The organism is Pilimelia columellifera subsp. columellifera (genome assembly GCF_039532605.1).
GTDB lineage: Bacteria > Actinomycetota > Actinomycetes > Mycobacteriales > Micromonosporaceae > Pilimelia > Pilimelia columellifera.
This window is the reverse complement of the sequence record NZ_BAAARY010000009.1, coordinates 56,027-156,640: the sequence shown is the minus strand read 5'-3', so window position 1 is coordinate 156,640 and position 100,614 is coordinate 56,027. Positions and strand designations below refer to the sequence as shown.

90 protein-coding genes, 1 tRNA gene and 1 pseudogene (1 of these 92 running past the window's edge) are annotated in these 100,614 nt (G+C 72.2%); 61 read left to right on the top strand and 31 right to left on the bottom strand.

The genetic code is table 11. The features are described from left to right. The 4 genes from ABD287_RS11810 to ABD287_RS11795 all read left to right on the top strand — a co-directional run. Window positions 1-1,523 (top strand): hypothetical protein (locus ABD287_RS11810; protein WP_344172187.1); only part of this gene is annotated, 1,523 nt, incomplete at its 5' end. A gap of 47 nt (window positions 1,524-1,570) precedes the next feature. Continuing rightward, complete coding sequence (locus ABD287_RS11805; protein ID WP_344172185.1) at window positions 1,571-2,173, top strand: MFS transporter; 603 nt, start codon at window positions 1,571-1,573, stop codon at window positions 2,171-2,173. 275 nt (window positions 2,174-2,448) lie between these two features. Then, complete coding sequence (locus ABD287_RS11800; protein WP_344172184.1) at window positions 2,449-2,883, top strand: DUF4383 domain-containing protein; 435 nt, start codon at window positions 2,449-2,451, stop codon at window positions 2,881-2,883. Between the two features lie 79 nt (window positions 2,884-2,962). Next, entirely contained in the window at window positions 2,963-3,475 is a 513-nt protein-coding gene (locus ABD287_RS11795) for a hypothetical protein (RefSeq protein ID WP_344172182.1), read from the top strand. A gap of 15 nt (window positions 3,476-3,490) precedes the next feature. Here ABD287_RS11795 and ABD287_RS11790 read toward each other — a convergent pair whose 3' ends face one another. Further along, the gene (locus ABD287_RS11790) at window positions 3,491-4,252 is read right to left on the bottom strand and encodes a TetR family transcriptional regulator (RefSeq protein WP_425565606.1); all 762 of its coding nucleotides are present in this window, start codon (window positions 4,250-4,252) and stop codon (window positions 3,491-3,493) included. Between the two features lie 83 nt (window positions 4,253-4,335). On the opposite strand from ABD287_RS11790, the gene ABD287_RS11785 reads away from it, so the two are divergent. The 7 genes from ABD287_RS11785 (at window position 4,336) to ABD287_RS11755 (ending at window position 12,332) form a co-directional block, all read left to right on the top strand. Continuing rightward, window positions 4,336-4,407: transfer RNA gene (locus ABD287_RS11785), tRNA-Gln, on the top strand. 129 nt (window positions 4,408-4,536) lie between these two features. Beyond that, on the top strand, window positions 4,537-6,006 hold the full coding sequence (gene glmU, locus ABD287_RS11780; protein WP_344172180.1) for a bifunctional UDP-N-acetylglucosamine diphosphorylase/glucosamine-1-phosphate N-acetyltransferase GlmU: 1,470 nt from the start codon (window positions 4,537-4,539) through the stop codon (window positions 6,004-6,006). A gap of 106 nt (window positions 6,007-6,112) precedes the next feature. Next, a complete protein-coding gene (locus tag ABD287_RS11775; RefSeq protein WP_344172178.1) occupies window positions 6,113-7,093 on the top strand; it encodes a ribose-phosphate diphosphokinase in 981 nt (326 codons plus the stop codon). Window positions 7,094-7,284: 191 nt separating this feature from the next. Further along, entirely contained in the window at window positions 7,285-7,890 is a 606-nt protein-coding gene (locus ABD287_RS11770; protein ID WP_344172176.1) for a 50S ribosomal protein L25/general stress protein Ctc, read from the top strand. Between the two features lie 56 nt (window positions 7,891-7,946). Further along, on the top strand, window positions 7,947-8,567 hold the full coding sequence (gene pth, locus ABD287_RS11765; RefSeq protein WP_425565605.1) for an aminoacyl-tRNA hydrolase: 621 nt from the start codon (window positions 7,947-7,949) through the stop codon (window positions 8,565-8,567). Between the two features lie 57 nt (window positions 8,568-8,624). After that, window positions 8,625-10,274, top strand: coding sequence for a sugar transferase (locus ABD287_RS11760; protein ID WP_344172172.1), 1,650 nt, complete (start codon window positions 8,625-8,627; stop codon window positions 10,272-10,274). Between the two features lie 141 nt (window positions 10,275-10,415). Further along, window positions 10,416-12,332: a CocE/NonD family hydrolase gene (locus ABD287_RS11755; RefSeq protein ID WP_344172170.1), complete on the top strand. Its 1,917-nt coding sequence runs from the start codon at window positions 10,416-10,418 to the stop codon at window positions 12,330-12,332. 9 nt (window positions 12,333-12,341) lie between these two features. On the opposite strand, the gene galE is transcribed toward ABD287_RS11755, so the two are convergent. Then, window positions 12,342-13,310 (bottom strand): UDP-glucose 4-epimerase GalE, encoded by a 969-nt coding sequence (galE, locus tag ABD287_RS11750; RefSeq protein WP_344172168.1) that lies wholly within the window; start codon window positions 13,308-13,310, stop codon window positions 12,342-12,344. An 89-nt stretch (window positions 13,311-13,399) separates the two neighbouring features. Between galE and trpS the strand changes: the two genes are divergently transcribed. The 13 genes from trpS to ABD287_RS11685 all read left to right on the top strand — a co-directional run bounded on the left by trpS (window position 13,400) and on the right by ABD287_RS11685 (window position 25,190). After that, window positions 13,400-14,461, top strand: coding sequence for a tryptophan--tRNA ligase (trpS, locus tag ABD287_RS11745; RefSeq protein ID WP_344172166.1), 1,062 nt, complete (start codon window positions 13,400-13,402; stop codon window positions 14,459-14,461). A gap of 3 nt (window positions 14,462-14,464) precedes the next feature. Beyond that, window positions 14,465-14,980: a 2'-5' RNA ligase family protein gene (locus ABD287_RS11740; RefSeq protein WP_344172164.1), complete on the top strand. Its 516-nt coding sequence runs from the start codon at window positions 14,465-14,467 to the stop codon at window positions 14,978-14,980. Then, window positions 14,977-15,864, top strand: coding sequence for a YhjD/YihY/BrkB family envelope integrity protein (locus ABD287_RS11735; protein ID WP_344172162.1), 888 nt, complete (start codon window positions 14,977-14,979; stop codon window positions 15,862-15,864). Before ABD287_RS11740 ends, ABD287_RS11735 begins: the two co-directional genes overlap by 4 nt. Before the next feature lie 91 nt (window positions 15,865-15,955). Continuing rightward, on the top strand, window positions 15,956-16,369 hold the full coding sequence (locus ABD287_RS11730) for a hypothetical protein (protein ID WP_344172215.1): 414 nt from the start codon (window positions 15,956-15,958) through the stop codon (window positions 16,367-16,369). Window positions 16,370-16,414: 45 nt separating this feature from the next. Continuing rightward, window positions 16,415-16,564: a hypothetical protein gene (locus tag ABD287_RS11725; protein ID WP_344172219.1), complete on the top strand. Its 150-nt coding sequence runs from the start codon at window positions 16,415-16,417 to the stop codon at window positions 16,562-16,564. A gap of 20 nt (window positions 16,565-16,584) precedes the next feature. After that, window positions 16,585-16,932 carry a hypothetical protein gene (locus ABD287_RS11720; RefSeq protein WP_344172213.1) on the top strand — a complete coding sequence of 116 codons (348 nt, stop codon included), beginning with the start codon at window positions 16,585-16,587 and terminating at the stop codon, window positions 16,930-16,932. 224 nt (window positions 16,933-17,156) lie between these two features. Continuing rightward, entirely contained in the window at window positions 17,157-18,239 is a 1,083-nt protein-coding gene (locus ABD287_RS11715; protein WP_344172160.1) for a BMP family lipoprotein, read from the top strand. 29 nt (window positions 18,240-18,268) lie between these two features. Beyond that, window positions 18,269-19,789: an ABC transporter ATP-binding protein gene (locus tag ABD287_RS11710; RefSeq protein ID WP_344172158.1), complete on the top strand. Its 1,521-nt coding sequence runs from the start codon at window positions 18,269-18,271 to the stop codon at window positions 19,787-19,789. After that, window positions 19,786-21,114, top strand: a complete 1,329-nt coding sequence (locus ABD287_RS11705; protein ID WP_425565604.1) for an ABC transporter permease — start codon at window positions 19,786-19,788, stop codon at window positions 21,112-21,114. The genes ABD287_RS11710 and ABD287_RS11705 overlap by 4 nt, the downstream gene beginning before the upstream one ends. Then, on the top strand, window positions 21,108-22,358 hold the full coding sequence (locus ABD287_RS11700; protein WP_344172156.1) for an ABC transporter permease: 1,251 nt from the start codon (window positions 21,108-21,110) through the stop codon (window positions 22,356-22,358). Before ABD287_RS11705 ends, ABD287_RS11700 begins: the two co-directional genes overlap by 7 nt. A 52-nt stretch (window positions 22,359-22,410) precedes the next feature. Continuing rightward, complete coding sequence (locus ABD287_RS11695; RefSeq protein WP_344172154.1) at window positions 22,411-23,139, top strand: cytidine deaminase; 729 nt, start codon at window positions 22,411-22,413, stop codon at window positions 23,137-23,139. Beyond that, window positions 23,136-24,422, top strand: a complete 1,287-nt coding sequence (locus ABD287_RS11690) for a thymidine phosphorylase (RefSeq protein ID WP_344172152.1) — start codon at window positions 23,136-23,138, stop codon at window positions 24,420-24,422. The genes ABD287_RS11695 and ABD287_RS11690 overlap by 4 nt, the downstream gene beginning before the upstream one ends. A gap of 87 nt (window positions 24,423-24,509) precedes the next feature. Further along, window positions 24,510-25,190, top strand: coding sequence for a DUF4272 domain-containing protein (locus tag ABD287_RS11685; RefSeq protein WP_344172150.1), 681 nt, complete (start codon window positions 24,510-24,512; stop codon window positions 25,188-25,190). Window positions 25,191-25,345: 155 nt separating this feature from the next. Here the strand turns inward: ABD287_RS11685 and ABD287_RS11680 are convergent, their stop codons facing one another. Continuing rightward, window positions 25,346-26,218 (bottom strand): putative RNA methyltransferase, encoded by an 873-nt coding sequence (locus tag ABD287_RS11680; protein ID WP_344172148.1) that lies wholly within the window; start codon window positions 26,216-26,218, stop codon window positions 25,346-25,348. 39 nt (window positions 26,219-26,257) lie between these two features. Here ABD287_RS11680 and ABD287_RS11675 point away from each other — a divergent pair, with 39 nt between their 5' ends. The 5 genes from ABD287_RS11675 (at window position 26,258) to ABD287_RS11655 (ending at window position 32,626) form a co-directional block, all read left to right on the top strand. Next, complete coding sequence (locus tag ABD287_RS11675) at window positions 26,258-27,340, top strand: adenosine deaminase (protein WP_344172146.1); 1,083 nt, start codon at window positions 26,258-26,260, stop codon at window positions 27,338-27,340. 526 nt (window positions 27,341-27,866) lie between these two features. Further along, window positions 27,867-31,202, top strand: coding sequence for a sensor histidine kinase (locus tag ABD287_RS11670; RefSeq protein WP_344172144.1), 3,336 nt, complete (start codon window positions 27,867-27,869; stop codon window positions 31,200-31,202). Next, on the top strand, window positions 31,199-31,603 hold the full coding sequence (locus ABD287_RS11665) for a roadblock/LC7 domain-containing protein (RefSeq protein ID WP_344172142.1): 405 nt from the start codon (window positions 31,199-31,201) through the stop codon (window positions 31,601-31,603). The genes ABD287_RS11670 and ABD287_RS11665 overlap by 4 nt, the downstream gene beginning before the upstream one ends. Window positions 31,604-31,662: 59 nt before the next feature. Beyond that, complete coding sequence (locus ABD287_RS11660; protein ID WP_344172209.1) at window positions 31,663-32,037, top strand: DUF742 domain-containing protein; 375 nt, start codon at window positions 31,663-31,665, stop codon at window positions 32,035-32,037. A gap of 1 nt (window position 32,038) precedes the next feature. Beyond that, window positions 32,039-32,626, top strand: a complete 588-nt coding sequence (locus ABD287_RS11655) for a GTP-binding protein (protein ID WP_344172140.1) — start codon at window positions 32,039-32,041, stop codon at window positions 32,624-32,626. Window positions 32,627-32,677: 51 nt separating this feature from the next. On the opposite strand, the gene ABD287_RS11650 is transcribed toward ABD287_RS11655, so the two are convergent. The 5 genes from ABD287_RS11650 to deoC form a co-directional block, all read right to left on the bottom strand. Beyond that, entirely contained in the window at window positions 32,678-34,708 is a 2,031-nt protein-coding gene (locus tag ABD287_RS11650) for a transposase (RefSeq protein WP_344172138.1), read from the bottom strand. Window positions 34,709-34,765: 57 nt separating this feature from the next. Then, on the bottom strand, window positions 34,766-35,638 hold the full coding sequence (locus ABD287_RS11645; protein ID WP_344172136.1) for a DNA primase: 873 nt from the start codon (window positions 35,636-35,638) through the stop codon (window positions 34,766-34,768). Between the two features lie 88 nt (window positions 35,639-35,726). Next, entirely contained in the window at window positions 35,727-36,563 is an 837-nt protein-coding gene (locus ABD287_RS11640; RefSeq protein ID WP_344172134.1) for an aldehyde dehydrogenase family protein, read from the bottom strand. Continuing rightward, a complete protein-coding gene (locus tag ABD287_RS11635) occupies window positions 36,556-37,983 on the bottom strand; it encodes an aldehyde dehydrogenase family protein (protein WP_344172132.1) in 1,428 nt (475 codons plus the stop codon). The genes ABD287_RS11640 and ABD287_RS11635 overlap by 8 nt, the downstream gene beginning before the upstream one ends. Beyond that, window positions 37,983-38,918: a deoxyribose-phosphate aldolase gene (deoC, locus tag ABD287_RS11630; protein WP_344172130.1), complete on the bottom strand. Its 936-nt coding sequence runs from the start codon at window positions 38,916-38,918 to the stop codon at window positions 37,983-37,985. Before deoC ends, ABD287_RS11635 begins: the two co-directional genes overlap by 1 nt. A gap of 147 nt (window positions 38,919-39,065) precedes the next feature. Here deoC and upp point away from each other — a divergent pair, with 147 nt between their 5' ends. From upp to ABD287_RS11615, 3 genes are all read left to right on the top strand, one after another. Next, the gene (gene upp, locus ABD287_RS11625; protein WP_344172128.1) at window positions 39,066-39,689 is read left to right on the top strand and encodes a uracil phosphoribosyltransferase; all 624 of its coding nucleotides are present in this window, start codon (window positions 39,066-39,068) and stop codon (window positions 39,687-39,689) included. A gap of 53 nt (window positions 39,690-39,742) precedes the next feature. Further along, a complete protein-coding gene (locus ABD287_RS11620) occupies window positions 39,743-40,426 on the top strand; it encodes a GOLPH3/VPS74 family protein (RefSeq protein ID WP_344172126.1) in 684 nt (227 codons plus the stop codon). 74 nt (window positions 40,427-40,500) lie between these two features. Next, complete coding sequence (locus ABD287_RS11615) at window positions 40,501-41,682, top strand: carboxylate-amine ligase (protein ID WP_344172124.1); 1,182 nt, start codon at window positions 40,501-40,503, stop codon at window positions 41,680-41,682. A gap of 29 nt (window positions 41,683-41,711) precedes the next feature. Here the strand turns inward: ABD287_RS11615 and ABD287_RS11610 are convergent, their stop codons facing one another. After that, complete coding sequence (locus ABD287_RS11610; protein ID WP_344172122.1) at window positions 41,712-43,346, bottom strand: phospho-sugar mutase; 1,635 nt, start codon at window positions 43,344-43,346, stop codon at window positions 41,712-41,714. A gap of 30 nt (window positions 43,347-43,376) precedes the next feature. After that, window positions 43,377-45,377: a protein kinase domain-containing protein gene (locus ABD287_RS11605; RefSeq protein ID WP_344172120.1), complete on the bottom strand. Its 2,001-nt coding sequence runs from the start codon at window positions 45,375-45,377 to the stop codon at window positions 43,377-43,379. Window positions 45,378-45,631: 254 nt separating this feature from the next. On the opposite strand from ABD287_RS11605, the gene ABD287_RS11600 reads away from it, so the two are divergent. Both ABD287_RS11600 and ABD287_RS11595 read left to right on the top strand, forming a co-directional pair. Further along, window positions 45,632-47,212 (top strand): acyl-CoA mutase large subunit family protein, encoded by a 1,581-nt coding sequence (locus tag ABD287_RS11600; RefSeq protein ID WP_344172118.1) that lies wholly within the window; start codon window positions 45,632-45,634, stop codon window positions 47,210-47,212. A gap of 401 nt (window positions 47,213-47,613) precedes the next feature. Continuing rightward, a complete protein-coding gene (locus ABD287_RS11595; RefSeq protein WP_344172207.1) occupies window positions 47,614-48,807 on the top strand; it encodes an amidohydrolase in 1,194 nt (397 codons plus the stop codon). A 33-nt stretch (window positions 48,808-48,840) separates the two neighbouring features. On the opposite strand, the gene ABD287_RS11590 is transcribed toward ABD287_RS11595, so the two are convergent. Continuing rightward, a complete protein-coding gene (locus ABD287_RS11590; protein ID WP_344172116.1) occupies window positions 48,841-49,752 on the bottom strand; it encodes a DUF4349 domain-containing protein in 912 nt (303 codons plus the stop codon). A gap of 126 nt (window positions 49,753-49,878) precedes the next feature. Between ABD287_RS11590 and ABD287_RS11585 the strand changes: the two genes are divergently transcribed. Both ABD287_RS11585 and ABD287_RS11580 read left to right on the top strand, forming a co-directional pair. Further along, window positions 49,879-50,637: an SCO6745 family protein gene (locus ABD287_RS11585; protein ID WP_344172114.1), complete on the top strand. Its 759-nt coding sequence runs from the start codon at window positions 49,879-49,881 to the stop codon at window positions 50,635-50,637. Between the two features lie 68 nt (window positions 50,638-50,705). Continuing rightward, complete coding sequence (locus tag ABD287_RS11580; RefSeq protein ID WP_344172112.1) at window positions 50,706-51,704, top strand: GNAT family N-acetyltransferase; 999 nt, start codon at window positions 50,706-50,708, stop codon at window positions 51,702-51,704. A gap of 4 nt (window positions 51,705-51,708) precedes the next feature. Here ABD287_RS11580 and ABD287_RS11575 read toward each other — a convergent pair whose 3' ends face one another. After that, window positions 51,709-52,164, bottom strand: coding sequence for a gamma-glutamylcyclotransferase (locus ABD287_RS11575; RefSeq protein ID WP_344172110.1), 456 nt, complete (start codon window positions 52,162-52,164; stop codon window positions 51,709-51,711). A gap of 128 nt (window positions 52,165-52,292) precedes the next feature. Between ABD287_RS11575 and ABD287_RS11570 the strand changes: the two genes are divergently transcribed. Next, window positions 52,293-53,693: an NAD(P)H-quinone dehydrogenase gene (locus tag ABD287_RS11570; protein WP_344172108.1), complete on the top strand. Its 1,401-nt coding sequence runs from the start codon at window positions 52,293-52,295 to the stop codon at window positions 53,691-53,693. A gap of 33 nt (window positions 53,694-53,726) precedes the next feature. Here the strand turns inward: ABD287_RS11570 and ABD287_RS11565 are convergent, their stop codons facing one another. The 4 genes from ABD287_RS11565 to ABD287_RS11550 form a co-directional block, all read right to left on the bottom strand. Next, a complete protein-coding gene (locus tag ABD287_RS11565; RefSeq protein ID WP_344172106.1) occupies window positions 53,727-55,166 on the bottom strand; it encodes a GuaB1 family IMP dehydrogenase-related protein in 1,440 nt (479 codons plus the stop codon). 91 nt (window positions 55,167-55,257) lie between these two features. Beyond that, window positions 55,258-55,683 carry a YchJ family protein gene (locus ABD287_RS11560; protein WP_344172104.1) on the bottom strand — a complete coding sequence of 142 codons (426 nt, stop codon included), beginning with the start codon at window positions 55,681-55,683 and terminating at the stop codon, window positions 55,258-55,260. Between the two features lie 4 nt (window positions 55,684-55,687). Then, window positions 55,688-57,436 (bottom strand): acetyl/propionyl/methylcrotonyl-CoA carboxylase subunit alpha, encoded by a 1,749-nt coding sequence (locus ABD287_RS11555; protein WP_344172102.1) that lies wholly within the window; start codon window positions 57,434-57,436, stop codon window positions 55,688-55,690. A gap of 37 nt (window positions 57,437-57,473) precedes the next feature. Continuing rightward, window positions 57,474-58,112 (bottom strand): Maf family protein, encoded by a 639-nt coding sequence (locus ABD287_RS11550; RefSeq protein ID WP_344172100.1) that lies wholly within the window; start codon window positions 58,110-58,112, stop codon window positions 57,474-57,476. A 482-nt stretch (window positions 58,113-58,594) separates the two neighbouring features. Between ABD287_RS11550 and ABD287_RS11545 the strand changes: the two genes are divergently transcribed. Further along, window positions 58,595-60,583: a serine/threonine-protein kinase gene (locus ABD287_RS11545; protein ID WP_344172098.1), complete on the top strand. Its 1,989-nt coding sequence runs from the start codon at window positions 58,595-58,597 to the stop codon at window positions 60,581-60,583. A gap of 4 nt (window positions 60,584-60,587) precedes the next feature. Here ABD287_RS11545 and ABD287_RS11540 read toward each other — a convergent pair whose 3' ends face one another. Both ABD287_RS11540 and ABD287_RS11535 read right to left on the bottom strand, forming a co-directional pair. Beyond that, complete coding sequence (locus ABD287_RS11540) at window positions 60,588-61,955, bottom strand: TerB N-terminal domain-containing protein (RefSeq protein ID WP_344172096.1); 1,368 nt, start codon at window positions 61,953-61,955, stop codon at window positions 60,588-60,590. A gap of 28 nt (window positions 61,956-61,983) precedes the next feature. Next, on the bottom strand, window positions 61,984-63,570 hold the full coding sequence (locus ABD287_RS11535; RefSeq protein ID WP_344172094.1) for an acyl-CoA carboxylase subunit beta: 1,587 nt from the start codon (window positions 63,568-63,570) through the stop codon (window positions 61,984-61,986). An 82-nt stretch (window positions 63,571-63,652) separates the two neighbouring features. Here ABD287_RS11535 and ABD287_RS11530 point away from each other — a divergent pair, with 82 nt between their 5' ends. Both ABD287_RS11530 and ABD287_RS11525 read left to right on the top strand, forming a co-directional pair. Beyond that, a complete protein-coding gene (locus tag ABD287_RS11530) occupies window positions 63,653-63,811 on the top strand; it encodes a hypothetical protein (RefSeq protein ID WP_344172092.1) in 159 nt (52 codons plus the stop codon). A gap of 53 nt (window positions 63,812-63,864) precedes the next feature. Beyond that, window positions 63,865-64,764 carry a biotin--[acetyl-CoA-carboxylase] ligase gene (locus ABD287_RS11525; protein ID WP_344172090.1) on the top strand — a complete coding sequence of 300 codons (900 nt, stop codon included), beginning with the start codon at window positions 63,865-63,867 and terminating at the stop codon, window positions 64,762-64,764. Between the two features lie 22 nt (window positions 64,765-64,786). Here ABD287_RS11525 and ABD287_RS11520 read toward each other — a convergent pair whose 3' ends face one another. Both ABD287_RS11520 and ABD287_RS11515 read right to left on the bottom strand, forming a co-directional pair. Further along, window positions 64,787-65,467, bottom strand: a complete 681-nt coding sequence (locus ABD287_RS11520; RefSeq protein ID WP_344172088.1) for a potassium channel family protein — start codon at window positions 65,465-65,467, stop codon at window positions 64,787-64,789. Continuing rightward, window positions 65,460-66,827, bottom strand: a complete 1,368-nt coding sequence (locus ABD287_RS11515; protein ID WP_344172086.1) for a TrkH family potassium uptake protein — start codon at window positions 66,825-66,827, stop codon at window positions 65,460-65,462. The genes ABD287_RS11520 and ABD287_RS11515 overlap by 8 nt, the downstream gene beginning before the upstream one ends. 186 nt (window positions 66,828-67,013) lie before the next feature. Between ABD287_RS11515 and ABD287_RS11510 the strand changes: the two genes are divergently transcribed. Next, complete coding sequence (locus ABD287_RS11510; RefSeq protein WP_344172084.1) at window positions 67,014-67,583, top strand: PH domain-containing protein; 570 nt, start codon at window positions 67,014-67,016, stop codon at window positions 67,581-67,583. Here ABD287_RS11510 and ABD287_RS11505 read toward each other — a convergent pair. From ABD287_RS11505 to ABD287_RS11495, 3 genes and pseudogenes are all read right to left on the bottom strand, one after another. After that, window positions 67,547-68,314 (bottom strand): annotated as a pseudogene (locus tag ABD287_RS11505) (coenzyme F420-0:L-glutamate ligase); the annotation flags it as partial. The gene ABD287_RS11510 and the pseudogene ABD287_RS11505 overlap by 37 nt on opposite strands. Before the next feature lie 11 nt (window positions 68,315-68,325). Next, window positions 68,326-69,288, bottom strand: a complete 963-nt coding sequence (cofD, locus tag ABD287_RS11500) for a 2-phospho-L-lactate transferase (RefSeq protein WP_344172082.1) — start codon at window positions 69,286-69,288, stop codon at window positions 68,326-68,328. An 82-nt stretch (window positions 69,289-69,370) separates the two neighbouring features. Beyond that, window positions 69,371-70,543 carry a kynureninase/PvdN C-terminal domain-containing protein gene (locus ABD287_RS11495; RefSeq protein WP_344172080.1) on the bottom strand — a complete coding sequence of 391 codons (1,173 nt, stop codon included), beginning with the start codon at window positions 70,541-70,543 and terminating at the stop codon, window positions 69,371-69,373. A gap of 90 nt (window positions 70,544-70,633) precedes the next feature. On the opposite strand from ABD287_RS11495, the gene ABD287_RS11490 reads away from it, so the two are divergent. The 4 genes from ABD287_RS11490 to ABD287_RS11475 all read left to right on the top strand — a co-directional run bounded on the left by ABD287_RS11490 (window position 70,634) and on the right by ABD287_RS11475 (window position 75,569). Next, the gene (locus ABD287_RS11490) at window positions 70,634-71,170 is read left to right on the top strand and encodes an NUDIX domain-containing protein (protein WP_344172078.1); all 537 of its coding nucleotides are present in this window, start codon (window positions 70,634-70,636) and stop codon (window positions 71,168-71,170) included. A 549-nt stretch (window positions 71,171-71,719) separates the two neighbouring features. Next, the gene (locus ABD287_RS11485; protein ID WP_344172076.1) at window positions 71,720-72,532 is read left to right on the top strand and encodes a hypothetical protein; all 813 of its coding nucleotides are present in this window, start codon (window positions 71,720-71,722) and stop codon (window positions 72,530-72,532) included. Beyond that, the gene (locus ABD287_RS11480; RefSeq protein ID WP_425565603.1) at window positions 72,525-75,080 is read left to right on the top strand and encodes a bifunctional FO biosynthesis protein CofGH; all 2,556 of its coding nucleotides are present in this window, start codon (window positions 72,525-72,527) and stop codon (window positions 75,078-75,080) included. The genes ABD287_RS11485 and ABD287_RS11480 overlap by 8 nt, the downstream gene beginning before the upstream one ends. Before the next feature lie 231 nt (window positions 75,081-75,311). After that, the gene (locus ABD287_RS11475; RefSeq protein WP_344172203.1) at window positions 75,312-75,569 is read left to right on the top strand and encodes a WhiB family transcriptional regulator; all 258 of its coding nucleotides are present in this window, start codon (window positions 75,312-75,314) and stop codon (window positions 75,567-75,569) included. Window positions 75,570-75,577: 8 nt separating this feature from the next. On the opposite strand, the gene ABD287_RS11470 is transcribed toward ABD287_RS11475, so the two are convergent. Further along, window positions 75,578-76,015, bottom strand: coding sequence for a metallopeptidase family protein (locus tag ABD287_RS11470; protein ID WP_344172201.1), 438 nt, complete (start codon window positions 76,013-76,015; stop codon window positions 75,578-75,580). A 257-nt stretch (window positions 76,016-76,272) separates the two neighbouring features. On the opposite strand from ABD287_RS11470, the gene ABD287_RS11465 reads away from it, so the two are divergent. After that, window positions 76,273-76,626 (top strand): DUF3499 domain-containing protein, encoded by a 354-nt coding sequence (locus ABD287_RS11465; RefSeq protein WP_344172074.1) that lies wholly within the window; start codon window positions 76,273-76,275, stop codon window positions 76,624-76,626. A gap of 10 nt (window positions 76,627-76,636) precedes the next feature. Here ABD287_RS11465 and ABD287_RS11460 read toward each other — a convergent pair whose 3' ends face one another. Beyond that, entirely contained in the window at window positions 76,637-77,860 is a 1,224-nt protein-coding gene (locus tag ABD287_RS11460) for an SUKH-3 domain-containing protein (protein ID WP_344172072.1), read from the bottom strand. A 158-nt stretch (window positions 77,861-78,018) separates the two neighbouring features. Between ABD287_RS11460 and ABD287_RS11455 the strand changes: the two genes are divergently transcribed. From ABD287_RS11455 to hpf, 13 genes are all read left to right on the top strand, one after another. Further along, window positions 78,019-78,429, top strand: a complete 411-nt coding sequence (locus ABD287_RS11455) for a YbaB/EbfC family nucleoid-associated protein (RefSeq protein WP_344172070.1) — start codon at window positions 78,019-78,021, stop codon at window positions 78,427-78,429. After that, window positions 78,430-78,696, top strand: coding sequence for a hypothetical protein (locus ABD287_RS11450; RefSeq protein WP_344172068.1), 267 nt, complete (start codon window positions 78,430-78,432; stop codon window positions 78,694-78,696). Further along, the gene (locus tag ABD287_RS11445; protein ID WP_344172066.1) at window positions 78,696-81,110 is read left to right on the top strand and encodes a toxin glutamine deamidase domain-containing protein; all 2,415 of its coding nucleotides are present in this window, start codon (window positions 78,696-78,698) and stop codon (window positions 81,108-81,110) included. The genes ABD287_RS11450 and ABD287_RS11445 overlap by 1 nt, the downstream gene beginning before the upstream one ends. Window positions 81,111-81,185: 75 nt before the next feature. Further along, on the top strand, window positions 81,186-82,604 hold the full coding sequence (locus tag ABD287_RS11440) for a phosphomannomutase/phosphoglucomutase (protein ID WP_344172064.1): 1,419 nt from the start codon (window positions 81,186-81,188) through the stop codon (window positions 82,602-82,604). Window positions 82,605-82,713: 109 nt separating this feature from the next. Then, window positions 82,714-82,896, top strand: a complete 183-nt coding sequence (locus tag ABD287_RS11435; RefSeq protein ID WP_344172062.1) for a Trm112 family protein — start codon at window positions 82,714-82,716, stop codon at window positions 82,894-82,896. A gap of 74 nt (window positions 82,897-82,970) precedes the next feature. After that, a complete protein-coding gene (locus ABD287_RS11430) occupies window positions 82,971-84,092 on the top strand; it encodes an SIS domain-containing protein (RefSeq protein WP_344172199.1) in 1,122 nt (373 codons plus the stop codon). After that, complete coding sequence (locus ABD287_RS11425; RefSeq protein ID WP_344172060.1) at window positions 84,089-85,066, top strand: cation diffusion facilitator family transporter; 978 nt, start codon at window positions 84,089-84,091, stop codon at window positions 85,064-85,066. Before ABD287_RS11430 ends, ABD287_RS11425 begins: the two co-directional genes overlap by 4 nt. 3 nt (window positions 85,067-85,069) lie before the next feature. Then, window positions 85,070-86,236: a mannose-6-phosphate isomerase, class I gene (gene manA, locus ABD287_RS11420; protein WP_344172058.1), complete on the top strand. Its 1,167-nt coding sequence runs from the start codon at window positions 85,070-85,072 to the stop codon at window positions 86,234-86,236. A gap of 233 nt (window positions 86,237-86,469) precedes the next feature. Then, window positions 86,470-87,159 carry an MtrAB system response regulator MtrA gene (gene mtrA, locus ABD287_RS11415; RefSeq protein WP_344172056.1) on the top strand — a complete coding sequence of 230 codons (690 nt, stop codon included), beginning with the start codon at window positions 86,470-86,472 and terminating at the stop codon, window positions 87,157-87,159. A 94-nt stretch (window positions 87,160-87,253) separates the two neighbouring features. After that, on the top strand, window positions 87,254-88,867 hold the full coding sequence (gene mtrB, locus ABD287_RS11410; protein ID WP_344172197.1) for an MtrAB system histidine kinase MtrB: 1,614 nt from the start codon (window positions 87,254-87,256) through the stop codon (window positions 88,865-88,867). Next, on the top strand, window positions 88,851-90,635 hold the full coding sequence (locus tag ABD287_RS11405; RefSeq protein ID WP_344172055.1) for an LpqB family beta-propeller domain-containing protein: 1,785 nt from the start codon (window positions 88,851-88,853) through the stop codon (window positions 90,633-90,635). Before mtrB ends, ABD287_RS11405 begins: the two co-directional genes overlap by 17 nt. Then, window positions 90,635-91,330, top strand: a complete 696-nt coding sequence (locus tag ABD287_RS11400; protein ID WP_344172054.1) for a ComF family protein — start codon at window positions 90,635-90,637, stop codon at window positions 91,328-91,330. Before ABD287_RS11405 ends, ABD287_RS11400 begins: the two co-directional genes overlap by 1 nt. Window positions 91,331-91,515: 185 nt before the next feature. After that, complete coding sequence (gene hpf / locus ABD287_RS11395) at window positions 91,516-92,106, top strand: ribosome hibernation-promoting factor, HPF/YfiA family (RefSeq protein ID WP_344172053.1); 591 nt, start codon at window positions 91,516-91,518, stop codon at window positions 92,104-92,106. A gap of 58 nt (window positions 92,107-92,164) precedes the next feature. Here hpf and ABD287_RS11390 read toward each other — a convergent pair whose 3' ends face one another. Genes ABD287_RS11390 through ABD287_RS11380 form a run of 3 tightly spaced genes read right to left on the bottom strand, consistent with a single transcriptional unit; the run spans window position 92,165 to window position 95,651 of the window. Beyond that, entirely contained in the window at window positions 92,165-93,295 is a 1,131-nt protein-coding gene (locus tag ABD287_RS11390) for a GNAT family N-acetyltransferase (protein WP_344172051.1), read from the bottom strand. Then, window positions 93,292-94,461: a GNAT family N-acetyltransferase gene (locus tag ABD287_RS11385; RefSeq protein ID WP_344172049.1), complete on the bottom strand. Its 1,170-nt coding sequence runs from the start codon at window positions 94,459-94,461 to the stop codon at window positions 93,292-93,294. The genes ABD287_RS11390 and ABD287_RS11385 overlap by 4 nt, the downstream gene beginning before the upstream one ends. A gap of 8 nt (window positions 94,462-94,469) precedes the next feature. Next, complete coding sequence (locus ABD287_RS11380) at window positions 94,470-95,651, bottom strand: GNAT family N-acetyltransferase (RefSeq protein WP_344172047.1); 1,182 nt, start codon at window positions 95,649-95,651, stop codon at window positions 94,470-94,472. 163 nt (window positions 95,652-95,814) lie between these two features. Here ABD287_RS11380 and secA point away from each other — a divergent pair, with 163 nt between their 5' ends. After that, complete coding sequence (secA, locus tag ABD287_RS11375) at window positions 95,815-98,592, top strand: preprotein translocase subunit SecA (protein ID WP_344172045.1); 2,778 nt, start codon at window positions 95,815-95,817, stop codon at window positions 98,590-98,592. Window positions 98,593-98,693: 101 nt separating this feature from the next. Here the strand turns inward: secA and ABD287_RS11370 are convergent, their stop codons facing one another. Both ABD287_RS11370 and ABD287_RS11365 read right to left on the bottom strand, forming a co-directional pair. Further along, on the bottom strand, window positions 98,694-99,335 hold the full coding sequence (locus ABD287_RS11370) for an Rv3235 family protein (protein ID WP_344172043.1): 642 nt from the start codon (window positions 99,333-99,335) through the stop codon (window positions 98,694-98,696). Window positions 99,336-99,507: 172 nt separating this feature from the next. Continuing rightward, window positions 99,508-99,750: a helix-turn-helix domain-containing protein gene (locus ABD287_RS11365; RefSeq protein ID WP_344172041.1), complete on the bottom strand. Its 243-nt coding sequence runs from the start codon at window positions 99,748-99,750 to the stop codon at window positions 99,508-99,510. A gap of 116 nt (window positions 99,751-99,866) precedes the next feature. Here ABD287_RS11365 and ABD287_RS11360 point away from each other — a divergent pair, with 116 nt between their 5' ends. Beyond that, window positions 99,867-100,367 carry a DUF6912 family protein gene (locus ABD287_RS11360; RefSeq protein WP_425565602.1) on the top strand — a complete coding sequence of 167 codons (501 nt, stop codon included), beginning with the start codon at window positions 99,867-99,869 and terminating at the stop codon, window positions 100,365-100,367. Here the strand turns inward: ABD287_RS11360 and ABD287_RS11355 are convergent. Further along, window positions 100,355-100,614: the 3' end of a hypothetical protein gene (locus ABD287_RS11355; RefSeq protein ID WP_344172039.1), read on the bottom strand. It continues 613 nt past the right edge of the window; the window shows 260 of its 873 coding nt (coding positions 614-873); the start codon falls outside the window, past its right edge; its stop codon occupies window positions 100,355-100,357. The genes ABD287_RS11360 and ABD287_RS11355 overlap by 13 nt on opposite strands.

Below are 100,614 nucleotides of genomic sequence, written 5' to 3'. Positions count from 1 at the left end.
CATATCGCACAGCCGATCAACACGACACACGAACCAGCCGTTATCACCCAAACCAGCGAAGTGGAATCCACCCGGACCCTGAACTCAGAAGCTCAGTAATTCCCATTGTCGTCTTGTTCGTCGTTGCCGCCCGCAGCGGCCACCTGAGTAGCGCGGGCGCGGTGACAGCGAGCTACTTGGGCCGGTATGCGGGGCTGCTGGCGACCGCGGCGGTCGTCGGTTTCATGCTCCTACGCGCGCGGGAGCATGAGGCGGATTTGCGTGCGGGCACTTTGACACCGTCTAGAGCCGACCCTCCACCCGCGCCAAGGTGGTGGCGTCGGGTCTTCAACAGCCATCCCACGCCCGTCGAGCGCGCCCGGATTCTGCGCACGCCTGAACTGTTCTCGATTCCCCGGCCGGTGGACGCGTTTGGGGTGTCGATGCTGCTGGGCTCCACCTGGATCGCGGTCCAGTTTGCCGTTCAGGATCCGATCGGCGCCGCCCTCACCGGCTCCTACGGGGGTCTGGTCGCGGCCGCGTTCTCTGGTGTGTTGCTGACCGGTACTGTAGGAATGAGCCTGCGTCGGCAGGCGAGCACCGGGGCTCGCTGGCCGGTGGGCAGGCGCGCGACCTACGCTCTGGCGTTGGTCGTCGGCGCGGTGCTCGGGCAAACAACTACCGTGGCGATCACAGCGACCGGAGGCTGGTTCGGCCCTTACGACGGGCCGCTGCCGTTGCTGGTGCCGCTGCCGGTTCTATTGGGCTCATGTGGCCTGGCCTGGTTGGTGGCTAGGGCCACCGCCAGAGCGGAGGCCACATCTGGGGCGGTGCGGTTGGCGACTACCGCCACTCACCTCGCCGTATTCAGTCTCGCACTGTTGATCGGCCAGGAGATGCAGATGTACGTCCATAACGGAGCGACCCTCTGGGGCGCGATCCTCGTCGAAGCGACGGTACAAGCAAAGCCTGCGAGCATCGCGCTAGCGATGGTGGCAATCGCCGTCGCGGCGGCGGCGGTGAGAGGCTCGGGTTCGCTTCCCACCCGCCTGCGCAAAGCTTTTCTGCCGGCGCTAGCGGCAGCGGTCGCTTCGGCTGCCGTGGTCTTCATCCGCGCGGAGGTGCCGAATGCCACCGACCAGGACTGGATCGCGCAGGTCCGCATGGACTTCTGGCTGGCCGCCGTCGCCGGCGCAGCCGCAGCGACGGCTACCTTGGCCGTGCCCGGCCGGAAGGCCAGCCGCGCGTTGGTAACCGGCCCAGCGACCGCCGTCCTCGCCTCAGTCGCGCTATTTGCCTTACGCGCGCAGCTGCAACCGAGTTTCTCGTCCCCCGGCGCGGCTCTGCTGCAGTACCTCACCGGCGCCTTGTCCATCCTGTGCCTGGCGATCCTGGCAGCCAGCGCTATCGCGCTACTGACATCCGCCAGATCGTCCCGATGGCCGAACCTGCGATACCGCGGAGTCGTAGTAGGCGCCAGCCTGATCGCCAGCGGACTCAGCGTTCTACTGCTACGCACAAACATTCCATTGATTGTGGTCTGACCTGACGCGCCCCTTGTGGGTTACAGCCGGCAGGTGACCACGACGCGGTGTCGTACCTGGCGTCGGCGGTGCTGCTGAGCCGGATCTCCGCCACTCGGCAGGGCCGGCCCGTGCCGTCGGATGGCGGGTTCCTTCGCCGGATCGGCGAGGGCCTGCGGTATGGCCGGACGCATCCTGTGCTGAGCCCCTGCATGATCGCGGCAACCATGGCCAACTTCGCCAACGGAGCGATCATCGCTTCGTTAGGGCCGTTCGTCATCCGCCAGCTCGGGCTGGCGTCGGGTGTATTCGGCGTCGTCTTCGCGATCGAGGGAGCCGGGGCGCTGCTGGGCGCGCTGGCGGCCAGTAGGTTCGCCGCCCGGTGGGGCGGAGCGCGGGCGGTTGTTCGGGGCCGGCGTCGCGGTATTGGCGGTCATCACGCGCAGCCACCGTCAGATGGTGTCGCCACCCGAGCTGCTCGGCCGCGTTATGGCATCGGTGCGGTTCATCTCCTGGACGGCCATTCCGATCGGATCAATGACCGCCGGCGCGGCGGCACAGGTCTGGCAGCCCGGCGCGGGACTCCTCACTGCCTGTATCGGCGCCGCAGCAACGCTGGCGGTGCTCCTGACCTCGCGCGTACGGCGGTTGCGCGACCTCAAGGACGATGAGACGCCGGCGGCCTCCGGCGCCTCATCCCCAAGCCGGAAACCAGCGTCGGAGTAGACCGCGTCCAGCGAGGTCGGCGCGCCGCTGGCTGAGCAACTGCCCGACGTCTGAGCGGCGAAGCCGAGTCAACCCGAATCGTCGGAATTGCCGCTCAGCTCCGCGCCACGGACGCCGAACGGGACGGATGTGCGACGCCAGCCCCGGTTGGGGCTGGCGTCGCCCCGGTCCGCCGGTACGTCAGAATTGGCCCACACCCCCGAGGCGTTGGAGTTCGAGAATGTCGTCGCATGACCCTGTCGTAAACCACCCCCTGCGTCCGCTGTACCGGGCGCTCGCGCTGGCCACCGGCGCGTTCCTGGTGCTCTTCGGCGCGCTGGGCCTTATCGAGACCGCCGGCGCCGCGCTGTTCGCGAGGGCGTCCGCGCACGCTCTCGGCCTGCAGGTCAACCTCGCCTCGGCGATTGTCTCCCTCGCGCTCGGCGCGGTGGTCCTCGCGGTCACCCTCATCGGCCGGAATCTGGACCACAAGGTCAACCAGTGGCTGGGGTACGGGCTCTTCGCGGTCACCTCGGTGATGCTCGCGCTCATCCAGACTGACGGCAACGTGTTGAACTTCGGAATCGGCAACGTCATCGTGCTCTACAGCCTGGGTCTGGTGCTTCTGGGCGCTGGTCTGTACAGCCGGGTCGCTCCCACTGCCGCCCGCGCATGAAGCGCCTCTGACCAGCGGGTTTACACCCGACTTCCGCGGGGACTCTCTGAGTGACACCCACCGCGGGAGGGAGGCGCTCATGAGTGCCAGACCGGTACATCATCTGGTGGCGGCAAAACTTATGCGGACCCTGGTCGGGCTCGGCGGGGCCTACCTGCTGGGCTACGGGATCATCGGGATCGCCGTCTGCTGGGGTGATCCGTTCGACAGCCGCGCCGACGTGCAGGCCATGGGTCTACGCGTGAATCTCGGCTTGGCGGTCGCTGCGACCGTCCTGGGCCTGGCGGTATTGGCCAGCGTCATCCGGGGGCCGGTGGATTACCGACTCCGGCTCATTCTGGGCGGCGTTCTCATCGTTGTCACCGTGGCCATGCTCGCGGTCATGCAGACACCGTTGAACGTCCTAGCCTTTGACATCACGACCGCCGTGATGACATCGCTGGTGGGTTTGGCGTTGTTGACGTCAGCCATGTACGACCGTGACGAAGCGCAGACGAACCAGCGCAGCGTCGGGCAGTTCCGGGGCCACCAGTCGCGCTTTCCCGCCGCCAAGATGCAGCCGAGGCCCGGTCAGGATCACCGCTTCGCCTGACCGGTCCGGCGCCGCTCAGCCTGACTGGCGGGTGTGCAGCGTGGTCGGTTTGGCTTCCAGGTGGCTGAGGCCGTTCCACGCCAGGTTGACCAGGTGCGCCGCGACGGCCTCCTTGCGCGGCCGCCGGACCTCCAGCCACCAGCGGCCGACCAGCGCGACCATCCCGACCAGGGCCTGCGAGTACAACTCGGCGAGTTTCGGGTCGTATCCCCGGGCTTTGAACTCGGCGCCGAGGATGTGCTCGGCCTGGTGGGCCACGTCGTTCATGACGCTGGAGAAGTTCCCGGACGAGCCCATGACCGGGGACTCGCGCACGAGCACCTGGAAGCCGTCGGTCTCCTGCTCGATGTAGTCCAGCAGCGCCAACGCCGCCTGCTCGACCAGCCGGCGAGGGTGCCCGCCGGTGAGCGCGGTGGTGATCCGGTCCAGCAGGGCCCGCACCTCACGGTCGACGACGACCGCGTACAGGCCCTCCTTCCCGCCGAAGTGCTCATAGATGACCGGCTTGGAGACCTGTGCCCGGGCGGCGACCTCCTCGATGGAGGTGGCGTCGAAGCCACGTTCGGCGAAGAGCTGACGGCCGATGGCGATGAGCTGTTCCCGCCGCTGCGCCGCGGACATCCGGACCCGTGATTCGCCCTTCTTCGTGGGCTTCCTGACGGCACGCGGGGCGCGTGCGGCAGACCGGCCGGCTGGCGTCGCCGCCCGTTTGGCCGCCGGGACCGGCGGCGGGGAGGCCCGGTGGTCCGGCTCGTCGGTCGGGGCGGAATCGGTCACGGCCCACATCCTGCCAGGCGCCCCGCCAGCCGGGCCACGGTCGTCGTCGGCGAGGCGGAGGCGTTAGGCTGAGCAAGCCCCGATCGGCCGTGGTGTAATTGGCAACACCCGGGTCTTTGGTACCCGTATTTCAGGTTCGAACCCTGGCGGCCGAGCTTTCCCCCGAGTCGAGCTCCTGCGGACCGCGTGTCCGGTGTGAGTTGAGCGTCGCTCGTCCAGCCCGACCGCCCCCGAGCAGAGGCGCGCGCTGTTGTCGCGACGAGCGCGGCCGCCGAGGTGATCGCATGTCCCAGCACGTCCCCCGCACGGTGATCGTCCTGGCCGCTGGGCAGGGCAAGCGGATGAAGTCAGACCTTCCGAAGGTGCTGCACCCGCTGCTCGGGCGCACGCTGGTCGGGCATGTGCTGGCAGCCGCTGCCGCGCTCGACGCCGACCGCACCGCGGTGGTCGTCGGTCACGGCGCCGAGCAGGTGACCGGCCACCTCCGGGACATCGCCCCGGCGGCGATCCCGGTGCGGCAGGTCGAGCAGAACGGCACCGGGCACGCGGTGCGGATCGCGTTGGAGTCGCTGCCGCCGTTGGCCGGCACCGTCGTCGTCCTCAACGGGGACGTTCCGCTGCTGCGCCCGGAGACCGTCGCCGGGCTGGTCCGTGAGCACGAGGCGGCCGGCGCCGCCGCGACGGTCCTCACCGCCGAGGTCGCCGACCCGACCGGCCTCGGCCGGGTCATCCGTGGCGCGGGCGGGGCGTTCGAGCGCATCGTCGAGGATCGCGATGCCACCGACGCACAGCGCGGCGTCCGGGAGATCAACGCCGGCATCTACGCGTTCGACGCCCTCCGGCTCACCGCCACCCTGGCCAAGCTCTCCAGCGACAACGACCAGGGCGAGGAGTACCTCACCGATGTGTTGGGCCTGCTCGTGGGCGCAGACGAGCCGGTCGCCGCGCATGTCGCGCACGATCCGCAGGAGACCCTCGGCTGCAACGACCGGGCCGAGCTGGCGAGCCTCCGCCGGCTGCTGCGCGACCGGGTGAACACCGCCTGGATGCGCTCCGGGGTCACCCTTCTGGACCCGGCGACCACCTGGATCGACGTCAGCGTCACCCTGGGCCGCGACTCCGTCGTCGAGGCCAACTCCCAGCTCTACGGCGACACGCACCTGGCGCCCGGGGCCACGGTCGGGCCGGATGTCACCCTGGTCGACACGACAGTCGGCGCCGGGGCGACGGTGGTGCGGGCGCACGCGGTCGGCGCCCGGATCGGCGAGCAGGTGTCGGTGGGCCCGTACGCGTACCTGCGTCCGGGTTCGACCTTGGGCCGCAAGGCCAAAATCGGCACGTTCGTGGAGACGAAGAACTCCGAGCTGGGCGAGGGCGCCAAGGTGCCGCACCTGTCGTACGTCGGCGACGCCACCATCGGCGAGCAGACGAACATTGGCGCCGCGACGGTCTTCGTCAACTACGACGGCGTCGTCAAGAACCGCACCGTCATCGGCCGGCACGCCCGTACCGGCGCGGACAACATGTTCGTCGCGCCCGTTGAGGTCGGTGACGGCGCGTACACGGCGGCAGGTTCGGTGATCACCCAGGACGTGCCGCCGGGGGCGCTCGGCGTCGCTCGCGGTCACCAGCGCAACATCGACGGTTGGGTGCAGCGTCGACGTGCGGGGACGCCTGCCGCCGAGGCCGCCGCGCGAGCCGGCGCGACGCCGTCCGTCGCGCCGGAGGACGGGGGCCGGGCAGCCGCGCAGTGACGGTTGCCACACTGGTGAACCGCACGGTCGGTGAGTGCCGTGCGGGAGGCAGACTGCGGTGCGCGCCGGGCGTAGCCGGTTCGCTCGAAGGGGGTTGGACAGGCCGATGGGCAGTATCGTCGCGGAGAACCGGAAGAGCCTCATGCTCTTCTCAGGTCGGGCGTACCCGGAGCTGGCGCGGGAGATCGGCGAGGTGCTCGGCGTCGCGCCGACACCCACCGACGCGTACGAGTTCGCTAACGGGGAAATCTTCGTGCGCTACCAGGAGTCGGTGCGTGGCTCGGACGCGTTCGTGGTCCAGTCGATCACCCATGGGGTGAACACCTGGCTCATGGAAACCATGATCATGGTCGACGCGCTCAAGCGCGGCTCGGCGAAGCGGATCACGGTTGTCCTGCCGTTCTACCCGTACGCGCGTCAGGACAAGAAGCACCGCGGCCGGGAGCCGATTTCGGCGCGTCTTGTCGCCGACCTGCTCAAGACCGCCGGCGCGAACCGCATCCTGACGGTCGACTTGCACACCGCGCAGATCCAGGGTTTCTTCGACGGCCCGGTCGACCACCTTTTCGCCATGGAAACCCTCGCCTCGTACGTCGAAGGCAAGTACGCCGGCCGGCAGTTGACGGTCGTCGCCCCGGACTCCGGCCGAGTCCGGGTGGCCGAGCGCTGGACGGACCGCCTCGGCGGCTGCCCGATGGCGTTCATCCACAAGACCAGGGACCCGCTCAAGCCGAACCAGGTCGTGGCGAACCGGGTCGTCGGCGATGTCGAGGGCCGGGTCTGTCTCATCGTCGATGACATGATCGACACCGGCGGGACCATCACGAAAGCCGCTGACATCCTGTTCGAGTCCGGCGTCGAGGACGTCATCATCGCCGCCACCCACGCCATCCACTCGGACCCGGCCACCGAGCGGCTGAAGAACAGCCGTGTCAGCGAGATTATCGTCACGAACACCCTGCCGCTGCCGTCGGAGAAGCGGTTGGACAAGCTCACCGTGTTGTCGATCTCGCCGTTGCTCGCGCGAGCCATCCGCGAGGTCTTCGACGACGGATCGGTGACGACCCTCTTCGGCGGCCTCAGCTAGCCGGGGTTGCTCACCTGCCCCGACAGGCCGTCGGGTAGGCTGGGCAGGTTGCCACGGCGAGGGCGCCCGGCGCTCACCGGCGCCGATGGGCGCCGTGATCGACGCGGTGCTCGGGCTGGAGTCCCGTTGCGCCCCTCGTGCCGGCACCGCCGCTGACTCACGCAGCCCGTTCAAGCATCAGGAGTACTCCCGTGTCCGAGGTAAAGATCAGCGCCGAGCTTCGTACAGAGTTCGGCAAGGGTGGCGCCCGTCGTACCCGCCGGGCCGGCAAGGTTCCGGCCGTGCTGTACGGCCACGGTGAGAAGCCCAAGCACATCTCGCTGCCGGCGCGCGAGTTCGCCGCCGCGATCCGTAACGGTGGCCTGACCCAGGTCCTCGACGTCGCGATCGCGGGGGACACCAACGTCCTGGCCCTGCCCAAGGCGATCCAGCGCGACCCGATCCGTGACTCGTTCGACCACGTCGACCTCATCATCGTCAAGCGTGGCGAGCAGGTCACCATCGACGTCCCGATCCAGTTGGTCGGCACTGCCGCCAGCGGCACCCTGGTCGTCAGCGAGCAGCAGACGGTCTCGGTCACGGCCGAGGCGCTGCACGTCCCCGACCACCTTGAGGTCTCCATCGAGGGCCGCGAGGCCGGCGTCCAGATCCTCGCCGGTGAGCTGACCCTGCCGACCGGCGTCGAGCTGGTCGGTGACGGCGAGCAGGTCATCGCCATCGTCACGGCCGCGCAGACAGCCGCTCAGATGGAGGGCGGCGCCACCGAGGCCGAGGCCGCGGAGACCACCGAGGCCTGATCGGCCCGCAAGCCTGACGAGGGCAGATCCCCACCTGGGGGTCTGCCCTCGCTGCGATGGAGGAGCAGAGCGTGTCCGAGGATGTCGAGGCGAGCGCGCCGTGGCTCGTGGTCGGGTTGGGCAACCCGGGGGCCGAGTACGCCGCCCACCGGCACAACGTGGGCTTCGTGGTCGTCGAGCTGTTGGCGCAGCGGCTGCGCGCCAGGCTGTCCCGGAACCGGCGGGCGGTCGCCGACGTGGCCGAGGGCAGGCTCGGTGTGGGCGTTGACGCCCCGCGGATGGTCCTGGCGAAGCCGCTGACGTACATGAACCTCTCCGGCGGTCCGGTGGCCGCGTTGGCCAGGCTCTACCGGACCCCCGCTGAGCGGGTCATCGCCGTACACGACGAGCTGGATCTGCCGTTCGGTCAGCTGCGGGCGAAGATCGGTGGCGGCGAGGGTGGCCACAATGGTCTGCGCTCGATGTCGAAGTCGCTGGGAAGCAAGGACTACCTGCGGGTCCGGTTCGGGATCGGACGGCCGCCGGGACGACAGGCGCCCGCTGACTATGTTTTGTCTAACTTTTCATCGGTCGAGCGGAAGGAGGTCGATTTCCTCGTGGACCGCGCCGCCGATGTGGTGGAGTCGATCGTGACGCAAGGGCTGGAACGGACCCAGAACGCATTCCACAGCGGCTAAGCCTCCTACCGGGCGCCGTCTCGTCCAGCCGCGACGCGCTGGAGGAGGGCCGAGGGAGTGGACGGTGAGGCCGACAACTGGCTGACCGGCGTCGGGGCGGGAACGATCCCGGCAGACGGGCCCGCTGTGGACGACCGTCCGGCGCCGTCGCCCGCCGCCGACCCGGGGACCGCGCCGGCCCAGGGTCCCGCCGCCGAAGCCCGCAGCGCCCGCCGGTCCCGTCCGCTGGCGCCTCGCCGCGACCAGCCGCGCCCGGCCGAGCCGCGCCGCCCCCGTCGGGTCGCCCCGGCCAGCCGGGACCGCGCCGCCGGCAGTCCCCGCTGGCAGCGGCGGTATGTGGGTTGGCTGCTCATCGTCGACGCGACGATCGGGTTGGTCGCCGGGGCGCTGACCTTCGTCGTCCGGTTCGGTGTGGACATCACCCGGTACCACCGCCCCTACCTGGCGCTGTCGCTGCTGCTGCCGGTGGCGCTGGTGGGCGTGCTGGCCATGGCCCGCGCCTACGAGCCGCGGTTCCTGTACGTGGGCAACGACGAGTACCACCGGGTGATCCGCGCCGGTCTCGGCCTCACCGCCGCCGCCGCCATCGCCTCTTACGCGTTCGGCGTCCAGGTCGCCCGCTCCTACGTGCTGGTGGCGTTGCCGGCCGCCACGTTGATCCTCGTCGGTGGCCGGTATCTCATTCGGCGTCGCCTGCACCGGCTGCGCGCCGCCGGCCGGTGCCTGCGGCGGGTGCTGGTCGTCGGGCATGAGCCGGCGGTCACGGGGCTCACCGTCCAGTTGCGACGGGAGCGCTACCACGGCCTCGATGTCGTCGGCGCCTGCCTGCCCGCGCCGTCGACCGGCGCCGCGGGCCTGCCGCCGGTGTACGGCGCCTTCGACGACGCGGCCGGCGCGGTCCGGCGCGCCGGCGCGGACACGGTCATCGTGCTGTCGTGCCCGGAGCTGGACGGCCATGCCCTGCGCCGGTTGGCGTGGCAGCTCGAGGGCGACGACACCGACCTCATCGTCGCCAGCGCCCTCATCGACGTAGCGGGCGGCCGTACCACGATCCGCCCGGTGGACGGCCTGCCGATGCTGCACGTCGAGCACCCTCGCCTGACCGGTGGCGCCCATGTCGTCAAGGAGTTGGTGGACCGGCTCGGCGCGGCGTTGCTGCTGGTGGCGCTGTCCCCGCTGTTGGTGGGGCTGGCGGCGATGATCCGGCTCGATTCGCCAGGGCCGGCGTTGTTCCGGCAGAGCCGGGTCGGTCGGCATGGCCAACCGTTTCCGATGGTCAAGTTCCGCAGCATGCATGTGGACGCCGAGGCACGGCTGGCGACGTTGCGGCAAGGCAGCGACCAGGACGGCGTTCTGTTCAAGATGCGCGACGACCCCCGGGTCACCCCGGTCGGCCGGTGGCTGCGCCGGTTCTCCCTGGACGAGCTGCCGCAGCTGTTCAACGTCCTGCGTGGGGAGATGTCCCTGGTGGGGCCGCGCCCGCCGTTGCCGGCGGAGGTGGCGGTCTATCCGGAGGACATGCGTCGCCGGCTGGTGGTGAAACCGGGCATGACGGGTTTGTGGCAGGTGTCGGGGCGTTCGGACCTGCCGTGGGAGGAAGCCGTCCGGTTGGACGTGCGTTATGTGGAGAACTGGTCGCTGACCCTCGACCTGGTCATCATGCTGCGGACGGTGAGCGCGGTGCTGCGGGCCTCGGGCGCCTACTGAGCCAGGCCCCGGGCGCCAGCTCGACGACGCCGAACGGTTTGCCCAGGACCGCGGCGCTGTGACGGCGCGAAAGCTCCCGTAGCCAGATGGTTTCGGCTGCCGTCTTCCATATCTATTGAAGTTTGTGAATACTCCTGGGCTATGGCAGTCAACTTCCGGCGCCGCGCCCGATGGTCAGCCCCCGCGCTCCTGCTGTTGCTGGCCGCGTCGCTGCCGGCCACCCCGGCACGCGCCGCCACCGCGACCGCGATCACCCCGCCCCCGCCGGTCAGCGGTCCCCACGTCAAGGGCGACCGCACCGAACCCGTCTACGACTACGCCCGGGCCGTCCGAGAGTCGGTGCGCGTCAACACCACGCTCGACAGTGACCAGGACGGCCGCAAGGACACCATCATGGTGGACATCGTCCGCCCCGCCGAGGCAGCCGCCGCCGGAGTCAAGCTGCCGGTCATCATCAACCCCTCGCCGTACTTCGCCACCGCGGGCCGCGGCGACGACGGAAAAAAGCAGTACGACGGTGGCGGCGCGGTCAGTATGATGCCGCTGTTCTACGACAACTATTTCGTGCCCCGCGGCTACGCGGTCGCGTCCCTGGACCTGGTCGGCACCGCCCGGTCCACCGGCTGCAGCGACGTCGGCGGACCCAACGACCTCGCCTCGGTGACCGCCGTCGTCGACTGGCTCAACGGCCGCAACACCGCCACCCACCGCACGGGCGGGGCGGCGGTCGCCAGCTGGAGCACCGGCAACGTCGGCCTCGTCGGCAAGTCCTACGACGGCACCGTCCCGAACGCCGCCGCCGCCACCGGCATCGACGGGCTCCGCACCATCGTGCCGATCGTCGCCATCTCCTCCTGGTACGACTACACGCGCGCCAGCGGGCTCGTCCACCGCACCAACTACATGGGCTGGCTCGGCGACAACAACACCAACGACAAGAGCAAGTGCGCCCGCGCCCTGGCCGCGCTCAACACCGCCGCCGACGACGCCACCGGCAACTACAACAAGTTCTGGGCCGCGCGGGACAGCGTCAAGGACGCGGCCAAGGTCCGCGCCAGCGTCCTGGTCGTGCACGGACTGGAAGACATGAACGTCATGCCGGTGCAGTTCGGCCGGTGGTGGGACGCGCTCGCCGCGAACGACGTGCCGCGCAAACTGTGGCTCGGCCGGGCCGAGCACACCGACCCGTTCGACTTCCGCCGGGCCCAGTGGGTCGCCACTCTCCACGAGTGGTTCGACCACTGGCTCTCCGGCCTGCCGACCGACATCATGCGCCAACCACAGGCCGACGTCGAACACGAGGTCAACCGCTGGAGCGTCGACCAGACCTGGCCGGTGGCCAAACCGGTCACCGTGGGGATCGGCCCCGGTGTGCTCGGCGCCGCCGGCAGCGGGACGGTGAGCCTCACCGACAAGGCGGTCACCCAGGAATCCCAGATCGTCGCCTCGCCCAGCCAGGCCCAGTCGCACCGGCAGACGTTCCTGTCCGCACCGGTCAGCCGGGACGTCCGGATTAGTGGTTCCCCCACGGTCACTCTGACCATCAGGGCCAACCAACGGCAGGCGGCGCTCTCCGCCCGCCTCGTCGACTACGGCCGGGCCGACCGGTACGCCGGCAACAACCAGATCTCCGGGGCCGAGGAGTGCTACGGCGACAAGACGGCCACCGACGACGGCTGCTACCGCCCCCGCGCCACCAGCACCAGAGCGAGCGACTACGGCGTCATCGGTCGCGGCTGGCTCAGCGCTGAGCACCGCGTCGGACTCACCTCGCCGAGCCCGCTCACCCCGGGGCAGTGGACCGAGGTCACCATTCCGCTCATGGCCACCGACGCGGTCGTGCGTTCCGGGCGCCGCCTCGGGCTGGTGCTCGCATCCACGGACAATATCGTCCGGAACGGGCGCGCCAGCGGCGTGAAGATCGACATTGATCTGAGTCGGTCCCGGCTCAACCTGCCGACGAACGAGGCCGCCGTCATCACACCGTCGCGCACCGCCGTACCGAACACCAGCCTGCCAGGCTGGGCGCCTGGCGTCGGACCGCGACTGCTGCCCTGACCGGTCCGCTCAGCGCTGGAGGAAGGCCCAGGCGTCGTCGATCATCTCCGTGATGGTCGGCTTCGCCTGGGCCCAGCCCAACTCCTGACGGGCCCGTGCCGACGAGGCCACCAGCTCCGCCGGGTCGCCCTCACGTCGCGGCGCCATCCGTACCGGCACCGGGCGTCCGGTGACCTGTCGGACCGCGGCGACGACCTCCAGGTTGCTGAAGCCGTTGCCGTTGCCCAGGTTGTAGACCCGGTGTTCCTTCGGGGTGGCCGCGGCCAGGGCCAGCAGGTGGGCCCGGGCCAGATCCTCGACGTGGATGTAGTCGCGGACACAGGTGCCGTCCGTCGTCGGGTAGTCGTCGCCGAAGATGTCGAGGGTTTCCCGCTCACCGGCCGCCACCTGCAACGCGATCGGAATGAGGTGGGTCTCCGGATCGTGGCGCTCGCCCACGAACGTTCCGTCGGGCCGCCGGAGCGCGCCCACCACATTGAAGTAACGCAGGGACACCGCCGCCAAGCCGTAGGCGGCGACCTCCGAGGTGATGGCATGGTCGATGGCCAGCTTCGTGGCGCCGTACGTGTTCGTCGGCGCGGTGATGGCAGCCTCGGTCAACGGCAGCTCGGACGGGTTGCCGTAGACGGCGGCCGTGGAGGAGAAGACCAGCCGGGGCGTCCTGGCGGCCCGGACCGCGTCGAGGAGCGCCAGCGACCCCACGACGTTGGCGTCCCAGTACAGCTCCGGACGGACCATCGACTCGCCCGCGGCGATGAGGCCGGCGAGATGCAGCACGCCGTCGAAGCCGGCGTCCGGAGTGAGCACGGAGGCGACCTCGGCCAGCGGGACCTGCGCGAGCCTCGCCCCGGCCGGGACGGCGTCGGCATGGCCGGTCCGCAGGTCGTCCAGGACGACGACCTCGTGGCCGGCGTCGAGCAGCAGGTGGCTGACGACGCTGCCGATGTAGCCGGCGCCTCCAGTGACGAGCAGCTTCATGATCTTCCCCTTTCGCTACCGAAGCGACCCTACTGAAGGCGGGCCAACCAGGCGATCCGCCGGTCCGGCGTGGCTGACAAGATGGCGGGATGTCCGTACCCGATGATCGTCCGACCCAGCCGGTCGCCCAGCCCGCTGAGGCCAGGCGTCCGCGTCTGCTCTCCGGCATCCAGCCCACCGCTGACTCGTTCCACCTCGGGAACTACCTAGGGGCGGTGCGGCACTGGGTCGCCATGCAGGAGGACCACGAGGCCTTCTACTGCGTCGTCGACCTGCACGCGATCACCGTCGCCCAGGACCCGGCGGTGTTGCGCGAGCGGACCCGACGGGCAGCCGCCCAGCTGCTGGCATTGGGCATCGACCCGTCGCGCAGCGCCCTGTTCGTGCAGTCGCACGTTCCCGAGCACGCGCAGTTGGCGTGGGTGCTGAACTGCATCACCGGGTTCGGCGAGGCCAGCCGGATGACCCAGTTCAAGGACAAGTCGCTCAAGCAGGGCGCGGATCGCGCCAGCGTCGGGCTGTTCACGTATCCGGTCCTGCAAGCCGCGGACATTCTGCTCTACCAGACCGACGTGGTGCCCGTAGGCGAGGACCAGCGGCAGCACCTGGAGCTGACCCGGGACCTGGCTGGCCGGTTCAACACCAGCTTCGGCCCGACGCTGCGGGTGCCGGCGCCGCACATCGTCAAGGACACCGCCAAGATCCTCGATCTTCAGGATCCGACGGCGAAGATGTCGAAGTCGGCGCAGTCGCCGGCGGGCCTGGTGGAGCTGATGGAGGAGCCGAACCGGGCGGCGAAGAAGTTCCGTTCCGCGGTCACCGACACCGGCCGGGAGATTGTTTTCGACCCGGAGCACAAGCCGGGCGTCTCGAACCTGCTCACCATTCACGCCGCCTTGTCGGGCCGGAGCGTTGACGACCTGGTCGCCGCATTTGACGGCAAGGGCTACGGCGATCTCAAGAAGGACCTGGCCGCCGTCTTCGTCGAGTTCGCCAGTCCGATCCAGGAGCGCGTCCGTCAGTACCTGGACGACCCGGCCCAGCTCGACAAGATCCTGGGCGAGGGCGCCGTCAAGGCCCGGGCTGTCGCCTCGGCGACGCTCGCGGCGGTGTACGACCGGATCGGCTTCCTCCCCCCGCGGAGCAGCTGACCGGTGCGGCGAAGTTACGGCGTGGCGTTCGACATCCCGGAGCCGTGGGCTTCGGTGTTGACCGACGCCCGGATGGTCACCGGCGATCCGGTGGCCACCCAGGCCCCGGCGCACGTCACCCTGCTGCCGCCCACCGAACTGCCCGGGGGACGCCAGCGTGAGCTGGAGGAACATCTGATCTCGGTCGCGGGGCGGTTCGCGCCGTACCGGATGCGCCTGGCCGGCACCGGGACCTTCCGCCCGGCCAGCGAGGTCGTCTACGTCGCCGTCGACACCGGATTCGCGCGGACACGGGCTCTCGCCGCGGCCCTGGCCGAACTGCCCGATCTCCCCCCGAGCCCGTTCGGGTGCCACCCTCACGTCACCGTCGCCCACAACGTTCCGACCGCCGAGCTGGACGGCATCGCCGCCAGGTTGTCCGGCTTCACCGCCGAGTTCGTCGTCGACGGTTTCGCCCTCTGCTCCCACGGCGGCGACCAGCGGTGGACCAGGCACGGGGCCTACCGGTTGGCCGGGTGACGGCCGGGGAGCGTTGGCGGACGGGCGTGCGCCGGGCCCGCCGACGCTGGCCGATCCTCGACCACACGCTGCGTGCTGAGGTCAGGTACTCCGAGGTCCTCGGCGGGCGGCTCGCCGCGGCCATCGCCTACTACGGTTTCTTCGCCTGCTTCGCGCTCGCCCTGCTGGCGTACTCACTGCTCGGCTTCCTGCTCGAGTACGACCGCGAGGTCTTCGCCGCCGTGGAGAGCTTCCTACGGCAGAACCTGCCCTGGCTGGAGCCTTCGGCGATCGCCGGCACCCGCGGGCGCAGCGGGGTGCTCGGTCTGGTCGGGCTGATGCTTACCGGCATCGGCTGGATCGAGGCGATCCGTTCGTCGCAGCGGCTCATCCACGGCGTCACCCAGCAGCCGGGCCACCCGGTGCTGCGCTGGTTGACCGACCTGCTCATCCTCGTGGCGTTGCTGTTGCTCATCGGCTCGTCGTTGACGGTCATCTATGCCCTCGAATGGGCGATCGAGGCGGTCGTCGGCGGGCCGTCCACGTTGCTGTCGGTTGTGGGCTGGGTGTTCGCGGTGGGGCTCAACCTCGTGCTGGCGCTCGCGCTCGTCGGCGGGGTGCCCCGGCTGCGGCTGTCCCGGTGGCGGTTGTGGCCATCGGCCATTTTTGTGGCGGTGGGGATTACGGCGCTGAACACCCTCGGCCAGCTGGTGGTCGGGTACGTGCGCAGCAACCCGGCCTACACCGTGGTCACCGGCGCCGTCGGGCTGTTGCTGTACCTGTACCTGTTCAACCAGCTGCTGCTGTTCGGGGCGGCGCTGGCGGCCACGGCACGTTCCGGCCGGGTTCACGACCTCGCCGGCGGCGACCCTGAGCATGTGACGCCGCCGTCAGCTGGACGCTGATCGTCCGCGGAGCTGTCAACCTGCCGGGTCCGTCGGGTGCGGTTCGGCCAAATACCTGCCGGCGGGCCGGGGCGCCGGCATGCTGACCGTTGTGGGGGCTTTGGTGACGGTTGAGCTGGCGCAGGACGCGCCCGAGCGCGACCTGCCGTGGATCATCACGTTCGGCCCGCTGGACGACGACGGTTCCTGGGACCCGGTCGTCTGCGGCCCATACGAGCGGCCGCACGCCCTGGCGCTCGCCCAGGATGTGGTGGCCGACGACCAGCTCATCGCGGTGGTCGAGCCGCTGCTGCCGAAGGTCTCGGTGGACGAGATCCGCGGCGAGATCGACGCGGCGCGGCGCCTGGGCGCAGCCGAGGCGGACGACTACCTCGACGACCCGTTCGACGACGATGACGAGGACATCGACGCCGTCCACAGCCTGGACGAGGGTCACGGCGCCCCGCCGCCGTCGGCGGCTGACGTCCGGGCCGGGTTCGCCCGCATCTTCGCCCGCCTCGGCTGACAGGTCACCCGGCTGACCTGCGGCGGACGCTGGCATACTCGGCCCGTGGCGCTCTCCCGTGGCTGGTCCGGCCCCGGCTCGCCCACCTCATCCCTGTGGGTGCACGCGTTGCTCATCGTCGCCTCGCTCGCCGTCGGCTCGACCGTCGGCGGGCTGGGCGTGCGCGGGTGGCGGGTATCCCGTACCGGCAAGTGATCGGAGAGTCCGTGGACGCCCTGGAACTGTTGCGCCTGGTCATGCGTTACGCCCACCTCGTCGGCTTCGCCCTGCTGCTCGGCGGCGCGATCGCCCAGTACCTCACCGGCCGGCTGCGGATCAACTCCGCGATGTTGTGGGGGGCGATCGTTCAGCTGGTCACCGGCCTGGTGTTGGCGGCGCCGCTGCGGGGCGGCGGGGACGATGAGCCGGCTCCGGCGAAGCTGGCCGTCAAGCTGGTCCTGGCCGCGGCGATCTTCGCGATGGTGTTCTTCTCCCGCCGCCGGGACCAGGTCAGTCAGGGCCACTTCCTGGCCACAGTGGCCCTGACCCTGGTCAACGCCGCGGTAGCGACCTTCTGGCGCTGACCCCCCGCCCCCAACCGGGGCTGACCCGCCCCCACCCGGGGCTGACCCGTGGCGGCCTGAGAGCAGGACGCTGAGGCGGCAGCAATCGGCGGCTTGAGCCGCTACGCTCGGGTAGCTTCTGCGCATGCGTGGATCAGCTGGTGGTGTGGTCGTGGCTGTCGCCCGGCGACGCCCACAGTGGTGCTCTCCACACAGGCGCTCTGGCCCGGAGGAAGGAGCACGCCGTGCGTCGTAGGACCGCTGAACGTTCCCTGGCCGCCCTGCTCGTCGGCGGCGTGGCGCTGACCGGCGCCGGTTGTGGCGAGGCCCCGGACGACAAGGGCGTCGCCGACTCCGGCGACAGGTACACCGCGTGCATGGTCACCGACATCGGCGGCATCGACGACCGCTCGTTCAACAGTTCCGCTTGGAAGGGTCTGCAGGCGGCCGCCGCCGATCGCCCGTCGGTCGAGCCCCGGTACGTGGCTTCCAACGCCGAGTCCGCCTACGAGCCGAACCTCACCGGGTTCGTGAACCAGGACTGCTCCTTCATCCTGGCTGTCGGCGGGCTCATGACCGATGCCACCCAGAAGGTCGCCGCCGCGAACTCGGCCCGGCAGTTCGGCATCGTCGACGCCAAGGTGGCGGCCACGAACGTGTACCCCATGCAGTTCGACACGGCGCAGGCGGCGTTCCTGGCCGGATACCTGGCGGCCGGGCACACCACCTCCGGCAAGGTCGCCACCTACGGCGGTCTCAAGATCCCGCCGGTGACGATCTTCATGGACGGCTTCGCCGACGGCGTCGCCCACTTCAACAAGGTCAAGGGCAAGGCCGTGCAGGTGCTGGGCTGGAACAAGGCCACCCAGAACGGAGCGTTCACGAACGACTTCGTCAAGCAGGACGCCGGCAAGAAGGTCTCCGACACCCTCGTCGCCCAGGGGGCCGATGTGATCATGCCGGTAGCCGGCGGCGCCGGCCTCGGCACCGCCGCAGCCGCGCAGCAGAGCGCCGGCAGGTACGCCGTGATCTGGGTGGACATCGACGGCTGCGAGAGCGCGCAGCAGTACTGCGCCACGTTCCTCACCACCGTCGTGAAGAACATCCCGGACGCAGTCAAGAACGCAGTCCTCGCGGACGCCCGGGGCGACAACCTCGCCAGCTCCACCGGCTACGTTGGCTCGCTGGCCAACAACGGGGTGTCGCTGGCCCCGTACCACGAGTTCGAGGGCAAGGTGCCGGCTGAGCTGAAGGCCGAAATCGACCAGCTCAGGAAGGACATCATCGAAGGCAGGATCCAGGTCGTCTCGGCGGCGCAGCCCCAGTAGCCGGAGCGGTCGGACCGGGAGCGCGAGCGGTGCGACTTGAGCTGCGGGGCATCACCAAACGTTTCGGCGACGTGGTGGCCAACGACCGGATCGACCTCACCGTCGAGCCCGGGGAGATCCACGCCCTGCTGGGCGAGAACGGCGCCGGCAAGTCGACGCTCATGAACGTCCTGTACGGGCTGACCCAGCCGGACGAGGGCGAGATCGTCGTTGACGGCCGTCCGCGGCGAATCCGGGGCCCCCGGGACGCCATCGCGGCCGGGATCGGCATGGTCCACCAGCATTTCATGCTGGTCCCGGTGTTCACCGTCGCCGAGAACGTCCTCCTCGGCGACGAGCGGGTGCGCCGCTTCGGCGGGGTGCTGGACAAGCGGCGGGCCCATCGCGAGGTGGCCGAGGTCTCGGCCCGTTACGGGCTGGACCTCGACCCGGACGCCGTCGTCGAAGACCTGCCGGTGGGCGTCCAACAGCGGGTGGAGATCGTCAAGGCGCTGATCCGGGATGTGCGACTGCTCATCCTCGACGAGCCCACGGCGGTCCTCACCCCGCAGGAGACCGACGACCTGCTCTCGGTCCTGCGGTCGCTGCGCGACGCCGGCACGTCGGTCGTGTTCATTACCCACAAGCTGCGCGAGGTGACCGCCGTCGCCGACCGGATCACCGTGATCCGGCGGGGCCGGACGGTCGGAACAGCGGCGCCGACGGCCGCCGAGGCGGAGCTGGCCGCGCTCATGGTCGGTCGGAGCGTGGCGCTGACGGCGACCAAGGCGCCGGCCGAGCCCGGAGTCCCGGTGCTGGAGCTGTCCCGCCTGTCCGTGACGGACGACCGGGGCCATCGGGCCGTCGACGGCGTCGACCTGACGGTGCGTGCCGGCGAGGTGCTGGGCGTGGCGGGGGTACAGGGCAACGGGCAGACCGAGCTGGTGGAGGCGGTTTTGGGGTTGCGCCGGCTGGCCGGTGGGCAGATCCGGCTCAACGGGGCGTCGACGGTCGGCTGGTCGACCCGCCGGGTGCTGGCGGCCGGGGTCGGCTACGTCCCGGAGGACCGCAGCGTGGATGGCCTCATCAGGGAGTTCACCGTCGCCGAGAACCTCGTCCTGGACCAGTACCACCGGCCCCCGTTCGCGGCTGGTCTGGCGCTACGCCCGGCGGAGATCGCGGCGGCGGCCCGGCGGCTGGTCGGCCAGTTCGACATCCGGGCTGCCAGCCTCGACGCCCCGGTGGGCGCGTTGTCCGGCGGCAACCAACAGAAGGTGATCATGGCGCGGGAGCTGTCGCGGCCGTTGACGTTGCTGGTGGCGGCGCAACCGACCCGGGGCGTGGACGTCGGATCGGTCGAGTTCCTGCACCGACGGATCATCGAGGAGCGCGACCGTGGCGCCGGGGTGCTGCTGGTCTCCAGCGAGCTTGACGAGGTGGTGGCGCTCGCCGACCGGATCGCCGTCATGTACCGGGGCCGGGTGGCGGCCGTGGTCGGCCCGCAGACCCCGCGCGAGAGCCTCGGCCTCCTCATGGCCGGCGCCGCCGCCGAGCCGGAGGCGCGGCGGTGAGCGCCAGCCCGGACAAGAGCCCGTCGTCAGCCGCCGGCCTGGCCGCGCACGAACGCGTCGAGGCTGCCACCGGCCCACCGGACCGGGACCCGGGCCGGCACGCCGACCAGACCTTCGCCCGCCGGTTCCTGGAGCACGTCTGGTCGACCAATCCGGTCACCGTCACGGCGCTGGCGGTGCTGCTCGCCGCGCTCATCGGCGCGGTCCTCATCGTGGTGTCCGATCCTGCGACGGTGGCCGCGTTCGGGTACTTCCTCGACCGTCCCGGCGACGCGCTCGGCCGCAGCGCCGCGCTGGTCGGCGAGGCGTACGGAAACCTCCTCAAGGGCGCCCTGGTCGACCCGGCGACGCTGGACCGTTGGTTGTCCGGCGACGCCGACTGGCGTCAGGTGCTGTACCCGATCTCCGAGACGTTGACCTACACGACCCCGTTGGTGTTCACCGGGCTGGCGGTGGCGGTGGCCTTCCGGGCCGGGCTGTTCAACATCGGCGCCCAGGGCCAGGCGACCATGGGCGTCATCGCCGCGGCGTTGGCCGGCTTCTGGCTGCCGCTGCCGGTCGGCCTGCACCTGCTCGTCGCGGTCCTCGCGGGGGCCGCCGGCGGAGCGGTGTGGGGGTTCCTGCCCGGCATCCTCAAGGCGCGTGCCGGCGCCCACGAGGTCATCACCACGATCATGTTGAACTATGTGGCGTTCTCGTTTCTGACCTGGATCGTGCATCAGCCCGGCGTCCAGGACCCGGGACGCACCGACTTCATCAGCCGGCCGGTGGACGCGTCGGCGCAACTCCCGCGCCTGTTCGGCGAGCCGCTGCGGGTGGACGCGGGCGTCGTGCTGGCGGTGGCGGTCACGGCCGGCGTCGCCTGGTTGCTGAGCCGCTCGACCGTCGGGTTCGAGCTGCGGGCTGTCGGCGCCAACCCGGATGCCGCCCGCGCCGCCGGGATCAGCGTCGCCGGGACGTTCGTCCTGGCGATGACGCTCTCCGGGGCGCTCGCAGGTCTCGGCGGCGGGCAGGCGGTCCTCGGGGCCACCGCCAGCGCGTTGACCCCGTCCGTGGTGGCGCAGATCGGCTTCGACGGCATCCTGGTGGCGCTGCTGGGCCGGGTGCGACCGTGGGGGGTGGCCCTGGCCGCGCTGTTGTTCGGGGCATTGCGGGCCGGCGGGAACACCATGCAGTCGGCGGCCGGCGTCTCGCTGGAGCTGGTCACCGTCCTCCAGGCGCTCATCGTCGTCTTCATCGCCGCGCCGGCGCTGGTGAAAGCCCTGTTCCGGCTCCGCGCCGCCGGCCCGGGCGGGGCGCCCACCGGTCTCGCGAAGGGATGGTGATCGCGGTGGGCGGGCGCTGGGGTCGGGAACGGATCGTCGGGGCGACGCTGCTCGTCGTCGGCCTGTTGGCGGCGTGGCGCTTCGGCGCCTGGGCTGCCGCCGTTCCGGTCCGGTTCACCCTCGGCGAGGACGGCTCAGGGCCGGCGCTGAGTGTACCCGGCGACGTCGGCGCGGTGGTGTTCGGGGCGCTCGCGGCCGTCGCGGGGGCCGCCCTGCTGGCCGGTCGTTGGCGACGGTGGTTCGCCTTGCTGGCCGGCGCCGGCGCGTTCGCGGTGGTGGTGTCGCTGCTGTGTTGGCAGATATCCAACGCCCCGCAGGGCCAGAGCTTCATGCCGCTGGCGAACACCGCCCGTGGCACGTTCCTGCTGGCGCTGCCGCTGGTGTTCGGGGCGCTGGCGGGGGTTCTGTGTGAACGCTCCGGTGTGGTGAACGTGGCCATCGAGGGCCAACTGCTCATGGGAGCTTTCGGCGGGGCGCTGTTCGGCACGCTGACGGGCAGTCCCTGGCTGGGGTTGGCGGCGGGGGCCGGGTGTGGGGCGCTCGTGTCGGCGCTGCTGGCAGTCTTCGCCATCCGCTACCTGGTGGACCAGGTGGTGCTCGGGATCGTGCTCAATCTCCTGGCCATCGGCCTCACCGGGTTCCTCTACGAGAGCCTCATGCAGCGGAATCAGGCCGCGTACAACGAGCCGCCCAAGTTCGCCGAGTGGACTCTGGGCCCGCTCGCCGAGCTGCCGGTCGTCGGCCCGTCGCTTTTCAGCGGGACGATTTTCCTCTACCTGGCGATCGCACTGGTGGTCATCCTCCAACTGGCCCTGTTCCGAACCAGATGGGGGCTGCGGACCCGGGCGGTCGGCGAGCACCCCACGGCCGCCGACACCCTCGGCGTGCGGGTGCGCTGGCTGCGTTACCGCAACGTGCTGCTCGCCGGCCTGGTGGCCGGCGCCGGCGGCGCGTCGTACACGTTGGTCAGCTACTCGTTCACCAAGAACATGATCGGCGGCAAAGGCTTCATCGCGCTGGCAGCGCTGATCTTCGGTCGGTGGTCGCCGACCGGGGCCCTGCTGGCGGCGCTGTTCTTCGGGTTCGCCGACCAGCTCCAGACCTACCTCGGCGCCATCGACAGCGGCATCCCCAGCGAGTTCCTCCAGATGCTGCCGTACCTGGCGACGATCCTGGCCGTCGCGGGCCTGGCGGGGAAGGTCCGCGCGCCGGCGGCTGACGGCAAGCCGTACGTCACGGCCTGAACCGGCGCGACGGTCCCGGGCGCCGGGCCGCCGCGCCGGTAGGGTCGGCTGCGTGGACATCGACTGGACGGCGTTGCGGGTGGCGGCCACGGAGGCGATGCGGCGTGCGTACGCGCCCTACTCCCGGTTCCCGGTCGGGGCGGCCGCGCTCGTCGACGACGGCCGGGTGGTGACCGGCTGCAACGTCGAGAACGCCTCCTACGGGACCACCCTGTGCGCCGAGTGCGGGGTGGTGTCCCAACTGCACGCCTCCGGCGGCGGGCGGCTGGTGGCGCTGGCCTGCGTGGACGGGTCGGGCGCGCCGCTCATGCCGTGCGGTCGCTGCCGCCAGTTGCTGTGGGAGCACGGTGGCCCCGACTGCCTGGTCGATGCCGGCGAGGGACCGCGCGCCATGGCGGAGCTGCTGCCGGACGCCTTCGACGTCGCCGACCTGGACGCCGCCAGCGAGCGACCGGCGCACGCGCCGGTCGTGCCCGCCCGGTTCGCCTCGTGGCGGGGCCGCGGCACTGTCATCGTCCATCCGGATCTGGTGAACGGGGTGGAGATGTGGACCGGTTACTGGGAGCGGGCCGAGCCCGGGGCGCCCCCGCCGGGTGACGGGCCGCGCATCATCGAGGAGGCCCCCACCTGGGGTGATGTCACCGAGGCGGTGGCATGGGGGCGGGCCCGCACCGAACGGGTGGTGGTCATCGACGACGAGGGCGCCGCCCGGTGGGCCGGCGGCGGGGATCCGCCGCCGGAGGCGCCACGGCGTTGGGCGGCCTCGGGGGGCTGGTCGTGACCGGCGGCGCGTTCACCGCGGTGGACGTCATCCGGGCCAAGCGCGACGGACACGCCCTGACCGACGCCCAGATCGACTGGACGATCGAGGTCTACACCCGCGGCGAGTTCGCTGACGAGCAGATGGCCGCCCTGGCGATGGCGATCCTGCTGCGGGGGATGTCCCGGGCCGAGCTGTCCCGGTGGACCACCGCCATGATCGCCAGCGGCGAACGGTTGGACCTGTCGTCGTCGGCGCGTCCCACTGTGGACAAGCACTCCACCGGCGGCGTAGGAGACAAGATCACGCTGCCGCTGGCGCCGCTGGTCGCTGCCTGCGGAGCGGCGGTGCCGCAGCTGTCGGGCCGCGGCCTGGGGCACACCGGCGGCACGTTGGACAAGCTGGAGTCGATCCCCGGTTGGCGGGCGTCGTTGCCGAACTCAACCTTCCTCGCCCAGCTGGCCGAGGTGGGGGCCGTCATCTGCGCAGCCGGCGAGAAGCTGGCGCCGGCTGACCGCAAGCTGTACGCGTTGCGGGACGTCACCGGCACCGTCGAGTCCATCCCGCTCATCGCCAGCTCGATCATGAGCAAGAAGATCGCGGAGGGCGCCGGGGCGCTCGTCCTCGACGTCAAGGTCGGCTCTGGCGCGTTCATGAAGGACCTCGGCCAGGCGCGGGCGCTGGCCACGGCCATGGTCGACATCGGGGCGGCCGCTGGGGTCCGGACCGTCGCGATGCTGACCGACATGGCGACGCCGCTGGGGCTGGCGGTCGGCAACGCCGTCGAGGTCGCCGAGTCGGTCGAGGTGCTGGCCGGGGGCGGGCCGGCGGACGTCGTCGGGCTCACCCTGGCGTTGGCCCGCGAGATGCTGGACGTGGCCGGGTTGCCGGACACCGACCCGGCGGCGGCGCTCGCGGACGGCCGCGCCATGGACGTGTGGCGGGCGATGATCCGGGCCCAGGGCGGTGACCCGGACGCCCCGCTGCCGGTCGCCGCGGTGTCCGAGACCGTGCGCGCGCCCCGGGACGGGGTGGTGTCCGCTGTCGGCGCCTACGGGATCGGCATGGCCGCGTGGCGGCTGGGGGCGGGCCGGGCGCGCAAGGAGGACGCGGTCAGCGCCGGCGCGGGGGTGCTGTTGCGCCGTCGTCCAGGCGACCGGGTGCGTGCTGGCGAGGTGTTGTGCGAGCTGCGCGCCGACGAGCCCGACCGGCTCGGTCCAGCAGCCGAGCTGGCCGCTGCGGCGTTCACGATCGGCGCTGACCTGCCGCCGACGGGTCCGGTGGTGCTCGACCGGGTGGGTTGAGACTGTGCGTTCGGCTATGGTCGCCGGCCTGATCCGGCGCTAGGCTCGCCAGCCGACACCGCCTCCTCACGGCAGGAATCGATAGGCGTGAGCGTTTCCGCGCACCACCCTCGATCTGTGCGCGCGGCCAGCATCGGCGAGCTGCGACGACTCGGCCTGCCCCTGCCCCCGAAGAGTTTCCCCCTTGTCTGGGAGCCGGGCGACACCGTAGAGCTGCGGCCGACCACCGACCTGGAGGGGCGTCTGGCGATCCTCAACGTGGTGCTGGCCCGGTGTTTCGGGCTCCCGCAGGAGGACGCCATGGGGTGGTTGCTACAGGCGCGCCTCATCGAAGGCGTCACCGCTCCGGAGTGGCGTTTCCTCACCTCCGGCGAGGGTGACCCGCGGGCGTTCGTCCTGCATTTGGAGGCGATCTACGCGCTGTCCTGGATGTTGGGGCTCAGCGCCCATCTCGATCCGGCCCGCCCGTCGGATCGCCGGCTCGTCAGCCAGTTGCCGCATCTGCCGTCGCGGGAGAGTTATCCCCAGTGGCGCTCCCGCACCCTGGTGGCGCCTCGTCACGCGGCGGAGGTGGCCGCGGTCCTGGATCTGTACTACTGCCTGGACTGGGGTTATCTGGAGGCTGAGCGGGCCGGATTGCGGCTGCCGGGGACCATCGACGCGAACACCATCGGCCAGCGTCGGTGGGCGTTGGAGTGGGCGGTGATCCTGCGCGGGCCGTTCCACGACCCGCCTCCGGGCTGGGAGGAAGTCGACCTGTCGACCTGAGGACCGACGTCCCTCGGGTCCGTTGCAGGTGATGAGGCAGAAGGTCCACAGTGGTAGCTGGGCGAGTGGCGGGCGGGAGGCTCAGGCGTCCCGGACCGGCGCCGTCGCGGTCGGCGACGGCCGCCGCTCCGGTTGGCCCGGTCCGGGCCGCCCGGTCAGCTCGGCCGGTGCCGGGTGACCCGGACCGCGGCGCCCACCGCCATCGGCGTCGGCAGCCTGGACACCAACCGCTCCAGCTCAGCCGGCGCCAGGTGCCGGGCGCTCGGGCCCATCGACACCAGCGTGGCCACCTCCGACCTGGACAGGCTCAGCCGCCAACGGACAACCTCCTCGCCGATGACCGACCACCCCGGGCCCAGGCTCGCGGTGATCCGTCCCGGCTTCTCCGGGTCGACCCGCAGCAGCCCCAACCCGGCGACCAGCTCCGTCAGGTGGTCCAGAGCGGGTGTCGCCACCACCAGCGTCCCGTCGGGCCGCAGCGCCCGACGGAACTCGGCGCCGTTGCGGGGCGCGAAGACATCGAGCAGCGCGGCGGCGCAGCCGTCCGCCAGCGGCAGCCGCCCCCAGACGTCACAGACGGCCGCCAGCGCGCGTGGGTGCGCCCGCGCCGCCCGGCGGACCGCCGGCTTGGAGGCGTCCAGGGCGAGCCCGACCGCCTGCGGGTGGGCATCGAGGACCGCGGCCAGGTGGTGACCGGTCCCCGCGCCCGCGTCCACGATCAGCGGCGGCGGTCCGGCCAGCGCCGTGGGTCCGGCCAGCGCCGTGGGTCCGGCCAGCGCGGCAGCGACGGCCCTGATCAGCGCCGCGGCCAGCGGGCCGAAGTGCCCCGCGCCCAGGAACGCGACGCGGGCGGCGACCATCGGCGCGGTGTCGCCGGTGTGCGGGGCCCGTCCGGCGGTGAGGTTCACATAGCCCTGTCGCGCCATGTCGTGACTGTGGCCGGCGGCGCATCGCAGCGCGCCGTCGCCGGACGACAGCGCGTCGCCGCAGACCGGGCAGCGCAGATGTCGGACGATGTCATCGCTCAACGTGGTTGCTCATGACGCTCCGGGGATTAGGGTCTTCTCATGGTGGCAGTCTCGTTCGACGCGATCCGCAGGGCCCCGAAGGCGTTGCTTCACGACCACCTTGACGGAGGCCTGCGCCCGGCCACGATCGTGGAGCTGGCGGGTGCTGTCGGCCATGTGTTGCCCACCGACGATCCGGATGCCCTGCGGCGGTGGTTCGTCTCGGCCGCCGACTCCGGCTCGCTGGAGCGGTACCTGGAGACCTTCGCCCACACCGTGGCCGTGATGCAGACCGCAGCCTCGCTGCGCCGGGTCGCCCGCGAGTGCGCGCTCGACCTGGCCGACGACGGCATCGTCTACGCCGAGGTCCGCTTCGCCCCGGAGCAGCACCTCGAACGTGGCCTGTCCCTCGACGAGGTGGTGAAGGAGGTCATCGGCGGGTTCGCCGAGGGCGTGGCGGAGGTGGCGGCGGCCGGCGGTCGGCTGCGGGTCGGCACCCTGCTCACCGCGATGCGGCATGCCGCCCGCTCCCAGGAGATCGCCGAGCTGGCGGTGCGGTACCGGGACGTCGGGGTGGTCGGTTTCGACATTGCCGGCGCCGAGGCCGGGTACCCGCCCACCCGGCACCTGGACGCGTTCGAGTACCTGCAGCGCGAGAACTCCCACTTCACCATCCACGCCGGGGAGGCGTTCGGGCTGCCGTCGATCTGGCAGGCGATCCAGTGGTGCGGCGCGGACCGGCTCGGGCACGGCGTCCGGATCGTCGACGATATCGAGATTCCCGCCGACGGCGGCCCCCCGCGGCTCGGGCGGCTCGCGGCGTACGTCCGGGACAAGCGGATCCCGTTGGAGTTGTGCCCGTCGTCCAATGTGCAGACCGGCGCGGTCGAGTCGATCGCCAGGCATCCGATCGGGTTGCTGCGCGATCTGAGCTTCCGGGTCACCGTCAACACCGACAACAGACTGATGAGCGGAACCTCGCTGTCGCACGAGATGGCGCTGCTGATCGAGGCGTTCGGTTGGGGTTGGGGCGACATGCGCTGGTTGACGGTCAACGCGCTCAAGAGCGCGTTCATCCCGTTCGACGAACGGCTGGCGCTGATCGACGAGGTCGTCAAGCCAGGGTACGCGGCGCTCGGTTAGGCGCGCTCGACACAGACTCCCCTCAAGGGGAACGAGGGGATGCTCGCGGTGGATGCGGGCGTTCGGCGACCTTTCGTCGGGGAAGGTCTGGCTTTTCGGGTCAACGGCCAGGCGTCCGGACGGCCAGATCCCGGGGCGACTGACAGCGGATAGGCTCGGCAAGCTGTGGCTGGTCCGCTCAGTGGTCGTCGTCGATCTCAGTGGCGCATGTCACGTGTCGATGTCCGTGGATGTTCGCTGGGCCTGCATGGGCAGTTAGGGAGATTAGTTCTTAACCGGACTAATCACACAGAAAGTATGTGCTGCTGAATCGGTTATATCGGAAGCGCGCTGAAGATTACGTCAAACCGTCCCAGGACGGTCCTCGCTCCGAGGTGGACTTTCTCTTTGATTTGCGACGTGGTGGAATCTCCGGGTCGGTTGGTGACGCCGATCGATCCGCACTGCCCCGAACCAAGCGGCATCGGGCAGGTCCGGCGTCCCGACTGCGGGCGCCCGGCGAGAGCAGGCCGAGGAGGGTGGTGACATGAGCAGGAACACGACGGCGTCCGACACCGCCGTGGCTCGCCTCCGTCGGCCGATGGGCCGGCTCCGGGACGCGCCGATCTGGGCGAAGCTCGGTCTCATCATGATCGTGCCGACCATCGCCACCGTGATCGTCGGCACCAACGGCCTCATCGGCCACATCCAGACCCAGGCCAGCGCCGAGCGCGCCCGTAACCTCGCCGGCCTGTCCCAGAGCGCCGGCCAGCTCGTGCACGACCTGCAGAACGAGCGGGCCAGCGGCTCGATGCTGCTCTCCGCGCCGGACGGCGCGGCGCGCGAGCGCGCCCGCCAGTCGTTCGAGTCCGCCAGCGGGGCCGTCAGCCGCTCCGTCGCCCCGTACACCCAGCAGCGGAGCGCCCTCACCGGTCTACCGGGCAACGTTCGTGGCCTGCTCGACGACGTCGACAACCACCTCGCCGCGCTCGACGGCGTCCGTAGCCAGGTCCGCGACGGCAAGATCGCGTTGACTGACGCCGCGTTCTCCTACCAGACGTTGCTCAGCGACCTGCTCTCCGTGCGCGACGCCGGCGCCCACCTGGCCGACGACAACGCCCTCAACGCGCACATGCGGGCCGCCACCGAGGTCTCCCGGATCAAGGACTTCATGTCCCAGCGCCGGGTCGTGGTGCACCAGATCCTCGGCGCCGGCGCCTACACGCCCAAACTCCAGATCGACTACCTCTCCACGCAGTCCGGCGAGCGGCAGGCGGTAGCGACGTTCCGGACGGTCGCCACCCTCGAGGAGCGGCAGCGGTACGAGCAGACCGTCTCGGGCTCCGGCCTGCGTAAGGCCGAGACCTACGAGGGATACCTCAACAGCCAGCGGGCCGATTCACGCCTGCCGGAGCGGCCGTTCAACGCCGAGCAGTGGGACACCGCCATGCGGGAGCAGGGCGAGCTGCTGCGTCAGGTCGAGCGTTCGCTCGACCGGCAGGCGGCGATCGACGCGACCGCCATCCGCGACGACGTCCGCCAGCGGGTGCTGCTGGAGACCGGGCTGCTGCTGGGGATGCTGCTCCTGGCCGTCCTGTTCGCCTGGCTGGTCGCCCGGTCGATGGCCCGCTCGCTGCGCGAGCTCAAGCACGGCGCGTTGGCGGTCGCCGAGCGCGGCCTCCCGCAGGCCGTGGCCCGGCTGCGCGACCCGTCGCTGTCGGCGAACCTGTCGCCGGCTCAGGCGGCGCTACAGATCGCCGAGCCGCTCCCGGTCCGCAGCAACGACGAGTTCGGTCAGGTGACCGAGGCGTTCAACGCCGTCCACCTGGAGGCCGTGCGGACCGCCGCGGAGCAGGCGGCACTACGCGCCTCGGTCTCCACCATGTTCGTCAACCTGGCTCGCCGTTCGCAGACCCTGGTCGATCGGCTCATCGGTCAGCTCGACCGGCTGGAGCGCAGCGAAGAGGACCCGGACCGGCTCGGCGAGCTGTTCCAGCTCGACCACCTCGCCACCCGGATGCGACGCAACGACGAGAACCTGCTGGTCCTCGCCGGCGCCGACTCCACCCGCATCCAGCGTGAGCCCGCCGCGCTCACGGACGTGCTCCGCGCCGCCCAATCCGAGGTGGAGCACTACACGCGGATCGACATCGGCGACCTGGACACCGACGCCCTCATCGCGGCACAGTGCGTGAACGACATGGTGCACCTCATCGCCGAGCTGTTCGACAACGCCACCGCGTTCTCGCCACCGGACTCGCCGATTGTCGTGGAGGGCCGCCAGCACGGCGAGCAGGTGCTCCTGCAGGTCACCGACCGCGGCATCGGCATCTCGGCCGAGCAGATGACCGAGCTGAACCGACGACTCGCCATGCCACCCCAGGTCGATGTCGCCATCTCCCGGATGATGGGCCTGGTCGTGGTCGCCCGGCTGGCGGCCCGGCACGGCGTCAAGGTCGAGCTGCGGGCGGCGCCTGAACGCGGCACCATCGCCGAGGTCCTGCTGCCCGAGTCGGTGCTCAGCTCCTCGTGGGCGCAGAGCGTCCCGCCGGCGCCTGAGCCGTCGGAGAGCGCGACGCAGCGCGGCCGTACCGACATAGGCGCCCTCGTCGCCGCCGATCGTCCGCCGCCGCCCGCCTCGTCGGCGTTCGTTCCCGTCGGCGCACGGCGTGAGCTTCCCGCCTGGCCTGGCGACCAGCCCGCCGGGCCGGCGAAGGCGCTGGCCAGCCACCGGGCGCCGACCGGCGTCGGCACGACCTCCCCACCCGCCGACGGCGGCGGCTCCGGGGGTCCGGGCGGCAACGACGGCCTGCCTCGTCGTGAGCCGAACCCCGCGCCGGACGGCCTCGTCCCGTCGGCGTCCGACAGTGGGGGGTTCATCCCGCGCCAGGCCAGCTCGCCGGAGAGCGTTGACGGTCAGCGCCCCGCGGTGATCATCCCGTCGAACGGGGCCCCGCCGCCTATCGCCGGCGCGCCCACTGTCTCCGCGCCGGCCGCGTTGACCGGCCCGTCGTCCGCCACGCCGGCCGACCCGACCGCGCCCCCGACCAACGGCGCCGCCAGCGCTCCACCGGCCGCCTGGCCGCCCGTCGCCGCGGACGCGACGCCGATCCGTGAGCTGACGGCGGAGCTGCCTCAGCTGAGCGCGACGGCAGCGGTCGCTGACGAGACAATGGAGCTGCCGATCTTCCGGGAGCTGGAGTCGGTCTGGTTCCGGTCCCAGCCGGCCGGCGCCGAAGGCCCGGGCCTGCCCAGCGTCGCCGCGACACCGGTCGCCCATGCGCCGGCGGCGACCGAGAACGCCGCCAAGGTCAACGGCAGCGTGCCCGGGTTCAAGGGCAGTGCCCCCGGAACGGGTCCCGCGAACGGCGGCTCGTCGCCGTTGGAGAAGCGGCTGGGCGCCGATCCCCTCAACGGGACGGCGCCGGCGGCCAGACCCGCGCCGGCCACGGCCGACGCCACTGCTGTCCGCTCCGACCCGCCCGCGCCGTCACAACGCTCCGCGTCGTCCGAACGATCCGGGTCGTCGGAACGGTCCGCGTCGCCCGAACGGGTAGCCGCGGACCAGCGGGCCGGCTGGCGCACCGCCGCCGACGACGGCTGGCGCGCAGCCCAGGCGCTGGCCGACGGAGCGCCGGCCGAGACAACGACCGCAGGCCTGCCCAAGCGGACGCCGATGGCGCAGCTCGTGCCCGGCAGTATTGAATCTGAGTCGGCGGCTGTGCAGCGCCGTAGCCCCGAGGGCGTACGTGGGCTTCTGTCCGCCTATCACCGCGGGGTGCAGCGCGGCCGCACATCGCCACGGAACGACGCTGACAGCGGCGCCCCGTCAACACCGACAGGGTCGCCATCGACGCAGGCTCGCAAGGAGCGTGAGGCATGACATCGACGCAGGACCTCGGCTGGTTACTCGCTAACTTCGCCGACCGCGTGCCAGGGGTCGCGCACGCCGTCGCCGTGTCGGCGGACGGTCTGCTGCTGGCCGCTTCCCGTGACCTGCCCCGCGACCGCGCCGACCAACTCGCCGCGATCGCGTCTGGGCTGGTCAGCCTGACCCAGGGCGCGGCCCGCTGTTTCGAGGGCGGCGCAGTCCTACAGACCGTGGTCGAGATGGACAACGGCTTCCTCTTCCTGATGTCGATCTCGGACGGCTCGTCGTTCGCGGTGCTGGCGGCCCGCAGTTGCGACGTTGGCCAGGTCGGTTACGAGATGGCCCTGCTGGTGGATCGGGTCGGCGAGGCGTTGACGCCCGCGCCGCGCCCGGCAGCCGGCATGATGGGCTGATCGCTGTCAACGATGTGGACACGGTGGTAGCTCAGGTGGGAGAGGAGGTGACGGCGATGATGGAAGACCGCGGCGAGCCGGCAGGCGCGCTCGTGCGTCCATACGCCGTCACCCAAGGCCGGACCCGGCCCCGCCTGGAGATCGCCATCGAGGCGTTGGTCGAGACCACCACGCGTGGGCGCTCCGCCAACGCGAACGGGGGCAGAGGCGGCGAGCACCGGGTCATCGCCTCGCTCTGTGACGGGCGCGTTCAGTCGCTCGCTGAGATCGCTGCGCAGATGCGGCTGCCGTTGGGGGTAGCACGGGTGCTCATCGCCGACATGGCCGCTGACGGCATGGTGGCGGTGTACGAGCCGACGTCGCTCGAAGATGGAAACGACGCGGTGGGCACGGAACTGCTGGAGAGGGTGCTGAGTGGACTACGCAGGCTCTGAGATGGCCCATCGCCCGAGCTCGGGACGGGTGACATCGGCGAAGATTGTCATCGCCGGTGGATTCGGCGTCGGCAAGACGACCCTGGTCGGCTCGGTCTCGGAGATCACTCCGTTGACCACCGAGGCGATCATGACGTCCGCTGGTGTCGATGTTGACGACACCAGTAACGTGCCCGGCAAGACCACCACGACGGTGGCGATGGACTTCGGCCGGATAAGCATCGACCGGGACCTCATCCTCTACCTGTTCGGAACCCCGGGTCAGACCCGGTTCTGGTTCATGTGGGATGAGCTGGTGCGCGGCGCGATCGGCGCGGTCGTCCTGGTCGACACCCGTCGACTGGCTGACTGCTTCGCCGCGATCGACTTCTTCGAGCACCGAAGGCTGCCCTACTTGGTGGCCATCAACTGCTTCGACGGCATGCAGTACCACGACCCCCGCGACGTCCGGGACGCGTTGGCGATCTCCAGTGACGTTCCCGTGGTGGCGTGCGACGCCCGTAACCGGGAGTCCACGAAGCAGGTGCTCATCTCGCTCGTCGAGTACGTGCTCACCATGCGCCGCACCCGGGCCGTCGCTCCGGCGTGACCCCGGGCGCCGTGGCCGCGCCCCAGCGGCGTGCCGCCACGGCGCCCGGGCTCAGGCCCCCGAGTGGGTGGCGGCGCGGTAGTCGCCGCCCTCGTCGTCGTGCGGTGCTCTGCTGAAGTCCCAGCCGCTGGCGCTGTCGCGCCCCGGCCGCCCGCCGACCGCGTAACCGCCGATCTCCTGCCCGCGCCGCCACCCGCTGAAGTAGCCGGTGGTGTGGGCGGCGATGCTCGCCGCGTCGCGCACGATCCGCAACGGCCGCTTCTGCTGCTCCGGGGACCCGGGGACCAGGTTCGCCTTGGGGACCCGGCGGGGCAGGCCCGCCGTCGTCCTTACCCCGATGGACGGCTGGGCCGCCTGCTCGGCCGCGCGCCAACCGGAGTCGGCGATGAAGGTCCAACTGACATCGCTGGCGGCGGCGTCCCGACCGGTGAACCACGCCGACCGGGTGGCCGCGAAGATGAGCAGGTCGCCATCTCCGTCGGCGCCGAACGGGGAGGGCAGTGGGTCGTCCGCGGCCAGCCGCCGGCTCTCGTCGGCGCTCCGTAGCTGAGGCCCCGACACGGATCCGTACCCGTTGGCGGATCCGGTGGAACTCGGCGGGCTCTGGTCCACCAGCCGCAGCGCCGGTGGCTCCGGCGGCAGATCGTCCGACTGCCACGGCGGTTTCACCCTGCTGAGGGGCGGCCGGCTGTTCTCGTCCCGGAAGGGGCGGGCGAGGTCGCTGTCCGCGCTGTCCTCCGCCTGCAACGGCCAGTTGGCCCGAGCCGCCGCGCGTGGCGTTGGCTCAGCCGGGTCGTCGGGGCCGGCCTGGCGCGGCGTGGTGGGTCGTGGCGGCAACGGGGCGCTCGGGTGGGCGAGCCGCTCGGCTCGCGTCCGATCGATCTCGGCCTTGGTGGCCTCGGCGCGGAAAGGTTGGCCGATGTCGGCTGGGGTGGGGCGCTGCCCCGGCGCTGCCCGGCGCCGGCCCGCGGTGTCGGGGCGTTCGGCCGCCGGGTCCGCGACCCGCGGCGATGGCGCCGACTTCGGCAGGGCGCCGAGGCTTTCCTCGATCGAGTAGGCGACGCCAGCGGTGGGGCGCCGGCGGGTGGGCGGAGTCGTCAGGCGACCGGCGCGGTTGCCGCTTGGGCCGCCGACGGCCAGCGGGTCATCAGCCGTGGGCGCCGCTGCGGTGGCTGCTGGCGCGGCAGGGGCCACGTTGGCTGGCTGCCGGCCCTGGGTGAGGTGGCGGTCGATGGCGCCGACGAGCGCGGTCTGGGCCGCCTCCTGAGCCCGGACCGCGCCGATCGCCTGCCGGATCACGAAAGCCGTCACCTCGGGGGTGGTGGCCCGTGGGGCCGCTCCGGACTCAGCCGCGGCGACCCGCAGCGCCGTCAGCGCCGACCCGACTTCGGCCGCGTCGGCGATCTGGGCGCTCGCGAGCTGATCGGCGAGGGCGCGAATGTCGTGGGCGTCGCCGTCCGAGCCGCGCGCCAGGCCCGGCTCGGGGAACTCGTTGATGATCGCGAGGCAGAGTGCGGAGGTGGGGTCGGCGAAGGCCCGCAGCGCCGCCGGGTACACCTCGCGCAGCACCTCGCGCAGGGCGACGGCCGCGGCCTGACGCGCCGCCGTCAACGCCCCGTAGGCGACCAGGAGCGGTCGGCAGGCGACGAGGTCGGCGGGCGCTGGCACCGTGGTCGCCCACAGCGCTCCCGCCTGCAATGCCCGGGCCAGTCCGATCGCCCGACGTTCGATCTCGGGCGCCTGGGTCTCCTCGGCCGACTCGTCGTCGCTGAACCGCTCGGCGTAGTCGGCGGCGGCGTCGTCGCTGGTGAGTGCCAGCGGCCGGCCGGCGGCGCTGGCGAGCGAGGCGACGATCCGGTCGCCTCGCTGCACCGCGATCGGGACGTCGGCGTCGCCGGTGGAACGTTCGGCCAGCAGCGCGGTCAGCGCGGCGTAGCCGTCAGCGTCGTCCGTGATCTCGTAGATGTCCAGCAGTCGTCCGGCGTCATCGACGACGGCGGCGGTCAGCGACGCCCCAGCCACCGGGGATTCGCTCGACCATTCCGCCGCGGCGAGACCGCAGTACACCCGGACGAGCGTCACGTCGTCGCCTCCTCCCTGACCGCAATGTGTCGACGACTGATGCTCTCTGGTGAGGGGTCAGTCGCGCCAGTCCACAACGGCTGAGATCTTGCCGATAATCGTCCGCCAGCCGAGACTTGCCTGCTGTGCCCCGATTTTTCGCATCCGTCGGCGGCCAAAGAAGGCGCCCATTCCGCCACCGGCGGCTGACCGCATGGCGTCGTCGAGGTCGTCCAACGGCGAGCCGGCCGACAGCGCGGTGAGGACCGGGCCCAGGCGCAGCGCGTAGCCGAGGTCCCGGGCGATCTCGCCGGAACGGATGATGAGATCCAGATCCCACGTGTCGTGACCGCCGCGCAGGTTTTCCACGACCAGGTCCAATTCGTACATGTCTTCGGGCGCGGCGACGACGTGGGTCGGCTCGACAGCCTCGACCAGATCGGCCCAACCGTCCAGGTCGGTCAGGTCGTGCGGGGCGCCCGAACGGACGAACGACGCCAGCGACTCCGGGCTCTTGAACAGCAGTAGCCGGCCCCGGTGGGTGAGGAAGTAGGGGACCTCCTCCTCCTCCTCCTCCTCCTCCTCCTCCTCCTCCTCGTCGGCGGTTTCGTCGTCGTCCTTCTCCTTGGCGGAGGTCTTGTCGTCGGCCTCGGCTGCTTCCTCGGTGTCGTCGGCCTCGGCGGCGAGCGCGGCGTACTCCTCGTCGAGGATGACGACCTCTTCCTCGTCCGCCTCCTCGGCGCGGGCGGCGAACGGGTCCTCGTCCTCCTCGCGGCCCTCGATGTCGGTGCCCGGCAGCGCGGACGAGGGACGGTAGGCCCGCAGCGTGTAGCCGACCCCGGCGGGCAGCGCGATCTCGATGGGCGAGACATCAGCAGCTGTCCACAGCGACCGGTCGGCCGAGTCGGCGCTGGTCTCGGGCTCCTGGGCGTTCGGCTCAGTGCCGGCCACGGTGACCTCCGTAGGTTCTACGCTCTGCCAGTGATACTGCGCACACCCTAGTGGTCGGGCGCGCGGGTCGGGTGCCCACCCCGGCGCCTCATAGGCCCCTGGGGTGCCAGACGGTCTTGGTCTCCAACCATGCCAGCATCCGACGCGGGCCGGGGTCGGCCGTCCAGTCAACCGGTGCGCGTTCGGGGCGCAGCACCCGTTTGAGGTTATCGGCTGCGGCGCGTTCCCATGCCACCGCCTGGTCCGGATCGGCGCCGGCGAGGTCGAGGCCGTTGACGTCGCGGTGCGCCGCCAGCCACGGCGCGGTCTCGGCGGCGCGGCCGGTGAGGAGGTTGACGACGCCCGGGGGCAGGTCGCTGGTCGCCAGCGTCTCGCCGAGCGTGATCGCCGGCAGCGGCGCCGCCTCGTCGACGAGCGCGACGACGGTGTTCCCCCCGACGATGGCCGGCGCGATGACGCTGACCAGGCCCAGCAGCGGCGTTCCGGCCGGGGCGACCACCCCGACGACGCCGGTGGGCTCGGGGGTGGAGACGTTGAGGTACGGCCCGGCCACGGGGTTGGCCCCACCGGCGACCTGTGCGATCTTGTCGGCCCAGCCGGCGTACCAGATCCAGCGGTCGACGGCCTGCTCCACTTCGGCGTCGCGGACCCCCAGCGCGGTAAGCTCTCCGCGGCGGCCCTCCAACATCTCGGCCGCCCGGTAGAGGATCTGCCCGCGCAGGTAGGCGGTCGCGCCGGCCCAGCCGGGCTGGGCGGCTCGGGCGGCGGCGACGGCGTCCCGCAGGTCCTTGCGTGAGGCCAGCGGCACGTTCGCTCCCTGCGCCTGGTACGTCCGTCCGGATTCGCTGCGGGGGAACCTTCCGCCGACGAAAAGCTTGTAGGTCTTGTGGACCGGGACCCGGTCCGGCGCGGTCGGCTCAGGCAAGGTAGGCCTCCAGACCGTGGCGGCCGCCCTCGCGACCGTAGCCGGACTCTTTGTACCCGCCGAACGGCGACGCCGGGTCGAAGACGTTGAACGTGTTCGCCCACACCACCCCGGCACGCAGCTTCTCGGCGACGGCCAGGATGCGCGAGCCCTTCTCGGTCCACACGCCGGCCGACAGCCCGTACGTGGTGTTGTTGGCCTTCGCGATCGCCTCGTCCGGGGTCCGGAACGTCAGCACCGACAGGACCGGACCGAAGATCTCCTCCCGGGCGATCCGGTGCGCCGGGGACACCCCGGTGAAGATCGTGGGCGGGAACCAGAAGCCGCGTTCGGGCAGTTCGCAGGGCGGTGACCAGGCGTGCGCGCCCTCGGCGTCCCCGGCGGCGGACAACTCCCGGACGCGGGCCAGCTGCGCCGCCGAGTTGATCGCCCCGATGTCGGTGTTCTTGTCCAACGGGTCGCCAACCCGCAGCCGGGCGACCCGCCGCTTGAGCGACTCCAGCAGCTCGTCGGCGATCGACTCCTGGACGAGCAGCCGCGACCCGGCGCAGCACACCTGGCCCTGGTTGAAGAAGATCCCGTCGACGATGCCCTCGACGGCCTGGTCGATCGGCGCGTCGTCGAAGACGATGTTGGCAGCCTTGCCGCCGAGCTCCAGACTCAGCCGGGCGCCGGTACCGGCGACGGTGCGGGCGATCTCCTTGCCGACCTTCGTGGAACCGGTGAAGGCGATCTTGTCGACGCCCCGGTGGCGGACCAGCGCCGCGCCGGTGGCCCCGTCGCCGGTGACGATGTTGACCACCCCCGCGGGCAGCTCCGCCTGCTGGCAGATTTCGGCGAACAGCAGCGCCGTCAACGGCGTGGTCTCCGCTGGCTTGAGCACGACGGTGTTGCCGCAGGCCAACGCCGGGGCGATCTTCCAGGCGAGCATGAGCAGCGGGAAGTTCCACGGAATGATCTGACCGGCGACGCCGACCGGCTGTGGCCGCGGCCCGTACCCGGCGTAGCCCAGCTTGTCGGCCCAGCCCGCATAGTAGAAGAAGTGTGCGCTGGCCAGCGGGATGTCCACATCGCGGGCCTCCCGGATCGGCTTGCCGTTGTCCAGCGACTCCAGCACCGCCAGCTCACGGCCCCGCTCCGCGATGATCCGGGCCAGCCGGAACAGGTGCTTGGCCCGTTCCCGGCCGGGCATCGGCCCCCATGCCGTTTCGTAGGCCCGGCGGGCGGCTGCCACCGCGGCGTCCACATCGTCCTCGTCGGCCTCGGCGACCTCCGCCAGGACCTGCTCAGTCGCCGGGTTGACGGTGTCACGACCCCGCCCGCCAGCCGGCGGCACGAAGCGCCCGTCGACGAACAGGCCGTATGAAGGTCGAAGATCGACGATCGCGGTCGACTCGGGGGCGGGCGCGTACTCGAACATCAGTCCACCGTCACGTCGTCGGGACCGGCGTACGCGCCGGTGGTCAGCTTCGTCCGCTGCCTGAGCAGGTCGTTGAGCAGGCTCGACGCACCGAACCGGAACCACTGCGGGCTCAGCCACCCTGGCCCCGCGGTCTCGTTCACCAGGACCAGGTACCGGATCGCGTCCTTGCTGGAACGGATGCCACCGGCCGGCTTCACCCCCACCTGACGCCCGGTCCCGGCCAGGAAGTCGCGCACCGCCTCCAGCATGAGCAGCGTCACCGGCGGCGTCGCCGCGATCGGGATCTTGCCGGTCGACGTCTTGACGAAGTCGGCGCCGGCCAGCATCGCCAGCCACGACGCCCGGCGGACGTTGTCGTAGCCGCCCAGCTCGCCGGTCTCCAGGATCACCTTGAGGTGGGCGTCGCCGCACGCCTGCTTCACCGCCACGATCTCCTCGTGCACGGCGCCGTAGCGTCCGGCCAGGAACTCGCCCCGGCTGATCACCATGTCGATCTCCTCCGCGCCGGCCGCGACCGCCGCCCGCACCTCCGCCAGCTTCACCGCCAGCGGCGCCTGACCGGAGGGGAAGGCCGTCGCCACACTCGCCAGGCGCACCCCGCTGCCGTGCAGCTCTCCAGCGGCCACCGGCGCCATCGACGGGTACACGCAGACCGCGGCCACGGCCGGGCAGGACGGGTCCGCCGGGTCGGGTCGGCGGGCCTTCGCGCACAACGACCGGACCCGGCCCGGCGTGTCCGAACCTTCCAATGTCGTCAGATCGATCATGCGGATCGCCAGGTCGATCGCGTACGCCTTCGCGCTCGCCTTGATTGAGCGGGTGGCCAACATCGCCGCCCGTCGTTCCAGGCCCACCCGGTCAACCCCCGGCAGCCCGTGCAGGAACGTCCGCAGCGCCCGCTCCGACCCAGTCACCTCGGCCAACCCCGTCATACGCCCGAGTCTCCCACGCCCCCCGCCCCCACCGCTGGATCGGCGTTGACCATGACTGCTGCGCGTGAACCTCACCCCAATTCATCCGCAGCAGTCATGATCACGCGGGGGGCGGGGGGCGGGCGGGTGGGGCGGTAGGTTGGTGGGGTGGATGTTCTGGTGGTTGACAATCCGCTGGCTCAGGCCCGGCTCACCGTCATGCGTGACGTCGACACGCCGCCGGCGACCTTCCGGGCCGCCCTCAACGAGTTGTCCACCATGCTTCTGTACGAGGCGGCCCGGACGTTTCCGTTCGAGAATCATCCGATTCAGACTCCGGTCGCCCCGACGGTCGGCGTCCGGCTGGCCCGGCCGCCGCTGCTGGTGCCGGTGCTGCGCGCCGGCCTCGGCATGGCCGACGCCGCCCTGGCGCTGCTGCCCGGCTCGCTGATGGGGTTCGTCGGGCTGGCCCGCGACGAGCAGACCCACCAACCCCGCGCCTACCTGGAGTCCCTGCCCGAGGACCTCACCGGCCTGCCCGCGATCGTGCTCGACCCGATGCTGGCCACCGGCGGCTCGCTGGCGCACTGCTGCCGGCTGCTGGTCGAACGGGGCTGCTCGGACATCACCGTCCTGTGCGTGCTCGCCGCCCCGGAGGGCGTGGAGCGGCTGGCCCGCTCCGGTCTCCCGCTGCGGCTGATCACCGCTTCGATCGACGAACGCCTCAACGAGCACGCGTTCATCGTCCCCGGGCTGGGCGACGCCGGCGACCGCCAGTTCGGCCCCCGCTGAACCCACTCGCGGGGAGATGCGGCTGCCTGCGCCACCGCGTACCGTGTCGGGCCATGACCTCCGTTGCCCTGGCCGAAGAGCTGCTGTTACTGGCATATGACGACGAGACCGGCAAAGCGACCGGCTCCCGGATCGGCCTCGACCTCGGGATGGCCGCCGCCGTCCTGGTCGAACTGGCCCTGGCGGGCCGCGTCGCCCTCGACGGAACCCTGCTCACCGTCCCTGACCCCACCCCGACCGGCGAGCCGATCGCCGACGGCGTCCTGGCCGTGCTGGCCCGGGACACCCCGCAGAGCGCCGGCGCCTGGGTGCAGCGGCTGCGCCACGGCCTGCGCGACAAGGTGCTGGCGGACCTGTGCGCCCGCGGCATCATCCGCGACGTCGACGAGAAGGCGTTGGAGCACATTCCGCTGCACCGGTACCCGCTGGCCGACGGCGGGGTCGTCGAGCAGGAGGTTCGGTCCCGGCTGGCCGCCGCCCTCACCGCCGACGACGCCCCGGCCGAGCGGACGGCGGCGCTCGCCGCTCTCGTCGCGGCCACCCGGATGGAGCCGGCGCTGAGACTCGCCAGCGCGGAAACCGTCGCCGCCCACCGACGGTTGGAGGAGATCGCCGAGCGGGCCGGCTTCGCCAGCGGGGCGGGCATGGAGAACTCGGTGGTCCGGCCGTCGGTGGCCCTCGTCATCGGGTCGTTGTGCCGGGCGATCGACACCGCGCTGGGCCGCGCTGCCGCCTGAGCGTTGGCCGGATTGGTCTCCCGCCGGAGCGGGTACCCCCGGTAGCGACGACGTCGCTGCGTGGAAGGGCCCCGATGACCGAGACGCTGGCAGGGCTGACGGACCCGCCGACCCGACCCACCGTGGCGGCAGGCGCATCGCGAGGGCGCCGTCCGGTGGACCTGGTCACCGTAGGGGTCGAGGAGGAGTTTCTCCTCTACGACCTGGCGGCGGCGCAGCCGGCCCAGGTCGCGGAGCGGGTGATGGCCGCCGTCGCCGATGCCGGTCGGCCGCCGGTCCAGCACGAGTTCCTGACCACCCAGATCGAGATCGCCAGCCAGCCGGTCCTGGACCTCGCCGACCTGGGCGAGGAGCTGTCGGCGCTGCGGCGCACAGTGGCGACCGCCGCGGCCACCGTCGGGGCGGCCCTCGTCGCGGTGGGCGCACCTCCGCTGGCGTTCGACCAGACCCCCCGGGTGTTCGACACCCCCCGCTTCCGACGCATGGTGACCGAGGTGGGCGCCCTCGCCCCTGGTCCCGGGGTCTGCGGCACCCACATCCATGTCGGCATCGACGATCGTGACCTCGGCGTCCAGGTGATCAACCACATGCGGCCGTGGTTGCCGGTGCTGGGCGCCCTGGGGACCAACTCGCCCTACTTCGGCGGCAACGACACCGGATACGCCAGCTGGCGCGCCATGGTCTGGGGGCAGTGGCCGTCCGTGGAAAGCCCGCCCCACCTGCGTTCCGCCGCCGACTACGATGCCACCGTCGCCCGACTCATCGACAGCGGGGCGCTCATGGACTACGGGATGCTCTACTGGCACGCCCGGCTGTCCGCGCACGTGCCCACCGTCGAGGTGCGGGTGGGAGACGTCGGGCTCACCGCCGCCGACACCGTCCTCGCGGCCGCGCTGGTCCGGGCCCTGGCCGCGACGGGGCTGCGGCTGGCACGGGCGGGCGTCATGGCTGATCCGGTCCCGCACCATGTCCTCAGCGCCGCGCACTGGCGGTCGGCGCGGGACGGACTGCGCGGCCACACCTTCGATCCGGCCACCGGCGCCTTCGCGCCGACGCAGCGGGTGCTGGGCCGGCTGGTCGCCCTGGTCACCCCGGAGTTGCGTCGGCACGGAGACCTGGGCATGGTGACGGTCGGCGTGGCCAGGGCGCGGTCCCAGGGCGCCGGGGCGGACCGGCAACGGGCCGTGACGCAGGCGGCCGGGGCCCATGCCCTCCTGCCCTACCTCGCCGAGCAGACCGTCGTGCCCACTCGCTGACCCTCGTCCGGCCGGTCCGCCTGACCGACTCAGGCGCCGCCAAGGCGGCCGGCGAACTCGGCGCGCATCGTGGCGAGCGCCTCCCCGGCGCGGGCCCGCGCCCCGGCCACGTCGCCGGCGGCCACCGGCTCGACTGCCTCCAGGTACGCCTTGAGTTTGGGCTCGGTGCCCGAAGGCCGGAACACCACCCGGCGGCCCGCGGCCCGCACGATGAGCACGTCCGCCCCGGGGAGCAGATCCTCCACCGCGGTCACCGGCGCCCCGGCGAGCGCTCTCGGCGGCGCCGCCCGCAGCGCGGCCATGGCCGCCGCGATGGCCGCCGGGGACGGCAGGCGCGCCGCCAGCTGGTCGGTGACGTGCGCCCCGCACTCCACGGCCAGGGCGTCCAGCCGCCCGGCCACGCTCTGGCCGTCGGCGCGCAACCGCGCGGCCAGCTCCGCCACCAGCAGCGCCGCCGTGATCCCGTCCTTGTCCCTGACCACACCCGGCGCGACGCAGTAGCCGAGCGCCTCCTCGTAACCGAAAGCCAGGTCGCCCGCCCGCACGATCCACTTGAACCCGGTCAGCGTCGCGGCGTGCGCCTCGCCCCGGCTGGCGCACAACGCCGCCAGCATCGACGACGACACGATCGTGGTCGCGTAGACGCCCCGGGCGCCGCTTCGCATGAGATGGTCGGCGAGCAGCACGCCCAGCTCGTCACCGTGCAGCGTCCGCCACCGACCGCCGTCGGGGACGGCCACCGCGCACCGGTCCGCGTCCGGGTCGTTCGCGACCGCCAGGTCCGCGTCGGTCTCCCGGGCCAGATCCAGCAGCCGGTCCATCGCTCCCGGCTCCTCCGGGTTCGGGAACGCGACGGTGGGAAAAGTCGGATCCGGCCGGGCCTGACTGGCCACCACTGTCGGCGGGTCGAACCCCGCCCTCGCGAACGCCGCGTCGAACACCTCCCGCCCCACGCCGTGCAGTGGGGTGTAGACCGTCCGAAGGGAGCGGGGGCCTGGGCTCAGCAGAGCGGCCGCGGCGGCCAGATAGGACGCCACCACCTCGTCGCCCAGCGTCTCGCCCGGGCCGCCCAGCGGCACCCGGGCCAACGGCCCGACCGTCGCGATCGCCGCGCTGATCTCCGCGTCCACCGGGGAGGCGATCTGCGCGCCGACGCCCCACCGCCCGCCCAGCGGCCCCAGGTACACCTTGTAGCCGTTGTCGGCCGCCGGGTTGTGGCTGGCGGTCACCATGACGCCTGCCGCCGCGCCCAGCGACCGCACCGCGTACGCCAGCACCGGGGTCGGCAGCGGGCGGGGCAGGACCATCGCCGGCCGGCCGGCGCCGGTGGCGACCGCCGCGGTTCGCTCGGCGAACGCCCGCGAGCCGCGGCGCGCGTCGTACCCGATCACCAGGGGCCCGACGGCGTCCCGTTCGGCCAGCCAGCGGACCAGGCCCGAGGCGGCCGCGGTGACCACGGCGAGGTTCATGCCGTTCGGGCCGGCCCGCAGCACCCCACGCAGCCCGGCGGTCCCGAACGCCAACGGGGCGGCGAACCGCTCCGTCAGCTCTGGCGTCGAACGCGGCCAGTCATCGAGGAGCCGGCGCAGCTCCGCCCGGTCCACCGGGTCGGGGTCGTCGTCGATCCACCGCAGGACGTCGGTGCGCAGATCGCCAGAGGCCATCCGCTGTTACTAGCACGTCCAGCGGCCAGGTCAAGCGGCCAGCCGGAAGGAGCGGACCATCTCGTCGAAAATGGATCGGCTCTCGGTGAACCGGCTCTCGTCCGCGGTGAGGTAGAACGAGTACGCGCGTCCCTCGGCCACCACCGCCCGCCAGACGCCGTGCCGCATACCGTCGCCAGCGCCGCAGGTGTACTCCAGCTCAGCGGCCGGGCGCCCGTCCAGCTCGACGCGACGCAACCCGACCTGCTGGTAGGGCTGGGCACAGGTGTCGGCGCGGCGAAGGCCGGACTCGGCGATCCGGATGAACCGGAGGGGTTCGGCGCTCGCCGGCTCGACCAGAATCCTGACCTTGCGCTGGCCGTCGGCCGGGTCGGCGAAGTCGACCCAGCTGCCGGCGCTGGCCCGCTGCCACCCGCGCGGCACGTTCACGCTGACGCCGCGGGCGCTGTGCCGCTGGGTGGGGAAGTCGGCGGCCGGCTCCGCCGGCGCCAGCGCCCGGGCCGGCAGGTAGTTGTCGTCGCCGCTGTTCGCGGCCACCACGGCGCCCAGGAACGCCAGCGCGGCCAGGCCGGCGCCGGCGGCGATCCTGGTCTGTCGGGGCCAGGCGGCGACGGTGGCCTGCGCACGCGTCGCCCGGCCGCGGAGCGCCCCGCGTAGCGCCATGGCGCGCGACCCGGCGCCGGCCGCCGACGCGGCGCCGCCAGCCGGCGGCGTGCCGTGCGCTGGTGGCGAGCCGTCCGCCGTGGATCGTGAACCCAGCGCCGCGGTCGGCGAATCGTCGGCAGGACCGAGCGTCGGGGGGCGGACGACCGCGGGCAGCGGCGTGGTGGCGGCGGACCCGGCCGACCACGGCGACGGCGGCAGCGGGCCGCGGCGGTCGCCGACCGTGGCCTGAGCGGCGGTCGGGGCGCCAGTGGCTGCCAGGTCGTCCGTAGCGGCACGGACGTCGACGGGGGCGGTGGGCCGATGTCGGCCCGCCGCCGCCGCCTCGGCGCTCTCCTGACCGGCCCGCAACCTGGCGAGCCGGTCGGTCAGTGACTCCCCGGGCGCCAGCATCGCCCGCCCGCCGATCTGGCCGGTGGGACCCGGCGCGGCCGCGGTCGGCCTCGGCACGGCGGTGACCCGCTGGGCGGGCACGATCGCGTACGGGTCGGTGACGACGTGGCCGGGCGCGACGCTGGCCAACGGCCCGGCGAGCAGCTCACGCAGCATCGACCGGGCGGTGACCGTGTCCAGTCGACGGTACGGGTCCTTCTCCAGCAGCGCCATGAGGACCTCGGCGAGCGGACCGGCCCGTAGCGCCCGGGCCGGCGCGTCCTCGACGACGGCGTGCATGGTCTCGATCGGGTCGCCGCGGTCGAACGGCGGCCGGCCCTCGACGGCGGTGTACAGGGTGACTCCGAGCGAGAACAGGTCGCTGGGCGGGCCGAACGCGTGCCCGATGGCCCGTTCCGGCGAGATGAAGTGCGGCGATCCGAGCACCATGCCCGGGGTGGTGAGCTGGGCGGCGTCGTGCAGGTGGGCGACGCCGAAGTCGGTGAGCACGCAGCGGCCGTCGACGGCGATGAGCACGTTGGCCGGCTTGACGTCGCGGTGCAGGATGCCGGCGGCGTGCGCGACCTCAAGCGCGCCCAGCAGCGCGATTCCGATCTTGGCCACCGCACGGGGGGCGAGCGGCCCGTCGTCGACGATGTGGTCGGCCAGGCTACGGGCCTCCAACAGCTCCATGACGATCCACGGCCGGCCGTGCTCGGTGACCACGTCGTACACCTGCACCACCGACGGGTGGGACAGGCACGCTGCGGCCCGCGCCTCGCGCAGCGTCCGCTCGTACATCGCATGCCGGTCGCTGAGCGCCATCGTCGGCGGCGGGACCACCTCTTTGACCGCGACGTCCCGGTTGAGGACGGTGTCGGTGGCCTGCCAGACCGTGCCCATGCCGCCATGGCCGACCACCGTGCGGACCGTGTACCGACCGCCAATGGTCGTGCCGGGGGCGGTCGGGCCGCTCCAGGTCGAAATCTGAGTCAAAGGAAACGCCGCCGAGTCACGAGAACGTCGAGGGATCTACGGGTATGCATATCGAGAGGCTTGCGCCGCACGGAACCATCTTCGTGGCTCGACGGTTCGCTCGCAAAGGGAGCGGACCGGTTGGCCCCGAACAGTGATGCCGTACGCACTCGTCGTGTCCAACCGCTTTCCCTCCGTACGGGTGACGCCCCGCGGCGACGCGGTCGCGGCGCCGCCGGCGCGTCGTCCCCGACGTGGCCTCTACGATCGGCGGCATGAGCGGACGGGCCAGCGAGTCGGGTTTCCAGATCAAGCCGGTGTACGGGCCCGGTGACCTGCCCGAAGGCCTGCCGGAGCGGCTCGGGGCGCCGGGAAGTTACCCGTTCGCCCGGGGGGTCTACCCGACCATGTACACGTCCCGGCCGTGGACGATGCGGCAGTATGCCGGGTTCGGGACCGCCGCCGAGTCCAACGCCCGATACCGCCAGCTGCTCGCCGCCGGCACGATGGGCCTGTCGGTGGCCTTCGACCTGCCCACCCAGATGGGGTACGACTCCGACGAGGCGATCGCCTCCGGCGAGGTCGGCAAGGTCGGCGTGGCGATCGACTCGATCGAGGACATGCGGACCCTGTTCGACGGCATCCCGCTGGACAAGGTCTCCACCTCGATGACGATCAACGCGCCGGGCTCGGTGCTGCTGCTGCTCTACCAGCTGGTCGCCGAGGAGAACGGCGTCGCCGGCGACCAGCTGTCGGGCACCATCCAGAACGACATCCTCAAGGAGTACATCGCCCGCGGCACGTACATCTTCCCGCCGAAGCCGTCGCTGCGCCTGGTCGCCGACACCTTCGCCTACTGCCACGCGGAGATCCCGCGCTGGAACACGATCTCGATCTCCGGCTACCACATGGCCGAGGCCGGGGCGTCGCCTACGCAGGAGATCGCTTTCACGCTCGCCAACGGCGTCGAGTACGTCCGCGCCGCGATCGCCGCCGGCCTGGACGTGGACGACTTCGCCCCACGGCTGTCGTTCTTCTTCGTCGCCCGCACGACGCTGCTGGAGGAGGTCGCCAAGTTCCGGGCCGCCCGCCGGATCTGGGCCCGGCTCATGCGGGAGGAGTTCGGCGCCACCAACCCCAAGTCGTGGATGCTGCGTTTCCACACCCAGACCGCCGGCGTGCAGCTGACCGCCCAGCAGCCCGAGGTGAACCTGGTCCGGGTGGCGGTCCAGGGCCTTGGCGCGGTCCTTGGCGGCACCCAGTCGCTGCACACCAATAGCTTCGACGAGGCCATCGCCCTGCCGACCGAGAAGGCGGCCAGACTGGCTCTGCGCACCCAGCAGGTGCTCGCCTACGAGACCGACCTGACTGCGACCGTCGACCCGTTCGCCGGCTCGTACGTCATGGAGGCGATGACCGCGGAGATCGAGACGGCGGCGGTGGCCCTGATGGCGCGGGTCGCCGACCACGGCTCGTCGGTCGGCGCGATCGAGGCGGGCTTTCAGAAGCGGGAGATCGAGTCGTCGGCGTACCGCATCTCGCAGGAGATCGACTCCGGGGAGCGGGTCGTGGTCGGCGTCAACCGGTTCACCGTCGAGACCGAGGAGCCGTACGAGCCGCTGCGGGTGGACCCGGCCATCGAGGCACAGCAGTGCGCCCGGCTGGCCCGGCTGCGCGCCGGTCGCGACAACGCCGCTGTGGCGGCGGCCCTGGTCGCGCTGCGTACGGCGGCGGAGGGCACGGACAACGTCCTGCGCCCGATGAAGGACGCCCTGCGGGCCCGCGCCACCGTCGGCGAGGTGTGCCACGCGCTGCGGCAGGTCTGGGGTCTGTACCAACCGGCTGACTCGTTCTAGCGGTTCCGGCGCGCGCCGTCCAAAGTCACGCCCCTGACCTGCGTTAACCTGGGTCGTCCCCCGACAAACCAAGGTGCAAACTTCCACGAACTGGGTAGGTTGCGAAAGTGGCGCTGCCGTGAGCGAGCCGACGGCGCCGTGATGTTGGGAGAAGGGCGGCTGCGGTGGCACGGACACCGGGCACCGCGGCCCCCGGGCCCGACCCAGGCGACGACCCGCCGCCGACGTCGCGTCCGGCCAGTCCGCGACCGCGCGGGGCCGGGCCGTCGACCACGACCAGACGAGATCGAGACGCCACCGTGACAACCGCGCTGACCCGACCCGACCATGACGCCGACGCGCGTCGCCCCGTGCCGACCGCCAACGCGCACGCCTCACCCCGGCACGATGCCGCCACCGCCCTGACCGCCGGGCCGGCCCTGACCTGGCTGGACGGTTGGCTCGCCGCCCGCAGCGACGAGCTGGTGGCGGTACGCCGCCATATCCACGCCCACCCCGAGCTGTCGCACCAGGAGTTCGAGACGGCCGCGTTGGTAGCGCGGGAGCTGGCCGTAGCCGGGCTCACGCCGCGCCTGCTACCCAAGGGCAACGGCGTCATCTGCGACATCGGCGACGGGGACCGGGTGGTGGCGCTGCGCGCCGACATGGACGCGCTCCCGCTCCAGGACATCAAGGACGTCGCGTACCGGTCGACGGTCGCCAACGTCGCCCACGCCTGCGGGCATGACGTGCACACCACCGTCATGCTCGGGGTAGCCAAGGCGTTGGCCGAAGCGGCCAGCCGGGGAGAGCTGCCCGGCCGGGTGCGGATGCTCTTCCAACCCGCCGAGGAGTCGGTGCCGTCGGGAGCGCCGGAGGTCATCGGCGCCGGCGGCCTCATTGACGTCGGCGCGGTCTACGCCCTGCACTGCGCGCCGCAGCTGACCGTCGGGACGGTCGGGGTGCGCTCCGGGCCGTTCACCGCGGCGGCTGACACTGTCGAGGTGCGACTGACCGGCAAGGGCGGGCACACCGCCCGGCCGCACGTCACCGCCGACCTCGTCCAGGCCCTGGGCCGGGTGATTGTAGACGTTCCGGCGCTGTTGGGCCGCCGGGTGGACCCACGGGCCGGCCTGTCGATGGTCTGGGGCACCGTGCACGCCGGTGAGGCGTTCAACGCCATCCCCGGGTCGGGCATGGTCAAGGGCACCCTGCGGGTGCTGAGCCGGGACGCCTGGCGCGGCGCCCCGGACCTCATCGAGGAGCTGGTCCGCGCGGCGGTCGCCGGCACCGGCGCGGACGCCGAGGTGGCCTACACCCGCGGCGTGCCACCGGTGATCAACGATCGTCGGGCGAACGCGGTCATCGCCGCCGCCGCCGGGGCGGCCATCGGCGCCGACCACGTCGTGGAGGCCGAGATCAGCATGGGGGGCGAGGACTTCTCCTTCTACCTGGAGCAGGTGCCCGGCGCCATGATCCGACTCGGCACGGCGACCGCCGGCAGCGAGGGCGCCCTCGACATCCACCAGGGTGGCTTCGACGTGGACGAACGCGCGATCGGCTGCGGCGTCCGGGTGATGGCCCAGACGGCCGTCGCCGCGCTCGACGGCATGTGACCGCGCCGGGCGACCTGACCGGCGGGCGGTTGGTCAGGTCGTCGGCCCGCTGGGGTCCACGCGGGCTGCCGGACGGCGACGCCGCAGGGCGACGAGGAGCCCGGCCATCGGCACGCCGATCAGGACCAGCCACGGCAGCAGGGCGCCGAGCACGGTCACGGCCACCTGCAACGAGCTGGTGAACGCGCCCCAGCCGGCCTTCAGCCCGGCCACGAAGCCGGTCGTCGGCCCGTCGGCGGCGACGTCCGGGCCGAGGATGGCCAGACGCAGCGTCGACATCGCGACCGCGTCGGCGAGGCTCCGTTGGCGCGCCTGGAGCGAGGCCAGCTCCTTCTCCCGCTCCGCAAGCTCGCCCTCCACCGACACCAGCTCGGTGATGGAGCTGGCGCGGGCGAGCAGCGCCCGGGTGCGGGTGACGCTGGCCTGCTGGCTGGCGATCCGGACGTCGAGGTCGACCACCTGTTCGGTGACGTCGTCGGCGCTCAGCTCCCGCCCTTCCTCGCGGTCGCCCACCTTGGCCAGCTCGTCGACGACGGCGCCGAACCGGGAGGCCGGGATCCGCAGCTCCACCGTGGCCCGTGACTGGTCGCCGTCGTGGGCGCGTTGGTCGCCGCCGACGTATCCGCCAGCGGCGCGGGCGATGCTGATCGCTTTCGCCGCCGCCTCGTCGACCCGCGCCGACCGGTCCACCCGGACGGTCAGCGAACCGGTGTGGATGACCTGTCGACGGTCCGCGGCCACCGGCGCCGGCGTTGCGGGCCGACCCTGGCCCTCGGCCTGGCGTAGCCCGGCCGTGTCCTGGTAGGCGTTCTCGGCGTCCTGGTGGACGGCCGGCGCCGGCGCCGACCGGGACGAGGCGTCGTCGGCGCCGCAACCGGCGACGAGCGACGCCGCCACGGTCACGGCCAGCGCCCGCGCTGTGGCGAAACGGCTGGAACTGGTCATCGGGTCCTCCGTTTTCCCCGTCGCGCCCGGGGGCGCGTGCTGTTGGCGGTGGGACGCCCCTGGTTCCGGTGGGGTTCCTCCACGGCGGGGGCAGTGAGCGACGTCGATCGCAGGCACAATCGGCGGGTGACCCCCGAACACGCGGCTGCCGCGAGCCGGATACCGACGCAGTGGCTCGGCAGCGCCTACATCGACTGCCCGATGACCGTCCGTAGAGCCCGCCGCTGGGGGCTGTCGGGTTGGTCGTTCCATGTGGCCAGCCGGGGCGGGGTGCTCGGCGAGGCGTCCGCCGACACGGTCGCCGCGGCGCTCGGCTTCTTCGCCCCGGACCTGGTCCGGGATGCCTGGGACGCCGCGCGCCGGGTCCGGCCGCCGGTGGAGATCGCCGCGCAGAGCATCGCCGAGTGCTGCCGGTGGGGCACCGAGCACCTCGACGGGTTCGTCCGGGTGCGTCGGCTCATCGACCTGGCCGCGCCGGTCGTCCGCAACGCCGACGGCGCCGGGCTGCCGTTGTTCGTCGCCTGGCGGTCCATGCCCAGCCCGGACGTCACGCCGGGGGCCCGGGCCGCGGTGCTGCTGCACCTGTTGCGCGAACTCCGGCTCGGCGCCCATCTCATCGCGGTACGGGCCGCCGGGCTCAGCCCGGTCGAGTCGATCCTCGGCGGCCCCGACGGCGAACGGGGCGCCGCCGCGCTGGGCTGGGCCGGGCCCTACCCGCCGGGCGCCCCCCTGGTCCGTCGGCGGGTCTGGTCCGACCAGGTCGCCGACAGCATGGTCGGCCGGGCGATGGCCGGCCTCACCCCGGCCGAGCGGGGTGAGCTGGTCGATCTGCTCCACGCCGCGTGGCGACGCTGCGAGGCTGCGGCGACGCGACAGGTCGCCTGAGCCGGTCCGTGGCCCGCGATCCGGAAAACCCGGTGACAGCGGCCGGCGGATCGGTTCGAATTGCTGTCGTGACGCTCCCCGATGGCTGGACCACCCGCCGACCCACCCTCGACGACATCGCGGCGATCCTGGCGGTCGTGCACGCCAGCGACATCGCCTCGGTCGGCTACCCGGACTTCGGGGCGGACGAGGTCGAGGAGGTGCTCCGGGCGCCGAATTTCGATCCCGCCGCCGATTCCTGGCTCGCCGTCGACCCGGCCGGGGAGGTCGTCGCCTGGGCGTACCTGGAGAACCCGCACGGCGCCGACCGCGAGAACGTCGAGGTGTACGTCCATCCGGAACACGGCGTGCCCGCCCAGCCGCCGCTGCTGGACCTGCTGCTGGGCCGGGTGGTCGAGCGGGCCGCCGCCGCCGGGCGTGAGCAGGTGCGGGTCCGCGCCGGCGCCATTCCGACCGAGCTGCGCTACATCGCGCTTCTGCGGTCGGCGGGCTTCGCCTTCGTCAAGCGGTACGCCCGGATGGCCCGGCCGTTGACGGCGGCCGACGCCCGGCTCCCCGATCCGCCGCCGGGGGTGCTCATCCGCCCGCTGCGCAGCGTCGACGACGCTGACCTGCGGACGTTCTTCACGATCCTCGACGCCGCCTTTCAGGACACCCCCGACTACCTGCCGCAGACCTACCAGCGGTGGCGGGAACGGCTGGCCGTGATCGCCGCCCCCGAGTGGGACGAATGGCTCGTGGCCGAGGTGGACGGTGTCGCGGTCGGCATCGTCCAGTCGGCGTCCGACAAGACCACGAACGCCGGGCCGGGCCCGTCGGACGGGGACGCCCGATCGGAGGGTTGGGTGCGTAACCTCGCCGTGCTGCGCGAGCACCGGGGCCGCGGGGTGGGCCGGGCGCTGTTGCGGCACGCCTTCGCCATCTACGCGGCGAAGGGACGCGCCTGGGCCGGCCTCGGCGTCGACCTCACCAACCCGACCCGGGCGTACGACCTGTACACCTCGGTCGGCATGTCCGCCTCCTATGAGGCGGACATCTACGAGCGGACGGTGTCGGCCGCGGGCTGAGCCGTCAGGGGTGTGAGGTGCTGGTCGGGCGGGCCCGGAGCGCGGCAACGTAGTCGTCCGGGGCGCCCGCCTTCTCCGCCGCGTTGGCGATCTCCGACAGGTACCAGGCCGTCGGCAGGCCGCCTTCGTAGCCCTCGAAGACGTAGATCCACGCTGGTGACTCACCTTCCAGCGTCGCCACCCGGACGGTGAGTTTGCGGTAGGTGCCGGCGCCGACGCCCTCGATCTCGTCGAGCTGGGCGGCGTCCCACTGGTGGACGTCATACAGGGCGACGAAGACCCGGTCGCCGGGCGACTCGACCACCGTGGTGACCGCGCCCTCCCAACCCAGGGATTCCTCCCCGGCGAAGGTCAGCCGCCACCCTTCCAACCACCCGACCCCAACCATGGGGGAGTGCGGGCAGTAGGCCCGCATGCGGGCCGGGTCCAGGTTTGAGCCGTACGCGGCGTAGAGACGCACAGCGATGACCATAGCTCGATTCGTGGCCCTGGGAGAAGTAGGGGAGAATGCGGCGGTCGCGTGTCGCGCGTGATGAGCTGTGCAGAGCGTGCTCGCCGGGGCGCGTTGTTGATCTCCAAGGGGGCGCCGTGAGCCGGATCGTCATCATCGGTGGAGGCCCGGCCGGCTACGAGGCCGCGTTGGTGGCCACGCAGCTCGGCGCCGAGGTGACGGTGGTCGAGGCGTCCGGCGCCGGCGGCGCCTGCGTGTTGTCGGACTGCGTGCCGTCCAAGACGTTCATCGCCAGCTCCGAGGTGGTCACCGCGCACCGCAACACCGAGTCGATGGGCGTGTTCTCCGGCGGTCAGCAGGCCCTGACCGTGGACGCGGGGATCGTCAACGCCCGGGTGCGCAGCCTGGCCCAGGCCCAGTCCCGGGACATCCACACCAAACTGGTGAAGGCCGGGGTGCAGATGGTCGCCGGCACGGCCAGGCTCGGCGAGGACACCCTGGGCCACACCCACCGGGTCCGGGTCGCCCCGGCCGAAGGCGCCTCGTACGACCTGGACGCCACGACGGTCCTGGTCGCCACCGGCGCCACTCCGCGGGTGCTGGCCAGCGCGGCGCCGGACGGCGAGCGCATCCTCAACTGGCGTCAGGTGTACGACCTGGAGCAGTTGCCCGAGCACCTCGTCGTCGTCGGTTCCGGGGTCACCGGAGCTGAGTTCGCCAGCGCCTACCTGGCCATAGGCGTGCCGGTCACCCTGGTCTCCAGCAGGGACCGGGTGATGCCGCACGAGGACGCCGACGCGGCGATGGCGATCGAGAAGGTCTTCCGCGACCGCGGGATGACGATCCTCAACAACTCCCGCGCCGACGCGGTGCGCCACACCGGCGACGGCGTGGAGGTGAGCCTGGCCGACGGTCGCGTCGTCACCGCCTCACATGCGCTCATGGCGGTGGGATCGATCCCCAACACCACCGGCCTGGGCCTGCCCGAGTACGGGGTCGAGGTCAACGACTGGGGTTACGTCACCGTCGACCGGGTGTCCCGGACGAACGTCCCGGGCATCTACGCCGCCGGCGACTGCACCGGGGTGTTGCCGCTGGCCAGCGTCGCCGCGATGCAGGGCCGGATCGCCATGTGGCATGCGCTCGGCGAGGCGGTCCAGCCGCTGCGGCTGCGCACCGTCGCCTCGAATGTCTTCACCGACCCGGAGCTGGCCACCGTGGGGGTCTCGCAGAACGACGTGGAGTCCGGGAAGGTGCCGGCGCGGGCCGTCATGCTGGGTCTGGACGGCAACCCGCGGGCCAAGATGTCGGATGTGGCGGATGGCTTCGTCAAGCTGTTCTGTCGCCCGGCGACCGGCCAGATCATCGGCGGGGTGGTCGTCGCGCCGCGGGCCAGTGAGCTGATCCTGCCGATCACCATGGCGGTGGAGAACGGTCTCACGGTCAACCAGCTGGCCCACACGATCACGATCTACCCGTCGATGTCCGGCTCGATCACCGAGGCGGCGCGGCAGCTCATGCGGCACGTCGTCGACTGATCGCCCCGACGGTCGGCGCGGGCGCCCCGCCGGTCACCAGCCGGCCGGAAGCGGTTTGCCCTCGGCGTAGCCGGCGGCGCTCTGCACCCCGATCACCGCACGTTCGCGCAGCTCGGCCAGCGTCGACGCGCCCGCGTACGCGCAGGCGCTGCGCAGCCCGGCGACGATGACGTCCAGCAGGTCCTCGACCCCGGGTCGCTGCGGGTCCAGGTGCATCCGGGCGCTGGAGATGCCCTCCTCGAAGACCGCCTTACGGGCCCGCTCGTACAGGCTGTCCTCGGCGGTCCGGGCGCTCACCGCGCGGGCGGAGGCCATCCCGAAGCTCTCCTTGTACCGCCGACCGTCGGCGTCGGTGTAGATGTCGCCGGGGGATTCGTAGGTGCCGGCGAACCAGGAGCCCACCATGACATTGGACGCCCCGGCGGCCAGCGCCAACGCCACGTCGCGTGGGTGCCGCACCCCGCCGTCGGCCCACACGTGCGCCCCCAGCGCCCGGGCCGCCGCCGCGCACTCCAGCACCGTGGAGAACTGCGGCCGGCCCACCCCGGTCATCATCCGGGTGGTGCACATCGCCCCCGGACCAACCCCCACTTTGACGATGTCGGCGCCGGCGGCCACCAGGTCCCGGACGCCCCCGGCCGTCACCACGTTGCCCGCCACCACCGGCGCCGCCGGGCCCAACGCCCGGACCTGCTCCAGCACGGTGAGCATCCGCTCCTGGTGACCGTGGGCGGTGTCGATGACAAGAGTGTCGACGCCGGCCGACAGCAGCGCGGCGGCCCGGTTGGCCACGTCGCCGTTGATGCCCATCGCGGCGGCGATCCGTAGCCGTCCGCGGTCGTCGGTGGCCGGCTGGTACAGGGTGGCCCGCAGCGCGCCGGCGCGGGTGAGGATGCCCACCAGGACGCCGAGCCCGTCGACCACCGGCGCGAGCCGGTGCCGTCCGTCGGCCAGCCGGGCGTACGCGCCGGCCGGATCGGTGTCGACGGCGATGGTGAGCAGGTCCGTCGACATGACCTGGCCGACCTGCGTGAACCGGTCGACGCCCTGGCAGTCGGCCTCGGTCACCACGCCCACCGGCCGATGCTTGTCGTCGACCACGATCACCGCCCGGTGGGCGCGCTTGGTGAGCAGATGGGCGGCGGTGCCGACCGTCTCGGTACGGGTCAGCGTGATCGGGGTGTCGTGCACCAGGTGCCGACGCTTCACCCAGCCGACGACCTCGGTGACGACGTCGATGGGGATGTCCTGGGGGAGCACCGCCACCGCGCCGCGTCGGGCGACGGTCTCGGCCATCCGGCGGCCGGACACCGAGGTCATATTGGCGACGACGATCGGGATGGTGGTGCCGGCGCCGTCGTCGGAGCGCAGGTCGACGTCGAGCCGTGACGACACGGCTGAACGGCTGGGCGTCATGAAGACGTCGCTGTAGGTCAGGTCGTGGGCGGGGGCGAGATCGTTGAGGAACCGCATCTCCCGATCATCGCCGTTCGCGGCGTGGCGGTCAGCCTGAACGGGTTCGGGATGCCGCCGCGGGGGTCCTGGCCGGCGCCGGGCCCGGTGGTCAGTGTCCCGTGCCGTCCAGATAGCGCCACTGACCGTCGAGCCTGACGAAGCGGCTGTTCTCCCGCAGTTCGCCCCGACCGGCGTCGTCGCGGTAGCGCGCCCGGAACTCCACCGTCGCGTCGGTGTCGAAGAGCCCGCCGCCGGCGCCACCGACGATCTCCAGGCCGGACCAGCGCTGTCCGGGGTCCAGATCCAGGTTTCGCGGACGGGTCCGCGGGTGCCAGGTGCGTCGGAGGTAGGCGACGTCGCCGACGGCGAACGCGCTGTAGCGCGACCGCATCAGCGCCTCGGCAGTCGGCGCGTCCTCGCCGGTGTGGTAGCGCCCGCAGCACCGGCCGTACGGCTCGCCGAGGCCGCAGGGGCATGGTTGGGCCGCCCGGTCGCCGCCTGCCAACCTCTGGTCGCCACCGTACGTCTGCGTCACGGAGTCAGCGGATGCTGGCGATGACGGCGCCGGCGGTGACGGTGTCCCCGACCGCCGCGGACAGTCCGCTGACCGTGCCTGCCTTGTGGGCGTTGATGGGCTGCTCCATCTTCATCGCCTCCAGCACCACGACGAGGTCGCCGACGGCGACCTCGTCGCCGTCCGCGACAGCGATCTTGACAATGGTGCCCTGCATCGGCGAGGTCAGGTCGTCGCCCCCGGCGCCGCTGGCGGCCTTCCTCCCGGCCGCCCGGCGTTTGGGCGCCGACGGCCGGGCCGCAGGCCCGCTGGCCGCGCCGAAGCCGGCCGGCAGGCTCACCGCGAGCCGCTTGCCGTCGACCTCGACAACGACGCTCTCGCGTGGCCCGTCCGCCACGGCGACGTCGGCGGCGCCGACGAACGGCGGGACGGTGTTGTCCCATTCGGTCTCGATCCAGCGGGTGTGCACCCGGAACGGCCCGGCGGTGAACGCCTCATCGCGCACGATGAGCCGGTGGAACGGCAGCGCCGTGGCCATCCCCTCGATCACCATTTCGTCCAGCGCCCGGCGCGCCCGCTCCAGCGCCTCGGCGCGCGTCTCGCCGGTGATGATGACCTTGGCCAGCAGCGAGTCGAAGTTGCCGCCGATCACCGCGCCGGCGCCGATGCCGGTGTCGACCCGCACGCCCGGACCTTCGGGCAGGCGTAGCGCGGTCACCGTTCCCGGCGCGGGCAGGAAGCCGCGTCCGGGGTCCTCGCCGTTGATCCGGAACTCGATCGAGTGCCCGCGCGGGGTCGGGTCCTCGGTGTGCCGCAGCGGCTCGCCAGCCGCGATCCGGAACTGCTCCCGCACCAGGTCGATGCCGGAAGTCTCCTCGGTGACCGGGTGCTCCACCTGGAGCCGGGTGTTGACCTCCAGGAACGAGATCGTCCCGTCCTTGCCGACGAGGTACTCGACGGTGCCGGCCCCGTGGTAGCCGGCCTCCCGGCAGATCGCCTTCGCCGACTCGTGGATGGCCGCCCGCTGCTGGTCGGTAAGGAACGGCGCCGGAGCTTCCTCGACGAGCTTCTGGTGCCGACGCTGCAACGAGCAGTCGCGGGTGCCGGCGACGATGACGTTGCCGTGCTGGTCGGCCAGGACCTGCGCCTCGACATGCCGGGGCTGGTCCAGGTACCGCTCGACGAAGCACTCGCCGCGGCCGAACGCGGCGACCGCCTCGCGGGTCGCCGAGGCGAACAGCTCGGGGATCTCCTCCATCGTGCGGGCTACCTTGAGGCCCCGGCCGCCGCCGCCGAACGCCGCCTTGATCGCCACTGGCAGCCCGTGCTCGTGGGCGAACGCCACCACCTCGTCGGGTCCGGCCACCGGGTCCGGGGTGCCGGGCACCAGCGGGGCGCCGGCGCGCTGGGCGATGTGCCGGGCGGTGACCTTGTCACCCAGGTCCCGGATCGCCTGCGGGGTGGGGCCGATCCACACCAGCCCGGCGTCGATGACGGCCTGCGCGAAGTCGGCGTTCTCGGAGAGGAACCCGTATCCGGGGTGGACGCCGTCGGCGCCGGCTCGCTTCGCCACGTCCAGCAGCTTGTCGATCACCAGGTAGGTGGCGGCGGCGGTGTCGCCGCCGAGCGCGTACGCCTCGTCGGCGAGCGTGACGTGTAGGGCGTCGCGGTCGCTGTCGGCGTACACGGCGACGCTGGCCAGGCGGGCGTCGCGACAGGCGCGTACGACCCGGACGGCGATCTCGCCGCGGTTGGCGATCAGGACCTTGCGCACGTCAGGCTCCCTCCCCAGATGGATCAGCCGGGCGAGTCTATCGGCCTGCCTGACGCCACAGCGCGGTCACCGGCGTCCCCAGCTCAGCCAGCATCTTCCGCAGCAACGGCATCGACAGTCCGACGACGGTGCCGTGGTCCCCGTCAATCCGTTCGATGAAGGGGCTGGCCAGGCCGTCGATGGTGAACGATCCCGCCACGTGCAGGGGCTCTCCGGTGGCCACGTAGGCGTCGATCTCGGCGTCGGTGACGTCGGCGAAGAAGACGGTGGTGCCGGCGACCTCGGTGACGACCCGGCCGCTGGCGAGGTCGACGAGGCTGTGCCCGGTGTGCAGGACGCCGGACCGGCCGCGCATCCGACGCCACCGCTCGGTCGCCTCGGCGGCGTCGCGTGGCTTGCCGAGGATCGCGCCGTCGAAGTCGAGGACCGAGTCGCAACCGAGCACCAGGGTGCGCCCGGGGCCGTCGGCGCGGCCCTCGGCGCGTAGCCGGTCGGTGACGGCGGCGGCTTTCAGCCGGGCCAGCTCGCCGGAGACGCTGACCGGGTCGGTGTCGGGGACGGTCGATTCGTCGACTCCGCTGACGATGACCTCGACGTCGATTCCCGCCTCGGCGAGCAGACGATGCCGGGCCGGGCTGGCGGAGGCGAGAACGAGAACGGGGGAGGAGTTGGTCACGCCGGTAAGTTACCTGGTGGCAGCGCGCGCCGGGCTGCCCCGGGGATCGGCCGCGGGCGGGGCCGCGCCCACTGCCGAGTCACCCCCGGACGGGTGTTTCTTCGGGGCGGCCGTTGCCGACAGACCGGCTCTGTCAGCGGTGGCGTTCACTGTGGGTAGGAAGACCGCCGCCAGGCGTGAGCGCCGTGTCGGGCCGGCAACCCGGCTGACCGGGCGCCTGGCCGGGCGAGGGTGCGCCAGCCCGATTCGTCCTTTATGGTTTGTTCTAGCGTAGGCTGGCATCGCCTGGTCATGATGGTGACCACAGCAGCAAGCTCGACCGTGGTCGGATTGCCGCCGACGATGATCGAGGGCTGTGCGGCCGCTGTCGCTGGCGCATGAGGGACGGGCATTGCCATGTCGACAAGAATACGGCCCACGACAAGGTGGATCATGGACGCCCGGGGAAGCCGGAAACGCCGCGGGCGGGTACGGTCATCGTGATGTCCCCTGCGCAGTCCCAGTTGATCGCCGATCGGTACCGCCTCGTCGAGCCGCTCGGTCAAGGCGGCATGGGCAGAGTCTGGATGGCCCGCGATGAGCTCCTGCACCGCGACGTCGCGATCAAGGAGCTCATTCCGCCTGGTGGCCTGACCCCGGACGAGCGTCAGGAGATGCGCGAACGGACGCTGCGCGAGGCCCGCGCCATCGCCAGATTCAACCACCCCAACGTGGTTCGGATCTTCGACATTCTCCGCACCGACGGCGATCCGTGGATCGTGATGGAGCATGTCGCGTCCCGGTCCCTCCAGGAGGTCATCGCCCAGGACGGTCCGATGTCTACCGACCAGGCCGCCGAGATCGGCGCGGGAATGCTCGCCGCGCTCCGGGCCGCCCACCGTGCCGGCGTCGTGCACCGGGACGTCAAACCCGGCAACGTGCTGCTCGGCCACGACGGCCGCGTCGTCCTCACCGACTTCGGCCTCGCGACCGTCCCGGGCGATCCGGTCGTCACCCGCACCGGCCTGGTCCTCGGCTCGCCGGCGTACATCGCGCCGGAGCGCGCCCACGACGGCACCGCCGGCCCCGCCGCCGACCTGTGGTCGCTGGGCGCCACGCTCTACGCCGCCGTCGAGGGGCAGCCGCCGTACGCCCGTCCGTCGGCGATCGCCACGCTCGCGGCGCTGGCCACCGAGCCCCCCGCGCCGGCCCGCCGGGCCGGCCCGCTCAAGCCGCTGCTCAACGGCCTGCTCCGCAAGGACCCGGCGCAACGGATCGACGCCGAGGAGGCCGAGCGGCTCCTGCGGCGCGCGATCGGCCGGCGGGCCCGTCCCAGCCTGAGCCTGCTGCCGGGCGCCCGCCGCGGCCAGCCCGAGCGCAACCGGACCACCGGACAGCTCGCCAACGGCGTCACCTCGGCGCCGACCCCGCGTGCCGGCGGGGCGCCGGTCATCCCGGGCCGCGCCGAGTCGCCCGTCGCGGACCAGGTGTCGGCGGCCGGCGCCACCGCGGCGCTACCCGGGGGCGCTGTCGAGAGCGTCGACGCGACCACGGTCCTCGACGCCGGCGGTCGTCCGAACGCCGGACCCGCCACGGCGCCTCAGGCGCCGAAGCAGGGGTCCGACGGCAGTCGGACCGGCAAGGGCGGTCGCACGCCGCCCCCGGCTTCCTCGACGTCACCGCGGCGCACGGTTCCGGACCGGGCGGTCGCCGCGCCGGCGGCCCTGGCGGCCGGGACCGCCGTCACGCCCGCGCGGGTGGGTCGACGCGCTCGGGTCGTCGCTTCGTTGCGGGGCTCGTTCGACATCCTGCGGCAGCGGCCGGCGTGGCTCGCCGGCGGCGCGGCCACGGCGGTCGCTGTCGCGGCCACCGTGGCGATGGCCATGCCGGGAGACCGACCGGCTGGACCGGTGGCCGCCGCCAACGGTGGGCTGCCATCCACGGCGCCGAGCGGCACTCCGGCTGACACCGGCGCCCCGGGCGGCGTTCCACCGACTGCCCCGCCCTCGGCTGCCCCGACCCCGGTCGTCACCCCCTCGTCGGGCCCGACCGCCGCGAAGCTTCCCAACGGCTGGCGCCTGTACCAGGGCGACGGGTACACCGTGGGCGTGCCGGCTGGCTGGCGGGTCCAGCGGGACGGGCAGATGCTCTTCTTCCGGGAGAACTCCGGCCAGTACCGGCTGCTCGGCATCGGGAACATGCGCAGCGCCGTGTCAGACCCGGTCGCCGAGCTGCGGGAACAGGAACGGCAACGCCGGGGCCGCTACGGCCAGTACAACCGGATCGCCATCCGACCCGTTGACTACCGCGTCGGCCCGGCGGCGGACTGGGAGTTCAACTACACCAAGGCCGCCCGGCTGCACGTCGTCCACCGGGGCATCGTCACCGGCCCACGGAGCTGGCATTCGATCTTCTGGCTGACCCCTGAGCGGACCTGGAAGGCGAATGTGCCGTACTTCAACGCCGTCGTGAACTCGTTCCAGGTCCGATAGCCCGTCATCCCTCGGGCGCGAGCAGCTCCGACACCGTCGCCGCCGTGGTCGGGGCCCTCCCCAGCGCCTCGGCCACCATCGCCTCGTCCAGGACCGTCGCGGTGGTGTCGACCCGGTCGTCCTCGGTGACGACCGCGACCACCTCCAACGCCCGTAGCCGTCGCCACAGGTCGGGCTCGCCCGGCCCGAGCACGTCAAAGGCCGCCGCGAGCAGCTGCGCGTGGTCAGGCTCGACGATGGCGTCCACGCTGGCGGTGGCGATGAGCAGCCGGGCCACCTCGTCCTGATCCGCGACCGGCAGGGCGCTGAACCGGTCCCGGACCACACCGAGATCCGGGGCCTGGGCGCCCAGGCGCCGCACCGAGGCGTCCACCGTCACGCGTTCGGCCCCGGTCAGGTGGTGCACGTCGTACAGGTGCCGGCAGACGACCTCCAACAGCTCGTCGTCGGCGCCTGCCAGCACGATCAGCGGCAGCAGCGCACCGGCCGCGGCCGCGCGTGGCGACAGGTCGCCGCCGAACGGCGTCGCGAGCGCGGCGTCCAGCGAACGGACGTCCGGGACCGGGGTCCGCAGTGTGACGGTGCGTTCGCCGAAGCCGGCGCTGACCGGACGGTAGGTGAACACCAGCGGCTGCGGCGGGGTGGGCAGCCTCAGACCGTCGGGCTGACTCCGTGCGAACCGGTCGGCGAAGTCAGCCTCGTCCAGGACGGTCGGCGCGCACGCGGCGTGCCACGCGTACGCCCACCGGGAGGGGACGGCCTGTCCCGCGGCCAGATAACGGCCGATGCCCGCGACGAGCCGCGGGGACGCGTGACCGGGCTGCGGGTCGGGCGGCGTCAGATCCGGGTCTCCCAGCGCGATGACGCCGGCGAGCAGCGCCGTGAACTCGGCCGCCTGGGCGTCGAACGCGTCGGCGCGCCGGTGTTGCCGTCGGAGGCGGGCGACCTCGGCGGCGATGGCGACGTAGTCGGCCAGACCTTCGGGCCCGCCGCCCAGGTCGTGCAGCACCCGACGTTCCAGCCCGGCCAGGAACAGCCACAGGTGCGCGACCGGGGCCGGGCCGGTCCGCCCGGCCGCCAGCCACTCCAGGTAGGCGGCACGGGCGCCGGGGGTGAGGTCGCCGTAGCGGGGGCGGGCCCGGTCGGCTGGGGTTTCCTGGTCCAGCCAGACCCGGCGGATGGGCAGGGTGGGGTCGATTACGGCCGGCTCGGAGCCCGGTCCGTACGCGGCGGGCCCGGCTGTCCCGTAGTAGAACAGACCCCCGGACAGGACATAGCCCCCGACGGCGACCGGGGCCGCGCCGGTCGGCAGCCAGACGGCGTCCGTGGCCCGGGCGCGCCCGGGCGGGGCGTGGGTCGTGGACGTGGTCACGGGGGGCGTCCCTTCGGCGGCGGAGCGACTAGAGCGGGATGTTGCCGTGCTTCTTCGGCGGCAGCGTCTCCCGCTTGTTGGCCAGGGTGCGCAGCGCCCGCACGATCTGGACGCGGGTCTGCGAGGGCGCGATCACCGCGTCGACGTAGCCGCGTTCGGCGGCGACGTACGGGTTGGCCAGGGTGTCCTCGTACTCGGCGATCTTCTCCGCGCGGAGCTTGTCCGGGTCGTCGGCGGCGGCCAGCTCGGCCCGGTAGAGGATGTTCACCGCGCCCTGGGCGCCCATCACGGCGATCTGCGCGGTCGGCCAGGCGAAGTTGAGGTCGGCGCCGAGGTGCTTGGAGCCCATCACGTCGTAGGCGCCGCCGTACGCCTTGCGGGTGATGACGGTGACCTTGGGGACGGTGGCCTCGGCGTACGCGTAGATGAGCTTGGCGCCGCGACGGATGATGCCGTCCCACTCCTGGCCGGCGCCGGGCAGGAAGCCGGGGACGTCCACGAAGGTCAGCACCGGGATGTTGAACGCGTCGCAGGTGCGCACGAACCGGGCCGCCTTCTCGCTGGCGGCGATGTCCAGACACCCGGCGAAGCGCATCGGCTGGTTGGCCACGATGCCCACCGGCCGGCCCTCGACCCGGCCGAACCCGCAGATGATGTTCTGCGCGTACAGGGCCTGGACCTCGGTGAACCCGCCGTCGTCGAGCACGCCCTCAAGGACGGCGTGCATGTCGTAGGGCTGGTTGGCCGAGTCGGGGATGAGGGTGTCCAGGGCCAGGTCGTCGTCGCTGACGGCCAGGTCGGCGGGGTTGTCGTAGGCCGGCGGGGTGTCCATGTTGTTCGCCGGCAGGTACGACAGCAGGGCCTTGACGTACTCGATGGCGTCCTCTTCGTCGGCGGCCAGGTAGTGGGCGTTTCCGCTCTTGGTGTTGTGGGCGCGGCCGCCGCCCAGCTCCTCCATGCCGACGTCCTCGCCGGTGACGGTCTTGATGACGTCCGGGCCGGTGATGAACATGTGCGAGGTCTGGTCGACCATGACGGTGAAGTCGGTGACGGCGGGGGAGTAGACCGCCCCGCCGGCACACGGGCCCATGATCAGCGAGATCTGCGGGATGACGCCGGAGGCGCGCACGTTCCGGAAGAAGATGTCGCCGTAGAGGCCGAGGGAGACCACGCCCTCCTGGATGCGGGCGCCGCCGGAGTCGTTGATGCCGATGATCGGGCAGCCGGTCTTCATCGCCAGCTCCATCACCTTGACGATCTTCGAGCCGAAGACCTCGCCGAGGGAGCCGCCGAAGATGGTGAAGTCCTGGGCGAAGACGCACACCTGCCGACCGTCGATGGCGCCGTAGCCGGTGACGACGCCGTCGCCGTAGGGGCGGGTGCGGTCCAGGCCGAAGTTGGTCGATCGGTGCCTGGCGAATTCGTCCAGCTCGACGAACGATCCCTCGTCCAGTAGCAGGTCGATCCGCTCGCGCGCGGTCTTCTTTCCGCGGGCGTGCTGTTTCTCCACCGCCCTGGCCGAGCCGGCGTGCACCGCCTCGTCGATGCGGTGTTCCAGGTCGGCGATCTTGCCGGCGGTGGTGTGGATGTCGATGCCCGGGGTCTGCGCGCTCACGGGTGGATCGTAACGAGGGACCTCGGCGTCGCTCGTCGGCGTGTCTACCCCAGCCGCGTAGTCATGGGCGAATTATGTGCATATGGGAAGTATGACCCTTTTGGGGGCGGCGTTGATGGTCGGTGGATTCACCGCGCTGCTCGCCTTCCGCAAGGACCTCGTCCACGCCCGGTCCGCCGACCGCCGGCCCCGCCTGGAAACCTACGCCGGCAGCCGCATCCGCCGGCACCGCCGCGGCTGAAGACCGGCCCCGCGCCGACGGGCCGCGCCGACCCACCTCGATAGGCTGGCCAGGTGTCTGACGCCTACTCGGATCTGGAACGCCCGCCGCTGCACGGCGCCTCCCTGCGCCGGGCCCTACTGACCCCTGACGGGATGTGGCGCCAGCTCGACCTGCGCGACAGCACCGGATCCACCAACGCCGACGCCGCCGACGCCGCGCGGGCCGGCCGCCCCGAGGGCCTCATCGTCGTCGCCGAACACCAGAGCGCCGGCCGGGGCCGGCTCGACCGGGCCTGGGAGTCGCCGCCCCGCGCCGGGCTCGCCCTCAGCGTGCTGCTACGCCCCGGCCACGCCGACGCCCAGCCGGCGACGGACCGTGCCTGGCCACCGGCGCCCCCGGCCATGTTCGGGTGGCTGCCGCTGCTGGCCGGGGTCGCCCTCGTGGACGCGATCACCCGGGTCAGCCCGCTGGAACCAATGCTCAAGTGGCCCAACGACCTGCTGCTGGACACTGCGACCGGGCCGGCCAAGTGCGCCGGCATCCTCGCCGAGGCGGTGCCCGCCGCCACCGCCGACCAGGCGGGCGCCGTCATCGTCGGGGTCGGGATCAACGTCACCGTCCGGGCCGAGGAGCTGCCCGCCGGCGTCGCCGCCACCTCGCTCCGGCTGGCCGGCCACCCCGACGCGGACCGGGCCCCGCTCCTGCGGGCCTACCTGCGTTCGTTCGCCGACTGGTACGGCCGCTGGCGCGCCGCGGCCGGCGACCCGGAAGCCAGCGGGCTCCGCGAGGCGTACCTACGCGCCTGCTCGACCATCGGCTCGACGGTCCGGGTGACGTTGCCGGCAGCCGGGGACCTCACCGGCTTGGCCGTCGGCGTCGACGGCGACGGACGCCTCCTCGTCGCCACCGACGACGGGATCACCCCCGTCGCAGCCGGGGACGTCACCCACGTCCGCCCCGCCACCGACTGACGCGCCCGACCGGCTGACGCGCTCAGTCCGCGGCCGCGAAGCGCTCCACTGCGGCCACCTTGCCGACCACGAGGATGACGTCCCCGGACATGAGCACGGTGTCGCCCGAGGCGTGGGTGAACTCGCTGAGCTGACCGGGCGGCGGCGCGTGGCTCTTCACCCCGACCACGGTCACCCCGTACCGGCTACGCACCTTCGAGTCCCGCAGCGGCACGCCCGCGACGTCATGCGGCGGGAACGTCTTGGCCATCGCGTAGTTGTCGTCCACCTCGATGTAGTCGAGCAGATGGCCCGACAGCAGGTGGGCGATCCGTTCGCCCATGTCGTGCTCGGGGGTGACCACGTGGTGCGCCCCGACCCGGGCCAGGATCGTGGCGTGCTGGGCGGTCTGCGCCTTGGCCCAGATGTCCGGCACGCCGATCTCGGCCAGCATCGAGGTCACCAGGATGCTCGCCTCGATGTCGGCGCCGATCGCCACCACCGCCCGTCCGAACTCGTTGATGCCGAGTTGGGTCAGCGCCTCCAGGTCCGTCGCGTCGGCGGCCACCACGTGCGGCAGCTGCCCCGACAGCCGCTGCGCCTCCTGCGGGTCGTTGTCCACGGCCAGGACCTCGGTCCCGTGCTTGACCAGTTCCAACGCCAGCGCGACGCCGAACCGGCCGAGGCCGATCACCGCCACCGGCTCGTTCCGCCTGTCAGCCAACGATCGTCCTCTCCTCCGGGTATGCGAACCGGCGGCGCCGGTCCCGCAGCGCGAGCGCCGTCGCGAACGTCAGCGGGCCCAGCCGGCCGAGGAACATCAGCGCCACGAGCGCCAGGTCCGCGGGGATGGGCAGCCTGGCGGTGATCCCGGTGGACAGGCCCACCGTGCCGAACGCCGAGACCACCTCGAACAGCACCACGTCCAGTTCGAACCGGGTCACGCTGAGCATGGTGAACGTGGCCGCCACCACCGCGCCGACGCCGAGCAGGGCCACTGACAGGGCCTGCCGGTGGTTGGCGGTCGGCGCCCGTCGGTAGCCGACGTTGACGTGCTGGTCGCCGCGCATCTCGGCCCAGATGACCAGGGCCAGCAGGCCGAACGTCGTCACCTTGATGCCGCCGGCGGTGCCGGCGCTGCCGCCGCCGATGAACATGAGCACGTCACTGGCCAGCAGCGACTCCGGCCGCATGGCGCCGATGTCGACGGAGTTGAAGCCGGCGGTGCGGGTCTGCGCCGAGGCGAAGAACCCGGCCAGCCACCGGTCGTCGGGCCCGAGGGCGCCGAACGTCCGTGGGTTCGCCCACTCGACGAGGGTGAAGACGACCGTGCCCAAGGCCAGCAGCGCCCCGGTGACGGCCAGCGTGATCCGGGTCAGCACCGACCAGCCGCGCGGCTTCCGCCACTCGCGCAGCAGCTCGAACACCACCGGGAAGCCGAGCCCGCCGATGATGATCGCCGCGCAGACGGTGACGCTCACCAGCGGGTCGGTGACGAACCGCATGAGGTTGTCCGGGTACGGAGAGAAGCCGGCGTTGTTGAACGCCGAGATCGCGTGGAACACGCCGTGGTACAGGGCCTGCCCGAACGGCTCGTCGTAGGCCAGCGCCAGCCGGGCGGTGAGCACCGCCGCCGCCACCGCCTCGCTGACCAGGCTGAACAGCACGATGTTGCGGACCAGCCGGCGTAGTCCGGCCAGGTCCAGGGCCTTCGTCTCGGCCTGGGCCAGAAACTTGGCCCGCACCCCCAGCCGCTGCGACAGCAACACTGTGAACAACGTCGCCAGCGTCATGATCCCAAGCCCGCCGGCCTGGATGAGCAGCAGGATCACCGCCTCGCCGAACCAGGACCAGTAGCTGCCGGTATCCACCGTGACCAGGCCGGTGACGCAGACCGCCGAGGTGGCGGTGAACAACGCATCGACGAGGTGCGCCTGCCGTCCGGACTCGGTGGCCAACGGCAACGACAGCAGACCCGTGCCGACGACGACGGCGCCGGCGAACCCGCCGACGACCATCCGGGTCGGATGCCAGCCGCGGTCGGCCCGGCGCTGCCACTGTGCTGGCCGCTGCGCTGTGAGCACGTCGTCCTCTCCGGCTCTCGGGGACCAGCCCCGGCCTGGACCCAACAACGTCGATGACGCTAGCGCAGCGGTGGGCGTCACCTGCGCCGGACCGCCGTGCCGGCCGTCCCGTCGTCGTCCGGTGCACTACGGTCAGGCCAGGCGGCGTCCGCGCTGAGGGCGCCCGACCAGCCGGTGGAGGTCGTCGTGGCGTTTCCCGAGGATGTGCTCACCTCCGACGAACAGGTGGCCCGGCGCCTGCGGCCACACTGGAAAGCCCTCATCCGCCCCGCGCTGGTCACGGTCGGCTCGCTGACGATGCTGGTCGTCGGGCTGATGTCGTTGCCGGAGGGCGCGACCGGGACCTTCAGCGGCTGGCTGCTCGCCAGTCTGGTCGCCGTCCTCCTCGCCGGCTTCGCGGTCCTGCCGTACCTGCGCTGGCGGAGCACCCACTACGTGCTCACCAGCGAGCGGGTGCTGGTCCAGCGCGGCATTCTGGCCCGGGACCGCCGGGACCTCCCACTGGCCCGGATCAACGACCACGCCATGACCCAACGGTTCAGCGAACGCCTGCTCGGCTGCGGAACGCTCACCATCGAGTCCGCTGGCGAGCGCGGCCAGATCGTGCTGGTGGACGTCCCGGGCGTGGAACGCGTCCAGACCCTGCTCTACGAGCTGGTCGAGGCCGACCGGCTGGCCCACTCGCCCGCGGGCGAACCGCCCGCGTCGCAGCGGCAGCCCGGCGACGTGGCCGGGTCGCCGAGGACGCTGGCCTGACCCGCCGCGTACGCCTCGTCCACACCGAGAGCGAACATGTCGTCGGCCGCCGGGCGCAGCAGCGCCGCGACCCCGGGCCCGTCCGGCTCCCGCCCGGTCAGCCGGTAGCCGCGCACCACAGCCACCGGCACCCCGTCGCGCTTGCCCTTGACCAGTTCGGCGGCGGCCGCCAGCTCGTCGGCGACCGCGATCAGGGTCACCCGTAGCTCGTTGCCGTACGGGTCCCGCTCGCCACGGTGGTCGCGTAGCGGCGCCAGGCCGGCGCAGCCGAGCGCCAGGTCGGTCTGACCTAGCCGCCAGGCCCGACCGGCGGTGTCCGACACGATGACGGCAACCGCGAGGCCGTGGCGCTCCTTCAGCCGGGCCCGCAGGCGCCGCGCCGACGCGTCCGGGTCGACCGGCAGCAGCACGAGCCGGTCGGGCGCCACGTTGGACGCGTCGATGCCGGCGGCGTTCATGACGAAGCCGTGCCGGGTCCGCACGATCCGCACCGGACCGCGGGTGGCGACCACCGCGGCGGTCTCGGCGGTCAGCGCGGCGTCCCTGGCCGCCTCCCGCTCCGGGCCGTCGGCCGGGACGTCCACGAGCCGACCCTCAGCCTTGGACACGATCTTGCTGGTGACGATCAGGATGTCCCCGTCGCGTAGCCACGGCGCCGCGTCGGTGACCAGTGCGGCGAGGTCGTCGCCGGCGCGCACCTCGCCGATGCCCAGCACCGGCCGGATCTCCAGCGGGCCCGCCGTCACCGGGCCACCGCGCCGGCCAGCTCCATCGCCGTCCGCACGATCGCGGTCGTCGCCGCGTCGTCGGTCATCCACAACGGCGCCTCCCGGACCAGCAGCCCGGTCGCGACGACGCCGGCGTCCGCGTCGTCGACCAGCCAACCGTCGAGCAGGCCGCCGGCGCCGCGTCCGCCGTACAGGCCGGCCACGCCCGCTGCCGAGCACTCGACGTCCAGCGCCGCGAGGCACCGGTCCGCCATGCCGCGCACCGGCGCCCCGCCGATGATCGGCGAGATCCCGACCACCGGCGCCGACCCGGAGACGACAGCCTCGCGCAACCCGGGCACCGCCAGCACCGGAGCGATACTCACCACCGGGTTGCTCGGCGCCACCAGGACGACATCCGCCGCCGCCAGCGCCTCCAGAACCCCCGGCCCGGGCGACGCCGACTCGGCCCCGACGAAGACGAACCGCCGCGCCGGCAGCTGACCCCGGTGCCGCACCCACCATTCCTGGAAGTGCAGCGCCCGCTGCCCCTCCTCGGAGTCCACGACCACATGCGTCTCCAGCCGGTCGTCGGTGGCCGGCAGCAGTCGCACCCCCGGCGACCAGCGGGCACACAGGGCCTCGGTCACCGCCGACAGCGGGTAGCCGGCGCCCAGCATCGTCGAGCGCACCAGGTGGGTGGCGATGTCCCGGTCGCCGAGACCGAACCAGCTGGGCTCGGCCCCGTACGCCTTCAGCTCCTCGCTGACCGTCCACGTCTCGTTCTGCCGGCCCCAGCCGCGCTCGGCGTCCGCGCCGCCGCCGAGGGTGTACATGACGCTGTCCAGGTCCGGGCAGATCCGCAGACCGTGCATGACGGTGTCGTCGCCGACGTTGACGACCGCGGTCACCTCGCCGCCGCGTTCCCGGGCGTACGCCCGCACTCCACGCAGGAACTTCGCCCCGCCCACCCCGCCGGTCAGCACCACGATCCGCATGAGGGCCATCCTGCGTCATCGCTGTAACACCCTGCCACCCGCGTCGCCACCGGCGGGTGACCAGGGCGCCTCACGGCCGGGCTCAGCCGGTGGGCAGCGCCGCCGCCAGCGCGTCCATCGCCGCCACCAGCTGCTCATCGGACAGGTACGGCGCCGGCCCGAACCGCAGCCACTGCCCGCGGCTGTCGGTGAGCACCCCGCGCTCGCGCAGCGCCTCCTGGAGCTGGGCGGCGTATGGGGTGCGCAGGGACAGGAAACCGCCGAACGCCTCCCGGGGCCGGCTGCGGTCCCGGTCGATGAGCTGCGGCGGAGCCTCGATCGCGTCGAACCGCTCGGCCAGCAGGCCCACCTGCCGCAGCGACTGCGCCCGCAGGGTGGCCGGCGTCAGCCCCTGACCGGCGAAGAAGTCGAACACCCGGGCCGCCCGGTAGTGGCTGGTCGGGTCGTAGGTGGAGCCGGCGAACCGGGCTGCGCCGCCGGCGTACCGGACCTCGCCGGGCCGGGTCGGCGTGGCCAGGTCGCCGAACTCGGCAAACCACCCCGTCACCACCGGCCGCAGCTCCAGCGCGTGCCGGGGCAGCCGCAGGAAGCAGTTCCCCTCGCCGAGCTGGAGATACTTGTACCCGCCGCCGACCACCCAGGCCGACTCCAGTCCGGACCGGTCGAACGGGACGACGCCGAGCGCGTGGTAGGCGTCGACCAGCAGCTCCGCGCCGTGCCGGCGGCACGCCGCCGCCAACGCCGGCAGGCCGGGGACGATGAGGGACGTGGTGAACAGCACCGACGACACCAGCGCCGCCGCAGTGTTCTCCGTGATCTCCAGAGCCATCCGATCGGCCAGCGTCTCCACCGGCGTCGCCGGCACCGGAACTACCTCGACGCCGACTTCGGCCAGCCGGTCCAGCTGACGGCGTAGGGTGTGGAATTCGGCGTCCGACGTGACCACCCGCGGGCGCGCGGGCAGATCGACCGCGGACAGGAAACGCACCACCAGCTCGTGGGTGTTCACGCCCAACGCGATCGTCGCGTCGGGCTCGCCCAGCAGGGCCCGTAGCCCGTCGCGGACCGCGTCAGCCTTGACGTTCGCGCGCGCCCACTTCTCGTCGACGGCCTCGGCGGCGTCGTCGAACGCCTCCAGTTGGCCCTCCCGGGCCACGTCGGGCCACGCCTGGTGGGAGTGGCCGGTCAACAGCAGCCGTTCGGCGACCCGGAACCGCGTGTAGTGGGGCGCCAACCGCGCCGACAGTTCGCTCACCGTCCCACCCTAGAGGCACAACGGGCCGCCTCAGCTGGTCGACGTGGGAGCATGTCGGCCCGGTTTGTCCGGTCGGCATACGCTGGGTTGGTGACTGAGACTCCTGTTGACTACACGGCCACGCTCGCGCGTAAGCGGATGGGCGCAGGCGTTCTCTTCCACGACGCCGGTGGGCGGGTGTTGATCGTGGAGCCCACATACAAGGACTACTGGGAGATCCCTGGCGGGGCGGTGGACGCCGATGAGGCGCCATTGGATACCGCCGCCAGGGAGATCAAGGAGGAGCTCGGCCTGCTGGTGCAGCCCGGCAGGCTTTTGGCGGTGGACTGGGTGCCGCCGCGTGGTGGCCGAACCGAGGGGATGATGTTTGTCTTCGACGGCGGCCAACTGACCACAGAGCAGCTGAGCGGCATCGAGCTGGCCGTTGACGAGCTTCGGTCGTGGGCTTGGTGCTACCCGGTGCAGGCTGCTCAGCGGTTGTCGCCGCTGCTGGCCCGCCGTGCAGCGGCGGCGCTACAGGCATCGGCCTCATCATCGACCGTGTACCTGGAGAATGGCTATCTGCGAGTCTGCTGGACGAGGCCTCCACCGCTCACCACCGCGCCACCGCCGAAGTCGATGTCCTGACTGCACTGGACCTCCAGGTCTACAAGGTCAGCGTCGCCCGCGCCCTCGGCGACTACGGCGCCGCCGTCGACCACGCCCGCCACGTTGACCCCACACGAATTACTTCGCCCGAGCGTCGCGCCCCGTACTGGGAAGACACCGCCCTGGCTTTACACGGCCGCGGCCGCCCCGTAGCTGCGTTCAACGCGCTGCGCGCCGCCGAGGCCGACACTCCGCAGGAAGTTCGTTACCGACCATGGGCTCAGAACCTCACCACCAGCCTGCTGTCAGAGCCGCGCCATACGCTGCACGGCATCACCGCGTTCGCTCAGCGAATCGGCGCGCTGTAGCCGATCCAGCGAGGCCAGCGTGACCGAGTTCGTAGGGACTCGCGGCCGCCCCGGCCGACCGGATCGAGCTATCTCAGGTGTTACCTCTCGGCGCAATAGGCAAGGCGTCGGATCCGCCTGGGCACGGACGAGCCGCTGTGTCCGGGCGTGTCGCTGTCGCCTCGTTACCCTGGCAGACGGACGGCCGCCCCCCGCGTGCCTGAGGATGAGGAGAGACGACGTGAACCCGGCGCCGCAGCACCAACCCGAGGGCGATCTGCGCGGCCACACCGCGCCGCTGCGTGACTGGGCCGCCATCGGCGCGCTGGCCGCGAACGCGGCGCTGCTGTTGGCGGCGCTGTTGAGCCTGGCTCCGCGTGACGGCGTTCCATACTCAGTCGACGGCATCCGGCGGTTCGACTGGTTCGTCAACGGCATGACGATCCTGCTGCCGGCTTTGGCGGTCTTCCTGGTCAGCCACCTGGGGGAGCGATCTTCCAGGGCCAGGCTCGTGAGCGTGGTCGCCTTGGCGCAGCTGGTCGCGTCCGTCTTCTTCGGGATCGTGTTCGGTGCTCTGCTCGGCCTGTACGGCCTGGTGACGGTCCGCGGCGGCGGAGCGGTCCTCGGCCTCCAGACTCTGCTCGACTGGCTCGGTCATCTCATCGTCCTGGGGCTGGCGGTGACGTTCGTGGCCCGGGTGTCGCAAGGCCTGGGTGGCTTCACGGCCCGTCCCGAGCGGGCGGCCCCGCGGCCGGGCCCACATCCGGCTTCCCGGCTCGCCCACCAGCAGAGCTGGCCCGCTCCGACGTCGCCCGCGGCCCCGGAGCGTCCGACCTGGAACCAACCTGATCCGACGGTGGCGTTGCCGGAGAACGCGGCGCGGACGCAGGTGATCCCACCGCGCCCCGACGCCGGGCCGACGCAGGTGATCCCGCCGAGCGGGCAGGTCGCCGAAACCCAGGTCATACCTCCAGGCGGGCAGGTCGCCGAGACGCAGGTCATTCCGCCGCGTGGGCCGGACGCCACCCAGAAGCTGCCCCGCTATCGTGACTGACCCGGCCGTCGGGTCGGCGGTGCGTCGGGCATTGCGGAGAGCCCGGGACGGCCGTCCCCTCGATGTGGACGAGGCGGCGACCCTGCTCGCCGCCCGCGGCCCTGACCTGGACCAGTTGCTGGCAGCCGCGGGCGTGGTGCGTGACGCCGGGCTGCGCGACGCCGGCCGGCCCGGGGTCGTCACCTACTCGCGGAAGGTGTTCATCCCGCTGACCCGGTTGTGCCGGGACCGTTGCCGGTACTGTGCCTTCGCCACCACCCCGAATCGGTTGCCGGCGCCGTTCTTGGAACGCGACGAGGTGCTGGCCACGGCCCGTGCCGGCGCGGCGGCCGGCTGCAAGGAGGCCCTGTTCACTCTCGGCGACCGGCCGGAGGACCGTTGGCAGGCGGCCCGGCAGTGGCTGGACGAGCGCGGTTTCGCCTCGACGGTGGATTACCTGCGTGCCTGCGCGATCGCCGTGCTGGAGGAGACCGGTCTGCTCCCGCATCTCAACCCGGGCGTGCTGACCTGGACGGAGCTGCAGCGCCTGCGTCCGGTCGCGCCGAGCATGGGCATGATGCTGGAGACCACCGCGACGCGGCTGTTCACCGAGCCCGGCGGCCCGCACTTCGGCTCGCCCGACAAGGACCCGGCGGTGCGCCTGCGGGCCATCGAGGACGCCGGCCGGGTGGGGGTGCCGTTCACCACGGGCATCCTCATCGGGATCGGCGAATCGTTGACTGAGCGGGCCGAGTCGTTGTTCGCCATCCGCCGGCTGGCGCGGGCCTACGGGCACGTCCAGGAAGTCATCGTCCAGAATTTCCGCGCCAAACCGGACACCGCCATGCGTGCTCTGCCGGACGCCGAGCTGGCGGATCTGGCCGCGACGGTGGCGGTGGCCCGGCTGACGCTCGGCCCGGACGTCCGGTTGCAGGCGCCGCCGAACCTGGTCGACGGCGAGTACGAGTTGCTGCTGCGGGCCGGTATCGACGACTGGGGCGGCATCTCCCCGGTGACCCCGGACCATGTGAATCCGGAGCGGCCGTGGCCGGTGGTCGAGGAGCTGGCCCGCCGCTGTCAGGCGGCCGGGTTCACACTGCGGGAACGGCTGACGATCTACCCCGGGTACGTGCTGCGCGCGGAGCGGTGGCTTGATCCGCGTCTGGCCCGACATGTCGCGGCGCTGGCCGACCCGGCATCGGGGCTGGCTGTCGAGTCGGCGCTGCCGCGGGGTCGCGCCTGGCAGGAGCCCGAGGCCCCGACCGGCGGCCGGACCGACCTGCACCGGGCGGTCGACGACCCGGGCCGCCCCGGCGGCGTCCGTCGCTCCGACTTCGCCGACGTGTACGGCTGGGCCGCGGTCGCCGACCCGGGCGCTGACACACCCTCGTCCGCGCCGCGCCGCGCCGATGTCGACCTGCGGGACGGCATGCGGCTGGCCGCGTCCCGGCCGGCGGAGCTGCTGGCCCCCCGGCACGAGGCGGCCGCGCTGGCCCTTCTCGACGCCGACGGGCCGGACCTGGACGCGTTGTGCGCGCTCGCCGACGAGGTGCGCCGGGACGCCGTCGGGGACACCGTCACCTACGTGGTCAACCGCAACATCAACTTCAGCAACGTCTGCTATGTGGGCTGCCGGTTCTGCGCGTTCGCCCAGCGGGAGCGGGACGCCGACGCGTACCGGCTGAGCGTCGCGGAGGTGGCGCGCCGGGCGCAGGAGGCGTGGCGGTCCGGCGCGACCGAGGTGTGCCTACAGGGGGGCATCGATCCGAAGCTGCCAGTCGGCGCCTACGCCGACATGGTGCGCGCGATCAAGCGGGCCGCTCCGGGGCTGCACGTGCACGCGTTCTCGCCGATGGAGATCGTCACCGCCGCGGCCAAGGCCGGGGTCAGCGTCGCCGCGTGGCTGACCGACCTGCGGGACGCCGGCCTCGACACCATTCCGGGGACCGCCGCCGAGATTCTCGACGACGAGGTCCGTTGGGTGCTCACCAAGGGCAAGCTGCCGGCGGCGACGTGGGTGGAGGTCATCTCCACCGCGCACCGGCTGGGGCTGCGGTCGAGCGCGACGATGATGTTCGGCCACGTCGACCAGCCGCGGCACTGGCTGGGCCACTTCCGGACCCTGGCCCGGATCCAGGACGACACCGGCGGGTTCACCGAGTTCGTTCCGCTGCCGTTCGTGCACACCAACGCGCCGATCTATCTGGCGGGCGTCGCGCGGGCGGGGGCGACGTGGCGCGAGAGCCGGGCGGTGCACGCGATGGCGCGGTTGGCGCTGCACGGGCGAATCGGCAACGTCCAGTGTTCCTGGGTGAAGCTCGGCGACGACGCGACCGTCCAACTGCTGCGCGGAGGGGTTAATGATCTTGGCGGGACGTTGACGGAGGAGACCATCTCCCGGATGGCCGGATCCCGCCACGGGTCGGCCCGGACCGCCGACGAGCTGCGTGAACTTGCCCACCGCGCCGGACGCACGGTCAGGCAGCGTACGACGACGTACGGTGATGCGCCAGACCCTGAGCGTGATCTTCCCTCCCGCGAGGATCTTTCCGGGGTGACTCGCGGGTAGAGGCGTTACCAGGTCGGTGGCTCGGTCGGTATCAAGCCGTGAGGGAATCGTCAGGTGGTGGCCCTATTTATCAGGTTCCGCTTGACTACGCACGCATTACACGCGTGTAATTTCCGGTAGGCCCTGTTGCGGTCCGGGTGGGAGAAACCCCAGTTGGCGACCGATGGCGCCTGCCAGGCGTGGGGGATTTGCGCCGCTTTATCTGACGGCGCACACGAAGGGGGCATGCTGATGGACGGCCGTCCAGTCGTGGCCGACCTGCTCGGCGACGCACCGGAATGGCAAGAGCGCGCTTTGTGCTCACAGACCGATCCGGAAGCATTTTTTCCAGAGAAGGGCGGGTCGACGCGCGAGGCGAAGCGCATCTGTTCCCGGTGCGATGTCCGGGACGACTGTTTGGAGTACGCGCTCGGCCACGACGAGCGTTTCGGCATCTGGGGCGGGCTGTCGGAGCGGGAACGTCGCAAACTCAAGCGGCGGGTGGCCTGACGGGCCAATCAGCCGAGATCCTCCGGGTCGAGGCCGAGCAGGTTGGCGACCTGCTCGACCACCACGTCCTGCACGAGGTCGGCGAGATCATCGCGGTCCACGGCCCGGAACTCCAATGGTCGCCGGTACAACACGATCCGGGGCGGCATCGACTGTCGTCCCGGCCTACCGGGCAGCAGGCGCGCCAACGGCACCTCGCCGTCCTCAAGCACGTCCGAGTCGTAGACGTTGAGGTCCGGGGGGACATCCTCGACCGCGAACTCCACCCCGGCCAGCTCTTGGGCGAAGCGTCGCTCCAGGCCCTCGACCGCGTCCAGGACCAGGTCGTCGAAGATCTCCGAGCGGGTGCGGGCCAGCGGCGCGGTGGCCGGGACAAGGCGCCCCCGTAGACCGCGCCCGTGCCGGTCGCGGCTGCGCCGTCCGGGCCGGTTCGCCGACCTGACGATCCGTGGCGGACCGGCCGGCGGCCCAGCGGCGCCGGGGCCGCCGGCGGCTTCGGCGCGCGGCGTCGGCCCGGAGATCGACGGAGCGCCCACCGGGCGGTCGGGACTGGTCACCCCGTCAGGTTAGCCGTCCACGGGGTGGGCCTCGCCGGGACTCACCAGCCGGCGGGCGCCGCTCGGCTTGTCAAATGATCGTCCGGTTCGGCGTGTCGCGCCCGTAACGGTATGACCTTGCGCGTCAAGGGCGATAACGTGCCGCCGTGAGGTCACCACGGCGCTGCTCCCGTAACGGCTGTCCGCGGCAGGCCGTCGCGACGTTGACCTACGTTTACGTGGAGTCAACCGCGGTGGTCGGGCCGCTGGCGGCCTATCCGGAGCCCCATACGTACGATCTGTGTGAGCTGCACGCCAGAGGTCTCACCGCGCCCAGAGGTTGGGAGGTGGTGCGGCACGAGGGGGAGTTCCAGGCCCCGCCGCCCACCACAGACGATCTCGTCGCGCTCGCCGAGGCGGTCCGGGAGGCCGGTCGGCCGATCCCCCGTCAGGACGAGTCCGCGGCCGACCCGCAGCCCACCGGACGGCGGGGACACCTGCGCGTCATTCCGCCCGGCTGACCAGACCCGTTCAGAGCCACGATCCGTCGTCATGCACCCGGGCCACCGGGCCGCCGGTCAGCAGGGTCGCCAAGGCGGCCTCGACGGAGCCGCCGACGAACCACTCGCCGGCCTGATCGATCGCGAACACCCGGGACCGCTCGTCGACCGCCAGGACCGCCTCCGCGGCGCCCTCCACCCCGATGGGGAACAGCCGGGCGCCGATGAGCACCGCGAACTCGCCCAACTGGTCCGCGGTGTGGGCGGCCGCCGCCGCGTCGAGGCGGACCGGACGGACCCGCCGCCGTTCCCCCGGGCCGTGCCGGTCCGACGTCAGGCCACCGAACCGCGTCAGCGCCTGGGACGCCGCCGGGAACACCTCGTGGCGGCGCTCCAGCCCGCCGACCGCGCAGACCGTGTCGATCCACTGCCGCGCCTGGTCCGCGCCGGGTGGGCCGGTCCAGCCGGCGTCGCGTAGCACTCCCAACGCGTCGTCCTCGGAGAGCCCGGCCCGCGTCGGCTCACCGGCGCGCTCCGACTCCTTCGCGGCCCCAGCGGCCGCGACGCCGAGCCTCGCCAGCGTCCGCCGACATGACCAGCAGGTCACGGCCGGAGCGCCGCCCAGCGGATCGCCGGGCTCGCGCACATGCAGCGCCTCCAACTGGGCATCGGCCAGCAACGCCCCGGCCTCGTCGTCGGTCAACGGCGGCAGACCCTGCTGCGCCCGGTCGCTGTCGAAAGTGTGCAGCACGTCCGAGACCGCCACCAGCTCGGCATGGCGCTCAGCCCCCCGGTCCAGCGCGCCGACCTCGATCTCCGCCAACGCGCGGCGCACCAGACGGTGGTGCCGCAGCTCCTGGTCGCCCTTGGCGCCGCGGCCCACGAACGGCCGGTACCGCACGCTCAACCGGGCGGCGACCGTGGGCGTGGGACGGCGACGCGCCGTCCGGAGCAGCTCGAACGCCGGGTCGGCGGTGAGCGTTGGCGCGACCACGTCGGTGCGGCGCCGCCGGTACATGTCCTTGATCACAGCGGAGGGCAGCCGCGGCCAGGTGGAGACCCGGCCGGTCTCCTTGTCGATGACGGTGCTGACGCTGTCGCCCGGGCTCGGCAGGTCGCCGGCCGGCTCACGCATCCAGACCACGTAACCGATGTCGAACTCCGACACCATCGGGGCGCACCGGTGGCCCCGTCGCAGCGATTCCCGACGCGCCCAGGCGCTCGCGACGTGCTCGGCGTCCCGGAGAGTGATCACGGTGGCTCCTTCGATCGCGGTGGAGCTGGATCCTTCAGAAGCCCGTCGTGGTTGGACACCGCCGGGCCTCCCGCTGCCACGAACCTACCGGAGTCCGGTGACGGAGCGGTGACGGTATGGTCCTCTCTCGACGGAGACTGCGGCAGGAGGCGCCCGGGGTGAGACACAGTGTGGACCGCGACGCGAACCGTGCGGTGCGCGTCGGCTTCGAGGACGCCTACCACCGCTACCGGCTGGTCCGCGCCGCCGTCGAGGAGATCCGTCGCGAGCTGGCTGCGCTGACCGCGTCGGCCACCTCGCCGGACGGCCTGGTCACGGTGACTGTGGACGCGCGTGGCCGCCTCGTCGGGCTGGAACTGGATCCGGTCTGCTGTCGCGGTGGTGACTCCGTGGCGCTGGCGAACGCCATCGCCGCCACCGCCGGCACGGCCGCGACTACCGCCGCGCAGCGGGTGACCGCGTTGGTGGCGTCGCGGCTGCCGGCCGACGCCGGCCTGGTCGAGCTGCTCGAGGGCGGCGACGCGGCGCCGCTGCTGGGCCGGCACGACGACGCCGCCGGGGCACGTTAGATGGCGGACGGTTCGCCGCGGCGGGACGTCCCGGCCGCCCACGCCGCCGCCCGGGACCTGGTCGAGGCGGGTCAACTGCTGCGCGCCCTGCGCGAGGCCGTGGCCACCGACGTGGCCGCGGCCGTGCCCGGCTGGCACGCCGACCCGGGCCTCGCCGCCTTCGTCGAGCGGTACGAGGACGCCTGCCGCCGGGTCCTGGCGACCTGGCAACAGGCCGCAGGCGACCTGGTCGGCCTCGGCGCCGCCGCGGCTGCGGCGGAGCGGTGATGAGCGGGCACACCGACGCCGTCCCCGACCCTCGGCAGTGGGACTGGGAGGGCGCGCCGCGGGTAGCCGCGGCGGTGCGGACCGCGACGCCGACCTGGCTACACGCTGACGAGCAGCGGATGTGGCAGATCGCCGAGCGGTGGCACGAGATCGGGCGCGCTGCCCGCGGCCCACGCGCCGACGCGATGGCCGCCGCCGACCGCGCGCTGGCCGCTGGCGACGGCCCGGCGGCCGAGGCGCTGCGGGCCACCTGGCGCCGGTTGGCCGAGGGCGACCAGGCGCCGCTCAACGAGCTTCCCCAACTCGTCGACCAGCTCGGTGACCTGGTCGGCGGGGCCGCCGCCGCGGTCGAGGCCAGCAAGATCGAACGTTGGACGGCCCTCGCTGACCTGGGCGCCAGCGTCGTCATGTGCGAGCTGGCGGACCAGCTGACCGGAGGCGCCGGTCCGGTTCTCGCCAGCGCCACGGCGGCCACCCGGGCGGCTCTGGCCGCCGCGGACGAACGCCTCACGCGCCGGCTGGAGGAACTGGGCGCGACGTCCGGCGCGGCCAGCGCCCCCGTCACGGCTGCCGGGACGGCGGGCCCCGCCGACCGGGGCCTCGGCGACCACCTGTCGCTGCTCAACGCCAACGGCCCCGGCGGGGACCCCGCCCGCGCCGCCAACGCGGTCGACGCCACGTTGGCGTTCTTCGACACCTGGGCCCGGGACCAGCCGCGGGTCGCCGTCGAACGCTTCCCCGACAGCTACACGCTCGGCGAGGCGGTCTTCGCCACCTACCCCGACAGCAGCGGCCTCGCCCGGATCGAACAGGCGGTCGGCGCGTCCTTCCAGAACCTGTGCCCGCCGGTCGGTGATCTCGCGCCGACCGCCGCGCAGGCGGTCGTCAACCACGCCCTCGCGAACCTGCGCGCCCACCTCGTCGCGCTCGGTCCGGGCTCGTTCGCCTTCGTGGTCGGCGCGTGGGAGGGCGGCGGAGCGCACGTATGGGCGGCGGTCAACCACGGGCATGTCGTGTCGCATGTCGACGCGCAGTGCGGGCGGCACACCGCCGCGGCCCCGCTGTACGGGCACTACGGACGCCCGTACGACGGCAACCTTGTCATCCTGGACGCGCTTGTCCTCGGCGTTGACGGCGCCGCGGCGCCGCTGCCGCATCATGGCGAGGGCGCCTGGTCGGTCACACGCCGCCCCCAGGCGGAGGCGCCCGTGGCGCCGGACCTCGATCTGCTGTTGCGCGATGATCCGGAGCTGGCCGCCGCCGTGAACGTCGGGTCGGGGTTGACGGCGGAGCTGCGGGCAGATGATGCCCTGGTCAGACTGCTCTGGTCGGTGCGTGCCGAGGTCTCGGCGGAGATCTCAGCGGGGGCGGACCATGGCCTAACGCCGATGTCCGAGGCGGTACAGGGCGGTTTCGATCCTGGCCGTCGTGCCGACCGGGCCTATGTGCGGACGTTCGTGGAGCGGCTTTTCGCTCAGGCCCCGGCGGCGCGGGCCGAGTTGGACCGGGCGGCGCGGGCGTTGGCGTCGACGCTGGACGGGACCGTGGTCGCCGTGCCGCCGCTGAACCGGCAGCAGGCGCTTGAGCTGGTGACGTTGTGGGGCGGCGACGCCGCCCGGCTCGTCGAGCTGGCCACCGCCCGGGTCGAGCTGCCGGATGTCTCGTCGCTGGCGAAGGCGCGGGCATCGGCGTCAGCGGACCCGACCCTGGATGTTGTCGGAATCGCCGAGCGTCCAGACCCGGGCGGCGGCTCGGAGAGCGGTGCGGCGCAGATCGCGCTGCGGACGGCTTCGGGCCACGTCGGGCTGCTGCGGCTCTGCCTGACGGGGGCGGAGCGCGCCGCTGACGTCGCCGAGGCGCTGGACCGGGCGCGCCGCGAGGTGCTCGGTCTGGTCGGCGGCGACGGGCCGTCCGACGCGGGGGCGGCGGCGTTGGCGGGCCTGGACCGGCTGCGCGAGCCGTTGCTCGGTTCGTCCGGCCGTGGGCCTGGCGCCGCCTCGGTGCCAGTCGGGCGGCGCCTGTGGCGCGGGATCCCGACGTTGGTGCGGACGGGGTCCGATGACGTGGTCTCGGGCTGGCGGTTGTCGTCCGTGGACGGCGGTTGGACCCCGCTGACGGCGGGACAGCTGGACGAGGTGGTCGCGGTCCGCTGCCGGTCCCTGTGGCCGTTGGAGCGCGACAGTTGGATCCAGGAGGTCGAGACGCTGCGTGCCCGACTGGGTCACGGGGACGGAGCGGCGGCCACGCTGGCCCGGGTGGCTGAGGGGTTCAGGCAGGTGGCTGCCGGTATGGCCCGCCCGCTGACGGCGACGGAGCGGGCGTGGGCGCGCGCGCTGCGTCGGCGGACGTACGCGATGCGTGAGCGGGAGTTGTCGGCGGGAGGCTGCCCGGCGGCGGACCGCGACGTGGACTGACGCCGTCGTGCGGGCGGCCCGCCAGTGGTCGTTAGGCTAGGCGAACTCGTCCCCGCGCGAAGGAGTGCCAGAGCCGTGTCCGACCTTTCCCGCTCCGCCGCGGCGGACACGCCGGTGGATCTATCCCGGTTCGTCAAGGCGTACGACGTGCGTGGCACAGTGCCGGACCAGCTCAACGAGCCTGTCGCCCGGGCGCTGGGCGCCGCGTTCGCCCAGTTGCTGGCCGCGGCCGGCGATCCGGCGACGGCCGTCGTGCTCGCCTACGACATGCGCGAGTCGTCGCCAGCGTTGGCGACGGCGTTCGGCGAGGGCGTCCGGGCCGAGGGCCTGGACGTCATCGATGCCGGCCTGGGCTCGACCGACCTGCTCTACTACGCCTCCGGCGTCCTCGACGCCCCCGGCGTCATGTTCACCGCCAGTCATAACCCGGCCCGGTACAACGGCATGAAGCTCTGCCGCTCGGGGGCCCGCCCGATCGGCCAGGACAGCGGCCTGTCCGAGATCCGCGACCGCGCCCAGGCGATCCTCGACGGCGCCGCGCCGGCGCCCGGCCACGCGCGCGGCCAGGTCAGCCGCCGTGACCTCCTCGCTGACTATGCCGCCTACCTGCGCGGGCTGGTCGACCTGTCCGGGATCCGTCCGTTGAAGGTGGTCGTCGACGCCGGCAACGGCATGGCCGGACACACGGTCCCGGCGGTGCTGGGCGACGCGGTCCTGCCGGCTCTGCCGCTGACGATCGTCCCGATGTACTTCGAGCTGGACGGCACGTTCCCCCATCACGAGGCGAACCCGCTGGAACCGGCGAACCTGGTGGACCTGCGCAAGGCTGTCGTCGCGCACGGCGCCGACCTCGGCCTGGCCTTCGATGGTGACGCCGACCGCTGCTTCGTGGTGGACGCCGTCGGCGACGCGGTGTCGCCGAGCGCGATCACCGCGCTGGTGGCGACCCGGGAGCTGGATCGGCACCCGGGCGCGACGGTCATCCACAACCTCATCACCTCCAGCGCGGTGCCCGAGATCGTCGCCGAGCACGGCGGTGTGCCGGTACGCACCCGGGTAGGGCACTCGTTCATCAAGGCCGAGATGGCCCGCACCGGCGCGGTGTTCGGTGGCGAGCACTCGGCCCACTACTACTTCCGGGATTTCTGGTTCGCCGACACCGGCATGCTCGCGGCGATGCATGTGCTCGCCGCCCTGGGCGGGCAGGCTCGTCCGCTCGGGGAGCTGGTGGCCGCGTTCGACCGTTACGCGGCCTCCGGCGAGATCAATTCGACCGTGGCCGATCAATCTGGAAAGCTCGCCGAGATCCGTGAGCTGTTCGCGGGAGAGCAGCTGGACGAGCTGGACGGTCTGACGGTGACCTTCACCGACGGGGCCTGGGTGAACCTGCGCCCGTCGAACACGGAGCCGCTGCTACGGCTCAACGTGGAGGCCCCGGACGAGGGCCGGATGGGCGTGCTGCGGGATCAGGTGCTGGCAGCGGTTCGCCGATAACGGCTCGCGGCGTCCCGGAAGCGGCCGTCGGTCATCGTAGGCTGCATGACGGCGGTCCGTGAAGAGGCCGCCCGCCCGCTGGGCGCACGTCGTGGAAGGGAGTCGTCCGGTGTCTCTGGACCCTGCGCTGGTGGAGATCCTTGCCTGCCCGGACACGCACCACACCCCGTTGGAGTATGACGCCGCCGGGCAGACGCTGACCTGCTCGCAGTGTCGTCGGGTGTTCGAGGTCCGCGACGGGATCCCGGTGCTGTTGCTGGACGAGGCCCGCACACCCGGGTCGCCGGCGTGAGCGCCCCCGAGGACGCCGCGGCCCTCTCCGGCCGTCGCGAGCCAGACGAGAAGTTCCTTGACAACGAGGCCGGGATGCGCGCGGTCGACCTGACCGACACCCTGCGGGCCACCGCGCTGGCCGGGGCGCAGCTGCGGGAGGCTGCGCACCTGGCGGCCGAGGCGCACCTGGCCGACCTGGCCGATGAGGGCCGCCCGCGGGCGATCGTCGTCGCCGGGGTCGGCACCGCGGCACGGGCCGGGGACGTGTTGGCCATGGTGGCCGGGTCGCGTTGCCCGGTGCCGGTCCTCGCGCACCGCAGCGCCGGCGTGCCCGGGTGGGTGAGCGCCGCGGACGTCGTCATCGCGGTCTCGGCGTCGGGGCGCTCGCCGGAGGCCATCCACGCGGCGGAGGCCGCCGCGCGTCGGGGCGCCCGGCTGGTGGCTGTCGGCGCGCCCGACTCGGAGCTTCAGGAGCTGGCCACGGCGGCCCGCGCGCCGTTCATCCCGGTGCCGCGTCGGGCCCCGGCCCGGTTCAGCCTGTGGGGTCTGACGGTTCCGGTGCTGCTGGCCGCCCGCGCCCTGGGCGTGGTGCAGATCAACGAGGCGGACATCGCCGAGACGGCGAACCGGTTGGACCTGGACGCCGAGCGGTGCCGTCCGTCGCTGGAGTCGTTCGTGAACCCAGGCAAGTCGTTGGCCTTGGAGCTGGCCGGCTCGATCCCCGTCGTCTGGGGCTCGTCGCCGTTGGCGACGGTGGCGGCCCGCCGGTTCGCCGACGTGCTGGCCGCCAACTCGCGGTATCCGGCGATCGCCGGCGCGCTCGGCGAGGCCGGCCGGGGCCGGGTGGGTCTGCTGGACGGCATGTTCGGCGGCCTCACCGAGGCCAGCCGCGACATCTTCGCCGACCACGACGAGGACAGCGACGTCACCCGGCTGCGGCTGGTGCTGCTGCGCGACGGCGGTCTGGGCTCGGAGGACGACGCCGACGAGCCGCTGGCGGTCGAGGAGCGGAGGGCCGACGCGGTGCAGGAGCTGGCACGCCGCCGTGGCGTTCGGGTGAGTCTGGTGACGGCTGAGGGCGCGTCGCCGTTGGAGCGGCTGGCCTCGCTGATCGCCGTCCCTGACTTCGCGTCGCTGTACCTGGCGATGGCGCACGGGCTGGATCCGATGGCGGTTCCGGCGGTTTCGGAGATGAAGGAGTTGTCTACGCAATGAGCGCAGGTGGCGGCACCAAGGCGATCGTCGCGGCGTTGCTCGCGAACAGCGGGATCGCGGTGACGAAGTTTATCGCGTTCGGTCTCACGGGTTCGTCGTCGATGCTGGCTGAGTCGATCCACTCGGTGGCCGACGCCGGTAACCAGGGCCTGCTGCTGGTCGGTGGCCGGCGGGCGCAGCGGGCGGCGACGCCCCGGCATCCGTTCGGCTACGGCCGGGAGCGTTACGTGTACGCGTTCATCGTGTCGATCGTGCTGTTCAGCCTCGGCGGCCTGTTCGCCCTCTACGAGGCGTACCACAAGTGGGACCTGAGCGTCACCGAGCTGGACCGTGGGGCGATCACCAGCTGGCACTGGGTGCCGGTCGTGGTGCTCATCGTGGCGATCATCCTGGAGACGTGGTCGTTCCGGACCGCGATCATCGAGTCGAAGGCGGTCAAGGGCAACGCGACGTGGACGCAGTTCGTCCGCCGCGCCAAGGCCCCTGAGCTGCCGGTTGTGTTGCTGGAGGATCTCGGCGCGCTCGTCGGCCTGATCCTGGCCCTGCTGGGCGTGAGCATGACCCTGGCGACCGACGACGGCCGCTGGGACGCCGTCGGCACCGCGGCGATCGGCGTCCTGCTCGTGGTGATCGCGGTGATCCTGGCCGTCGAGACCAAGAGCCTTCTGCTTGGCGAGTCGGCCACCGATGAGGACGTGACCGCGATCGAGGCCGCGATCACCTCCGGCCCGGAGGTCGAGCGGATCATCCACATGAAGACGCTGCACTTGGGGCCGGAGGAGTTGTTGGTCGCGGCGAAGGTGGCGGTCCGCCAGCAGTCGACGGCCGACGAGATCGCCGCGGGCATCGACGCGGTCGAGCAGCGGGTTCGTGCGGCGGTGCCGATCGCCCGGGTGATCTATCTGGAGCCGGATCTGTACCGGGCGGGCCGGGCCACGGCCGGGGCGGCCGGCGCGCCGGGGGCGGACGCCTGACCTGTGGAGATCCTGCTCAACCCGGTGCGTGAGTACGCGTGGGGCTCGCACACCGTGATCGCCGGGCTCCAGGGTCGGCCGACGCCCACTGCGGCGCCGGAGGCGGAGCTGTGGATGGGCGCGCACCCGTCGGCGCCGTCGCGGGTTCGGCGCGGCGACCAATTGGTCAGTCTGGCCGAGCTTGTCGAGGCGGACCCGCGGTCGTTGCTGGGACCGGCGGTGTTCGGGCGGTTCGGCGCCCGGTTGCCGTACCTGTTGAAGCTGCTGGCGCCTGAGCAGCCGTTGTCGTTGCAGGCGCATCCGGACGCCGAGCGGGCCGCGGCCGGTCACGCCGCGGGCAATCCCAGCTACGTGGACGCCTACCACAAGCCGGAGTTGCTGGTGGCGGTGTCGCCGTTCGAGGCGTTGTGCGGGTTCCGGCCGCCGGGGCGGGCGGCGACGGCGTTGGCGGCGTTGGACGTGCCCGGGTTGGCGCCGGTCGTCGCGGTCCTCACCGATGGGGAGCGGGGTCTGCGGTTTGCGGTGGAGACGTTGCTGGGCTGGCCGGTCGACGATCGGGAGCGGCTTGTGGCGGTCGTCGCGGCGGCGGCCGGTCGACTCGCGGCGGCCGGTGGCGTGGACGCCTTGGCGTACCGGACGGTCGTCGATCTCGCCGAGCGGTATCCGAGCGATATGGGCGTGGTGGTGTCGCTGCTGCTGCACCGGCTCTCGTTGGCCCCGGGGGAGGCGGTCTGGATGCCTGCGGGAAACCTGCACGCCTATCTGCGGGGAGCGGGCGTGGAGATCCTCGCGGCGAGCGACAACGTGCTGCGTGGCGGCCTGACGGTAAAGCCGGTGGACGTGCCGGAGCTGCTGCGGGTGCTCTCGTTCGCTCCGTTGGCAGACCCGGTGCTGCGGCCCACCGCGGTCGGGCCCGGCGTGGTGACCTGGCCGGTTCCGGTGCCCGATTTCCGGCTGCGCCGGGTGACGGTCGGTGGCGCCCTTCCGGTGGTGACGTTGCCGTTGACTGGTCCCCGGACGGTGTTCTGCCTGTCCGGCGTGGTGGTGGCTGACGACGGGCAGCCGGTCGAGGTGCCGGCGGGTGGAGCGGCGTTCGGCGGCGCTGCCGGTGGGCCGCTGCGGCTGTCGGGCGACGGCGTCGCGTTCGTCGCGACCACCGGACTCGATTGATCTGCGCGTTTCATCATGAATTGCTTGACAACAATGTCACCTCAGGTAGCTTTAAGGGCACGTAGCGTTATTCGACTGTGGTCTGAGGCGTTGCGTGGGGATCTGTCACCGGGGGGATGCGGAGGGCGGTCGGCGTGAGCCGACCGCCCTCCGTGCTGCGGTCGAACTCTTCGCCTGATCTGCCGCGGTGGCCTGTGCCACAGTCTTCGCCTCGGGATGGGATATTGGAGCGCATGAGAGCCCGGGTACTGGTAGTCGACGACGATCCCGCGCTGGCCGAGATGCTCGGCATCGTGCTGCGAAGCGAGGGGTTTCAGCCCGCCTTCGTCGCCGACGGCGAGCGCGCGTTGGCGGCATTCCGGGAGATCCGTCCCGACATCGTCCTCCTGGACCTCATGCTCCCGGGAATGAGCGGAATCGACGTCTGTCGGTTGATTCGGGCGGAGTCGGGTCTGCCGATCGTCATGCTCACCGCGAAGAGCGACACCGTGGATGTCGTCCTCGGTCTGGAATCAGGCGCCGACGACTACGTCGTCAAACCCTTCAAGCCCAAGGAGCTGGTCGCCCGGATGCGGGCCCGGCTGCGTCGCGGCGAGGACGCCGCGCCCGAGCTGCTCACCATCGGGCCGCCCGGAAACCAGATCACCATCGACGTGCCCGCGCACACCGTCAACCGTGACGGGGCGGAGGTCAAGCTCACGCCGTTGGAGTTCGACCTGCTCGTGGCGCTGGCGCGCAAGCCGCGTCAGGTGTTCACCCGCGAGGTGCTGCTGGAACAGGTGTGGGGCTACCGGCACGCCGCCGACACTCGTCTGGTGAACGTGCACGTCCAGCGCCTGCGCGCCAAGATCGAACCTGATCCGGAACGCCCCGAGGTGATCCTCACCGTCCGGGGGGTCGGTTACAAGGCGGGCACCAGTTAGGGGCGCCGTGGCCGCGTGGTGGCGCCGATGGCGGCGCGGAGGACGGATCACCGCCCGCTCGGCGCGGGTGCTGTGGCGGGCGGCCGGACGCGTCATGGTGCGCGCGTTCGCGGCCCTACGGCTGTTGTGGCGGCGCTCGCTCAACGTCCGGATTGTCACGATCACACTGTGCGCGTCCGGGCTGCTCGTCGGCGGCTTCGCGTACCTGGTGGCCCAGAGCAGCGTCAACGTGCTCATCGACGGCACGGCCAAGGAGGTGCACGACCGGATCCGGGTCGGCACCGCCTACGCGCAGAAGCAGCTGACGGTGCACAGCCAGCCCAACGACCCGCAGCTGCCCACCACGCTCAAGGACACCGCGGTCAATCTCGCCGGCAGCCCTGACGACCCGGACGGCCCGGTGGTGGTCGTCGCGGCGAGCGGCACGCCGGTGATCGAAACCGTGGCGTCCCGCAGCGTCGACGTCGAGGGCATGATCGGCGCCGAGCTGGAGCGGGCGGTCGCCGAACACGGCAAGCTCGCCTACGAGATCCGCACCTGGCCGGGCGTCGGTGAGGGTGTGAAGTACCTGGTCTACGGCGCCCCGGTGCCGACCCGGTTCGGGCAGGTGGAGCTGTACTACCTGTGGCCGTTGGACACCCAGGACCAGATCGCCCGGCAGATCCAGATCACCGTGCTGGTCACCGGTTTCTCGCTCATCGTGCTGCTGGCGGTGCTGTCGAACCTGGTCACCCGGATGGTCGTGGACCCGGTACGGGCGGCCGCCCGCACCGCGCAACGACTCTCGGCCGGCCTGCTGGACCAGCGGATGACCGTCCATGGCGAGGACGACCTGGCGCTGCTGGCCGCCTCGTTCAACCAGATGGCCGCCAATCTGCAACGGCAGATCCTGAGGCTGGAGGAGATGTCGCGGCTACAGCGGCGATTCACTTCGGACGTCTCGCACGAGCTGCGCACGCCGCTGACCACGGTCCGGATGGCGGCCGATCTGATCTTCAGCGAGCGCGACGCGTTCGAGCCGGCCGTCTCTCGCAGCGCCGAGCTGCTCCAGAACGAGCTGGACCGGTTCGAGTCGCTGCTGTCCGATCTTCTTGAGATCAGCCGGTTCGACGCCGGTTTCGCGGCGCTCGACGTCGAGCCGACCGATCTGGTGGCTATCCTGCGCCGGGTCGTCGACCGGCTGGCCAGCCTGGCCGACCGGGCCGGCGTGCGGGTGCGGGTGGAGGTCCCCGACGACGTCGTCATCGCCGACGTCGATCCTCGCCGGGTGGAGCGGGTGCTGCGTAACCTGGTTGACAACGCGATCGAACACGCCGAGGGCCACCCGGTCGACGTGACGCTGGCCTCCGACGGCAGCGCCGTGGCGGTGCTGGTGCGCGACCGTGGCGTAGGACTGAGCCCAGGGGAGGACAAACTCGTGTTCAGCCGGTTCTGGCGGGCTGACCCGTCCCGGGCGCGGCAGACCGGCGGCACCGGGCTGGGTCTGTCGATCAGTCTTGAGGACGCCCGGCTGCACGGTGGATGGTTGGAGGCGTGGGGTGTGCCGGGCGGTGGCGCCCAGTTCCGGTTGACGCTGCCGCTGCGCTCCGGCGACCGCCTCATCGCCTCGCCGTTGCCGCTGGTGCCGCCTGAGGCCAGCGCCCCGTCGCCGACCGATCCGGGCCCCGCCGCCGTGACCGAGGGGCGAGACGGTGCCGGGTCCGCGTAGCGGCCGGGTGGCCGCGCTGCTGGCGTCCGCCGTCGCGTTGACGTTGCCCGGGTGCGGTCTGCCGGGCAGCAGCGACGTCATCGTCCGCGGCGAGGTGCAGCGATCGGCGCCGGTCTCCGACGACGCCGGGACGTGGGAGCCGCCGGGCCGGGACGCCACCACCGTGCCGCAGGACTTCGTCAAGAACTTCCTGGCCGCCCCGGCCGGCGAGCCGTCCCGGGCCCAGGCGCGGGTGCGGCGGTTCCTCGCCCCGGAGGCTGACGAGGCGTGGCGCCCGGCCGACACGGTGCACGTCGCGCGGTTGGTCGGCGAGCCCATCATCAATCGGCGGCCGAGCGGCTACGACGTGCAGTTGCAGGTCGAGCACCTGGGCGAGCTGGCCGACAACGGGGCGGTCGTCCCCAGGCCCCGGGCGGCCGCGCGCTACCGGTTCAGCTTCGCCGAGGGCGAGCGCGGCGACAACAGCCTGTACGTGACGGCGGCGTTGCCGTTGATCCTGCTGCAGGACGCTGTGCTCCGGCAGTACTACGAGAGCCGTCCGGTGTACTTCTGGTCGGCCGACGAGACAACCCTGGTCCCCGACATGCGGTACCTGCCCCGCCGGGACGTCACCGCCGCCCAGATCCCGACCCAGATCCTGGACTGGATGCTCGGCGGACCGGTGCCGTGGCTGCGGCCGGCGGTCCGGGCGTTGCCGCCGGGGGCCGCCCGGCGTGGCAACGTGCCGGCCCCGACCAGGGACCGGATCGAGGTGACGCTCTCGAAAGCGGTGGACACCGACCGGCGGGAGCAGGTCGACAAACTGGCGACGCAGCTACGGTGGTCCCTGGGCGACAGCGAGCAGACGTTGCGGCTGAGGGTCGACGAGTTCCAGGCCGACTACGGGGGCGCCGACTATCAGCGCGCGAACGCGGCGTACCGGGGCAGCCGCCCGGTCACCGCGATGGCGGTGCTCGGCGGGCGACCACGTCCGATCGGCGCTTCGACGCCCGGTCTGGTGGTCCCGCCGGAGCTGCCGTCGGGGTACCGCCTGGCCCGCCGCGCCGCCTACACCATGGTTGGCGTCGTGTGGTCGGCGGCGATCGTGCGTCCGGCGGGCGGCAAGGACCTGGGTCTGGACCTCGCGTTCGGGTCGGAAGCCGGCCTGGAGCCGCCCCGGCCGACGTCGTTGCGCGCCCGTTCGGTCGGTCGTCCGGTGTGGATCCGTGGGGGCCGCTCCGGCCTGGTAGCGGCGGACGGCCGCCTCTACAGCTTCCGGGCCGGCAAGCAGCCACGGGCGACGCCGGTGGCCGGCGCCCCGGTCGGCAGGGTGGGCGCGGTCGCGGTCGCCCCCGACGGGCAGCGGGTGGCGCTGCTGGTCGGCGGGGTGCTCTACGTCGCCGCGTTGGGCGCCGACGACGCGCCGGTCGGGATCGGCCCGGCGCAGCGGGTGCCGGTGGCCCTGGGCGGGCTGACCGCGGTCGATTTCAGCGAGGAGGGCCGGCTGGTGGTGGCCGGTCGGCTCCCTGACGGCCGGGCCCAACTGGTCGACGTGACCCTCGACGGCGCCCTGCAGACGCCCCGTGCCGGGCAGTTCGGCGCGGCCGCGATCACCCAGTTGGTCGCGCTGCCGAGCGACCCGACGTCGCGGAGCGGCCCCGGGCCGGTGCTGTACGAGGCGAACGGGCTGGCGTACGAGCTGTACAGCGTCGAGCGCCGGTTGACCGCTGAGGATGTCGGTGTGCCGGGGTCCACGGCCTACCCGAGCGCACCGTTCTTCGTCACCTGATGTCGGGGCGGTGGTGGGCGGATCTGGCCGATCTGGTGGCGCCGGCTGTCTGCGCCGGCTGCCGGACGGCGACGCCCGCGCTGCGGCGGGGCGCCTGCGCGGCGTGCGCCGCAACCCTGGCAGCTCAGGTTCCTGGGCCGGTTCCGGGGCCCGGCGGGGCGTTCCCGGTGGTGGCCGCCGGCATCTACGACGGGGTGTTGCGGGAGCTGTTGCTGGCCTACAAGGAGCGGGGGCGCCGCCAGCTGGCCGAGCCGCTGGGGGTGCTGCTGGCCCGGGCGGTGGCGGTCCACGGGAGTGATCCCGTGACGTTGGTCGGGGCGCCGAGCACAGCGGCCGCCTCCCGCCGCCGCTACGGTGACCATCTATCCGTCCTGGTGCGGGCGGCTACCGGACGGCTTCGTCAGGCAGGCATCCGCGCGGACGCCGTTCGGGCGCTGCGGGCCCGGCCGCGGCCGGACTCCGCCGGCCTGAACGCCCGGGGCCGCCTGGCGGCGGCTGAGGCGAGCATCCACGGCGCCCCGTGGCCGTTGGCCCGGCTCCGTCGGCTCGGGGCTGGCCGTCGGGTGTTGCTCATCGACGATGTTCTCACCACGGGGGCGACGCTGGCGGCATGCGCCGCCGAGCTGGAGCGCTGCGGCGTGTCGGTCGCCGGCGCGGTGGTGTTGACCGTGACTCCCGCCCCGCGGCGGAAATGACCGCGGCGACGCCGTTTCCCGTCGTGTGACCAGGGTCGGAGGTCCTCGCCTGGCCCATCCGCGGGACTACTCGGCGGGACGTTCCGGCAATTCTCGGGGAACGTACGGCGACGTTGGGGTGACGATCGCAGTTGTCCGGGCTAGCGTCGAAGGTACCGAGTCGGTACGACTGATCGGGAGGTCACGTGGATATCGTCGTCAAGGGCCGCAATGTTGAGGTCCCTGAGCACTATCGCGCGCATGTCGCCGAGAAGCTGCACAAAGTCGAACGGTACGACCAAAAGCTGATCCGTATCGATGTCGAGTTATATCACGAACGGAATCCCCGGCAGTCGGGCCACTGTCAGCGCATCGAGATCACCTGTTTCGCACGCGGTCCGGTTATTCGATCCGAGGCCACCGCGAAGGATTTCTACACCGCGTTGGATATGGCGATCGGGAAGATCGACGCCCGGCTGCGCCGCTCGGCCGAGCGGCGCCGGCTCGAACGCCGGCACCGGATGCCCACCGGTCTGGTGGCCGCGACAGTCGGCGCGCCGCCCCAGCAGGAGCCCGAGGTATCCGAGCCGGAGCCGTACGACGACCAGCCGTGGCACCTGGTGCGGGAGAAGGAGCACCCGGCCGAGCCGATGAACGTCGATGACGCCCTGTTCCAGATGGAGCTGGTCGGGCACGACTTCTACTTGTTCATGGACAAGGAGACCCGCCGGCCGAGTGTCGTCTACCGCCGGCACGGCTACGATTACGGCGTCATGTCGCTGGCTACCGACCAGTAGCGACCAGCCCCCGGTTGATTGGTTCGCGGGCCGGCCGGATGGCTGGCCCGCCGCCGTTCTACCCGCCGGCGGAACCCGTTGGCGCCCGCATCGGGTCGCCGGGCAGCAGCGCGTACGACACGTCATCGATCCGTACGCCCGAAGGCCCGGGAAGACGAGCGCGGGCGTAACCCTCGCGTTGAAAACCGGCCCGTTCCAGAGCCCGCTGCGACGCCAGGTTGTCCGGTCGCGCGCCGGCTACCAGGCGGGCGATCCCGACGCTGAACGCCCATGGCGCCAGCAGTCGCAGCGCCCGGCCGACGTAGCCACGGCCCCGCCACCGAGGCAGCACGGAGCAGCCGAGCATCGCCTGCCCGGTCTGCGGCTCCCCGTAGCGCAGGCCGATGTCGCCGGCCGCCGCGCCGGTGGCCGCGTCGAGGATCACCAGGTCCGCCCGGTCCCCGGCGAGCCAGCGCGCCTCGGCGCGGGAACAGCGTTCGGCGGTGTCCGCACGCTCGGGCTCCCGCGGCGGGACGCTGGTGTTCACCACCTCCGGCAGACAGCGCAGCTCGTGCAGAAAGTCCACATCGCCCTCACCCAGCGGCCGCAGCGTGACCGCTCCGTCGGTGAGCTGCCCACCGGGCAGATCGGGCAGCAGGCGCGCCACCGGCCCGGCCGGATCGGTGGCCAGCCGGCACCAGGCGATGGCGTCGTGCCGTTCGCCGATGGCGCCGATTATCGCCGAGCGACGGACCCCTTCCCGTTGGAACCCGGCGCTCAGCGCGACCCGCTGACTAGCCGTGTTCTCCCACAGGGTCATCAGCTCGACCCGGGCCAGCCCGCGGGTGAACGCCCAGCGCGTGATCATGTCGGCGGCCGCGGTCGCCACTCCCCGGCGCCGCGCCCACGGCGCGGCCCAGTACCCGACCTCCGTGATGCCCCGTTCCTGTTGCGTGGCCCCGAGACCGACGCCGCCGAGCAGCCGGTCCGTCCGCGGGTCCACCACGGCGAACGCCGCGTTGCCGTCGTCCCAGACCGCCTGCGCCCCGCTGCGCACCCACCAGGCGGCGGTGTCCCGGGTGTACGGCCGCGGCATGCTCGGAATGAACCGTTGGACCATCGGGTCGGAGCAGGCACTGGCGACGTCGTCGATGTCCCGGTCGGCGTACCGCCGCAGCCGTACCGGTCCGCTGTCAATACTGTCGGTCACCGTTGACCTCCGGTCAAACGCGCTTCCGCGGGCGCCGTCGGTCGCAGGTCGCTGGCGAGCAGCGCGGAACGCCACACGTCCCGCTGGCGCCCCTGCCGGACGACCCTGGTGACGCCCTCCCAGACGAATCCCACCCGCTCAGCCACCTTCCGGGACGGCTCGTTGCCAGCCCAGGCGTGCCACTCGACGCGGGTGAGCGCCAGCGCCGGGAACGCCCATCCGACGACCGCCCGTAGCGCGCCGGTGGCGACCCCGCGCCCGCGGGCCGCCGGGCCGACATGGAACCGCACCCGGCCGACGTCGGGCTGGCCGGCCAACAGCCGCAGGTGGATCTCGCCCAGGTAGTTGCCATTCTCGTCGCCGATGGTCAGCGACACCTCCTCGCCGGCCGCCCAGGCCGCCGACGCCATGGCCACCGCGGCCCGGGCGGCGGCCGCCCGGTCGCCGGGCGGCTGCACCAACCAGCGCACCGTCTCGGGATCAGCCAGTGCGGCGACCATCGCCGGCACGTCGTCGGGGGTCGGCGGTCGCAGCGTCAGCCTCGTGCCGGCGTCGGCACGGAACGACACGGTGGGCGCCGGCGCGGAGAACGTGGCCGCCTGCCGGGCCGCCACCGTGCCGGGACCGGCCGGCCGGTCCGCCCCGCCCGCGCTCAACTCGCCGGCCAGCAGCGACGCCAGCCAGGTCCGGTCGGGCCGCCGTTGGCCGCACGGCACGCCCCGGGCGACGCCCTCGATCTGGAAGCCCAGCCGGAGCGCCACGAGGCGGGACGCGTGGTTGCCGACTTCGGCCCGCCACCCGACGCGGGCCAGACCACCTTCGTCGAACCCCCATCGCAGCAGCGCCCGGGACGCCCGCTCGGCGACGCCGCGCCCGCGCGCCCACGGGGCCGTCCAGTAGCTCAGCTCGGCCCGCTCGGTCAGCGAAACCCCGCCCAGCAGCCCGCCGCCATCGGCGAAGACGCCCAGCTGAGCCGCGCTGCCGTCGGCGAGCTGGTGGGCGCTCTCGGCGATGAACGTGTCGGCCTCCGGCGCCCCGAACGGAGTCGGCAGACTCGTCCAGCGTTGGATCCCCGGGTCGCCGCAGGCGCGGGTGAGCGCGGCCGCGTCGCGGGGCTCCCAGGGCCGCAGCAACAGGCCGTCGTGGCGCAGAAGTGGCGGGCGCATAGGTCCGATCATCGCCGCTGGGGCGTGGCGTCTGTCGGCGGGTCGGTCAGGTCGTCGGGCAGCAGCGCCCCGGTCCAGATGTCGACGCGCCTGCCCCGGTGCGTGATGGCCGACCGACGCGGGCCCTCCATCCGGAAACCGGCCCGCTGCGCGACCCGCCGGGACGCCTCATTGCCGACGTTCGCGGCCCAGCTGACCCGCGCGAGCGCCAGCGCGTCGAAGCCCCACCGGCTCAGCTCGCGCACGGCCACCGCACAATAGCCCCGGCCGCGCGCCCACGGCGCCACCGCGTAGCCGATGTCGCCGACGGCCGGGTCGGGGCCCAGCCGCAGCGAGATCGTTCCGGCGAAGGCGTCGTCGCCGTCGGCCAGGACCAGCTCCACCGCCTCGCCGCGTTCCCACCGCAGCCGCCCGAACGCCAGGAACTGGCTGGCCTCCTGGCGGTCGTAGTCGGCGGGAATGTTCGTCCAGCGCAGGGTCTGCGGGTCGGCGGCGGAACGGACGAGGCCGTCGAAGTCCCGCTCCGCCAACGGCCGCAGCCGAACCGGCCCGCCGTTGGCTTGGAGGTCGAGGACGGGGCGGTCGCCGGCGAAGGTGGCCGCCTGCCGGGCCAGCCGGCTGCCGGGGGCGGCCGGACGGTCGGGCGAGGGCGTAGTCAACTCGCCGGCCAACAACTCGCCGTGCCACTGGTCGTGGCGTCCGCGGCGGTCGAGTTCGGCGCGGGCCACGCCGCCGACGGTGAAGCCGAGCCGCAGCGCGACGAGGCGCGACACGTGGTTGCCGGCGCCCGCCCGCCACCCGATCCGCTGGAGGTCGAGACTGTCGAAAGCCCACCGCAGCAGCGCCCGCGTCGCCCGTTCGGCGACACCGCGACCCCGTGCCCACGGCGCTGTCCAGTATCCGACTTCCGCCTCGCCGTTCTCGCGGTCGAGCCGGGCCAGGCCGCACGAGCCGAGCAGCTCCCCGGAGTCAGCGTCGAAGACGCCCATCGGCACACCGGTCCGCCCGGCGAGCTGCCTCGGCGCCCACTCGGCGACGAACGCGACGGCGTGTTCGTGCAGGTAGGGATCGGGAACCGACGTCCAGCGCCGGATCAGCGGGTCGGCGCAGGCGCGGGCGACAGCGGGCGCGTCACCCGGTCGCCAAGGTCGTAGGAGCAGATCATCCAGGCGAATTTCCGGTGGCCGCATCGCCCGATCATTGTCGAGGCGCGGACGTCCTTCCAGCGCTTATCGCCCGCTGCGCTCGCCTCTGTGTGGGTAGGCGCGGGGCATTCGATCCGGGCGTGGTGGACGCCACGGTGTGATCTGCGCCTACGATGGGGCGGTTGACTGTGTAGGGGAGTTCTGAGCCGTGACGATTTTGGAAAAGCTTCTCCGCGCCGGAGAAGGTCGCATGCTGCGGCGCCTGAAGGCGATCGCGGCGGCGGTCAGCTCGATCGAGGACGACTACACCGGCCTGTCGGACGAGGAGCTGCGAGAGCAGACTGACTTGTTCAAGGAACGGTACGCCGACGGCGAGTCGCTCGACTCGCTGCTTCCCGAGGCGTTCGCGGTGGTCCGCGAGGCGACGAAGCGGGTGCTCGGCCAGCGTCACTACGACGTGCAGATCATGGGTGGCGCCGCGCTGCACTTCGGCAACATCGCCGAGATGAAGACCGGCGAGGGCAAGACCCAGACGGGACTGCTCCCGGCGTACCTCAACGCGCTCTCCGGTGGCGGCGTCCACATCATCACCGTCAACGACTATCTCGCCCAGCGTGACGCTGAGTGGATGGGCCGGGTGCACACGTTCCTCGGCCTCACCGTCGGGGTGATCCTGCCGAACCGCCCGCCGGCCGAGCACAAGGCCGCGTACGACTGCGACATCACCTATGGCACGAACAACGAGTTCGGCTTCGACTACCTGCGCGACAACATGGCCTGGTCCGCCGACGACATGGTCCAGCGTGGCCACAATTTCGCCATCGTGGACGAGGTCGACTCGATCCTCATCGACGAGGCCCGCACCCCGCTGATCATCTCCGGTCCGGCGGAGCATTCGCCGCGTTGGTACAGCGAGTTCGCGTCGCTGGTCAAGCGCTTCGAGGCGGGCAAGGACGGCGAGGGCGACTACGAGGTCGACCACGCCAAGCGCACCGTGGCGATCAGCGAGCGCGGCGTCTCCCGGGCCGAGGACCGGCTCGGCATCGAGAACCTGTACGACCCGGTGAACACCCCGCTGGTCGGCTACCTCAACAACGCGATCAAGGCCAAGGAGCTGTACAAGAAAGACAAGGACTACATCGTCGCCGACGGCGAGGTCCTCATCGTCGATGAGTTCACCGGGCGCATCCTGCACGGCCGCCGTTACAACGAGGGCATGCACCAGGCGATCGAGGCCAAAGAGGGCGTCGAGATCAAGCAGGAGAACCAGACCCTCGCCACGGTCACCCTGCAGAACTACTTCCGCCTGTACGCCAAGCTCTCGGGCATGACGGGCACCGCCCAGACCGAGGCGGGCGAGTTCAACCAGGTCTACAAGGTCGGCGTGGTGTCGATCCCGACGCACCGTGACATGGTGCGGATGGACAAGCCGGACGTCATCTACAAGTCGGAGAAGGCGAAGTTCGACGCCCTCGTGGAGGACATCGCCGAGCGGCACGCCAAGGGACAGCCGGTCCTGGTCGGCACGGTCTCGGTGGAGAAGTCCGAGATCCTGTCCCAGCTGCTTCGCCGTCGGGGGATCACCCACAACGTCCTCAACGCCAAGTACCACGCCCGGGAGGCCGAGATCATCGCCCAGGCGGGGCGTAAGGGCGCGGTCACCGTGGCGACGAACATGGCCGGCCGGGGCACCGACATCCTGCTGGGCGGCAACCCCGAGCACGCTGCCGCCGCTGAGCTGCGGGCGCGTGGGATCGACGAGGCGGAGAGCCCGGAGGAGCACGCCAAGGCGATGGAGGAGATCCTCCCCCGGGTCAAGGTCGAGTGCCGGGCGGAGGCCGACGAGGTCACCGCCGCCGGCGGCCTCTACGTCCTGGGCACCGAGCGCCACGACTCTCGCCGTATCGACAACCAGCTGCGCGGCCGTTCCGGGCGCCAGGGCGACCCGGGCGAGTCCCGGTTCTACCTGTCGCTCCAGGACGAGTTGATGCGCCGGTTCAGGGCCTCGGCCGTCGAGGCGGTCATGGACCGTTTCAACATCCCGGACGACGTGCCGATCGAGTCCAAGATGGTGAGCAAGCAGATCAAGAGCGCCCAGACGCAGATTGAGGCGCAGAACGCCGAGATCCGCAAGAACGTGCTCAAGTACGACGAGGTCATGGACAAGCAGCGCAAGGTGATCTATGCCGAACGTAAGCGGGTCCTCGACGGCGCTGACATGCACAACCAGGTCGCGCCGATGATCGGCGACCTGGTCACGGCCTACGTCACGGGCGCCACCGCCGACAAGTACCCCGAGGACTGGGACCTTGAGAAGCTGTGGGCCAGCCTCAAGGAGGTCTACCCCGTCGGGGTCACGATCGAGGAGTTGGAGGAGGAGGCCGGCGACCGCGCGGCCATGGACACCGACTTCCTCGTCGACCGCCTCCAGAAGGACGCCCAGGCGGCCTACGCCGCCCGGGAGCAGGAGCTGGGCGCGGAAGCGCTGCGGGAGCTGGAGCGTCAGGTCATGCTCTCGGTGATCGACCGCCGCTGGCGCGAGCACCTGTACGAGATGGACTACCTCCAGGAAGGCATCGGCCTGCGCGCCCATGCCCAGCGGGACCCGGTCGTCGAGTACTCGCGTGAGGGCTACGAACTGTTCACCCAGATGATGGACGGCATCAAGGAGGAGGCGGTTGGCTTCCTGTTCAACCTGGACGTCCAGGTTGAGGAGCAGCCGACGATCACCCTGAACCCGGACGAGGCGGTGGCGCTGGAGCCGTCGGTCGAGGTGCATGTGCCCGGCCTGGGCGGCGCCAAGCAGCCGCGGAACCTCCAGTACACCGCGCCGAGCATCGACGGTGAGGCTGGCAGCGGCGCGCCGGTCGTGGCGAGCGGGCCGGATGTCGGCGCGGACAAAGTCAGCGGTGGTCCGTCCCGTAACGCTCCGTGCTACTGCGGTTCGGGCAAGAAGTACAAGCGCTGCCACGGGGCGCCGTCCTGACCGGCGCCTGACACTGAACCGCCGAGGACCGCGGGACGATTACTCGTCCCGCGGTCCTCGTTTTCCACCGCGCAACCCCTCCACCGCGCAACCTGGCCACCTCAGGCGACCAGGAGCAGGTCCGCGAAGCGCCACACGCCGCGGTCGGTCAGCCGGAGCTGTCCCGCCACCGCCCGGACCCGCCCGGCCAGCTCAACGAGGGCGACGACATCCGCGGTGTCCGGCCCGGCCGCCGCGAGCCGCACCGATCGGACAGTCAACGTGGCCGCCGACCCCTTGCCCTGGGGTCGACGGCTGGCGGCGTCGGGTTCGCGGCGCCGCGGCGCCGCCAGCCGTGCCCGGGCGTCGGGAAGCTGGGCGAGAAGGCGGTCGGCGTCGGCTGGACAGGCGACGAGTCGGAGGTGTCCGCCGGGCCGATGTCCGTTGAGGATCTCGACGTACCGCGCGACGAGCTGCCGCGCGGCCAGCCGTAGCGCGGGATCGGCCGCTACGGCGTCGGTGGCGGCGGTGGCCGCTGGCTGGTTCGTCGTGGCCGGGAACGTCAGAGCGAGCTGACCGGGCAGTTCGCTGTCCGGCGGCGCCGAAGGGTCCGCCCGCCCGGAGCTGCGCGACAGGCAGGTCGGGGCCCGTGACGGCGGTTCGTACGGTGGCTCGGTGGCGGGCGCTGGGCGGATGCGGACCGGCGGGTAGTGCCGCCCCACCCGCCTCGGCGACCCGGGGCGTGACGGCGTCTCGATCGTCATGAATTCAGCCCTTTAAGTCTTCGTTTGCTTTCGTTTGCCTCCGATAACCTAGCAACGTCCGGGATGGACGGTCAATGGCCGGCGCTGGAGGCCCAGGGCCTCGACGCGGCGCGGCCGGGACACAGCGAAGCCCCGGGCGCCCGTCAGGCCCGGGGCTTCGCTGTGGGAACGGTCAGTCGTCGCGTTCGACCAGCGGGTTCTGCTCGATCCAGCTGGCGGTTTCGTCGTACTTGCGGACGATGTACTCCTCCAGACGGGACCGCTCGACCCGCCACTGACCCCGCCCACCGACCTTGATCGCCGGCAGCTCGCCGCTGCGTACCATGTGGTAGACCTGCGAGTCCGAAACGTTCAGCTCCGTGGCCACCTCGGACAGCAGCAGGAACCGCGCGCTCGGGCGGCCCTCGACTGACATCCGGTTCTCCCCATGAATCGTGTGACAGCGGGCCGGTTCGCGCCGCGTCTCCTAGTCTGCCAGCAGGTCCGTCGACGCCGCCGCGCCGGCGACCGCGCGAGGAGAGGCGTCACACGGTGGGCGACACGTCAGTCCGGGTGTACCTGAGCGCGACCACTCGGTCGCTGAGCGAGCTGGGCGACGGTGGGCAGCTGTCGGTCGTCGAGGCGCACGCGGTCACCCCGCACCTGCGTGAGTGGTACGCCGAGGGCGACGAGGAGGAGCTGGAGTACGTGGCGTTCACCCGCGCGGCCCAGGGCGCCCTGCGGATCCTGGTCGGGATGCCGCAGGCGCCGCCGCGGCGCGTGGTGATCAGCGTCGACCTGCCGTCGGCGGCGGTGCGCCCGGCCAGCCAGCAGTTGGGGGACAGTACGGTGACGCTGGCCGGGCCGGTTCCGGCGTCCGCGGTGGCCGCGGTCCATGTGGACGGCGCTGGCGCGGAGCCGGACGTCGTCGCGGCGCTCGCCCGGATCGCGGAGGCCGCTGCCGGTGACGAGGACGCCCAGTTCGTCGTGGACTCGGTCGAGGATCACGAGCTGGAATGGTATGACCGCACCGAGCTGGATCAGCTGCGCTGACCCGGTCCGAGCGAGCGCCCGTACCCGACGAGCGCGACGATCCCGCCCAGGAACATGACCACCATGGCGTGGTTGATCCGGGAGCCGTCGGTCCATTGCTGCATGGTCCGGTCAGCGTCGCTGATCTGGCGGGTCAGGTACAGCAACGACGATCCGCCGATCCGGATGATCACCTCGCCGATCAGCAGCAGCGCGCCAGGTCCGGCGCCGGCGACGAGGTAGGCGAGCCAGCGGCTCCGGCGGCGCC

Coding starts and splice junctions, on each gene's coding strand:
- ABD287_RS11800 (WP_344172184.1), top strand. CDS start 2,449: ATGTCGTCGCATGACCCTGTCGTAAACCACCCCCTGCGTCCGCTGTAC.
- ABD287_RS11795 (WP_344172182.1), top strand. CDS start 2,963: ATGAGTGCCAGACCGGTACATCATCTGGTGGCGGCAAAACTTATGCGG.
- glmU (WP_344172180.1), top strand. CDS start 4,537: ATGTCCCAGCACGTCCCCCGCACGGTGATCGTCCTGGCCGCTGGGCAG.
- ABD287_RS11775 (WP_344172178.1), top strand. CDS start 6,113: ATGGGCAGTATCGTCGCGGAGAACCGGAAGAGCCTCATGCTCTTCTCA.
- pth (WP_425565605.1), top strand. CDS start 7,947: ATGGAGGAGCAGAGCGTGTCCGAGGATGTCGAGGCGAGCGCGCCGTGG.
- ABD287_RS11755 (WP_344172170.1), top strand. CDS start 10,416: ATGGCAGTCAACTTCCGGCGCCGCGCCCGATGGTCAGCCCCCGCGCTC.
- galE (WP_344172168.1), bottom strand. CDS start 13,310: ATGAAGCTGCTCGTCACTGGAGGCGCCGGCTACATCGGCAGCGTCGTC.
- trpS (WP_344172166.1), top strand. CDS start 13,400: ATGTCCGTACCCGATGATCGTCCGACCCAGCCGGTCGCCCAGCCCGCT.
- ABD287_RS11700 (WP_344172156.1), top strand. CDS start 21,108: ATGGTGATCGCGGTGGGCGGGCGCTGGGGTCGGGAACGGATCGTCGGG.
- ABD287_RS11675 (WP_344172146.1), top strand. CDS start 26,258: ATGGTGGCAGTCTCGTTCGACGCGATCCGCAGGGCCCCGAAGGCGTTG.
- ABD287_RS11670 (WP_344172144.1), top strand. CDS start 27,867: ATGAGCAGGAACACGACGGCGTCCGACACCGCCGTGGCTCGCCTCCGT.
- ABD287_RS11665 (WP_344172142.1), top strand. CDS start 31,199: ATGACATCGACGCAGGACCTCGGCTGGTTACTCGCTAACTTCGCCGAC.
- ABD287_RS11660 (WP_344172209.1), top strand. CDS start 31,663: ATGGAAGACCGCGGCGAGCCGGCAGGCGCGCTCGTGCGTCCATACGCC.
- ABD287_RS11655 (WP_344172140.1), top strand. CDS start 32,039: ATGGCCCATCGCCCGAGCTCGGGACGGGTGACATCGGCGAAGATTGTC.
- ABD287_RS11635 (WP_344172132.1), bottom strand. CDS start 37,983: ATGTTCGAGTACGCGCCCGCCCCCGAGTCGACCGCGATCGTCGATCTT.
- deoC (WP_344172130.1), bottom strand. CDS start 38,918: ATGACGGGGTTGGCCGAGGTGACTGGGTCGGAGCGGGCGCTGCGGACG.
- ABD287_RS11620 (WP_344172126.1), top strand. CDS start 39,743: ATGACCTCCGTTGCCCTGGCCGAAGAGCTGCTGTTACTGGCATATGAC.
- ABD287_RS11615 (WP_344172124.1), top strand. CDS start 40,501: ATGACCGAGACGCTGGCAGGGCTGACGGACCCGCCGACCCGACCCACC.
- ABD287_RS11610 (WP_344172122.1), bottom strand. CDS start 43,346: ATGGCCTCTGGCGATCTGCGCACCGACGTCCTGCGGTGGATCGACGAC.
- ABD287_RS11600 (WP_344172118.1), top strand. CDS start 45,632: ATGAGCGGACGGGCCAGCGAGTCGGGTTTCCAGATCAAGCCGGTGTAC.
- ABD287_RS11590 (WP_344172116.1), bottom strand. CDS start 49,752: ATGACCAGTTCCAGCCGTTTCGCCACAGCGCGGGCGCTGGCCGTGACC.
- ABD287_RS11565 (WP_344172106.1), bottom strand. CDS start 55,166: ATGCGGTTCCTCAACGATCTCGCCCCCGCCCACGACCTGACCTACAGC.
- ABD287_RS11545 (WP_344172098.1), top strand. CDS start 58,595: ATGTCCCCTGCGCAGTCCCAGTTGATCGCCGATCGGTACCGCCTCGTC.
- ABD287_RS11530 (WP_344172092.1), top strand. CDS start 63,653: ATGGGAAGTATGACCCTTTTGGGGGCGGCGTTGATGGTCGGTGGATTC.
- cofD (WP_344172082.1), bottom strand. CDS start 69,288: ATGCGGATCGTGGTGCTGACCGGCGGGGTGGGCGGGGCGAAGTTCCTG.
- ABD287_RS11475 (WP_344172203.1), top strand. CDS start 75,312: ATGGACGGCCGTCCAGTCGTGGCCGACCTGCTCGGCGACGCACCGGAA.
- ABD287_RS11450 (WP_344172068.1), top strand. CDS start 78,430: ATGGCGGACGGTTCGCCGCGGCGGGACGTCCCGGCCGCCCACGCCGCC.
- ABD287_RS11445 (WP_344172066.1), top strand. CDS start 78,696: ATGAGCGGGCACACCGACGCCGTCCCCGACCCTCGGCAGTGGGACTGG.
- ABD287_RS11430 (WP_344172199.1), top strand. CDS start 82,971: ATGCGCGCGGTCGACCTGACCGACACCCTGCGGGCCACCGCGCTGGCC.
- ABD287_RS11425 (WP_344172060.1), top strand. CDS start 84,089: ATGAGCGCAGGTGGCGGCACCAAGGCGATCGTCGCGGCGTTGCTCGCG.
- mtrA (WP_344172056.1), top strand. CDS start 86,470: ATGAGAGCCCGGGTACTGGTAGTCGACGACGATCCCGCGCTGGCCGAG.
- mtrB (WP_344172197.1), top strand. CDS start 87,254: ATGGTGCGCGCGTTCGCGGCCCTACGGCTGTTGTGGCGGCGCTCGCTC.
- ABD287_RS11400 (WP_344172054.1), top strand. CDS start 90,635: ATGTCGGGGCGGTGGTGGGCGGATCTGGCCGATCTGGTGGCGCCGGCT.
- ABD287_RS11385 (WP_344172049.1), bottom strand. CDS start 94,461: ATGCGCCCGCCACTTCTGCGCCACGACGGCCTGTTGCTGCGGCCCTGG.
- ABD287_RS11380 (WP_344172047.1), bottom strand. CDS start 95,651: ATGCGGCCACCGGAAATTCGCCTGGATGATCTGCTCCTACGACCTTGG.
- ABD287_RS11370 (WP_344172043.1), bottom strand. CDS start 99,335: ATGACGATCGAGACGCCGTCACGCCCCGGGTCGCCGAGGCGGGTGGGG.
- ABD287_RS11365 (WP_344172041.1), bottom strand. CDS start 99,750: ATGTCAGTCGAGGGCCGCCCGAGCGCGCGGTTCCTGCTGCTGTCCGAG.